We start from the raw sequence: 113,104 nt of genomic DNA, 5'->3' as shown, positions 1-113,104 counted from the left end.
CCGCGCGCCGGACGCCCCCCGGAACGGCCGGATCGAATTCGGCCGGATTGATGCCGAGATGGCAGACGTGCCGTTCGAAGCCTCCGGGACCGAGCGTCGTGTCGGTGAACCGGCTGTTGGCGATCGGCACGACGTTCAGATGTCGGAACACGAAGCGATAGACGCGCCGATTGAGATTGAAGGGATAACCGGAGCTGATCGCATTCGGCATCAGCCAGTAGGCGCGAATGCCCGAAAGCCCGGCCGCGAGCCCTGCAAGCGGGACTTCGAGCGGGCTCTGGAGAACGAGCGTTCCGGCTCCGACACGGCCAAGCTCGGCGCGCAACGCGCGCAGGACTTTCAACTGCGTGGCCCCCCGGCTCAACAACTGGCGATACTTGTTGATCCCGCCACCGACCATCGGCGGTGCGGATCTAGCATCGAGATAGGTCACAGCGGTGCCTGAATCCTCAAGGGCCGCGCCCATCTCCCCGCGTCGCAGAACGACAGCAGCCGACGGGATATCTCGCGCCTGCAACCCGCGGAACAGTTCGAGCCACGAGCGGCGAACGCCATAGCCCTCGGTGCCGAGCACCAGGCCAAGCACGGGATCGTTCCCGGCCGCTGTCGTCGTTCCGCTCGTCTTCATCAAGGCGATCCTTCCCATCTGTTCACGGCGGCGTCAGAACGCTTCAATGATTTCGTTTTCGAGTGGCAAACGGCCACCGGTCAATGCCTGCATCTGCTGTATGAAAGCGATCATCGCGTCTGTTCCCTGGCCGCGATTGACCAGGCAATTCATCGTCTTGTCCGAGAATGGCTGGATCGAATAGGACAGCCCAAGCCGCTTGACGAGATAGGCATTGATCCATTTGCGGTCGGTCGGCGTTCCCTTGAGGAAATACTTCGCGAACCGTCGTCTCCACAGGTCGTATTTCATCATCCACCGGACCGACTTGTCCCGGCCGGCAAAAATGTCATAGGGCGACCCGGAGAACAGGCTGCCGAGATTGGGATAAAGGAAATCCTGATAGCGATGACGCTTTTCGTGGAAGAGTTCCATCTTCGCATAGATGGACGCGACATTCCCCGGGGTCCCGCTGAAATAGGCACGCAGTATCGTCCCAACGAGTTGCCCTTTCCGCAGAAGCGAAGAGCGATGGTCAAGGCCGAGTTCTTCGGCAGTGACGCGGCGAACGGAGCCGCCGGCGTCGGCAAGATCAACAGCGAGCAGTGTATCCTTTATTTCCGAGCCGTAGGCCCCGGCATTCATGAAGATTCCGGCGCCGACGGTGCCCGGTATCCCCTCCAGCCCCTCAAATCCACGAAATCCGGCATAGAGCGCCTGCCGGGACAACTCCGGCAAGGAGGCGCCGCACTCGGCGACGAGCTCACCGTTGGCGACGGATATGTCGTTGAGCCACAGAGTACAGATGAGGACCGAATAGTCGGTCGCATCCTTGAAGAGGAGGTTCGAGGTATTGCCGATGATCTTGAAGCGCTGGCCGATCTCGACCATGTGGCCCAGCATCGATACCAGGCTGTCGACGCTTCGCGGATAGACGACATAGCGTGCCGTTCCCCCGGTCTTCAGATAGCTGTATTTGCTCAGGCTGACATTCTCGAAGACCTCGAGGCCATGCGCGTCACAGAACGCCGGCAGATCGATCGCCTTCGGTTTTTCAAGCGTCTGCATCACACATCTCCGTTCACCTTGTGCGTCACGGCGTCACTTGCGCAGGTAGCGTTCAAGGGTAGGCAACAAGCTGCGGTCCACTATCAGTGCGACGCAGAGGTACGCGACACACGCAATCGCGGTCGAAATCGTGTCGACGGCAACAGCCGGAATCGTTCCGAGTTCCGGCGTCATCGACATCGTCGCAAGATGGAGAGCGGCCGCGCAGGCCAGGAACGGCAGTGCGGTTTTTGCCTGCAGGCGGCTGCTATGAAACACCGACATGCCGATCTGTCTTGCTGCCAGGGGAAAGATCAGCACGCCACTCAGCGCTGTTTCCAGGGCAACCGCGATCGCTGCACCCTCGTAGCCGCCCAATGCAGCGCCCGCGGCGGCGGCCACCATGATGCCCACGGCATCGGCGACGAGAAGGCCGGCCCGCATCCGCCAGCGGCCTTTCGCCTCCATCGTGACCGTGCCCAGCGTGGCATAGATGCGTAGCGGCAAGGCAATGGCCATGGCAACCGCTGTCACCGTCGACGGATCCCACTTGCCTGCCCATACAGAGTGAATGAGTTGCGGCAGGAGCCCCACGGCCACCAGGCACATCATTCCACACAGGAAGCCGATCATCACGCCGATCTTGGCGATCATGTCCTGCAGCTTCGCCGCGTCCTCCTTGATCGAGGAGAACAACGGCAGGAAGGTCTGGTTGATGGCCGTCGTCAGGAGAATGCCGATGTTGGCGGTCAGCATGAAACCGAAATAATAGTAGCCCAGTTCCTGCTGGGTCATGAGATAACCAAGGACCAGATAGTCGCCATTGCGCATAAGACCGAAGAGGAAACTGATGAAAATCAGCCAGCGCAACGAAATGAAGATTCCGGAGAAGGTCCGTAGCGACAGGCGGTAGTTCACCGTCACTCTGCCCGCCACGCGAACGTAGAGCAGATAACCTGCGAGCTGGGAAAGTACGGTCGCCACAGCGATCGTCATGTAGTCGAAGCCGAGAAAGGCAAAGGCAATCAACGCGGCATTGTAGAGGAATGCCAGCATGATGGCCGCCATCTGCAGATCACGGAACCGGAAGGCAATACTGAGTTTTGCACTATAGATCGCGCTCAGGGACATCACCGGGATCGATATGGCACTGACGCAGAGGATTTCGACGAGCTGGGGCACGCCGTAGGTCGCCGCCAGTGCAAAGGAGGCCGCAACCAACAGCAAGCCACCGATCCCTCCGAGATAGAGCGAAAATGCCGCGTAGTTGCCGACGAGACCGTCGAAGTTTTCCTTCTGCTGGATCAGCGCCTTCGACACACCGGCATTCTGGAAGCCGGCCATCAGCGACAGCGCCATGGAAGCGACCGCGAATGCGCCATAGGTCTGGGCGGAGAGCAGGTAGCCGAGAACGATCTGGGAAGCGAAGGACGCGACCTTCGAAACCAGAACGGAAAATATCGCCCAGGCCATGCCCTTGGCGGCCATAGCTGCTCCGATGAGCCTAGGCTTCTGGGACATCCGATCATGCCCCCCTCAAGGCCGCCATGAACGCCTCCTGGGATGCTGCCACCCGCTGATCGCGGATTGCTCCCAGTTCCAGCGAAAGCGGGGTTGAAGCCACAGCGGAAATCGTCTTGGCGTCGGCGTCGGCCGCTACCACACGTCCGCCCTCGCCCATCCAATCGAGAAGCGACAGAATTTTCTGCTCCTTCCCGGGCGTCAGGAAGACACTGAAGGGCGTCTCGTATTTCAGCGACAGCGCGGCGCCGTGGAAAAGCGAAGTGACATGGCACGTCGCTGCCTTGACATGGCCGATCCACTCCCGTGGCGTTGCCTTCACATACATGTCTTCATGACCGGGATAGGCGACCCCGACGCTGATGGGCCGCAGCTTCAACTGCCGGGCGGCCGCAATTGCCTGCTCGACCTGCGACCGGCTCATCCCGCCGGAAATCATCATGAACTCCCCGAGACCCGGATCGACCGGTCCCAGATCGGTCAGGAATGTGGGGTCCACGACCCGCGTCGCCTCCAGGCCGAGATCCCTGACGAAAGACTGCGTCGCCGGATCTCTGACGAGAATCTGCGAAAATGCGGTGAGAGCCGATTTCATTTTTTCGCGCATGACGGCGGAGGGCACATAGGAGCCTATCGAGGCCGCATAGCTGATCTTCCTGATCCCCGGACGGACGGGAAAGTCGAGGATATAGGGCGCCATATATCCGAGGTAGTTTCCGAAGTTCCACAGCTCATCGCTTCCGCAAACGAGTGCTTCATAGTCTCGACAAAGATCGGCGACCGCGCTGGAAAAGAAAGTTGCCCGTCTGGAAAGAAGAGCCATTTCGGAGATAGAGGCTCGAAAGCCGTTGTTTCGAGAATACTCTCTGCCGAACCGCTGAATTTCCAGTTTTGTCAGCGCCCTGACGAGAGTCATGTTCCTGCGGACTTCATGGCGCCAGGGGCGAAAGTCGACCAACTCGGCGTCTATGCCGGCCGAAGCGAGGAAACCCTGCACCGACGCAGCCTGGAGCTGGGCACCGAAATTGTTGATGTCGTGATAGGTGAGAATCCCGACCTTCATCTGCCTGCCTTCTGTCCGTCGCCGGTTGGATATCCAAGGTCCGAAACGGCGCGTTCGCCGCCCGCCTGAAACGCGCCCCGCGGCAGCACGAAACGGGTCAACTCGGCCAGGCCATTTTGCTTTGACAACCCCTTAGCCAATCGGCCCTGATCGGCCTTGCTGGTGGGTGTTTCATTCGCAGCCGCCCGGCGGATCGCCTCCGCAAGCAACTCTGCATCCCCGGGCGGGGTGACGATAGCCGTGTCGCCGACGAAGTCGGCCAGTTCCGTGCCTGGGTCGGCGGTCACGACGATCTGCCTGCCGGAGGCGAGCATGCCGCCAAGCTTGGACGGCAGCACGAGGTCGGCGGCACCCCTGTCCTGCGGCAGGGCGTGCAGATCAGCCATGTTGAGGAATGCGTTGAGGCGCGCATAGGGCTGGAACGGCAGGAAGCGCACGCTCGGCAGATGGCCATAGCGCTTTGCGAGCTCGCTTTTCGACGGCCCCTCGCCGGCGATGACGAACTTGATCCGCGGCTGGTGGCGCAGCCGTTCGGCAGCGTCCAGCAACACGTTCAGGCCCTGCTTCGCCCCGATATTGCCCGAGTAAAGCACGACGAAATCCTCGTCGGAAAAGCCGAGTTCGGCGCGATAGGGGCTGACCTCCTCCATCGGATAGATGTGCGAGAGATCCACCCAGTTGCGCACGATCGCCACGCGATCCGGCGAAACGCCCTTCTCCGACAGCTTGTCGGCCATGCGCATGGAAATGGTCACGACCTGATGGAAACGACGCAGGGCAAGACGCTCGTAAGCCAGACCAAGCGCCTTGATCCACTTGAACCCGGCCAGGTGGCCGACGGCGAAGGCAGCGTCGACTTCTAGGTCCTGCACGTGCAAGACGGTCCGCGCGCCCACCAGCCAGGCGGCGAATTGCGCGACAGGTGCGGCGAAAAGGGTCGGCTCGACGCAAAAGACGGTGACCGGCCGGCGCTTGACGATCTGCCAGAACACCACCGGGGCCGAGGTGAGCGCAAAGCTTGCCGGCGCCAGCAGTCGCCAGACGCCGCCCATCCTCTCGCGCAGGAGCAGCGGCACCCGGAACACCAGCACACGCTCTTCCTTCGCCTTGGAATAGCGGTTCCCATGGCTCTGCTGGACTTTCCAGCCGGGATAGTGCGGCGGGGTGGTCACCACGGTCACGTCGGCACCGAGGCTCGCCAGGTGCTCGGCGATTTCGCCGATATAGCGGCCGACGCCCGCCATTTCCGGCGCGTAGTTCATTCCATAGACCAGGACCTTGCTTGCCTTAAGGCCTGCAGCCTCGAGCGATGCACGTGCTGTCGAAAGGTCCTGAAGCGGTGCCGTTTGAAACATGTCGCTCATCCCTGCGTCCCGGCCGTGCGATCGACGAACTGTCCGTCCTGGAACGCCTGGTAAGCCTCGGCAATGCCCTCCGCGAGAGCGATCCGGGGCGCCCAGCCCATGTCGCGCAGCCGCTTCGCACTCATCAGCTTGCGCGGCGTGCCATCCGGTTTGGAAAGGTCGTGCTCGACCCCGCCATCGAAGCCGACGATGTCGCAGACGAGCCTGGTCAGTTCGAGAATGGTGATGTCCTCGCCGGAGCCGACATTGACGTGGCTTTCGTCGGAATAGGACTTCATCAGAAAGACGCAGGCGTCGGCGCAGTCGTCGACGTGCAGGAATTCGCGGCGCGGGGTGCCCGTGCCCCAGACCGTGATGGCACCGGCACCGGATTGCTTCGCGTCGTGCGCCTTGCGGATCAGGGCCGGCATGACATGGCTGGTATTCAGGTCGAAATTGTCGCCGGGCCCGTAGAGATTGGTCGGCATGGCCGAGATGAAGTCGCAGCCATGCTGGCGCCGATAGGCCTGGCACAGCCTGATCCCCGCGATCTTGGCGATCGCATACCATTCGTTGGTCGGCTCCAGTGCACCGGTCAGGAGCGCATCCTCGGTGATCGGTTGGGCGGCGAATTTCGGATAGATGCAGGAGGAGCCGAGAAAGAGCAGCTTCCCCACGCCGCTGCGGTAGGCGGCGTGAATGACGTTGGTCTCGAGGATCAGGTTCTCGTAGAGGAAGTCGGCGGGATAGGTGTCGTTGGCAAGGATGCCCCCGACCTTGGCCGCGGCGAGAAAGACGGCGTCCGGGCGGTTCTTGTTCATCCAGGCTTCGACGGCATCCTGCCGCCGAAGGTCCAGTTCGGCGCGCCCCGCGGTCAGAACCTCGCAGCCCTCCGAGGCAAGCCGGCGAACGATGGCCGAGCCGACCATGCCCCGATGCCCGGCAACCCAAACCCGCTTTCCAGCCAGATCGTACATCAATCAAGCCTCTTTCATGATCGTCGCGGTCTGCATCACCTTCAGGTCTTCGTTGACCATTTCCCGGCACAGCGCCCTGACGCTCGTCTCGTGCTTCCAGCCCAGCTTCTCGTGGGCCTTGGTCGGATCGCCGATCAACAGCTCGACCTCGGTCGGCCGGAAATAACGAGGATCGACCTCGACGATGCACTTGCCGGTGACGGCGTCATAGCCCTTCTCGTTCACGCCCTCGCCGCGCCACTCGAGGCGCATGCCGACGTCTTCGAAGGCCCACTCGACGAACTTGCGCACCTCCGTCGTCTCGCCGGTCGCCAGAACGTAGTCGTCGGGAATGTCCTGCTGCAGCATCAGCCACATGCCCCGGACATATTCCCGCGCGTGGCCCCAGTCGCGCTTGGCGTCCAGATTGCCGAGATAGAGCTTTTCCTGTTTGCCGAGCCGGATCGCCGCCGCCGCGCGGGAAATCTTGCGGGTGACGAAGGTCTCGCCCCGCAGCGGGCTCTCGTGGTTGAACAGGATGCCGTTACTGCAATGCATCCCGTAGGCTTCGCGATAGTTGACGACGATCCAGTAAGCATAGAGCTTGGCGGCCCCATAGGGGCTGCGGGGATAGAACGGGGTCTTCTCACTCTGCGGCACTTCCTGCACCAGCCCGAAGAGCTCGGACGTGGACGCCTGATAGAAGCGCGTCTTGTTCTCCAGCTTCAGGATGCGGATGGCCTCGAGGAGCCTGAGCGCGCCGATGGCGTCCGAATTGGCGGTGTATTCCGGCGTCTCGAAGGACACCGCAACATGCGACTGGGCCGCCAGATTGTAGATTTCGTCGGGCTGGCACTCCTGCACGACCCGGATGAGATTGGTGGAATCCGTCAGGTCGCCGTAGTGGAGCTTGAATCGCTGATCCTTCTCATGTGGATCCTGGTATATTTGCTCGATCCGCCCCGTGTTGAACGACGATGATCTGCGCTTGATTCCATGGACAATATAGCCCTTCGCAAGCAAAAGCTCAGCCAAGTAGGCCCCGTCCTGACCCGTTACGCCGGTTATCAGAGCTACCTTCGCCATTTATTACCCTTTTCTCAGATATTTCAACGACACAGCGTATATATTATATTTCAGCAATGTATTTACCGACAAACTTACAATATTCATCACTGTGCTGCAGCGCAATAAGCTAGATTGTGATTAGTTAATTTAAGTACAGATTATCGAAACGGCGCAAACCCGTGAATTGCACTTATTTAGGCATGAGTCAGTTACTCAATAGGCAATCACGTCAAATAATAGGCAGAAAATTCAACAACACCAAAATTGGACGATGAAGTTTACATGAACGCCATGACAGTGTCGTCTATCGACTGATGAACATTATGTGACAGATACGTCTATGCCAGCTGCCACAATTCACCTCGGCTGCTAGACAACGAGCGCCAAGCGCCGATAGAACTGCGCTGCATTGCTCCGGCCGCCTGAGGCGGGGTGATGGCGACGAGGCAGCGCACTTCGGTGAAGCAAGATGTCCTTGCGTCACAGCGCCGTCTCGCCGGGGATGGAGAACAGCGTCTTGTGCAAAACAGGCGACGAGGGAGTGGGGTCATGTCGTTGACAAGCGAGCGCGGCGAAAACGGTGCCGAAGCGAGCCGAGTAGAGACAATGCTGTTCCTCGCCTTCATCACGATTTCGGTTGCGGGCCTGTTGCCGCGCGGCTCCGTATCCGTTGAAAGCACGAACATCTTCGCCTCGCTGATGTTCGTGGTGGCGAGCGGTGCGGCGATCCTTCTGGGCGCGCCGCAGCGGACCTACGGCCTGTTCCGCCTCGCCTTGTCGATACTCCTCGTACTGTCGCTGTGGATCGTCCTGCAGACGGCCGATCTCTCCGTCACAGGCCTTGGCAATCCCGGCTGGCCCGAGGCGAATGCGGTCAGCGGGCGGAGCGGCGCCACGATCTCGGTGGCACCGGCCGATACCTTCTCCGCCCTCGTCCAGATTGCAGCACCCTTCGTCGCCTTCATGGGCGGGCTCGTATTCTGTCGCTCGGAGGAGCGGGCGATCGGCATGCTGCGTGCGCTGGCGATCTCCGCCGGCATCGTCGCGACGCTCAGCCTCGTCCAGTATCTGCTGTTTCCGAACTACCTGCTGTTCTGGGAGAAGCACGACTATCTGCGGAATTTCACCTCGGTCTTCGTCAACCGCAACACCGCCGCGACCTTCCTCGGTTTCACCACGATCCTGCTGACCGGTCTGCTCTGGCAATCCGAACAGGAAGGGACGCTCACGGCGCTGCTGCGCCGGCTGATCGACGGGAAGCCCGCCCGCAAGTCCCGCGGCACCGGCCAGGCGATCCTGCTTTTCGGCCTGCTCGTGCCGACCGTCACCGGCCTGATGCTGACCCAGTCGCGCGCCGGCATCGCCAGCACCTTCGTCGCCATGCTGCTTCTTCTCACCTACCTGGCGGCGACGCGACAGGAGTCATCGCGCTACGCCTCCCCGGTCAGGAGCAGGCAGTTACGCTCCAGGCTGATGGCGATTGCAGCCGTGTTCGCCGGGCTGCTCGCCATCGGACTGGTGTTCTCCGGACGCGTCATGCTGAGGGCCGAGCTGGGTGGCGTGGACGAAAGTCGCCTTTGCGTGGCCGCCGGCATTCTTCGCGCCATATGGGACTACCCGCTGACCGGCATGGGGTTCGGAACATTCGAGGCCGGCTTTCCTGCCTATCGCTCGGCCGAATGCTCGTTCGAAGACGTCTGGGACCGGGCCCACAATTTCTATCTGGAAGGCACTTTGGGCCTCGGCGTGATCTTCCTGGCCGGGCTCGCAATTGCCATCGGCGCTCTGATGAAGACCTTCATGACAGGCCTCAGGGAGCGGCGCAAAGCCCGGATCTATCCCGCGATGGGGATAGCCATCCTCGTTCTCGCCCTGCTGCATTCGGTGCTCGACTTTTCCCTGCAACTGCCTGGACTGGGGTTGTTTTTCGCCGCAACGCTCTCACCGCTGGCTTCCATCTCGCTCGCCCGCACGAGGCGATCAAGAACCGCCCGCTGAAGCGGTCTGCACGGACAGGGCGGCCTGGCCGGCGGCACCGAAGGCAGGCGCAGCAATATAGGCAGGCGTAAACTTCGAAACTATCCGGTCCCTCCTCGCCTCGAACGGCTTCGAACGTCCCGATCCGGCCGTTCTCGTCGGCGGATCCCGGACGCAGTCGCTGCGCGAAGCCTTTAAAGCGTTTCCGACAAGGTCGCCTTTATCTTTTCCTTATGCCTGCCTGACGACTCCCCAATCGAAACCTGACCCCGGCCGCCCTTAATTCTCTTTCTGCATCAACAGGAGAATTGGACATGTCCGACCTCATCTTCCTCGCGCTCGGAGGCGGCACACTTCTCGTGCTCGCGCTCTACGCCCGCGCCCTCGACCGGCTATGACGGAGGCCAGCATGATTGAAGCTCTTTTCGGCCTTTTCGTCGCCGTCGCCCTTGGCGTCTATCTCGTGGTCACGCTTCTGCGACCCGAACGCTTCTGATTTTCGAGGAGTATTCCCATGACCATTGTCGGGTGGCTGCAGATCAGCCTCCTCTTCCTCGCCGTGCTCGCCGCCATCAAGCCGCTGGGGCTTTACATGGCGCGGGTGTTCTCCGGCGAACGCACCTTCCTCTCACCCGTTCTTGCCCCCGTGGAAGTCGGCCTCTATCGCATGGCCGGCATCCAGCGTGACAAGGAACAGGGCTGGCTCGCCTATACGGTTTCCATGCTGGCCTTTTCGCTAGCCGGTTTCCTCGCTCTTTACGCGATCCTCAGGCTGCAGGCCTACTTGCCGCTCAACCCTCAGGGTTTTGCCGGCATGGCGCCGGATCTCGCCTTCAACACGGCGGTGTCCTTCGTCACCAACACCAACTGGCAGAACTATGCCGGCGAAACGACGCTCGGCCATTTCGCCCAGATGGCCGGCCTTACCGTGCAGAACTTCCTGTCGGCTGCCACCGGCATGGCGCTCGCCATCGCCTTCAGCAGGGCCTTCGTCCGCTCCAAGGTCTCGACGCTCGGCAATTTCTGGGTCGACATGACCCGTGCCACGCTCTACGTGCTCTTGCCGATCGCCATCGTCGTCGCCCTGGCCTTCGTGGCCATGGGCCTGCCCCAGACGCTCGACGCCTCGGTGACCGCAACGACGCTGGAAGGCGGCCAACAGGTCATCGCGCTTGGTCCCGTCGCCTCCCAGGAAGCTATCAAGCAACTCGGCACGAACGGCGGTGGCTTCTACAACGTCAATGCCGCCCATCCCTTCGAGAATCCGACTGCCTGGTCGAATTATCTCAACATCTTCGCGATGCTGTCGATCTCGGCGGCACTCGCCTATACCTTCGGCCAGATGGTCGGCAATCGTCGCCAGGGCTGGGCCCTGATCACGGCCATGGCCGTGCTGCTGATCGCCGGCGTCGCCGTCACCTATTGGGCGGAAGCCCAGGGCAATCCGATCCTGACTTCGCTTGGCGTCGATCCGGCGCTCGGCAACATGGAGGGCAAGGAAGTCCGCTTCGGCCAGGCCATGACTGCACTCTATGCGGCCGTCACCACCGGCCTGTCGGACGGCGGCGTCAACGGCATGCACGGTTCCTTCACCGGTCTTGGCGGCCTGGTGCCGATGTTCCTGATCCAGCTCGGCGAGGTTCTGCCCGGCGGCGTCGGCTCGGGCCTCTACGGCATGCTGGTCTTCGCGCTGCTTTCCGTCTTCGTGGCAGGCCTGATGGTCGGCCGCACGCCGGAGTTTCTCGGCAAGAAGATCGAGGGTCGCGAGATGAAGTATGCCATGCTCGCCGTCCTCATCCTGCCGCTCGCCATTCTCGGTCTCACCGCCGTCTCGGCCATGCTGCCCTTCGCGGTGGCAAGCGTGGGCACGGCCGGCCCGCACGGACTGTCGGAAATCCTCTATGCCTATACATCTGCGGCGGGCAATAACGGCTCGGCCTTCGGTGGGCTCACCGGCAACACGCCCTGGTACAACACCACTCTCGGCATCGCCATGCTGCTCGGCCGCTTCGCCTATGCCGTCCCGGTCATGGCCATCGCCGGATCGCTCGCGGCCAAGGTGAAGTCGCCTGCCTCCGCCGGCACTTTCCCGACCGACGGTCCGCTGTTCGTCGGCCTGCTGGTCGGCATCATCCTCATTCTCGGCGGGCTGCAGTTCTTCCCGGCCCTTGCCCTCGGCCCCATCGTCGAACATTTCGCGATGCTGGCCGGCCAGACCTTCTGAAGGAACAGTCCATGTCAAAAGACCGTAAGGCACCGGGTTTTCTCGACCCAACCATCCTCCTGCCGGCAGCGCGCGATGCGGTGTTCAAGCTCGATCCGCGGCAATTGCTGCGCAATCCCGTGATCTTCGTGACCGAGGTCGTGGCGGCTGTCGTCACGCTGCTCTTCCTCCGCGACCTGACCAATGGCGGGGCCGACGCCGGCTTCTCCGGCCAGATCGCCGCCTGGCTGTGGTTCACGGTTCTGTTCGCCACCTTTGCCGAGGCCGTGGCGGAAGGACGCGGCCGCGCCCAGGCCGACAGCCTGAAACGCACCAAGTCGGAGCTGGCCGCACGCCGGCTCTCGCCGGACGGAAGCAGGCAGACGGTCCCGGCCACCACGCTCAAGATCGGCGACATCGTGCTGGTCGCCGCCGGCGAACTGATCCCCGGCGACGGCGAAGTGATCGACGGCGTCGCCTCGGTCAATGAGAGCGCGATCACCGGCGAATCCGCACCAGTCATCCGCGAATCCGGCGGCGACCGGTCGGCCGTCACCGGCGGCACGCAGGTGCTCTCCGACGAGATCAAGGTGAAGATCACCGTCGCCCCCGGCTCCTCCTTCGTCGACCGCATGATTGCGCTCATCGAGGGCGCCCAGCGGCAGAAAACGCCGAACGAAATCGCGCTGTCGATTCTGCTGTCCGGCCTGACCCTGATCTTCCTCTTCGTGTGCGTCGCCATCTGGGGCTTGGCCGGCTATTCCGGCACGGTCATCTCCGTCACGGTCCTGGCGGCCCTGCTGGTCACCCTGATCCCGACGACGATCGGGGGCCTGCTTTCGGCCATCGGCATTGCCGGCATGGACCGTCTCGTTCGCTTCAACGTCATCGCCACCTCCGGCCGCTCAGTGGAGGCCGCCGGCGACGTCGACACCCTTTTGCTCGACAAGACCGGGACGATCACCTTCGGCAATCGCATGGCGAGCGACTTCCTGCCGGTTCCCGGCGTCACCCAGGCACAGCTGGCGGAGGCGGCCCTTCTGGCCAGCCTGTCCGACGAAACCCCGGAGGGCCGTTCCATCGTCGCGCTGGCCACGGGCGAGCACGGCATTGCCACGCCCGAAGCCCGCTTCGATGCCGTCGTCGCGTTTACCGCCGAAACGCGCCTGTCCGGCGTGGACCAGGGCGCGCGACAGCTGCGCAAGGGCGCCGTAGATGCCGTCCTGAAATTTGCCGGCGTGAGCGAAGACGACGCGCCTTCCGAGTTTCACCGCGCTGTGGACCTGGTGGCCCGAAGCGGCGGCACGCCGCTGGCCGTGGCGGACGGCGACCGGATGCTCGGCGTCATCCACCTCAAGGATGTGGTGAAACCGGGCATCAAGGAGCGCTTCGCCGCACTCCGCGCCATGGGCATCCGCACCGTGATGGTGACCGGCGACAACCCGGTGACCGCAGCGGCGATCGCCTCGGAAGCCGGTGTCGACGACTACCTCGCCCAGGCGACACCGGAAGACAAGCTCGCCTTCATCCGGCGCGAACAGCTGGGCGGTCGGCTGATCGCCATGTGCGGCGACGGCACCAATGATGCGCCGGCACTTGCCCAGGCCGACGTCGGCGTCGCCATGCAGACCGGAACCCAGGCCGCCCGCGAGGCCGCCAACATGGTCGACCTCGATTCCAGCCCGACGAAGCTCATCGAGATCGTCGAGATCGGCAAGCAACTGCTGATGACGCGCGGCTCGCTGACGACCTTCTCGATTGCCAACGACGTGGCCAAGTACTTCGCCATCATCCCGGCGCTGTTCGTCGCCACTTATCCGGCGCTCGATGCCCTGAACATCATGGGGCTGGCCTCGCCACAATCGGCCATCCTGTCGGCGGTGATCTTCAACGCCTTGATCATCGTGGCCCTCATACCGCTAGCCCTCAAGGGTGTCGCCTATCGCCCGGCGGGTGCTGCCTCCCTTCTCCGCCGCAACCTGCTGGTCTACGGCCTGGGCGGCCTCATCCTTCCCTTTGCCGGCATCAAGGTCATCGACCTTGCGGTCAGCGCTCTCCATCTGGTGTAACCATGATCCATCACCTTCGCCCTGCCATCACTCTCGTCGTCGCCATGACCGCGCTGACCGGCCTCGCTTATCCGCTGGCGGTGACCGGCATTGCCCAAGCCGTTCTGCCGGCCCGCGCCAACGGCAGCCTGATAGAGAAAGACGGAACCGTGATCGGCTCCGCCCTGATCGGCCAGAACTTCGCCTCCGACCGCTACTTCTGGCCGCGCCCCTCCGCCACCGGACCGGACGCCTACAATGCCGGCGCGTCTTCCGGCTCGAATCTGGGCACCACCTCCGTCAAGCTCCGGGACCGTGTCGCCGTCGACGTCGAACGGCTGAAGGCAACAGGCACTACAGCCGCGCTCCCCGCCGATTCCATCACGACCTCGGGCTCGGGCCTCGATCCGCATATCTCGCCGGACTTCGCCCGCACGCAGATTGCCCGCGTGGCCAAGGCCAGGGGACTGTCCGAGGCGGCGGTCGCCGATGTGGTCGAACAGGGGATCGAAAATCGCGACTTCGGTTTCGTCGGCGAACCGCGTATCAACGTGCTAGAGCTCAACTTGAAGCTTGATGCCCTGAAGACGTGAGACGACGGATGGCGGACGACGATCGCGACAAGACCCGCAGACCGGATCCGGATGCCCTTCTTGCCCTGGCGGAAAAAGACCGCCGGGGCAAGCTGACCGTTTTCCTGGGCGCAGCACCCGGCGTCGGCAAGACCTATGCCATGCTGTCGCGCGCCGGGCGGTTGAAGGCCGACGGCGTCGATGTCGTCGTCGGCCTGGTGGAAACCCATGGCCGCGGCGAGACGGCAGCCCTTCTCGATGGCCTCGAGGTCCTGCCGAGACAACGCATCGCCCATCGCGGCCGCATGCTGGAAGAACTCGATCTCGATGCAGCCCTTGCCCGCAAGCCCCGCATCGTCATCGTCGACGAATTGGCGCACTCCAACCCCGAAGGCAGCCGCCACCCCAAGCGGCACCAGGATATCGAGGAACTGATCGCGGCCGGCATCGATGTCTGGACGGCGCTCAACATCCAGCATCTGGAAAGTCTGGCTGATCTCGTCGCTCAGATCACCGACGTCACCGTGCGGGAACGCGTGCCGGATCTCGTCCTGAAGCGCGCCGACGAGGTCATCCTCGTCGACCTACCGCCGACCGAACTCATAGACCGGCTGAAAGACGGCAAGGTCTATCTGCCGGACAGCGCCAGCCGCGCCGTCGACAGGTTCTTCCGCCTCGGCAACCTGACGGCGCTGCGCGAGCTTGCCCTTCGCCGCACGGCTGACCGCGTCGACGACCAGATGGTCGACTACCTCAAGCAGAACGCGATTGACGGCCCCTGGGCGACCGGCGAGCGACTGATCGTCTGCGTGGGGTCCGATCCCCTGTCGGAAAAGGTGGTTCGGGTGGCCAGCCGTCTGGCATCCGGGCTGAACGCACCCTGGATCGTCGTATCCATCGAGCGCGCCGATCGGGAGGTGGAAACGCCCGAACGCCTTCAGAAAATCGAGAGCCTCTTCCGACTGGCAGAACAGCTGGGCGCGGAAACCCGGCGGATCATCGGCAATGATTTCGTCGACGAGATCCTCAAGCTCGCCCGCCGCGAACACGCGACCCAGATTGTGATCGGGACGAGACGGCGACGGGGCATGGAACGGCTATTCTCGAAGTCGCTGCCAGAGGCGCTGTCGAGAAAGGCCTCCGGCCTCGGCGTCTACATGGTCACGCCCGAGAAGAACCAAAAGAGGCGCCAGACACTGCGACTGCCGGCACCGAACCTTGCCTTGTTGCCGCAATCCGCCGTGATCGCGTTCGGCTTCGTCGCCTCCACCACGGCGGCAGGAAAGGTGATCGACCAGTTCATCGATCTGCCGAACATCTCCCTCCTGTTCCTGCTCGCCGTGCTGGGCGCATCGGTGTCCGGTGGCTATGTCTCCGCATTTCTGGCCGCGCTGATGTCCACGTTGGCCTACAACTTCTTCTTCATCGACCCGCTGCACACCTTCACGATCGCCGCCGCGCATGAGGTCTTCGCGCTGTTCGTATTCCTGGCCGTGGCCATCATCGCCGGCGGCTTTGCCTCGCGCATCCGCGAACAAGCCGAGATTGCGCGGATCAGGGCGACGGCGCTTCAGTCCCTCTACGATTTCTCGCGAAAGCTGGCGAGCACCGCAAAGACCGATGACGCCATCTGGCTGACCGTGTCGCAATTGCAGACGAGCCTGAAGCGAAACGTCGTCCTGCTTCTTGTCCGCAACGAGGAATTGAGCGTGGCGGCAGCATGGCCGCCGGATACCGAGCTCGACGTGACCGACCTCACGGCGGCCCGCTGGACTCACGAGAAACGGGAAGCGGCGGGCCACGGGACCGGCACGCTGCCCAACAGTCGCTTCGAGTTTCGCCCCCTGCTCGGTCCGCACGGGATCGCCGGCGTCTGCGGCATCGAACATACGGCCGAAAGGCTCGACCTCAACGCCGAGCGTTCCCTCACGGCCATCCTCGACCAGACGGCGATCGCCCTCGATCGTGCCCGGCTCGCCGAGGAAACGGTGGCTCAGGCCGCACGCCTCGAGGGCGAACGCTACCGGGAAGCCCTGCTGTCCTCGATTTCCCATGATCTGCGGACGCCGCTGGCGACGATCACCGGCGCCGTGACCGGCCTGCGCCAGCTCGGCGCGCGCATGACGCCCGAGAATCGCGACGACCTTCTCCAATCGATCGAGGAGGAAAGCGGCCGCATGAGCCGCTTCGTCGCCAACCTCCTCGACATGACGCGCATCGAGGCCGGCACCCTGAAACCCAAGCGGGACTGGGTGGACGTGACGGACGTGATCCAGTCCGCCGTCGATCGGACGCGCAAATATGCGCCCGGCCGCGTCATCGAGACAGGCATCGCCCCGGACCTGCCGCTGATCAAGGGCGACAGCGTATTGCTGTCGCAGGTGCTGTTCAATCTTCTCGACAATGCGGTCAAGTATGGCGGCGAGGAACCGATCAACGTCTATGCGCGGCGCGATGGCACGGACGTACTGATTTCAGTCACGGACCTGGGCAAGGGCATCCCGCCGGAAGATCTGGACCGGGTCTTCGAAAAATTCTATCGCAGGGGCAAGCCGGACGGGCGGGCGCCCGGAACGGGCCTCGGACTTTCCATCGCGCGCGGTTTCATCGAAGCGATGGGTGGAAAGATCCACGCCGAAAGCCCGGCGCTGAAGAAGAGAGGAACCCGTGTCGTGATGCGGTTTCCGGGAGCCGAGGGATCGAGGACCGAGCCCAGATGACCCTGTCGCGCATTCTCGTCGTCGACGACGAGCCGCAGATCCAGCGCTTCCTGAAGCCCTCGCTGGCGGCGGCGGGCTATGAGGTCATCGAAGCCGCCACCGGGGCGGACGCGCTGAAGGCGGTCGCGACGCAAGCACCGGATCTGGTCATCCTCGACCTCGGCCTGCCTGACATGGACGGCAAGGAGGTCATCGCCAGCCTGCGCGGCTGGTCCGATATCCCGATCGTCATCCTGTCGGCCCGCGACCGGGAGAGCGAAAAGATCGCGGCTCTCGACCTGGGCGCGGATGACTATGTCGAAAAACCCTTCGGCATCGGCGAACTGACGGCCCGTATTCGCAATGCATTGCGTCACCGCGGCCGAAGCGAGGCCGTCCCCTCGATCATGGAAGTCGACGGGCTGACCATCGATCCGATACGCCGTTTGGTGTCGCGCGGCGGCGAAACGATCCGCCTCACGCCCAAGGAATATGACCTGCTTCTGCATCTGTCCCGTCATGCAGGCCGCGTCGTGACCCATCGGACATTGCTGACATCGGTCTGGGGGCCGGCCCACGCAGATGACCTCCATTACCTGCGGGTCTTCATCGGCCAACTCAGACAGAAGATCGAACGCGACCCGACGCAACCATTGATTGTCCGAACGGAACCTGGCGTCGGCTACAGGCTCATGCCGGCTGAATGAGTTTGATGACAGCCCTCCGGCGGGGCCCTGGGAAACCGATGACTGTCCGGCGGGATAGTCTCACGCCCAATCGTCGCCGGCAGCAAACACTTTAGCCACGCTCGTTACCGAGACAAAACACCGCCGCCGCAGTGCAAACGGGTTCTCCGGCCCATATCCGCCAAACGGATCGTGCCTCAACGGCGCCTGCGATCCGAGCAAGGCGGTGTGGCGACAAACGGATCCCCGGCAAATCAGAAGCCGTTGCCGCCCTTGAGCTCGGAAATGATGGTCCCGAAGATGATGCGCAGGTCGAGCCAGATGGAGAAATTGTCCACGTAATGGAGATCGCAGGCGATCCGCGCCCGCGCCTTGCCCTGGCGATCCGTCGGGCCGCGAAGCCCGCGCATCTGCGACAGACCGGTCATGCCGGGCCTCATCACATGCCGACGATGATATTCGGGGACCAGTTCCTCGTAAGGCACCCCCGCCGCCAACATGCCGACCGCATGGCAGCGCGGCCCGACCAGCGACATGTCGCCTTTCAACACATTCAGAAGTTGAGGCAACTCGTCGATATTGGTGCGCCGGATGATGGCGCCGAGACGGGTGAGCCGGGGATCGTCGCGGACCGTCTGATTGACGCCGCTGATGTCGCAACGGTCGGTCCGCATGGATCGGAACTTGAAGACGCGGATCTTGCTGCAGCCCATGCCCCAGCGTTCCTGCTTGAAGAGCACGGGACCCGGGCTGTCCAGTTTGATAAGAAGCGCCACCACCAGAAGGAAGGGCAACAATATCACCAGCGCGGTCGCGGAAATGCACACGTCGAGCGCACGTTTTGTCGCGAAATGAAGAGGTTTTTCTTGGTACAGAGCAAACGAGATATCATTTACTTTATATGTATCTGAAATATGTAGCTCAAAAGAATCGCTATGACGATTTGAGCACTCGGATCGAACGAGAATCGCCAATGTGAACCCCTACAATTTTTACAGATCACCTTAACAAGATTCAAAATAAGACAGCATTGAGCAATTGTCATCTTGATTTTTAACCTTCGGTTAACCCAAGAAGCCTTCAGAACAAAAGTATTGTCTTAGTGCCACACCAGACCGTCGGATCACAGGGCTTGGCGGCGCGTCCGCGGCAACGGCAGCGCAACATTCGTGCATTGCGCCGCACAAAAGTGCATCGAAGGAAGAGAAAGACCCGCACCTAGAAGGCGATCTTGGCGTCCGACAATTCGGCCCGGCGCTCCGGCGGCAGCGAGGCCACGGCGCTCCGCAGATAGGGCAGTAGTGCCTCGCCCGGCTTCTGCGCAATCCGGTGGATCAGCCGCACATCCCCGTATCGCAGCAGTGTCTGAATATCCGTGTCGAGCGCCGCCCGCGCCGCCTCGAGCGTCCGCTCGGCGGCCGCATTCCAGACCGAGAAGCGGGCGGCCAGAACCGCCTGCTCGGCAGGCGCATAGTTGACCGATTGCTGCATGAGAAAAGCGATCTCCTCCGGCCGCTCGGCGATGGCGCGCCGGACCATGGCGAGCCTCAGCCAGAAATTGCCGTCGGTGGGCGTGCAGCCGATGGCATGGCGAATGTAGCGTTCGGTCGCGGCCAACTGCGCAGCCCAGGCGTCATAGTCGTAGTAGGAATTCCGCTGGTCGAGTTCGGCGAGCTTGACCGTCAGGCCCGCGCGGACGATATCCGAGCGGCAATAGTCGTCCGAAACGACGCCGTCGGCCCGGGCCGCGAGACTGGTAACGGATGCGCGCGTCACGGGTGTTCCTGTTTCCAGGTAGCGGGCCATGAGCATCAGCTGGCCAAAGCGCGAGGAAGCCCTGAACTCCATGATGGAGACCACCAGACACAGTCCGCACAAGACGACGAACAAGGCAATCGCGGGTCGGACACGCGACACGAACAATGTTCTAGTCCTCGTGATAGTAAGAGGAATAGCGAGAATAGTAATACTCGCTCGAACCATAGGTCCGGTAGAGCTTCATCTTCGCCTCGTCGACCTTGTTCAGAACAACACCGGCGCATTTGCGAACGATTTCCTGGTCGGCGAACATGGCCGTCCTAACCGCCTTGCGCGACGTCTTGCCCCATTCGATCACGTAGACGAAGCTGTCGACCCGCACTGCCACGGCGCGCGCATCGACCACCGGGGCGAGCGGCGGGAGGTCGAGAATGATGTAGTCGAAATTGTCCTTGGCCGTCTCGACGATCGCATGCATGGCCTGCGAGGCCAGAAGCTCCGAGGAGTGAGGAACACGCCGCGTGACCACGGCCGGCAGGAAGGCGAGCTTGGTTTTCGGATCGAGAAGGAGCAGGTCGCGGATCGGTCGGTTGTCGATCAGCGCCTCGAGCAGACCCGCCTCGGCATGGCGACCGATCGCCCGCGTCGCCCCAGGATTGCGCAGGTCCGCGTCGATCAGCAGGGTCTTTGCCCCCTGCATGGCCAACAGTTCGGCGAAGTTGATCGCCACCGTCGACTTGCCCTCGCCCGGAAGGGTCGAGATCATGCCGATGACCTTGGCGCCGCCCACCTTGGAGCCGAGATCGACGGCAATCTTGGTGCTGCGCAGCGTTTCGGCGAACATCGACAGCGGGTGGTCGAGAACATAGCTGGTGATCGCGCTTGCCCGGCGGATATTGCGCGGATGGTCGCCACCCTTGGCGACCGGCACATCACTTTCCGCCACGAGAGGCGCGCTGCCGAGGAACTCCACACCGAGAACGTCGCGGATCTGATCTCCGGTGCGGAAGAAGCGGTCGCGGAACTCGCGGAAAGCGCCGATCGCTCCGCCGATGCCGATCCCGAGCAGAAGACCGAGCGCCAGGATGAACGGCTTGCGCGGATGGCTTGGACCGCTCGGAATGGTCGCTGCCGATATCACACGCGCTTCGGTGACGGGGAAGGATTGCTGCTGGGTCGCTTCCTGGAAACGCTGCAGGAATGTCTGGTAGAGGCTGCGATAGGATTCCGCGGTGCGTTCCAGTTCGCGCAGCTGTACCTGGCTCTCGCCGGCACTGGCGCTTGCGCCCTGGGCCGCGGTCACGTTTTCCTGAAGAGACTTCAGACGCGATTGGGCGACCGTCACTTCGCTCTGATAGCTCTCGGCGATGCGTCCCAGCTCCTCGAACATCAGCCGCTGGAACTCGCTCATCTCGGAGCGAAGCCGCACGGCCTGCACATGGTTCGGCCCGAGCCGGTTCGAGATCTCCGCCTCGAGCTTGGACGCTTCCAGATACTTCTTGCGCAGATCGTTGGAGATCGAACTGTCCAGCACGTCGGTGACGATCGCGTCTGTCCGGCCGGAATCGATGATCGACTTGATGCGGTCGTAACGCGCCTGCGCCTTGGCGACATCAGCCTGCGCCACGATCAAGGCACTGTTCAACTCGGTCAATTGCTGGTCGCTGACCAGGCGTCCATCCGCCGTCACCAGGCCGTTTTCGGCGCGGAACTTCTGCACAGCGAGATCCGATTCCACCGCCTTCTGCTTCAGCTCGTCGATACGCTCCTGCAGCCAGATGCTGGCACGGCGCGTGGCGTCATACTTGGATTCCAGCTTGTCGACCAGATAGGCATCGGCAACGGCCCGGGCGATGCGGGCCGCTTCACCGGCGCTGGGCGAGGTGTAGCTGATTTCGAGGACGAAGCTGCGACCGACGCGGGAGACTTCGAGACCCGACAAGAGCCTGGAGATCGCCGCGTTCTTCTTTCTCTCGATATCCTCGGCGGTTTCGACATTCGGCGCGAACCAGCCGGTGAAACTGAAAAGACTGCCGATGATGCCGGTGACCGAAGGAACCGCAGAGCCGCCCGACGCCATGAAGCCTGGATCGTCGGCCAGCTTCAACTTCGTGACGACGGCGCCGGCGATGCTGTCCGAACGCAGAAGCTCGACCTGGCTGAGAATGGATGCCTCGTCCGCATCGACCCCGCCCATTGCCGACAATTGGTCGACGATGCTGCTTTTGCTGCGGTCGATGAGAACGGAGGTATTGGCCGTGTAGAGCGGCACGGCGGTCAGTATATATCCGAAAGCGACGACCAAGGTCGCCACCACCGAAACGGCCACCACACGCCATTGGCGGCGGGCGATCGCGATCAGCTTTTCGAGGTCGCCCGAAGCGTCCGATCCAGTATCCGATCCCCACTCACTTGCATCACGGGAGGCGATCTTATCTGGGGACAGCAACAAAGCACCTCACAAAACAACCAAAATCATATGCCGTCACTTACGCGGCGGCATTCAGGATCAAGACACGGAGAGTCTTATTGCGTCGGGCTGACGCTGCCGTTGCCGTTGTTGGACGAACCGAAGTACTGGCCGCTACCGCTCGTGGAGAAGCCGCCACTGCCCTGGCTGTAGACCGTGTCACCACCCAGTCCGGCGGTACCGAGACCGGCATTGCCGCCGCCGCCGATACCTGCTGCACCGCCGCCACCGGTTGCACCGCCGGTCAGACCGCCGAGCGCCGCCGTCTGGACTTCGTTGCTGGCAGCAAGGAAGGCTGTCACCAGTTCCGGCGAATTGACGCCGGCGACCTTTTCCTGGATCAGCGCCGCATATTCGGGATTGGAGGCCGCGCAAGCGCGGGCCGCACGGGCAAGACCGGAGCCGATTGCCGCCTTCTGATCGGCATTGGCATCCGGAACCAGAGCCAGGATCGCGTCAATCGTACCGGAACTGGAACCGGCGAGAGCGCGAGCGCGGCTCGACAAAGGCAGACCGCCGCTGGGATTTTCCGTCAGAAGCGAGGCCGGAGTAGCGAGGAATGCGGCGATGTCGCCCTCGCTGAGCTTGGCCGGCGACTGAAAGCAAGCCACCGGAGCCATGGTCTCCTGAGCCGAGGCGCCGGACACAAATGCACTCGAAGCAAGCATAGCGACAGCAAAGCCGGCAGCGAACTTGCAGGTTACCTTGGACACCGTCATCTCGATCTTCCCTCAGAAACGCAGTTAATTTACTTTTAACAACATAAACACATCGGAAGGCATTTTGCAATGCAATGTAGAATATCCCACTAAATTAAGCTTAACCTAACAAGATATTCTTGGCCTTCGATCAATCCGCTATTTCCCGAACCGCATCGCGGGTCGCCACGACATCGGACGAGACGCCGGATGCTGTCGACGAGACAGAGTTGACGATGTCGAGGAACTTGATCAGTTCGACGGAGTCATGGTTCGAGACGTACAGGATATCCTTGTCCTGCATCGCGAACTTCTGAACCGCAAAGAAGGCGGACGGATCACGCATGTTGGCGCGGAAGATGACCGGGATCTGATCCGTCTGGAACGATGACGTGTCGATATTCAGCTTGTGCAGCGTCTTCGCATCGACCGTGCGGTAGAGCACGACCTGCGCCGGCTCGGCACGATTGTCGAGCAGACCACCGGACTTGGCGAGCGCCTCGCCCAGCGAAAGCGTCGATTCCTCGAAATCGAAGCGGCCATTGGCGCCGGAGGCGCCGAAGGCGAGGAAGGTCCGCCGCTCGCGATTGACGAAGATCGTATCGCCGGGGGCGACATAGATGTTCTCGGCGGGCGAATTGGACAGCTTGTTGTAGGAAATCGTCGCGGTGCGACCGTTGCGCTGCAAGGTAATGTAGGTCTCGATACCCGGCGCACTGATGCCGCCGGCCGTCGAGATGACATCAAGCACGCGCTCGCCACCCGACGAAATCTCGACCTTCTGCGGATCATTGACATCACCGAGCACAGCGACCTGGCTCGATTTGCGTTCCGTGACCGTGATCACGACCTGCGGTTCGATGGCGCGATTGGCCAGCAGATCCTCGATCTCGCGCTCGACCTGCTCCTTGGCGCGCCCTGCGGCGCGGATACGGCCGGCATAGGGAACCGATATGCTGCCGTTGCTGTCGATCTGCTGGGCAGGAAGGGTGATGAAGTTGCCGGGACGGCTGCCCGCATCGCTGGGAATGAAGAGGCCGCCGGCCTGGGCTTCGAAGATCGAGACTTCAATGGCATCCCCGACACCGAGCGGAATGGTCGGAGCGCCGCCGCGGCCACCGCCGAAACCATCCTTCAGGGACGAAACCGTCTCGGACTGGAAATAGCCCAGAATGGTCTTGTTGATGTCGATCAGCACATAGTCGATGCCCACCTTCTTGTCCTTAGTCGACAGCTTTACAGCCGCCTGTCCCTCAATGGCACGGTATGACGGGCCCGCATTCGGCACCGCAGCACAGCTCGCCAGGAGAGATGAAATTACAATGACGCTCAGCTTAGACGACATGGGGCGCATATGATCATCCTAAAATTTGAATTGATGTAACTATCATCAACACGCATAGCGCAACCATTTTGTGTCCCGATTCGACCGCACTTGAGAATAACAGTACAATACTGTGGCCGTGATACAACATAAACTCCGAATATAAAATCTCGATTTAACACATCTGTAGAGATCGACTTAAATATGACTTTGACTATATAAGAGGTTCTTGAAACTGTCACAATTCCAAGGATGAGCTCCTTGGAAAGACTCCGACATTCAGGAGTTTATTACTCGCTATCTGCATAATTTTCGTGCATTACTCGATGCAAATTGATGATTTACCCAAAAAAGGCCGCCGATTTTTTTGTCTTAGCGCCCATACTTTGGGCGACGAGCGATCGATCGCCTCTGAGACGAGTGCGGTTTCCGGCACGGTGCCAATCCCCAGGCCACGGGTTCCGCGCTGTGGCCAGGGCTCGCCGCAGGAACCGTCAATCGTGCCGAAACGGGAAAAAACGGCAATTCGCTAAAATTGTCGGCATCCGTTTAAGTGCGCTGCAAAACACCCCGGCTAATCTCTGTTCCAACGGATGAATTCCGCAAAGGACAGCCTGCATGCAAGCAGGCGGCAATGGTTGAACGGGGATTGAAGACATGCTGAAGACACTGCTTGCCACCGCCGCCGTCGCCATGACGGCCTTCATGAGCGCCAATCCCTCGGCCGCCGCCGGCCCGGGCGGCTTTGCCCGCAATCTGCGCGACACGCCCGCCGTCAGCTTCATCGCCGCAAGGACGCCCACCCTTGCACCCTTCGCCCACGTCAAGTTCTGCATGCAGAACCCGTCCGAATGCAAGAAGAGCAGCGGCTCCTCGGTCGTCGCACTCACCTCCTACCGCGAAGCCCAGCTGAAGCGCGTCAATGCCAGCGTCAACCGCTCGGTTCGCGCCATCAACGACTCTTCGGCGATCGACGGCGGCGACGTCTGGCAGGTCTCCGGCGGCAGCGGCGACTGCGAGGACTTCGCCCTGATCAAGCGCAAACGCCTGATCGCCATGGGCTGGTCGCCGCGCGCCCTGCGCATCGCGGTCGCCCGCACCGGTTCCGGCGAAGGCCATGCCGTGCTCGTCGTCAAGACCAGCCGCGGCGACCTCGTGCTCGACAACCGCGCCACCGCCATCCGCAACTGGAAGAACACCGACCTCAGATGGGTCAAGATCCAGTCCGGAGACAATCCCCGCATCTGGTATAATATGTGAACTTTCCGCTCCGCCGAGCGAGACGGCAGGAAAGGCGATGCATGACTTCGCCGCGATCGTCACGCCGGCCCACCTTATATATATGCGCGGGAACAGACGGCACCGGCACAGAGCGTGCCGATCGGCCAATCGCAAGCCGACCTGGATAGGACCAACGAAGGCCAACCTCCCGGCTAGCGCCGTCTCTTTGCTTCCTGTAGTGACGGATGCGCCTTCGGCACACGATCTTCTCGCGGGGTCCGGAGTAGCTCACCCAGCGTCGACCACGTATTCTGGTCGCCTGAACACGTCGAGCACAAGTCACGGAGCGCAGCCTGAATGAGAGGATTGCTACGGAAACTGTTCCGCAACGGTCAGACGGCCGCGATCGAGGGGCGTAGCAGATTGTCGTTCGAGCACGAGGCCGAGTTTTCCGCCATCTACGCCATTGGCGACGTCCATGGCTGCCGGACCGAATTGCTCGCGGCTGAAGTACGCATTCTGCGCGACGCCGCAAGTGTCGACGGCAAGAAGCTCATCGTCATGCTCGGCGACTATATCGACCGCGGGCCCAATTCGCGGCAGGTTCTCGAACACCTGATCGCACCGCCGCCAGCAGGCTTCGAACGGATCAGCCTCTGTGGCAATCATGACGAGCTGTTCCTGCGCTTCCTGGCCGACCCCACGGCGCATGTGAGCTGGCTGCAACTCGGCGGCCATGCGACCCTCTTTTCCTATGGCATCGATGCCAGCCACATCCTGGACCGCCCGCGCGGTCTGGAGCAACTGGCCGAGCTGGCGCGGGAGACGGTCCCCCAGGACCAGGTGGACTATCTGAAATCGCTGCCTTGTCTGCTGACCATCGGTCGCCTTGCCTTCGTCCATGCCGGCATCAGGCCCGGACTACCGCTGGAGGCGCAGAGCGACGAGGATCTCATGTGGATCCGCGAACCCTTCCTCAGCCGCGGCCCGGAACTGCCGCTGGTCGTGGTGCACGGCCACACCCCGGCGCCGCAGGTCATCTATGGAAGAGGCCGCATCTGCATCGACACCGGAGCCTTCGCGACCGGCCACCTGGCCGTCTTGAAGATCGCCGGCGGCAAGATCGAGGAATTGTGAAGGACGCGGCAGACCGCCGAGATTGCCCTGTCCGGTCCCACGCCAGGCAAGCAGGCGCATCCCATCCCGCCTGAGATCGACCGTTTCCGCTGCCGTCGGACAATACTCTGTGCCGAAACGGGAAAAAACGGCAATTCGCTAAAATTGTCGGCATCCGTTTAAGTGCGCTGCAAAACACCCCGGCTAATCTCTGTGCCAACGGATGAATTCCGCAAAGGACAGCCTGCATGCAAGCAGGCGGCAATGGTTGAACGGGGATTGAAGACATGCTGAAGACACTGCTTGCCACCGCCGTCGTCACCATGACGGCCTTCATGAGCGCCAATCCCTCGGCCGCCGCCGGCCCGGGCGGCTTTGCCCGCAATCTGCGCGACACGCCCGCCGTCAGCTTCATCGCCGCAAGGACGCCCACCCTTGCACCCTTCGCCCACGTCAAGTTCTGCATGCAGAACCCGTCCGAATGCAAGAAGAGCAGCGGCTCCTCGGTCGTCGCACTCACCTCCTACCGCGAAGCCCAGCTGAAGCGCGTCAATGCCAGCGTCAACCGCTCGGTTCGCGCCATCAACGACTCTTCGGCGATCGACGGCGGCGACGTCTGGCAGGTCTCCGGCGGCAGCGGCGACTGCGAGGACTTCGCCCTGATCAAGCGCAAACGCCTGATCGCCATGGGCTGGTCGCCGCGCGCCCTGCGCATCGCGGTCGCCCGCACCGGTTCCGGCGAAGGCCATGCCGTGCTCGTCGTCAAGACCAGCCGCGGCGACCTCGTGCTCGACAACCGCGCCACCGCCATCCGCAACTGGAAGAACACCGACCTCAGATGGGTCAAGATCCAGTCCGGAGACAATCCCCGCATCTGGTATAATATGTGAGGCGTTTCCGGGTCACACGGCCTTTGCCTCCGAGGCAAAGACCGTGCTGGCATCCCGCACGATGGATACGTGGGAATAGGCAGCCTTGCCCGCGGCTGCGGCGTCGCCCTTGAGGATCGCCGAGACGATCGCCTGATGCTCCTCGAAGGATCGGCTGAGCCGGCCCGGCAGACGAAACTGCGCGCGGCGGAACGGAGCCAAGCGGGCGCGGGTCTGGGTCACGAGATCATAGATGTGATCATTGTGAGCGCCGCGATAAAGCAGCGTATGGAAATCCATGTTGTGCGCGGCATAGGCTTCTTCATTGCCGGAATGGACGAGGCGCGCGGAAGCCCGGTGCATGGTCTCGAGCGCATGGCGTTCGTCAACCGTCATGCGCGCCGCCGCAAGCCGTGCGCAGACGCCTTCAAGCTCCGCCATGGCCTCGAACATGGAGGAGAGATAGTGGCCGGTCACATTGGTGACTTCCGCACTGCGATTCGGCTGTCGATCGACAAGCCCCATGGCGCAAAGCTCGCGAAGAGCCTCCCGCACCGGGGTTCGTGAGACCTCGAAACGGCCCGCCAGCGAGATTTCGTCCAGCTTGTCGCCCGGCTTCATCTGCCCGGTCACAATCATGTCGGCGATGGCCCGCACCATCTGCTCGACGGTGGTGCCGGTGCGGACAATCTCTCTCTTCTTCGGTGTGTTCACGCGCGACTCGGCTTTCTTCACGTCTGCATACAGATGCATGGCAATTCCGAACGAGTCAAACCTGACAGCTTAGCAACTGATTAACTTCGCTTTTTTGACATTCGGCATGCCGTCGAAACGGAAGCACGCTGCCATTCCGTCATTTTCTTTGAAAGCTGAGCACATTTTTCAAACAATGATGATTTATTGGCCATTTCTCCTCGAAAACTGCATACACTTTGCGCTACACACGCAAGCACTCAGAATTTAACACATATATATCAATGATTTAATTTCTGGCATGGTGATTGCATACACTTTACCTTGTCGCCATTTGAAACAGGCTTTTGCCGCCACAAGGAGCATTCCCATGACCAAACTCCTTCACATGAACCGCCGCAGCTTTCTGAAATCCTCCGCCACCGGCGTCGCCCTGGCCGGTTTTGCTCCCGGTCTCCTCGGCTCGACTGCCGCCGCGCAAGCGGCGCTTACCGTCGGCTTCATCTATGTCGGCCCGAAGGACGACTACGGCTACAACCAGGCGCACGCCGAAGGCGCAGCCGTGATCAAGGCCATGCCCGGCGTGACCGTGATCGAGGAAGAAAACGTCCCCGAGACGGTCGATGTCCAGAAGACCATGGAATCGATGATCAATCTCGACGGCGCGTCGCTCGTCTTCCCGACCTCGTTCGGCTATTTCGACCCCCACATGCTGGAGATGGCGCAGAAGTACCCCGACGTGCAGTTCCGCCATTGCGGCGGCATGTGGAAGGAAGGCGTCCACCCGGAAAATACCGGCTCCTATTTCGGTTACATCGGCCAGGGCCAGTATCTGAACGGCATCGCCGCCGGCCACGCCACCAAGAGCAAGAAGATCGGCTTCGTCGCCGCCAAGCCCATTCCGCAGGTGCTGCAGAACATCAATTCCTTCCTGCTCGGCGCCCGTTCCGTCGAACCGGCCATCACCTGCCAGGTGATCTTCACCGGCGAATGGTCGCTCGCCGTCAAGGAGGCCGAAGCGACGAATGCCCTTGTCGACCAGGGCGCCGATGTCATCACCTGCCATGTCGACAGCCCGAAGGTCGTGGTCGAGACGGCCGCCGGCCGCGGCGCCTTTGTCTGCGGCTACCACGCCAACCAGAGCCCGCTCGCACCGGAGAAATACCTCACGGGCGCCGAATGGGCCTGGGGCAATGTCTATAGCGACTTCGTGAAGAAGGCCCAGGCCGGCGAAAAGCTCGGCAATTTCGTCCGCGGCGGCTTGAAGGACGGCTTCGTCAAGATGAGCCCGCTCGGCCCAGCGGTTCCCGAAGCCGGCCGCAAGCAGTTCGAGACGACGCTCGGCGAGATCATGGCCGGCGGCTTCTCGGTGTTCAAGGGCGGCATCAAGGACAACAAGGGCAATGTCGTCGTCGCCGAGGGCAAGTCCTTCCCCGAGGATGCGATCGAGCTCGAGAGCATGGACTATCTCGTCGAAGGTGTCGTCGGCTCGACCTCGTAACCTGAACGGAGCGGCGGCGTCATGACCATCGAAGCCAACATGCCAACACTGCCGCCGTTCACCGGGCGGGCCGGATACGCCCGACCCGTCCTCGAAGGGCTGGCGCGGCGAGCCGAGCCGGTGGCGATCGCCTTTTTTGCCGTCATCGTCGGACTGGCACTATTTTCCGTGTTCATCGCGGCGATCGGCAAGTCCCCGATGCAGCTCTTCCAACTGATGTATGCCGGCGGCTTCGGCAGCTGGTTCTCCATCCAGAACTCGCTGAGCCGGGCAGCGCCGCTCCTGCTGACGGCCCTTTGCGTCGCGCTCCCCGCCCGTCTCGGCCTCGTTGTCATCGGCGCGGAAGGGGCGGTCGTGCTCGGCGGCCTGGCCGGGGCCGCAATCGCCGTTCCGCTGATCGGCAGCGCGCCGCCGCTCCTCGCGTGGTTGCTGATGGCCCTTGCCGGCATGGTGATCGGCGGCATCTGGATCGGGCTCGCCGGTTTCCTGCGCCACTATCGCGGCGTCAACGAGACCATTGCCTCGCTGCTGCTCTCCTACATCGCCATCGCCCTGATGAACCACCTGATCGAAGGACCGCTGCGCGATCCGGCCAGCCTCAACAAGCCGTCGACGGTCCAGCTTCCGCCGGAGTTCATGCTCGGCAAGATCCCCGGCATGGACGTGCATTGGGGTCTGGTGATCGGCGTTTTGGCCTGCATCGGCTCGTGGATCCTGATCGAGCGGACGAGCTTCGGCTTTGCCGCCCGGGTGGCTGGCGGCAATGTCCGCGCCGCCCAGATCCAGGGCCTGCCGGTCGGCCGGCTGGTGGTCGGGCTGACGGCACTCGCCGGCGCCTTTGCCGGGCTTGCCGGCACGATCGAGGTCGCCGCCGTGCAGGGCAGCGCCAACGGCGCACTGATCGCCGGCTACGGCTATGCCGGCATCCTCGTCGCCTTCCTCGCCCGCCACAATCCGCTGGCGATCATCCCGGTCGCCATCCTGCTCGGCGGCATCGATGCCTCGGGCGGGCTGATCCAGCGCCGCATGGGCCTGCCGGATGCGACGGTTCTCGTGCTTCAGGGCACGCTCTTCGTCGTCATCCTGTTCTGCGAAACGCTCTACGGCCGCTTCAAGGCCTTCAACCCCGATCTGTGGAAAAGGAGCGCGTGATGAACGAGACAGCCTTGGGTTTCTGGGGCGTGCCGCTCGCGGTGCTGGCCGGCGCGATCCGCGTCTCCACCCCGTTCATCTTCGTCAGCCTCGGCGAGACGATCACCGAACGCTCGGGCCGCATCAATCTCGGCCTCGAGGGCACGCTGGTCTTCGGCGCGATGAGCGCCTATGCGGTCGCCGTCATGACCGGCTCGCCTTGGCTCGGCGTCGTTGCCGCCATGACCACCGGCGCTCTGTTCGGCCTGATCCACGGCTTCATCTGCAAGTTTCCGAAGGTCAACGACATCGCCATCGGCATCGCCATGATGCAGTTCGGCCTCGGCCTCGCCTTCTTTCTCGGCAAGCCCTTCATCCAGCCCTCGGCACCCAAGCTGCCCTCGATTGCGCTTGGCAACTGGTCGAGCCTGCCGCAGGTGCAGTCCGCGCTGAACATCAACGTGCTCTTCCTGATCGGGGCAGCGCTCGCCGTCTTCCTCTGGTGGGCGCTGAAGAACACCCGCCCCGGCCTGATCCTCCGGGTGGTCGGCGACAGCTCGGATGCGGCGCGTGCCATGGGGCTCAATCCGGATACGATCCGCCTCGTCGCCACTGCCGCCGGTGGCGCGCTGGCCGCCATCGGCGGCGCCTATCTGTCGCTTTTCTATCCCGGCTCCTGGAACGAAGGCATTTCCTCAGGGCAAGGCCTGATGGCCGTGGCGCTGGTCATCTTCGCCCGCTGGAATCCCATCGGTTGCTTCCTCGCCTCGCTCCTGTTCGGCGGCGCCGGCGCGCTCGGACCTGCCCTGCAGTCGGTCGGCGTCAGCCAGGGCTACTATCTCTTCTACGCAGCACCCTACGTGATGACGCTGATCATCATGATCGCCACGTCCTCCCCGACCCGCCCGATTGCCGGCATGCCCGGCGCCCTCTCCCTCGTCAAATAGGAGCACCGACGTGAACAGCCTCGCCTCCATCGCCCCGGCCGCGTCCGACCTTAGCTACATCGACGCCGATCCCTACAACTGGCCCTATAACGGCAAGCTCCGGCCCGACAACACGGCGCTCATCATCATCGACATGCAGACGGATTTCTGCGGTCCCGGCGGTTATGTCGATCACATGGGCTACGACCTCGCCCTGGTGCGGGCGCCGATCGAGCCGATCAAGCGTGTGCTGGCCGCCATGCGGGCCAAGGGTTACCACATCATCCACACGCGCGAGGGCCACCGGCCGGACCTCGCCGACCTGCCGGCCAACAAGCGCTGGCGTTCCCAGCGCATAAATGCCGGCATCGGCGATGCGGGCCCCTGCGGCCGCATCCTGGTGCGCGGCGAGCCGGGCTGGGACATCATCGAGGAACTCTACCCGATCGACGGCGAGGTCATCATCGACAAGCCCGGCAAGGGCTCGTTCTGCGCCACCGATCTCGAACTGATCCTCAACCAGAAGCGCATCGAGAATATCATCCTGACCGGCATCACCACCGATGTCTGCGTGTCCACCACCATGCGCGAGGCCAACGACCGCGGTTTCGAATGCCTGCTACTCGAGGATTGCTGCGGCGCGACCGACTACGGCAATCACCTCGCGGCGATCAAGATGGTCAAGATGCAGGGCGGCGTGTTCGGCTCCGTCTCCAACTCAGGAACGCTTGTGAGGCAATTGCCATGATCATCGGCGATATCCCCCCGCACAAGACCATCCCCGCCGTCGGCATCGAGACGGTGGACATGACCATGCGCTTCGGTTCCTTCACCGCGCTCGACCAGGTGTCGATCAAGGTCGCGCCGGGCTCGTTCCATGCCCTTCTCGGCGAGAACGGCGCCGGCAAGTCGACGCTGGTCAAATGCATCATGGGCTTCTACCGTCAGACGTCCGGGCAGTTGCAGGTAGACGATCGGGAAGTGGCGATCGCCTCTCCCCGCGATGCGGCCACCCACGGTCTCGGCATGGTCTACCAGCATTTCACCCTCGTCGCGTCGCTCACCGGAGCGGAGAACCTGGTGATCAGCCGGACGGAGGTGCCCGCGGTGATCAACTGGGCGAAGGAGCGCCAGGGGCTTTCCGCCTTCATGGAAACCATGCCCTTCGACATTCCGCTCAACCGCCCGGTCAGCGAGCTCGCGGCGGGCGAAAAGCAGAAACTCGAGATCATCAAGCAACTCTATCTCGGCCGCCGCTTTCTCGTCCTCGACGAGCCGACCTCGGTCCTCACGCCGGCGGAGGCCGACGACATGCTCGGCCTCGTGCGCGCCATGACGGAGCGCGGCGAGCTGACCGTGCTGATGATCAGCCACAAGTTCCACGAGGTGACGAAGTTCGCCGATGCCGTCTCCGTTCTCCGCCGCGGCAGACTGATGGGCGGCGGCAAGGTGTCCGAGCTTTCGACGAAGGACATGGCGGCGATGATGATCGGCGACGTCAAGCTGGCCGAACTCGACACGCGCCTGCCGGTCGCCAACGATGCGGCCCCCATTCTCGCCATCGAGAACGTCCGCGCGCCGGACCGCACCGGTCTGAAGACGATCGACATCGACAAGCTCGTCGTGCACGCCGGCGAAATCGTCGGCATTGCCGGCATTTCCGGCAACGGCCAGAAGGAACTTGCCGAAGTGCTGGCCGGCCAGCGGCCGACCGAGGCGGGCGAGGTCATCATCAAGGGAAAACGCTATGGCGCGACGCGGGCCGAGACCCGGGAGAACAACGTGCGTTTCATTCCCGAGGAACCGCTCGCCAATGCCTGCGCGCCGCGCATGACGGTGACGGAAAACCTTGCTTTCCGCACCTTCGACGTGAAGAAGGCCGGCGGCAATGCCACCTGGCTCGACGGCAGGTCCATGCGCAAGCGGGGTGCCGCGCTGATTTCCGACTTCAAGGTCAAGACCGCCTCCCCCGCCTCGCCGATCGCATCGCTCTCCGGCGGTAATGTGCAGCGCGCGGTGCTCGCCCGCGAACTGACAGGCGAGGTCGACCTGCTGATCGTCGCCAATCCCTGCTTCGGCCTCGATTTCTCCGCCGTGGCGGAAATCCGTGCCCGCATCATGAAGGCGCGCAATGCCGGCACCGCCGTCCTGCTGATCTCGGAGGATCTCGACGAGTTGATGGAAATGTCCGACCGCATCATGGTGATGTCAGACGGCAAGCTGGTCTACGATACTCCGGCGCGCGAGGCGGATATTTCCGTCATCGGCGCCCATATGGCAGGGCATCACTGATGACCGACATCGTCGCACGACCCTTCGCCTTCCCCTTGAGGCGCCATGCCGTGGCGCTGATCGTCATCGACATGCAGCGCGATTTTGCCGAGGCAGGCGGTTTCGGTGCGAGCCTCGGCAACGACGTCGCCCGGGTGGGAAAGATCGTGCCCGACGTCAAGCGGCTGATCGAGGGCTTTCGCGAAGCCGGGCTGCCGGTCATCCACACCATGGAATGCCACCGGCCGGACCTCTCCGACTTGCCGCCCGCCAAACGCGACCGTGGCAACCCTTCGCTCCGCATCGGCGACGAAGGACCCATGGGCCGCATCCTGATCGCCGGCGAGCCCGGCACGGCGATCCTTGCCGAACTGGCACCGATTGACGGCGAGATCGTCATCGAGAAACCCGGCAAGGGCGCCTTCTACGCCACGCCGCTCGGCGAGATCCTGAAGGAGCGCGGCATCAGCCAGCTCGTGTTCGCCGGCGTCACCACCGAGGTCTGCGTGCAGACGACCATGCGCGAGGCAAACGATCGCGGTTACGAATGCCTGCTCGTCGAGGAGGCGACCGAAAGCTACTTTCCCCAATTCAAGGCCGCAGCCATCGAGATGATCCGCGCCCAAGGCGCGATCGTCGGCTGGACCGCCCATCTCGACGATCTACTGGAAGGATTAGCCTGTGCCTGATGCAATGCGTGAAAACCTGACGTCCGGCGGCTGGAAAGAGCTGGACTTCAGACCCTTTCGTGACGGTGTCACGATCCACTGGATCAGACCCTTCGACGACGACCAACCGGGCGTCGCGCTTCTCAAATACGATGCAGGCGCGTCGGTGCCGCTTCACCGCCACGAGGGCCTCGAAACCATCTTCGTCCTGGACGGCAGCCAGTCCGACGAGGCCGGCGACTACGGCACCGGCTCGCTGGTCGTCAACGCGACCGGCACGGAGCACTCCGTCTGGAGCGAGACCGGCTGCGTCGTGCTGATCCAGTGGGACCGGCCCGTGACCATACTCGAAGGGAATCTCTGATGACCGATGCCCAAGCCTTCGATATCGCCTCGCTGCACGCGGCCTACCGCGCGGGCTGGACGGCGGAAGCCATGATCGACCTCGTCTTCGCCCGGATCACTGCCGTCGACGACCCCGGCATTTTCCTGCATCTGGCCGACAAGACCTCGCTGCTGGCGCAGGCGGATGCGCTCGGCGCGTTCGATCCGATCACCAGGCCGCTCTGGGGCATTCCCTTTGCCGTGAAGGACAATATCGACGTTGCGGGCATGCCGACCACCGCCGCCTGCCCGGACTATGCCTACCTGCCCGAGAAGGATGCGACGGTCGTGCGGCTGTTGAAGGCAGCCGGTGCGCTGGTGATCGGCAAGACCAATCTCGACCAGTTCGCCACGGGCCTTGTCGGCGTGCGTACGCCCTTTCCCGCCCCGCGCAATGCCATCGACCCGAGGCTCGTGCCGGGCGGATCGAGTTCCGGCTCGGCGGTCGCGACCGCCCAGGGCATCATCAGCTTCGCGCTCGGCACCGATACGGCCGGATCGGGGCGCATTCCCGCCGGGCTCAACAACATCGTCGGGCTGAAACCGAGCGTCGGCGCTCTGTCGACGACCGGCGTCATTCCCGCCTGCCGCACGCTCGACTGCATCTCGATCTTCGCGCTGACCGTCGATGACGCCTGGCGGGTCTTTTCCGTCGCAGCCAAACCCGACGAGAGCGATGCCTATTCCCGCTCAGTGGGTGCCGAGGGATACGGTACCGCCCCGCCCGTGCTGACCATCGGGGTTCCGGCAAAGGCCGACCGCCAGTTCTTCGGCGATGTCGTCATGGAAGCGTCCTATGACGCGGCGCTCTCCACACTGGCCGGCATGGGCCACAAGCTCGTCGAACTGCCCTTTGCCGATTTCTACGCGACCGCCAACCTGCTCTACGAGGGCGCCTGGGTGGCCGAGCGTTATGCGGCGGTCAGGGATTTCTTCGACGCCCATGAGGCAAGTTTCCATCCCGTGACGCGCAAGATCTATGGCGGGGCGAAGAACCTCTCGGCAGCCGATGCCTTCGACGGTCTCTATGCCCTGCAGGCGTTGAAGCGAAAGCTCGCCCCGGTGATCGCTTCGGTCGATCTGATCTGCGTGCCGACCGCCCCGACCCACTACACGGTCGAGGACCTGGAAGCCGAACCGATCCGCGAAAATTCGCGTCTCGGCACCTACACCAATTTCGTCAACCTGCTCGACATGTGCGGCATCGCCGTGCCAACGGGAAAGCGCAGCGACGGACTGCCGGCCAACGTGACGCTGCTCGCCGGTTTCGGCAAGGACGGACTGACGGCCTCGCTCGCCGCCGACCTGCATGGCGCCAGCGGCCTGACGCTCGGCGCGACGAACTGGATGCTTCCGGAACGCGCGACCCCGATGATGGCTGCCGATGAGGATCTGATCGATCTCGTCGTGGTCGGCGCGCATCTCTCCGGCATGCCGCTCAACAGCCAGCTTCGCGATCTCGATGCGCGGTTTTCGCGCGCGGCACGGACTGCCGAGACCTACCGGCTGCATGCGCTCGCCGGCACCAGGCCGCCGAAGCCGGGCCTGATCCGCAGTTCAGGCGACGATGGCGCGATGATCGAGGTCGAGGTCTGGCAACTGACGCCGGATGCCTTCGGCCGCTTCGTCGCCGCCATCCCCGCGCCGCTCGGCATCGGCACGATCGAGCTTTCGGACGGTACCTCGGCCAAGGGTTTTCTCGTCGAACCCATCGCCCTCACCGGCGCCGAGGACATCACCGCGCATCGCGGCTGGCGCGCCTATATGCAGAGCCTGGCCGGATGACGACGGCGATGCGTCGCCGTCCTCGGGCCTGCAATGTCAGGAAGCCGGGCGAAAAGCCTTGATGCGGGCCGGGTCGGTTTCAATGCGGCCGGCGCCGATCAGGTCGAGGCAATAGGGCACGGCAGCAAAGATGGTGTCGAGGCTGAAACGGATCGAGCTCGGCTTGCCCGGCAGGTTGATGATCAGCGTCTTGCCACGCGTGCCGGCCGTCTGGCGCGACAGGATGGCGGTCGGCGTCTGTTCGAGGCTGGCGCGCCGGAGCTGTTCGCCGAAACCCGGCAATTCCTTCACGAGCAGCTCGCGCATGGCTTCCGGAGTCTCGTCGCGGGGTGCGGGCCCGGTTCCGCCGGTGGTGAGGATCAGGTCGACCTGGCTTTCGTCGCAGAGCGCAATCAGCTCATCGCGCACCGACACCAGCCCATCCGGGATGATCCGCTTGACGACCTGGTAGGGCGAGGTGATGACCTCCTCCAGCCAGGCCTCGATCGCCGGCCCGCTCAGATCCTCGTACTGCCCGCGGCTGGCGCGGTCCGACACGGTGACGATGGCAATCTGCATTCTGTCCTCCCGGAGCCTGGATAGGGCGAACCGCCGACCCCGCGCGCGGCGCGCGCCATCAGCGGAACTCGCAGACCCATACAGGCGAAGAGGCCGCCGGCGCAACGGATATGCAACCCCTTGCGTCGGAGAATACGTCACAGCAGTCGTTCGCCACGGCGACCCGGCAAGGGACCTGTCCGCAATTCCGGCATTGCGCCGGGTGAGTGCGGCCCCTTAGAACAGCGCTTCGTCAAAGAGTTCTTCATCGAAAGCCGATGCGGCCGAGGTCCCGGCTGCGGCCAGGCTGACGGTGGCTGCCGGCGAAGCGCCGAAGATCTTGGCATGCAGTTCCCGTTCGGCGGCCATGGTATAGAGCCGCCCGATACCGGAGCCGACTTCACCCATCGGTCCGTGCAGGTCGGAGGTATCAGGCAGGCTGGCTGGCGTCTGCTCGGCAATGAGTTCGGCACAGTGGTCGAGGATGTCGCCCAGTTCCGCCTGGAAGTCGAGTTTGGCAATGGTCGCCTCCATGTGCTCGACCGCGGCGCGGCCTTGCTGGTCGACCGCCGTCAGGCTTGCTTCCATCCTGTCGGCCGCCTGGCGGATGTCGTCGAGCGCCACCGCCAGCTGCTGGTAGAGGCCGATCTCGGTATCTCCCGTGACATCCGCTCCCCCGGCCAGGGCCTCGGCGCAGACGCCGAGTTCCTGCAGCCGTCCGAGGATGCTCTCGGCGCTGTCGTCCATCTGGCCGGCGAAGACGCGAAGCTCGGCGGTCACGACGTTGATCGCCCGGCCTTCCTCGCCGATGCGGCTGCAGCGCAGGTTCGTGTTGAGCGCCATGTACTGGATGTCGGTCCGCACCACCCGGACGATCTCGATCCCGTCGAGCAGCTCGCGTACGATCCGGCCGGTGCTGCGGCTCAGCGCATCGGATTCGGTGGCAGTCGCCGTCACCGTCTGGACCACGCCCTGGGCGCTGGCAATATTCGTTTCCAGCTGGCGGATCAGGCTGTTGCCGGTCCCCTCGTCATCGTTCATGCCCTGCCGCAGGGACAGGATCGCCGAAATATCCTTGTTGAAGCTGCCGACCGTGGAGACGATCTTGGCGGTGTCCCGGCGGAAGTCGGCGCGCGTCTGGTCGAGCTGGCGATGCACCAACGTCAGCACGCAGGCGTGAAGCCGCGAGCGCCGTCCGGCATCAAGCGCCCGGCCCGCGGCGCTGTCGAGATAGTCGTCGATGAAGGAAAGGCTCGACTGGCAGTGCTCGATACGCTGGCGGGTGATGTCGCCGACCTGCATGGCCGAAAGCACGGTCGCCAGTTTCGCCTGGACGGCGCCGGCAAGCTTGCGCACCGACTTTGCCGCAACGGCAAGCTGGTTGTGGTGCTCGGTCAGCTGACCGGCTCCCCGCGCGAGTTCTGCGGCGATCTTCGGAACGAGTTCACGGTAGCTAGCGAGGATCTGCTGGCCGCGCGCGGCCGCCGGCTTGAGCTGAACAGAAAGCTCGACGAGCTTTGCGGCGAAGCTCTCGACCTGATCGCTGCCATAGCGGATGCGATCGATGATCTCCTCGGCAAAACCGGCAAACTCGCTGACGCCGGCACCGGTGATTTTCGCCGTGAGCGCGAAGGTGCGCAGATAGCGCAGCGTCTCTCGCATCCGCCCGACCTCTTCGACGAGCGAATGCTCGATGTCGGCAATCTTCGACAGGCTGTGCTGGCGATCCTCCTCGAGGCGGGGCAGCTCGGTCAGCTTCGCCATGATGCGGGCAAGGTCGGCCCGGGTGCGCTCGGCGGCCTCGCCGTTCAGCGAGACCATCATGGCATCCAGCGTGTCGATCATCTTCGAAACGGAATCGAGGACCCCCAGCAGGACCGTGCCTCCTTCGAGGAAGCGCGTCTCGATCCGGGACCGGGCATTCTCGAGCCCCGCAGCGAGACCGGCTGCGGGTGTGAGGCTTGTGGCGAAGGCCGCTGCTTGATTCCTCGACACTTTTTTCTCCGTTTTCGAGAGTCTTTTTGTATTTATCTAAATTATCATTTCGAAACGTTTTACTTTCGATCTCCGGGACACCCTTAATTTTCCCCTCAATACTGAAGGGGGTGCCTGGTCCACCGCTCGGCAATCGCGTTCGCAGCACACCTAGCGCGACGGCGATTAACAGCATGATAAAAATGCGAAAATTGGCACGCAGTTGGTTAACGGAGTGCCACCGATGCGCGTATCGATCCCACACACCCGTTTTGGGGTGCCCAAAGTCGCAAAGTATTTTTACGATCCGTTAATCTGGAATCGCCAAGATTTTGCCATATATCGGCTCCTCCTTGGGTGATTCGAAGTAATGTCAAATGACTACGCTGATTCTAATGTACTAAAATTAGAGAATGCTACAAACATTCGAAATATATCCCAACTCCATCCCGAAATAATGACCGCACTGTCCGGCACGAAACCTGTGGTGATCGACCTTGCCGGCGAGCCCGAGGTGGACCTCAGTTTCATTCAGCTGGTGGAGTCGGCACGGCTCTATGCCGGCGCACACGGCAAGGCGCTGACACTGGCGCAACCGGCCAGCGGTTCACTTCTGGACGTACTCGAACGTGCCGGCTTCATCGAAACCGCGTCGCATGAGGACGCACTGTTCTGGCTTCACAAGGGATCCGTCCAATGAGCGCACACATTCTGACTGTCGACGATTCGGCGAGCATTCGCATGACAACGAAAATCGCGCTGTCGAACGCCGGCTACACGGTGACCGAAGCGGTTGACGGCGCCGACGGCATCGCCAAGCTGTCCGCCGGCGCGTTCGACCTGATCGTCACCGACCTGAACATGCCGAACATGGACGGACTGACCATGATCCGGGAACTGCGCAAGATGCCGGCCCACACCGGCGTACCGGTCATCTTCCTCACCACGGAATCCGATGGCGAGATCAAGAGCCAGGCCAAGGCCGCCGGCGCCACCGGCTGGCTTACCAAGCCCTTCGATCCGGAAAACCTCGTCAAGATCACCAGGAAAGTCCTCGGCAAATGAGTGACACCGATCCGATTGCCGTCTTTCTCACGGAGGCCGCCGAACTTCTCGAGCAGATCGAGATTGGCCTTCTCGACCTGACCCGCAGGCTCGACGACAAGGATCAGATCGACGCGGTCTTCCGCGGCCTTCACACCCTCAAGGGCTCGGGCGCCATGTTCGGCTTCGACGCCCTTGCGGCGTTTACCCACCACTGCGAGACGGCCTTCGATCGCGTCCGCAAGGGCGACGTGCCGGCAAGCCAGGAACTGGTCGCGGCCGTGCTGGCGGCCCAGGACCATATGCGGGCCCTGATCGAGACGCCGCATGGCGATCACGAGGACAAGAGCAGCACCCTGCTGAGTTCGCTGCACGCCGCCGTCAACGGCAGCGCCGGCGCCCCTGTAGCCGCCTCGCCTGAGCCCACGCCGACCGCAGCCGTCGATCAGGACGGCGCCGATCGCGCCGGCTGGACGATCCGTTTCCGCCTTCCGGCCAATGCCATGGCCAACGGCACCAATCCTCTCGGCCTGCTCGACGAACTGCGCGATCTCGGCGAATGCCGCATCGCCGTCGACAAGAGCAAGCTGCCGCCGCTCGACAGTCTCAATCCGTCCGACATCCATCTCGGATGGACCGCCGAACTGCTGACCGATGCCGACCGCGCGGCCATCAAAGACGTGTTCATCTTCGTCATGGACGAGATGGAACTGGCGATCGAACCGATCCTTCGCGAGGCGAAGCCGGCCGAGATTGCCGCGGAGACGACACGCGAAACGGCACCCGCACCGGCCGTGGAAGCCGCAGCAAAGCCCGCGACACCGGCAGCGGCTCCGCCGCCGCAAGCCGCAGCGACCGACCAGAAGCAGGCGAAGGCCTCCGAAAATGTCCGCGTTCCGGCCGAGCGCCTCGACGAGCTGATGGACCGCGTCGGTGAACTGGTGATTGCCCAGTCGCGCCTTTCCCAGCTTGCCGATGCCAGCATCGAGATCCAGCTTCGCGCCGTGTCGGAAGACATCGAGCGACTGTCGGGAGAACTGCGCGACACGATGATGGTTCTGCGCATGATGCCGGTCGCCAGCCTGTTCGGCCGCTTCCGCCGCCTGGTGCACGACCTCTCCCGTGAGACGGGCAAGGTCATCGAACTCGAGACCGAAGGCGAGACCACCGAAGTCGACAAGACCGTCATCGACCGCCTTGCCGATCCGCTGGTCCATCTGGTGCGCAACTCGATCGACCATGGCCTGGAAACGCCGGACGAGCGCCGCGCCGCCGGCAAGCCGGAGGCGGGCCATGTGCGTCTGTCGGCGCGCCAGTCGGGCGGCGAAGTGATCATCACCGTCAAGGATGATGGCCGCGGCATCAACCGCGAGAGGGTGCGCGCCAAGGCCGAATCTTCGGGCCTCATCCAGCCTGGCGCGTCTCTGAGCGACCAGGAACTGTTGCAGCTGATCTTCCAGCCGGGCTTCTCCACCGCCCAGCAGATCACCAATCTCTCCGGCCGCGGCGTCGGCATGGATGTCGTCAAGAAGACCGTCGAGGCCCTGCGCGGCGCGATCGAAGTCACCAGCACGCCCGGCAACGGGTCGGAAATCGCCCTTCGCATCCCGCTGACGCTCGCCATCATCGACGGCCTGCTGGTGCGCGTCGGCACCGGCGCCTACGTCATACCACTCTCCGCGGTTGAGGAATGCCTGGAGCTTTCGCCGGAGGACGACCTGCGCTCGCGCGGCCGCAGTTTCATCTCGCTGCGGGACAGCCTCGTCCCGTTCATCCGGCTGAGAGAACTCTTCAACACCCGGACGCAGCCGGATCCGTTCCAGAAGATCGTCGTCATTTCGACCGGCTCGGAACGGGTCGGCCTTGTCGTCGATCAGATCATCGGGGATCACCAGACGGTGATCAAATCGCTTTCCAAGCTTCACCACGACGTCGCGACCTTCTCGGGCGCCACCATCCTCGGCGATGGCAGCGTGGCACTCATTCTGGACGTCGCCCACCTGGTGGCGGCCGGACAACAACAGGAGGCGCAGTTGCGCGCGGCCGGATGATGCAGACAGCAGCTCAGCAGACCACCGCTCAATGGGGCGACAATGAAGAACGTGAGGTCCTGACCTTCGACCTCGCCGGCGAGACCTTCGCCTTCGACGCCACGATGGTTCAGGAAATCCTCGACCTGCTGCCGGAAACGGCAGTCCCCGGCGCCCGACCCTTCGTCGGCAGCGTCATCAATTTTCGCGGCAAAGTCATTCCGCTGGCCGACATCCGTCTGGCATTCGGCATGGAGGCGACGAAGCCGACCATCGACAGTCGGATCATCGTCGCCGAGCTGGACATAGAGGGCGAGTCCACCCTGGTCGGCGTGCGCACGGACAAGGTGCACGAGGTGACGACGCTCAATCGGGCGGCGCGGGAAAATCCGCCGAGCATCGGCATGCGCTGGCGGGCGGACTACATCGACTGCCTCGTCAAGCGGGGGGCGGACTTTGTGATCATTCCAAACTTGAACGAAATTTTCTCGGCCAAGCGAGACGCCTCCACGGCGGCTTGAGCCAACGGATCTTCAGAGGGGTAAGATGCGCGTGACTATCAAATTGAAACTATCGATCGCTTTTGCGGCGATCATCCTGATGCTGGTGGGCATCACGCTCTATGGGATCACGAGTCTGAGCACGATCAATTCGTCGGCTGAGCAACTTGTCACAGGCAATGTCAAGCGCCTGGAATACGCCTTGCGCGTGACGACGGAACAGGCCGAAACCGTTCGCGCCCAGAAGAATGCGCTTCTCGCCGAAACCCGCGAGGAAGTCGAGGACTACTACAAGAAGGCGGACGTCCATATCGACGCGCTTCTCAATTACGCCCGCGAATCGCTGGCAGTAGCCTCCGAGACGGGACGTCCGAGCTGGCAGCGTACAGTTGAACTCGGCGAAACGCTCAAGTCTCTCAACGGAAAGATGAGAGACCTGCATCTGAGCGGCAACATGCTCGCAGCCAAGGACATCTCGACAGGTGAACTGCGCAAGATGTTGCCGGAAATCGCCGAGCTGGCCTATGCCAGCGTGGACCGCAATGCGACAGCGCTCTCCACGGCCGTGGAGGCCAATCAGAACCTCTACGCAGATACGCGCACACTGCTTACGGGCGTTGCCGGCGTGGCAGTCGTGATCGCCGTCGGTGCTGCGATCTGGCTTTCGCTTTCGATCAGCCGCGGCCTCGGCCGCGCCGTCAGCGTCGTTCGCGATGTTGCCGAAGGGGATCTGACCCGGACAGCTGCCATTACCAGCCGCGACGAAATCGGCGAACTGCTGGGCTATGTCAACAGCATGGTGGAGCGTCTGCGGGGCGTCGTCGCCGATGCGCTGTCGGCCTCCGACAACGTGTCGTCCGGCAGCCAGGAACTGTCGGCAAGCTCCGAGCAGCTGAGCCAGGGTGCGACCGAACAGGCAGCCTCGGCCGAAGAGGCCTCCGCCTCGATGGAGCAGATGGCCGCCAACATCAAGCAGAACGCCGACAACGCCGCCCAGACGGAAAAGATCGCACGCCAGTCGGCCAAGGATGCCGAAACCAGCGGCGATGCCGTCAACCGCGCCGTGGCGGCCATGCGCACGATTGCCGAGAAGATCTCGATCGTCCAGGAAATCGCCCGCCAGACCGACCTGCTCGCCTTGAACGCTGCGGTCGAAGCCGCCCGTGCCGGCGAACACGGCAAGGGCTTTGCCGTCGTCGCCTCCGAAGTGCGCAAGCTGGCCGAGCGCTCGCAGTCGGCCGCGGCCGAGATCAGCGCCATGTCGGGCGAGACGGTCCAGTCGGCGCAGAATGCCGGCGAGATGCTGAACCGGCTGGTGCCGGACATCCGCAAGACCGCCGAACTGGTGGCCGAGATCTCCGCGGCCTGCCGCGAGCAGGACATCGGGGCTGCCCAGATCAACGAGGCCATCCAGCAGCTCGACAAGGTGACCCAGCAGAATGCCGGCGCCTCGGAAGAAATGTCGGCGACCTCGGAGGAACTGGCGGCCCAGGCCGAAGAGCTGCAGAGCTCGATCGCCTTCTTCAAGGTCGACAATGCCGCCCGCGGCATTCAGCCGAAGCCGGTCGCGACCCCCGCACGATCCGCAGCGGCGGCAAAGACGCAGACCCGTCCGGCACTGCGGCAGGCCAGCCCTACGGTCGCCGCCCAGCAGGCGCGGGTCAAGGGTTTTGCCCTCGACCTCAGCATGGGCGGACCGGACGCCACGGACCGGGAATTCAAGGAGAGCGCTTAGGCGTTCTCCGGGAGGAGTGAGACCGTGCGGCGCCCTAGAGGGGGGCGCCGCAGCCAGGACCCGCGTGTGTATGCGCTGGGACCGCAAGTGCCGGAAAGCCATCGAAGCAAGAGGTGAATGGATCGCCTCCCTTCCTTGAAACGCCGGCTTGCCACCAGCACCGCGACAGACACCTGTCGCTCCATCCACCGATTCACACACGGGACACGGGAACATGCGTTTTACCATCAAACTCAAGCTCGCGATCGCCTTTGGCTTTCTCATCCTCATGCTGGTCGGCACCGCCGGCTATGGCATCTTCAGCCTTGCCAGTTCCAAAGCCGGCATGGACGAGGTCATCGACGGCACGGTGGCGCGACTCGACCGCATGCAGCAGTTGAATGCCATTTCCCTTGCGACCGTACGCGCCCAGAAGAACATGATCCTGGCGACGACGCCGCAGGAATTGGAGAGCTTTGTCCAGGCAAGCAACGAGAGCCGCGCCGAGTTCCGCCAGATCTTCGAAGAAATGGCCTCGACCGCAAGCGCAGCGACCCGCGACTTCTGGCAGGAATTGCGCTCGAACGTCGACAAGTTCGAAGCGAGCGACAGCCGCATTCAGGAACTCGTCCGCAACGGCAACACCGCAGCGGCGACCCAGTCCTCCGCGAACGAAGGCCGCGATGCCGCCAACGCCCTGACCAAGAAACTCGAAGAGGGCGTGCAAATCAACCGTGACCGCCTGCAGGAGGCCAAGGCCACGACCGACTCCGACTACGCCACGACCCGCACGCTGCTGATCGCCATCTCCGTCATCTCCACGTTGGTGGCCGCGATCACCGCCGTCTGGATCGCATTCGGCATTAGTGCCGGCCTGCGCAAGATCATGGCAGTGGCCGAAGCGGTGGCGATCGGCGATCTCGACCAGAACGTCGAGATGAAGACCAATGACGAGATCAAGGATCTGGTCGATACGATCAATCGCATGACCTCCAACCTGAAGGAAATGGCGACCGTCGCCGAGAAGATCGCCGAGGGCGATCTGATGGTCACGCCGAAGCCGCAGTCCGACAAGGACACGCTGGGTCTGGCCCTTGCCAGCATGGTGGAGCGTCTGCGGGGCGTCGTCGCCGATGCGCTGTCGGCCTCCGACAACGTGTCGTCCGGCAGCCAGGAACTGTCGGCAAGCTCCGAGCAGCTGAGCCAGGGTGCGACCGAACAGGCAGCCTCGGCCGAAGAGGCCTCCGCCTCGATGGAGCAGATGGCCGCCAACATCAAGCAGAACGCCGACAACGCCGCCCAGACGGAAAAGATCGCACGCCAGTCGGCCAAGGATGCCGAAACCAGCGGCGATGCCGTCAACCGCGCCGTGGCGGCCATGCGCACGATTGCCGAGAAGATCTCGATCGTCCAGGAAATCGCCCGCCAGACCGACCTGCTCGCCTTGAACGCTGCGGTCGAAGCCGCCCGTGCCGGCGAACACGGCAAGGGCTTTGCCGTCGTCGCCTCCGAAGTGCGCAAGCTGGCCGAGCGCTCGCAGTCGGCCGCGGCCGAGATCAGCGCCATGTCGGGCGAGACGGTCCAGTCGGCGCAGAATGCCGGCGAGATGCTGAACCGGCTGGTGCCGGACATCCGCAAGACCGCCGAACTGGTGGCCGAGATCTCCGCGGCCTGCCGCGAGCAGGACATCGGGGCTGCCCAGATCAACGAGGCCATCCAGCAGCTCGACAAGGTGACCCAGCAGAATGCCGGCGCCTCGGAAGAAATGTCGGCGACCTCGGAGGAACTGGCGGCCCAGGCCGAAGAGCTGCAGAGCTCGATCGCCTTCTTCAAGGTCGACAATGTCGCCCGCGGCATCCAGCCCAAGAAGGTGGCAGCGGCCCGCCCCGCCCCCGTCGCCAAGGCGCCGGTTCGCCCGGTCCAGAAGGCTTCGACCAGCGTTGCCGCCCAGCAGGCGCGGGTCAAGGGTTTTGCCCTCGACCTCAGCATGGGCGGACCGGATGCAACCGACAGCGAATTCAAGGAGAGCGCATGATGGCCGGCATGTCCGAGGAAGCCCAGTTCGTCACCTTTGCGCTCGGCAAGGAAGTCTTTGCCGTTCCGGTCCAGGTGGTGCGCGAAATACTCGACTACGAGGAGCTGTTCCGCATTCCCAACGGACCGGACTATCTGCTCGGGCTGCGCGACGTGCGCGGCCAGGGCGTGCCGACCATCGATCTGAGGCTCAAGCTCGGTCTTCCCAAGACCGAGCCCACCCCCAACACCCGCGTCCTGGTTCTCGACATCCCGCTCGAATCCCGCATGCTGTCGCTCGGCATGGTCGCCGACCGGGTGTTCGAAGTGATCCCGTTCCGCAAAAGCCAGATCGAGGCCGCCCCGGAGATCGGCGTTCGCTGGAGTTCGGACTACATTGCCGGCGTCGTCCGCCGCGATGAAGGCTTCGTCGTCATCGTCGATCTCGCCCGGCTTCTGTCGAGCGGCGATACCGCCCTGCTCTCCGCCCGTAACGCCGCCTGACCTGACTGGAACCCATGCATGTCTGCAGTCGCCACCGTTGCCTGCGTCGAAGACCACATCAGCAAACGCAATTTCGACCAGCTCGCGCGCTTCATCTATGACTACAGCGGCATCAAGATGCCGCCGACCAAACTAACCATGCTGGAAGGCCGGCTGCGCCGCCGTTTGCGGGCGACCGGCATTTCCAGCTTCGACGACTATTGCGACTACCTGTTCAAGCATGGCGGGCTCGAGCAGGAGAAGGTCTTCCTGATCGACGCCGTCACCACCAACAAGACGGACTTCTTCCGCGAGCCGAACCACTTCGCCTATCTGCGCGATCATGCCCTGCCGAAACTGGCCGCGCGGGACCTCAGGCGTTTCCGGATCTGGAGTTCGGCCTGCTCGACCGGCGCCGAACCCTATACGATCGCCATGGTGCTCGACGCCTTCACCGACGACAACCCGCAGCAGGACTATGCGATCCTGGCGACCGACCTCAGCACCGACGTGCTGCAGACCGCGCGCCGCGGCATCTACAGCACCGATATGGTCGCCCCCGTTCCGCCGGAACTGCGCGAGCGCTATGTGATGACGCCGCTCGATGCGCACCGTCGCGAGGTCCGTATCCATCACGCGCTCCGCTCCAAGGTCGGCTTTGCCCGCCTCAACCTGATGGATCCGAGCTATGGCGTCGGCGACCCTATGCACATCATCTTCTGCCGCAATGTGCTGATCTATTTCGACAAGCCCACGCAGCAACGCGTCCTGTCCCGCCTCATCGAATGCCTGGCGCCCGGAGGCTATCTGTTCATCGGGCATTCGGAGACGGTATCGGGCTTCGACCTTCCGATCCGCCAGGTGGCCAACACCGTCTTCGAAAAGGTCTGACACAGCTATATGGCCAAGAAAGTCCGTGTCCTCATCATCGATGATTCCGCTAGCGTCCGGCAGACACTGAGCCGCGTTCTCGAGGCCGACCCGGAAATAGAGGTCAGCGGCACGGCATCGGACCCGTTCATGGCGGCGAGAAAGATCCAGGAAGAGATCCCGGACGTCATCACGCTCGATGTCGAAATGCCGCGCATGGACGGTATCACCTTCCTGCGCAAGCTGATGGCGCAGCGCCCAATTCCGGTCGTCATGTGCTCGTCCCTGACGGAACAGGGATCGGAAACGCTGCTCCAGGCTCTGGAAGCCGGCGCCGTCGACGTAATCCTGAAGCCAAAGATCGGCGCGGCCGATCACTTGGCGGAAGCCGGCATGCGGATCTGCGAGGTGGTGAAGAGCGCCGCCCATGCCCGCGTCATCGGTAGGGTCAGGCGCAGCGCCGCAATGAGCGGCCCGGCGGCAAAGCTGACCGCGGATGTGGTCCTGCCGCCGCCCACCGGCCGGGCCATGGCCAAGACCACGGAAATGGTGATTTGCGTCGGTGCATCGACCGGCGGGACGGAAGCGCTGCGCGACTTTCTCGAACAGCTCCCGGCCAATGCGCCGGGCATCGTCATCGTCCAGCACATGCCGGAGAGATTTACCGCCGCCTTCGCCAAGCGGCTGAACACGCTGTGCGAGATGGAGGTCAAGGAGGCCGTCGACGGCGATCCCGTCTTGCGCGGCCACGTGCTGATTGCGCCCGGCGACCACCACATGCTGCTGGAACGGCAGGGCGCGCGCTATCATGTCTCCGTGCGCTCCGGCCCGCTGGTGTCGCGGCACCGGCCGTCGGTCGACGTGCTGTTCCGGTCGGCAGCACGGGCCGCCGGGGCCAATGCCATGGGCGTCATCATGACCGGCATGGGCGATGACGGCGCGCGCGGCATGGCCGAGATGCATGACGCCGGCGCCTATACCATCGCTCAGGACGAGGCGACTTCGGTCGTCTACGGCATGCCCAAGGAGGCCGTGGCGCGCGGCGGCGTCGACAAGGTCGTGCCGCTCGACCAGATCGCCCACGAGATCCTCGCGGCGGACCGTCGCCGCTAGCCGCCACAGGCCGACAATTCGCGGGCGTCCTTCAACATCCATTAACCATAAATGGCGGAACATCAGGGCTGAGAAGGCGCCCGTCTTGGACGGGCTGCGATTCGTTCGGACACCCGGAGTAGCGACAATGCCGGTCATCACCTTTGCCAATACCAAGGGCGGCGCGGGAAAGACCACCGCGGTCCTGCTGCTCGCGACCGAGCTCGAGCAGATGGGCTTCCGGGTCACCGTCCTCGATGCCGATCCGCAATACTGGATCACCCGCTGGCGCGAGAATTCCGCGGACAAGACAACGGTCAAGGTCATCCCCTATGTCACCCTGGCCTCGCTCGAAAGACACATCCAGGAAAGCCGCAGCGAATCCGACTACGTTCTGATCGACCTGCCCGGTGCCCGCACGCCGCTGCTCGCCAAGGCGATCGGCTATTCGAACCACGTGCTGATCCCGATCCAGGGCTGTTCGATGGACGCCCAGGGCGGCGCGCACGTGATCGAGCTGATGCAGTATCTGGCCGACAAGGGCAATATCCACATCCCCTTCTCGGTCGTCCTGACCCGCGTCAACTCGATGGTCACGACGCGCGCCCTGCAGACCGTCAAGGCCTTGCTGGCCGAGCGCCACGTCAACGTAATGGATACGCCGATCATCGAGCGATCCGCCTTCCGCGACGTGTTCGACTGCGGCGGCACGCTCCATACGCTCACCGCCGGCCGCGTCAGCAATCTGGAGAAGGCTCGGGAAAACGCGCGCGCCTTCGCCGATGAAGTGCTGATGCACGAGGCGTTGCGCTGCCGCAGGCTGCAGCTCGGCAAGGCCGCCTCGCTGCGCGCGGTCGCCTGACCGGAAACGGCTCTCGGAGCAGACCAAAGCCAATTGGTCGTAGCCTCACCTCGCGTCCGGTGACGCCCCCCCGGCCATGCGGACCCGGGCACTGTCGAAATCGACCTCGATCGCCTCGAGCAGGCAGGCCTCGGCCTCGGCGACCTTGCCGGCTTCCACCGACTGCACCAGGTTGCGCCGCTTGAGGACGGCGGTCTCGTAGAAGCTGTCGTCGTCGCGCCCCTCCCCTTCCGGCATGGCCGCCGCGAGGGTGAATTCGGTGACGCCGAGAGCGGCGCGCAGCATCGGGTTCTGTGCCGCATCGGCAAGCACGCGATGAAGTTCGAGGGTGGCAAGGGCGAAGGAATCGGCCATGCCGCGCGACACGCTCATCTGCTGGAGCCAGTAGTAGAGCATGCGGATATGATCGGCGGTGCGAAGCTTCGCCGCGAGCCGCACGGTTTCCAGCTCGAGCAGCCGCCGCACGTCGAAGAGATAGCAGACGAAGACGGGGTCGAGCCCCGCTTCGAAATGCCAGAGCAGCACTTGGTGATCGAACAGCGCCCAGCGGCTTCTCGGCGAAACGCGCGTCCCCACCTTCGGTCGCGCCTCGACCAGGCCCTTGGCTTCCAGCGTCTTCAGCGCCTCCCGCAGGACCGTCCTCGAAACGCCGTACATGTCCATGAGTTCGGCGTCGCGCGGCAGGATGGAACCCACGGGAAAGCGGCCGGAGACGATGCCGGCCCCGATCTCGTTGATGATGAAGGAATGGAAATTGGCTGCAGCCGACCGCCCGGAGCGCGCGCGGATCAGACTGCCAGGTTCACTCATGTCTCAACTTCCAAAAACCCCTTGCGCGCACCGAAGATGCTGAAAAGACCAGCCGCTGCAATACGATGAAGACGAACAGCAGCGCGCCGATGACGATCTTCGTCCACCAGCTGGACAGCGTCCCGTCGAAGATGATGTAGGTCTGCACCAGCCCCTGCAGCATGACGCCGATGAAGGTCCCGAACACGAAGCCGTAGCCGCCGGTCAGCAATGTGCCGCCGATCACCACCGCGCCGATCGCATCGAGCTCCACGCCGACCGCCGCCAGCGGATAGCCGGCCGACGTATACAGCGAAAAGACGATGCCCGCGAGACCCGACAGGACCGCCGAAAGCGTATAGATAAGGATCGTGGTGCGCGCCACCGGCACGCCCATCAGTTGGGCGGACGTGGCATTGCCGCCGAGCGCATAGACGTAGGAGCCGAAGCGTGTGCGGTGCGCCAGCAGCGCGCCGGCGATGAAGACGAGGATCATCAGGCCGCCGATGAGGCTGATGCGCCCCCCGCCCGGCATCAGGAAATAGGCTGACGAGACGGTCGTGTAGAATTCATGGGTGACCGGGATCGAATCCTGCGTGATGACGGAGGCCACGCCGCGCGCCAGGAACATGCCGGCGAGCGTCACAATGAAGGATGGCACCTGCAGATAGTGGATCGCAGCCCCCATCGAGGCCCCGAAGGCCGCCGAAATCGCCAGCACGACGGCAAAGGCCACGAGCGGATGGAAGCCATACCAGGACACGAGCACCGCGATCATCACGCCGGTGAAGCCGATCACCGCGCCGACCGACAGATCGATACCTCCCGCCAGGATGACGAAGGTCATGCCGACTGCGGCGATGCCGAGAAAGGCGTTGTCGGTGAGGAAATTGCCCAGCACGCGCGTCGAAAACATGCCGGGATATTGCAGGACGCTGGCCGCATAGGCGAGCGCGAAGATCACGGCGGTGGCCATAAGGGGTCTGAGACTGCGGTTCATGAAGATTTTCCCGAAAGGAGGCGGCTGTTGCGCCGAGCCTCGATGAGCCTGCCTGCGAGCGGAGACTGCATCAGGAGGATGAGAATGATGACGCCGGCCTTGACCACGAGGTTGAATTCCGGCGGGAAGCCCGAGACCAGAATGCCCGTATTCATCGCCTGGATGATGATCGCGCCCATGACCGACATGGCGATCGAGAAGCGTCCGCCGAGCAGCGAGGTTCCGCCGATCACCACGGCCAGGATCGCGTCGAGCTCAAGCCACAGGCCGGCATTGTTGGCGTCGGCGCCGCGAATATCGCCGGCGATGATGATGCCGGAAATCCCGGCGCAGAGCCCTGAGAAGGTGTAGATCGACACCAGCAGCAGGCGGCTTCGGATGCCGGCGAGACTGGCGGCCACGCGGTTGACGCCGACGGCCTCGATGAACAGCCCGATCGCGGTGGATCGTACGGCGACGACGCTGGCAACCAGGAGCACTGCAGCGATGATCACCGGCATGGGCATGCCGAGGAAGGAACCGGTGCCGATGAAGATCAGCGCCGGGTCCGAGAAGGTGACGATCGAGCCCTCGGTAATGAGCTGCGCAATCCCGCGCCCCGCCACCATCAGCACAAGGGTGGCGACGATCGGCTGGATGGCGAAATAGGTGACGAGGATGCCGTTCCACAGCCCGCAGGCGAGGGCTGCGGCAAGCGCCGTGGGCACAGCCACATAGGTCGGATAACCTTCGGTCACCATGGTGGCCGCCACCGCGCCGGCAATGGCCATCACGGCGCCGACCGAAAGGTCGACGCCCTTGGTGGCGATGACCGCGGTCATGCCGATGGCGAGAATGGCAACCGGCACGCCGCGATTGAGAACGTCGATCACGCTGCCGAACAGACGTCCGTCCTGCCAGGTGACGTCGAAGAAACCCGGAAACAGCAGCCAGTTGATGAACAGCACGCCGAGAAGCGCAATGGTCTGCGGATTGAGTGCCCGCGCCAGATGCATGGATCTCATGCCGTTTCTCCCTCGGGTTGGGCGGCGATCGCCTGGACGATGACGGAAGGCGTGATCTCGTCGCCGCGCAGCTCCGCGACCATTTCCCGGTCGCGCATGACGACGACGCGCGAGGAATAGGCGACGATCTCGTCAAGTTCGGACGAAATGACCATCAGCGCGAGGCCGTCCTCGCGCAACCGGCTGATGGTGCGCACGATCTCGGCATGGGCGCCGACGTCGATGCCCCGGGTCGGTTCGTCGAGGATGAGGAAGGAAGGATCCGTCGCCAGCCAGCGGGCGAGAATGACCTTCTGCTGGTTGCCGCCGGAGAGAAGCTTCACCGGCATGTCATAGGAGTGCGCGCGAATATCGAGATCCTCGGCGAACTTGCCGGCGATCTCCATCTGTTCGTCGCGATTGAGCGTGCGGAACCAGCCGAGCTTGCCCTGAAGGGCGATGATGATGTTCTCCCTCACCGACAGGTCGCCGAGGATGCCCTCCGCCTTGCGGTCCTCGGGGCAGAAACCGAAACCGTGAGCGATTGCCTGGGCGGGGCTTTTCAGATCGACCCGCTTCTTGTCGACGCGGATTTCGCCGCTGTCCGTCTGGTCGATGCCGAACATCACGCGCGCCATTTCGGTGCGCCCTGAGCCGAGCAGCCCGGCCACGCCGACCACCTCGCCCTTGTGGATTCGGACGGAGAACGGCTTCACCTTGCCGACCTTGCCGCAAGCGTCGAACTCGACCATGGGAGGACCGGCTTCCCGTTCCTCTATGCCAGTGACGGCCGGCACGAAGGTCACGTCCTTGCCCAGCATCATGCGCACCACATCGGTCCGTGTCAGTCCGGCGAGCGGGCGGGTTCCGATGAGCTTGCCGTTCCTCAGGATCGTCACCCGGTCGGAGATCGCGAAGACCTGATCGAGGAAGTGAGTGATGAAGACGATCGCCAGGCCTTCGGCCTTGAGAGTGGCGATCACTTCGAACAGCCGGTCGACCTCTTGCTTGTCGAGGCTGGCGGTGGGCTCATCGAGGACAAGGACCTTGCCGGACAGTTCGACGGCGCGGCAGATGGCGACGATCTGCTGGACGGCGACGGAATAGCTGCCGAGTTCGGCCTCCACGTCGATATCGAGACCGTAGCGTGCCAGAAGCGTGCGGGCGTTCTTGGCGATCAGCGATTTGCGGACGAAACCGAAGCGCGTCGGCTGGTGCCCGAGATAGAGATTTTCCGCCACCGAGCGGTTGGGCAGGAGATTGACCTCCTGATAGACGGTGCCGATCCCGTAGGACTGCGCGTCGAGCGGATCGCGAAACTGCATGCGTTCCCCGTCGAGCACAACATCGCCGGCATCCGGCTGATAGGCGCCCGTCAGGATCTTGATGAGCGTCGACTTGCCGGCGCCGTTTTCCCCCAGAAGCGCATGGACTTCGCCGGGCCTCAGCCCGAAGTTCACGTCGTTCAGCGCGCGGTTCTGGCCGAAAATCTTGCTGACGCCTCGCGCCTCCAGCACGAATTCCGTGCCCGAGCCTTCATTGTCCATATGCTCCCCTCCGCTGATCGCGATATTTCGCCGTCCCACAACGCAATGCAAGGGGGTCGCCGGCAATGCCGGCGGCCCCCTCTCTGCTGCGTGCGGTCAGTAACCGAGACCCTTGCGGGCATCGTACTCGCCTTGGGGATTGTCGGCCGGCGTATAGAGCTTGGACTCGGTGATGATGAACTTCTCCGGAGCCTTGCCGTCCTTGAGATAGGCTTCGAGCGCGTCGAAGGCCGGGCCTGCCATGTTCGGCGTCAGCTCGACCGTGGCATTCGCCTCGCCGGCGGCCATGGCCGAGAAAATGTCCGGAACGGCGTCGATCGAAACGACGAGGATATCCGAACCGGGCTTCAGGCCGGCATCCTTGATCGCCTGGATGGCGCCGACCGCCATGTCGTCGTTATGGGCATAGACGGCGCAGATGTCCTTGCCGCCGTTTTCGGCCTTGATGAAGCCCTCCATGACTTCCTTGCCCTTAGCACGGGTGAAGTCGCCGGTCTGGCTGCGAACGATCGAGATGTTCGCCTTGCCGGCAATGGCCTCTTCGAAGCCCTTCTTGCGGTTGATCGCCGGGGTCGAGCCGACGGTGCCCTGAAGTTCGACGACCTTGCAGTCCTTGTCCTTGACGCTGTCGACCAGGAAGCGCCCGGCAACGCGGCCTTCCTCGACCTGGTCCGACGCGACCGAAGTCAGGTAGAGGTCCTCGGCGGCATCGACGCCGCGGTCGAGCAGGATGACCGGGATCTTGGCGTCCTTGGCTTCGCCGAGAACGGCATCCCAGCCGGTCGCGACGACGGGCGCCACCAGGATGGCGTCGACGCCCTGGGCGATGAAGCCGCGGATCGCCTTGATCTGGTTTTCCTGCTTCTGCTGCGCATCGGCGAATTTCAGGTCGATGCCGCGCTTTTCGGCTTCCATCTTGGTGACGGAGGTTTCCGCGGCGCGCCAGCCGGATTCGGAACCGATCTGCGAGAAGCCGACGGTCAGCCCTGCCGCGAGCGCCGTTGAAGACAGCATCGCGGTCATGCCCGCGACGAGCGCGAGCCTGGATAGAATAGACATTGATTTCCTCCCAAAAGAGCCGTTCCCGCCCTCCGCAGGTCCGGCATGAAGGGACGCTATCAATAGTACTATTATATGTAAATATTCATACCAAAAACGTGTATATGCATTGCACCGCAACCTTTAAATGCAGACGTTTCGTGACTGTCGCTCCGGCCCACATCCGCTATAAAGCTCGGCACCAAGAGCGATCAGGAGAGCAGCCGTGGAAACCACCGAAATCAGCAACCGTAGCGACTTTGCCCTGTGGGCGATCCAGCGCGCCCAGGAAATCGTGACGATCGAAGGCGCGGCTTTCGCCATGGCGGCACGGGACATGAACGAGGAAGCGCTGGCGACCTCGGCTGCAGAACTCGGGCAGGCCATTGCCGACGCCATGCTGGAAGTGTTCGACGGATTGCTGGCCGACTAGTTCTCTTCTTACCCCCCAACTTTCTCAATTGAACGCCCGCGGCGCCAGTCGCGGCATCGGCACACTTTACACTTGAATTGACCACCCATATGTGAAAGATAAATTCAAATAAGAATTCAGACCCTCATGCGCTCGGGAATGCGCAGGGTCCGCCGATCGACGGCGCTATGGGAGGATTTGAGACATGCAGGAAGAAGGCGGCCTGCCGCTTGAAGGTCTGACGGTGGTCGACATGAGCCAGTTTCTGTCGGGCCCCTATTGCTCGCTGCGACTGCTGGACCTCGGCGCCCGGGTCATCAAGATCGAGCGCCCGGATGGCGGCGACCTGTCCCGTCGGCTTTATCTCAGCGACACCGAAGTCGGCGGCGACTCGACGATCTTCCACGCGATCAACCGGGGCAAGGAAAGCCTCGGCATCGACCTGAAGAACCCCGACGACCTCGCCTTTCTGCGCAGGCTTCTGACACGCGCCGACGTGCTGATCCAGAATTTCCGCCCCGGCGTCATCGAACGGCTCGGACTGGACTACGTGGCGGTGAAGGCCATCAACCCGAAGATCGTCTATGCCTCGATCAGCGGCTACGGCGAGCAAGGCCCCTGGGTCATGCGCCCCGGCCAGGATCTGCTGGCGCAGGCCCGCTCCGGCGTCATGTGGCTGAACGGCGACGAGGGCGAAGGCCCGGTGCCGCTCGGCCTTTCGATCGCCGACATGCTCGCCGGCGCCAATGCCTGCCAGGGCATTCTGGCCGCCCTCGTGCGCCGCGGCATTTCCGGCAAGGGTGCGCATGTGCAGACGAGCCTGCTGGAAAGCCTCGTCGACCTGCAGTTCGAACTGCTGACCACGCATCTCAACGATGGCAGGCGGCTTCCCAAGCGATCGAGCTTCCGCAACGCCAATGCCTACCTGTCCGCGCCCTATGGGGTCTATCCCACGGCCGACGGCTATCTGGCAATTGCGATGACCCCGATCGGCCGTCTGCAGGACCTGCTCGGCATCGAGGCGCTTGCACCCTTCCGCGACGACGCCAAGTCCTGGTTCACCCGCCGCGACGACATCAAGAGGATCATTGCGGACCACATTGCCACCGACACGGTAGACCACTGGCTTTCGATCCTCGAACCGGCCGACATCTGGTGCTCCAAGGTGCTCGACTGGCCGGAACTGCTCGACAGCGAGGGCTTCAAGCTGCTGGACATGCTGCAGACCGTGACCCGCGAGGACGATGTGTCGATCGGCACCACCCGCTGTCCGGTCCGGGTCAACGGCGAACGGCCGAAGGGCAGCCGTGCTGCGCCGCTGGTCGGCGAGCACACGGCCCGGATCAGGGCGGAGTTTGCCCAATGAGCGGGATCCGCCTGAAGGGCATGACCTGGAGCCATCCGCGCGGCTATGACCCGATGGTCGCCTGCTCGGTCGACTGGCGCGAAAAGACAGGCGTCGAGATCGAATGGGACAAGCGCTCCCTGCAGGATTTCGAGAGCTTTCCCGTCGAAGAACTGGCGCGCCGGTATGACCTGATCGTCATCGACCACCCCCATGTCGGTCAGATCACCGCGGAGGGCTGCCTCGCCCCCCTCGACCTGCCCGAACGCGCTACGGAATTCGCCGACCTCGCGGCAGGCTCCGTTGGCGCATCCTTCCCGAGCTACAACTGGCAGGGTCGCCAGTGGGCCTTCCCGATCGACGCGGCGACCCAGGTTCTCGCCTATCGACCCGACCTGATCGGCACGGCTCCGACCCGCTGGGCCGAGGTGGTGGATCTGGCGCGGGCCGGCCTTGTCCTGCTGCCGCTTCGCCCCCCGCATTCGCTGATGAGCCTGTTTTCGCTGACCGGCAATCTCGGCCACCCCTGCGCGGTCGAAAGGGACAGCCCCTTCGTCGACGCTGAGGCCGCAACCGCGGCGGTCGAGATGATCCGGGAGCTTGCCGCCGTGATCGATCCGGCCTGCCTGACCATGGACCCGATCGCCGTGCTGGACCGTATGGGCGAGCGCCATTCGCCGATTGCGGTGTCCCCGCTGATCTACGGCTATGTGAGTTACTCGCTGGACGGATTCCGCGACCGCCGCATCGCCTTCACCGACATGGCGGTGGCCGGCAAAGGCGGTCCCGTCGGCTCGGCGCTGGGCGGCACCGGCATTGCCGTTTCCGCCTTCGGCGCCAACCGGCAGGCGGCGATCGACTTTGCCTACTGGATTGCCGGCGGAGCGGTTCAGGCCGACCGCTACTGGCGCTCCGGTGGCCAGCCCGGACACGCTGCCGGATGGGAGAGCGCGGACGCCAATGCCGCCACGTTCGACTTCTATCGCGGCACGCGGGCGACGCTCGAAGGCGCCTGGCTGCGTCCTAGGCACAATGGCTACATGCCCTTCCAGGAGGCGGCCTCGCACATCGTCAACGACGCCGTCACCGGCGCGATCTCCGTGCGCACGGCAATCGATCGCTTGAACGACGGATTTCGGGCGAGCTTTCGCGACTAGCGCGTGGCTGGCTCTGACACGGTGTCGGCGTCAGAGTTTCCAGAGCGCCCGGGCATTGCCGGAGAGAACGCGGCTTCGCTCCTCCAAGCTCACGCCGGACAGCAGCGCATGCGTGGCGCCGATCCAGGTGGACAGCCCGCCGCCGAGCGTGCAGACCGGCCAGTCGCTGCCCCAGACCATGCGGGAAAAGCCGAAGCTTTCCGCCACCTGGCCGAAATAGGGTTTCAGATCTTCCAGCGTCCAGTCTTGCGCGCCATAGGCGGGCAGTCCGGAGAGCTTGACCGTGACGTTCGGCCGTTGGGCGATCTCGGCGATCGGCCCCTTCCACACGTCGAACCCGCCGCCCTTGACGTCCGGCACGCCGCAATGGTCGAGCACGAAGGAGACATCCGGTGCCAGATCGATGAGCGCCATCGCCTTGACGAGTTGATGCGGCAGGACGCAGAGGTCGAAGGTCAGGCCGGTGCCGGCAAGACGTTTGATGTTCTCGCGGAACAGCGCCGCCTCGGACAGAACGTCCGGCGCCACGTGCAGCACGCGACGAAAGCCCTTCACAAAGGGATTGGCGTGCACACGCTCGAGATAGGCGGCAAAGTCCGGATCTTCCGGCCGGCACGAGGCGATGGCCCCGGCCAGCAGGCTTCCGTCCTGGCCGGCGAGTTCGGCGACGAGATCCGTCTCCCGCTCGATCTGGTCCGGCGCCACATCGACCTCCATGTGCAGAACCGAGACGATGCCGAGCCGGCGCGCTTCGCGCTCATAGAGGTCGTAGGTGAAGTCGGCGTCGAGCGGAGGCACTGACGAGAGCCAGGGATAGGCAAGCCGGCTGCGGTAGATCAGATGCAGATGGGTGTCGACGATCATTCGGGCATCCTCCTCGAAACCGGCGGAAAGGTGCCACAGAAGAACCATCTATTCAAATACGAAATTTCGGCCTCAGCGAGCTTCGGTCGTGAAGTCCGAACCGGCCATTTCCGACAGCTTGCGGGTCGTCTCGACCACGAGCTGAATCGTGTTGGTGATGTCGGGCGCGCCGGGTGCATTGATCAGCGTGATATAGGGCACGGTCAGCGCCGCGATCGCCTTGCCGTCGGCTCCCAGGACCGGTGCGGACAGGTTGATGACACCTGCCGTCTGGGCGCTCGGCATCATCTCGTAGCCACGGCTGCGGATCTGGTCGAGACGGGCCATGAATTCCGGCGTGACCTTGGCCTGGTCGCCACTGCTGCCGAGGTTCTCGGCGATCATCATCTCGCGCTCCTCCTTGGTCCGGAAGGCCAGCAGCACATGACCAGAACCGGTGTCGAACAGGCTGATCCGCGAACCGACGCGGATCGAGATACCCCAGTATCCAGGCGCTTCCTGCTGGGCAATGACCACCGGATAGCCCCGATCGAACACCACCAGCTGGTTGGCCTGGCGGGTGGCCTCGGCCAGCTCCCGCATTAGCGGAATGGCAAAGGACGCCAGCCGGCGCACCGGTGCGTGCAGCTGGGCAAGGCCGAACAGCTTGAGCGTCAGCGCGAAGCGGTCGCCGTCGATGCGGGTGACATAGCCACGCTTCACCAGGCGGTCGAGCATGCGGTAGAATTCATTGGTGCTGCGATCCAGCCGCTTGGCGATTTCCGCCTGGGTCAGCCCGCCGTCCACCGCCGCCAGCAGCTCGAGAATATCCAGGCCCTTGTCGAGCGCCGGCGCGCGATAGCGGTCATTCTCGTCTTCGGTCACGGCGCGATCCCCTTCAGTGAAGCACTCCTTTCATATACGCAGAAATGAGCCCTCGCAATACTTTGCGCTTGACGCTAGATGAATAAATGGTTTGTATATGAATGAAGCTCTTATTGGTGAGGGCTGAGGCGTGAGCCACTTGGGAGGAGAAAATGCCAAAGCTTTTGACCGGCGTAGCAGCCGGCGCATTGATGTGTGCTTGGGCGGGAACGGTCGGCGCGGCCGATCTGCCCGGCAAGTTTGACGGCGTCACGATCGACGCCAAGCTGATCGGCGGACAGCAGTACGAAGCCCTCTACGCCCGCATCGCCGAATGGGAGAAGGCGACGGGCGCCAAGGTCAACGTCATTTCCAAGAAAAACCATTTCGAACTCGACAAGGAGATCAAGTCGGACATCGCCACGGGCAGCATTTCCTGGTGCGTCGGTTCCAACCACTCCTCGTTCGCCCCGCAATACCCGGACATCTACACCGACCTGTCGGTTCTCGTGCCGAAGGAAGAGGTCGACGCCTTCGTGCCGGCCAACATCAAGGCCTCGACGCTCGACGGCAAGCTGGTCATGCTGCCGCGCGCCCAGTTCGACGTGTCCGCCCTCTACTACCAGAAGAGCCTCTATCAGGACGAAGCCAAGAAGACCGCCTTCAAGGCGAAGTACGGCTATGACCTCGCTCCGCCAGACACCTGGGCCCAGGTGACCGACCAGGCGACCTTCTTCTCCAGTCCGCCGGACTTCTACGGCACGCAGTTCGCCGGCAAGGAAGAGGCGATCAACGGCCGCTTCTATGAAATGGTCGTCGCCGAAGGCGGCGAATATCTCGACGCCGATGGCAAGCCCGCCTTCAACTCCGAAGCCGGCATCCGCGCCCTCGACTGGTTCGTCAATCTCTACAAGGCCAAGGCCGTTCCGGCCGGCACGACCAACTATCTCTGGGACGACCTCGGCCAGGGCTTTGCCTCCGGCACCATCGCGGTCAACCTCGACTGGCCTGGCTGGGCGACCTTCTTCAACGACCCGAAGTCGTCCAAGGTCGCCGGCAATGTCGGCGTGAAGGTTCAGCCGGCCGGTTCGTCCGGCAAGCGTACCGGCTGGTCCGGCCACCACGGCTTCTCGGTCACGGAAAGCTGCGCCAACAAGGATGCCGCCGCCTCACTCGTCTGGTTCCTCACCAACGAGGACAGCCAGAAGCTCGAAGCGGCCGCCGGCCCGCTGCCGACCCGCACCGCGGTCTGGGAATGGGATATCGCCGAAGCGGCGAACGATCCCTACAAGAAGGAAGTCCTGAGCGCCTTCCAGGAAGCCGCCCAGCACGCCTTCCCGGTTCCGCAGACCCCGTCGTGGATCGAGATCTCGAACGCCGTCTACCCGGAACTCCAGGCCGCCATCCTCGGTGACAAGACCTCCAAGGAAGCCCTCGACGCCGCGGCGCAGAAGGCAACCGAGATTCTCGAAGAAGCGGGCGAGCTGTAAGGCAGAGTCCGCCCCTCATCCGCCTGCCGGCACCTTCTCCCCGTTCTGACGGGGAGAAGGGATATGCAGCACCCTTACCGCGAAACAGACATCGTCGTGGTCGTCCCCTCTCCCCGCTTGCGGGGAGAGGGTTAGGGTGAGGGGCATTTCGCAACCCTTGCGGAGCACTCCGTGACCACGAAACAGATCAGACCAAAAGCATACAGGAGAGGCATTTCATGAAAGGCTGGAGAATCCCGGCACCCGTCCTGCTTCTGCTGCCCGCATTCGTCGTCCTGGCAGCCGTCGTCATCGTCCCTCTCCTTCTGTCGCTCTATTCGAGCTTCACCGCCTTCCGGCTGACGCAGCCGGCGTCGCTCTATACGCTGGTCGGCTTCCGCAACTATGCGCGCATCCTGACCGACTGGGAGTTCTGGACGGCATTCGGCCGCACGGTCCTGCTGCTGACCGTTGCCCTCAACGTCGAGATGCTGCTTGGCCTCGGTCTTGCCATGCTGGTCGAGAAGGCATCGAGGGGCCAGCGGGTGCTGAGAACCATCATGATGTTCCCGATGATGTTCTCGCCCATCCTCGTCGGCTTCCAGTTCAAGTTCATGTTCAACGACAATATCGGCCTGATCAACAATGCCCTGCAGTCGCTCGGCCTCACCGATCAGGCGATCCCGTGGCTGATCGACGGCAAGCTTGCCTTCTGGGCGATCCTGGTGGCCGAGATCTGGTCGTCCACCTCGGTCTTCGCCATCCTGATCCTCGCCGGCCTGCTCGCCATGCCGAAGGAACCGCTGGAGGCGGCCCGCGTCGACGGCTGCACACCCTTCCAGACCTTTCGCTACGTCACCTGGCCCTTCATCATGCCCTTTGCCTATATCGCCATGACCATCCGCTCGCTCGACGTCGCCAGAGCCTACGACATCGTCAAGATCATGACGGATGGCGGCCCGGCCAAGCGCACCGAGCTTCTCTGGACGCTGGTTTCGCGCACCGCCTATTCCGACGCCCGCATGGGGCTCGCCAATGCCATGGCCTATTTCGCCATCCTCCTGTCGATCCTATTCACCGTCTATTTCTACCGGAAGCTGGCGGCAGCCCGCACCCAGATCGCCGCGGAGTGGTGAGATGAACGAGAACTCAACCGCCCGCCTGAAATCGCTGGCCCTCTCGGCCGTGCACAAGATCACGCTGTTCGTGGCGATGACCATCATCTGCCTGCCGGGTCTCTGGATCGTGCTCTCCTCCTTCCGTCCGACGGTGGAGATCATGGCCAAGCCCCCGGTCTGGATCCCTGAGGACCTGTCGCTCGACGCCTATGTCGCGATGTTCTCCGGCATCGGCCAGGGCGGCATTCCGGTCATCGAATATTTCCGCAACTCGCTGATCATCTCGGTCACCTCGACCGTGATCTCGCTCGCCATCGGCATGGCCGGCGGCTATGCCTTTGCCCGTTATCGCTTCAAGGCGAAGTCGGCGATCTTCCTCGGCCTGATGCTGACCCGTACGGTTCCCGGCATCGCGCTCTCCCTGCCGCTGTTCTTCGTCTATGCCCGCCTCGGCATCATCGACACGCATTTCGGCCTGATCCTCGTCTATGTGGCGCTCAACGTGCCCTTCACCATCTGGCTGATCGACGGCTTCTTCCGCCAGGTGCCGAAGGATCTCGCCGAAGCCGCCCAGATCGACGGCTGCACGCGCTGGCAGGCCTTCTGGCAGGTCGAGTTTCCGCTCGCCGGCCCCGGCATCGCATCGGCCGGCATCTTCGCCTTCCTCACCTCGTGGAACGAGTTCGCGCTCGCCTCGCAGCTCACCCGTTCCGTCACCTCCAAGACCCTGCCGGTCGGCCTGCTCGACTATACCGCGGAGTTCACCATCGACTGGCGCGGCATGTGCGCGCTCGCCGTGGTGATGATCATCCCGGCCCTCGTGCTCACCTTCATCGTGCAGAAGCATCTCGTTTCCGGCCTCACCTCCGGTGCAGTCAAAGGATAGACCATGGCAACCGTCACCCTCGAAAAGCTGGTCAAGCGCTATGGCGCCCTCGAAGTGGTCCACGGCATAGACCTCGAAGTGGCCGACCGCGAATTCATCGCCCTTGTCGGCCCCTCCGGCTGCGGCAAGTCGACGACGCTCAGAATGATTGCCGGGCTGGAGCCGATCTCCGGCGGCAACCTGAAGATTGGCGGCCGGATCGTGAATGACCTGCCGCCGCGGGCCCGCAACCTCGCCATGGTGTTCCAGTCCTATGCGCTCTATCCGCACATGACCGTGCGCGAGAACATGGGCTTTTCGCTGAAGATCGCCGGCATGAAGCCGGAGGAAATCGGCCCCCGTGTCGAGGAAGCGGCCCGCACCCTGGACCTCACCGCCCTTCTCGACCGCCGCCCCTCGCAGCTTTCCGGCGGCCAGCGCCAGCGCGTCGCCATGGGCCGCGCCATCGTGCGCGATCCGGAGGTTTTCCTCTTCGACGAGCCGCTGTCGAACCTCGACGCCAAGCTGCGCACCCAGATGCGCACCGAGATCAAGAAGCTGCACGCCAAGGTCCAGTCGACCGTCATCTACGTCACCCATGACCAGGTCGAGGCGATGACGCTCGCCGACCGCATCGTCATCATGCGCGACGGCTATATCGAGCAGGTCGGCTCGCCCGAGGAAGTGTTCCAGCGCCCCAATTCCAAATTCGTCGCCGGCTTCATCGGCTCGCCGCCGATGAACCTCAAGGATGCCGAGATCGATGGTGGCCGGATCGTCTTCGCCAATGGCGAGAGCCTGCCGCTGCCGAAGCAGTTCGCCGACCACGTTTCCGCCGGCCGGAAGGTGACGTTTGGCCTGCGCCCCGACGATCTTTACCCGACCGGGCACGGCATCCATTCCGGCCACGAGACCGATGTGCATGTCCAGGACCTGAAGGTCAGCATCACCGAGCCGCTGGGCAACGAGACGCTGGTCTTCTCCGAATTCGGCGGCCACGAATGGGTCGGCCGCATGCTCAACCCGCGCCCGCTCAAGATGGGCGAAATGCTGGGCTTCTGCTTCGACCTGTCCCAGGCGCATCTGTTCGACCGCGACAGCGGCAAGACGCTGAGGGGCTGATCAATGGCACGGATCGAACGCATCGAGTTGAGAATGGTCGATCTTCGCCCGAAGGTCGAACGCACGGACGCCATCCAGAGCTTCGTCAGCCAGGAGACGCCGCTGGTCACCATCACCGACAGCGACGGCGCAACCGGCACTGGCTACAGCTACACGATCGGGACCGGAGGCTCGTCGGTGATGCGGCTGCTGGCCGACCATCTCAGCCCCCGCCTGATCGGCCGCGATGCCGATAGGATCGAAGCGATCTGGCACGAATTGGAATTTTCGACTCACGCCACGACCATCGGCGCGATCACTGCGATCGCGCTTGCCGCCATCGACACCGCGCTCTGGGACCTGCGGGCCCGCAAGCAGAACCTGCCGCTCTGGAAGCTTGCCGGCGGCGCCAAGGATCGCTGCCCGCTCTACACCACCGAGGGCGGCTGGCTACACCTCCCGGCGGAAGCGCTGGTCGAAGACGCGCTCGACGCCAAGGCCAAGGGCTTTCGCGGCTCGAAGGTCAAGATCGGCAAGCCGCATGGTTCCGAGGACTTTGCCCGGCTTTCCGCCGTGCGCAAGGCGGTCGGCGATGGCTACGAGATCATGACGGACGCCAATCAGGGCCTTGCCGTCGACGAAGTGATCCGCAGGGCCGAGCGTCTACGCGAGCTCGACCTCGCCTGGCTGGAAGAACCTTTGCCGGCCGACGATATCGACGGCCACGTGCGGCTGAACCGTTCGACATCGACCCCGATCGCGGTCGGCGAGTCCCTTTATTCGATCCGCCATTTCCGCGAATATATGCAGAAAGGCGCCTGCTCCATCGTCCAGGTCGACGCCGGCCGGATCGGCGGCATCACGCCGTGGCTCAAGGTTGCCCATGCGGCGGAGGCCTTCGACATGCCGGTCTGCCCGCATTTCCTGATGGAACTGCATGTCAGCCTGACCTGTGCCGTGCAGAACGGAAAATATGTCGAATATATTCCCCAGCTCGACGACATCACTACGTCGCGCCTGGTGATCGAGAACGGCCAGGCGCTGGCACCGACCACCCCGGGTCTCGGCATCGAATGGGACTGGGATGCGATCGAGGGCCGCCGGATTACGGAATTCGACCGGGACATCCGCTAAACGAGGAGGACATCATGCAACGCAAGGGAATGGTGATCGGCGTCAGGCCCGAGAAGATCGATGAATACAAGCGCCTGCACGCCGCCGTCTGGCCGGAGGTGCTTTCGATGATCTCGGCCTGCAACATCAAGAACTACTCGATATTCCTCAAGGAGCCGGAGAACCTTCTCTTCTCCTTCTTCGAATACCACGGCACCGATTTCGCCGCCGACATGGCCAAGATGGCCGCCGATCCGAAAACCCAGGAATGGTGGTCCGTTTGTATCCCCTGCCAGGCAGCGCTCGACACCCGCAAGGAGGGCGAGTGGTGGGCGGAGATGGAAGAGGTGTTCTTCCATGCTTAGCATTGAGGTTGTCAGGCACCCCCCTCTGCCCTGCCGGGCATCTCCCCCTCAAGGGGGGAGATCAGGCGCGGCATTGCGCCCGCTCGACCGCCTAAGTGGCAATGGTGGAGACGGTGCCGGTGTGGCAATCCGGCGCGTCTCGCCGATCTCCCCCCTTGAGGGGGAGATGCCCGGCAGGGCAGAGGGGGGTCTTCCGACCACGACGCCAATGGGAAAAGAGACCCGATGACCTTCGACCCCCACTCCCTCGCCCAGTCCTGGCCGCGGCCCTCCAACCCCCGCCCGATCGTCACCTTCGGCGCCGGCTCGATCGTCAGCGATGCGCATTTTCCGGCCTACGCCAAGGGCGGTTTTCCGATTGCCGGCCTCTACGACCCGGATCAGGACAAGGCCAGGGTGCTGGCCGGCAAATGGGGCGTGAAGGCCTATGCGACCGTGGAAGAGGCAGCCGCCGTCGAGAATGCCGTCTTCGACCTGGCGACCCCGCCGGCCGCCCATGCCCGGGTTCTCTCGGCCCTGCCCGACGGCGCTGCGGTGCTGATCCAGAAACCCATGGGGGCCGACCTTGCCGCGGCGACCGAGATCCTGAAGATCTGCCGGGACAAGAAGCTCAAGGCCGCAGTCAATTTCCAGCTGCGCTTCGCACCGATGATGCTGGCGCTCAAGGATGCGATCGCCAAAGGCCTGCTCGGCGAAGTCGTCGACTTCGACGTCCACCTGGCGCTCGATACGCCCTGGGAGCTCTGGGCTTTCCTCGAAGGCCTGCCGCGCATCGAGATCGCCATGCACTCGATCCACTACCTCGACCTGATCCGTCAGGTGCTCGGTAACCCCAAGGGCGTGCATGCGAAATCGATCGGGCATCCCAGCCACCGGATGGCCCAGACCCGCACCACGGCGATCCTGGACTATGGTGATCGCGTGCGCTGCGCGCTGTCGATCAATCATGATCACAAGTTCGGCCGGAAGCATCAGGCCTGCGAGTTCCGCGTCAGCGGAACGCAAGGCGCCGCTTACATTCAGCTCGGCGTCAACCTCGACTATCCGCGCGGCGAGCCGGACATCCTCGAGATCTATCCCAAGGGCGGCAGCGAATGGGTAACCGTGCCGCTCGACGGCACCTGGTTCCCTGACGCCTTTGTCGGCCGCATGGCCAACCTGCAGCGCTTTGCCGCCGGTGAAGACAGCGAACTCGTCTCTTCGGTCGAGGACGGCTGGATGACGATGGCGCTGGTCGAGGCGCTCTATGCCTCGAACGCCGCCCCCGCCACGCCGCTCGCCGACAGGCCCTGACAAGGAAGACCGCAATGGAACAGCTGAAATACTACGAGGACTACCAGATCGGCGAACAGCGCCAGACCACGGGCCGCACCATCACCGAGACCGATTTCATCGTCCATGCCGGCCACACCGGCGATTTCTTCCCGCACCACATGGATGCGGAATTCGCCAAGACGACGCCCTTCGGGCAGCGCATCGCCCACGGCACCATGGTGTTCTCGATCGGCATCGGGCTCACCGCGTCGGTCATCAATCCGGCGGCCTTCTCCTATGGCTACGACCGGATGCGCTTCATCCGGCCCGTCTTCATCGGCGACACGATCCATACCAGGGTGACGATCCACGCCAAGGAGGACGATCCGAAGCGCGCCGAGGTCGGCCGCGTCGTCGAGCGCACCGAAGTCGTCAACCAGAAGGGCGAGGTCGTGCTCGCCGCCGACCACATCCATATCGTCGAACGCCGGCCGACGGCCGCCTGACCGCGCCGCATCCAGAAAGGAAGATCCCATGTCGCTTTCCCTCAAAGACAAACGCACCCTGATCACGGCCTCGGGCCAGGGGATCGGGCGGGCGAGTGCGCTGGCCTTTGCCCGCGCCGGTGCAAGCGTGGTTGCGACCGACATCAATGCGGAGGCGCTGGGCAGCCTGGCGGCCGAGGCGAAGGCGGAAGGGCTCGTGCTCGAGACCCGCGTGCTCGACGTGCTGAAGGATGCGGCGGTCGAGGCCATCGTCGCCGAGACCGGGCCCTTCGACATCCTGTTCAACTGCGCCGGCGTCGTCCATGGCGGCACGGTGATGGATATGACGGCCGGCGATCTCGACTTCGCCTTCGACCTCAATGTCCGCGCCATGATCCGCACCATCCGCGCCGTCCTGCCCGCCATGCTGGAGCGCGGCGACGGCTCGATCATCAACATGGCCTCGGTCGCATCCAGCGTGAAGGGCGTGCCCAACCGCTGCGCCTACACCGTCACCAAGGCCGCCGTGATCGGGCTGACCAAGTCGGTCGCCGCCGACTATGTGACGCAAGGCATCCGCGTGAACGCCATCTGCCCCGGCACGGTCGAGAGCCCCTCGCTGCAGGACCGCATGCGCGCCCAGGGCGACTATGACGCGGCACGCGCCGCCTTCATCGCCCGCCAGCCCATGGGCAGGCTCGGCACCCCGGAAGAGATCGCCGATCTCGCCGTCTACATCGCCGGCGCCACCTATACCTCCGGCCAGGCCTTCGCCATCGACGGCGGCTGGACCATCTAATTCTTCTGGAAAGGACACCCCCATGAAACTGATGCGCGTCGGCAAGCCCGGCCAGGAAAAGCCCGCCATTCTCGACCGGGACGGCAGGATCCGCGATCTCTCCGCCCATGTGGCCGATATCGGCGGCGTGGCGATCTCGCCCGAGGGGCTTTCGAAGATCGCCGCCCTCGACTTGAGCACGCTGCCGGAACTGTCGGCGGACGGGCGCATCGGCGCTTGCGTCGCCGGCACCGGCAAGTTCATCTGCATCGGGCTCAACTATTCCGACCACGCCGCCGAAAGCGGCATGGCGGTGCCGCCCGAACCCGTCATCTTCATGAAGGCGACGTCGGCGATCGTCGGCCCGAACGACGACGTGCTCATCCCGCGCGGCTCGGAAAAGACCGACTGGGAGGTCGAGCTTGGCGTCGTCATCGGCAAGACCGCCAAGTATGTCTCGCAAGCCGATGCGCTGGACTATGTCGCCGGCTATTGCGTCTCCCACGACGTCTCGGAGCGCGCCTTCCAGACGGAACGCGCCGGCCAGTGGACCAAGGGCAAGTCCTGCGACACCTTTGGCCCGATCGGCCCCTGGCTGGTGACGAAGGACGAGATCGCCGATCCGCAGGCCCTGTCCATGTGGCTGAGCGTCAACGGCGAGAAGAAGCAGAACGGCACCTCGGCCACCATGGTCTACGGCGTCGCCTTCCTCGTCTCCTACCTCAGCCAGTTCATGTCGCTCCATCCCGGCGACGTGATCTCCACCGGCACGCCCCCCGGCGTCGGCATGGGCATGAAGCCGCCGCGCTACCTCAAACCCGGCGACGTCGTCGAACTCGGCATCGACGGGCTCGGAACCCAGAAGCAGACCTTCAAAGCCGACGCTTGAACCCATTCGACAACCAAGGGCCTGATCCCATGACCAAAATTACCAGCCTGCGGTCGGTCGACCTGCGCTTTCCCACCTCCGAGAGCCTCGACGGTTCCGATGCGATGAACCCGGACCCGGATTACTCTGCGGCCTATGTCATCCTCGGCACCGACAAGCCCGGTCTCGAAGGCCACGGCCTGACCTTCACCATCGGCCGCGGCAACGAGATCTGCTGCGCGGCGATCGAGGCCATGAAGCATCTGGTCGTGGGACTGGAACTCGAATGGATCACGGCCAATCCCGGACGCTTCTGGCGCCACGTCACGAGCGACAGCCAGTTGCGCTGGATCGGCCCGGACAAGGGTGCCATGCACTTGGCAACCGGCGCGGTGGTCAATGCCGTCTGGGACCTCATGGCCAAGGCGGCCGGAAAGCCGGTCTGGCGGCTCGTCGCCGAGATGAGCCCGGAGGAAATCCTGTCCATCGTCGACTTCCGCTACCTGACCGACGCGATCACGCCGGACGAAGCGCTGGCGATCCTGAGACACGCCGAGGCGGGCAAGGCCGAACGCATCGCCCTGCTCGAGAATGAAGGCTATCCCTGCTACACGACCTCGGCCGGCTGGCTCGGCTATGACGATGCCAAGCTGCGTCGCCTCTGCCAGGAGGCCGTCGACCAGGGCTTCACCCACATCAAGATGAAGGTCGGCCGCGATCTCGAGGACGACAAGCGCCGCCTCAGGATCGCCCGCGAGGTGATCGGCGACGACCGTTACCTGATGATCGACGCCAACCAGATCTGGGAAGTCGGAGAGGCGATCGACTGGGTGAAGGCGCTTTCGGTCTACAAGCCCTTCTTCATCGAGGAGCCGACCAGCCCCGACGACATCGCTGGCCACAAGACGATCCGCGAGGCAGTCGCTCCGGTGAAGGTTGCGACCGGCGAGATGTGCCAGAACCGCATCGTCTTCAAGCAGATGATCGCCGGCGGCGCGATCGACATCGTGCAGATCGATTCATGCCGGATGGGCGGCCTGAACGAAGTGCTGGCGGTTCTGCTCCTGGCGGCGAAATACGGCCTGCCCGTCTGGCCGCATGCCGGCGGCGTGGGCCTGTGCGAATATGTCCAGCACCTGTCGATGATCGACTACATCGCGGTCTCCGGCACCAAGGACGGCCGCGTGATCGAATATGTCGATCATCTGCACGAGCACTTCATCGACCCCTGCCGGATCGAGAACGCGGCCTATATGCCGCCCACCCTGCCCGGCTTCTCGATCGAGATGAAACCGGAGTCGATCGCCCGCTACCGCTTCACCGGTTGAACTGCAGAATGCCGGAGCCTCCGCAGCCCTGCCCGCGGACGCTCCGGCCAGCAGGAACAGCAGGACTCCGCCATTTCTTTCAGGCCGGGATCTTCTGCACGTCGGCGGAGAAATGACCCGTCCCGGTTCCCTGACCATCGCGATCGAGGAACAGCACCGAAAGCCGCATGGCTCGGGCGAGCGGCAGACCGCGATCGGCACCCAGCACCATCATCGCCGTCGCCCAGGCATCGGCATTCATGCAGGTATCGGCAAGGACCGTGACCGAGGCCGGCGAGGCTGCAAGCGGCATGCCGCGGCGCGGATCCATGGTGTGGGACAGCCGCCGATCGCCGACCTGGACCCAATGACGATAGTCGCCCGACGTGGCCACCGCCGCGTCGGAAAGCGCAAGCACGGAATGGGGCGCGCGCCGCTCGGGGTGGGGGGCCTCCACCGCGATCGCCCAGGGCGAGCCGTCCGGCTGGTTGCCGAGCGCCCGCAACTCGCCGTCGATGGCGAGCAAGGCCCCTTGTATGCCGAAAGCACGGGCGGTCTCGCACAGGCGATCGACGCCGTAACCCTTGGCGATGCCGTTCAGGTCGAACGCCATCTGCTCGCGCTTGCGGGCGCGCGATTGCGTCCTGTCGAGTTCGAGAACTTCATGGGCCGGGCGCCGCACCCGCTCGCGGGCGCCGCGAATGCGTTCCGGGTCGGCAGCCTCTGCTCCAAAGCCCCAGGCCGTGACGGCATCGCCCATGCCGATGTCGAAGGCCCCACCCGAGGCCCGGCCGATGGCGAGACCGGTTTCCAGCACCTGCATCAGGCGCGGCGGCAGGCGGACCCATTCACCGGGCGAGGCAAGGCTCAGGCGGTTGATGTCGCTCTCCGGCTTCCACGTGGACATTTGTGAATCCACCTCGGCGACCGCCGCCGCCATCGCGGCCTCGACGGGTCCCGGGTCGAAGTCGGCCGGCGCATGGAACAGGGCGGACCAGCGGGTGCCCATGGTCGGCCCGTTCAGCGCGTGGCGATGAAGGTCAATAAACGTCTTCCGCATAACGTCCCTCCGCTTTCAGTGTTGCAAGGGTCAGCCCCTGAGGCGCCAGGATGTCGCTCAGCGCACTGGCGACGCCTGCCGCCATCTCGCGACCGCCGCAGACCATGACCTGGGCACCGGCCGTCACCAGCTTCGCCACGCGAGAAGCGTCCTTGCGCAGGGCGTCCTGTACGTAGATCGGCCGCGACCCGCGGGAATAGGCATGGGTGACCGAAGCCAAGCGCCCATCCTGCTGCCAGCCCGTCAGTTCTTCCGAATAGAGCGCATCGCTGGAGGGATGGCGTGCACCGAAATAGAGGTGCATCGGGCGCAGGGATCGGTTGGCGCGGGCAAAGCCTGCAAGCGGACCGATACCCGTACCGGCGCCGATCAGCAGCACGGGGGCCTTGCCGCGCAGCGGCCGGAAGCCCGGATTGCGGCGCAGGAACGCGTGCACGCTGTCCCCCGGCTCCAGCATGGTGAGCTGGCTGGAGCAAAGACCGCCCGGATGCCGCCGCACGCAGATCTCGAGGAAACCGTCGCGGCTTCCCGACGCCAGCGAATAGAGACGCGGCAGGTAGGAACCTTCGGGAAGGATGCCGACGAGATCACCCGCCTCGAAACGGGGAAACCCCTGACCAGCCAGCCTTTGCCAGAACGAAACCTTCGGCAGGGCGAAGCGCAGGATGGCTGTCGTCGCCTGGACGTCGGCGCCATAGTCGCGTCGCGACAGCAGGCGCAGTTCCAGGGTCTTCGGTGCCACCGCCTGGTGATTGAGTTCGAAGGCGAGGCCGAGCGCTTGTGCCAGATCCCGGCCCCAGCGGGCGAAATCCTGCGGCGACTGCCGGTCGACCGTGTCCATCGGCAGGAGCTGGCGCCAGCCCTTGGCCTCGGCCGCACCGACGATCTCCGCCGCGTAAGAGCAGAAGGCGGGGAACGACCGATCGCCGAAACCGAGGACGGCGAGCGGAGCCTCGGGCGCCGACGGCAGGGCGGCAAGCCGCTGGAGGAAACCATGGGCCGAAGACGGTGCCTCGCCGTCGCCATAGGTGGCGGCGAGCAGGACGATCCGTTTCGCCCGAGGCCAGCGAGCGGGTTCGAAGGCCGACATGGGGCCGACATGGACTTTTTCTCCCGCGGAGGTGAGGGCGGCGCGGAGCGTTTCCGCAAAGCCCCAGGTGGTGCCGCCTTCGCTGCCGACAAGCACGATGGTGTCAGCCTCGTCGGCGGGCACGGAGGCGCTCTTGCGATCCTTTCGTCCGCGGAGCCAGAGGCGGATACCCGACCAGCTCATGACCGGCACAGCGAGCGCCGACAGGCCGAGCAGAAGACCGAGCACGGACGCGCCCTGCCCCGTATGCAGCATGATGATGAACTCGGAGACCGACGCCCATGCACCGGCATCCGACCAGGCAAGCAATGCACCGGTTCCCTGATCCAGATACCCCTCGCCGGCGGTCGTCTTCAGCGTGAAGACGTCGTTCTTGTCGCCGGCAACCGGGAAGGTCAGCTTTCGCAGATCGGCGATCGGCGTCTGCTGCAGGAGTTCGATGGAGGCCGGAGCAAGCCCGGTCCGCCCGCTGACATCGGCGGGGAAGGCCGGCGCGCCGGCGCCTTCCGGAACGAAGCCGAAGGTCGACGCCGTCATCCACAGGGCGGTGAGCGAAGACAGCATCAGGCCGGCGACCGAAAACCGGGCGATCGAGGCATGCAGCCTGCCGTCGCCACGACCGCGCGGAGATGCGAAGATATGGCGCCAGCCGCCGGCACGCCGCGCAAGAAGCGCAAGCCCGGAGATCGACATCGCCAGCATCGCGGCCGCCCCGATTGCAGCCACGATCCGCCCGGCATCATCGAGGAAGAGCGAACGGTGAAGATTGGTCAGCCAGCGCTGCAAGGCAGACGTATCGGCACTGCCGATGGCTGCCCCGGTCGAGGGATCAATCACGGCTGCCGCCGGCTGATCGCCTTCGTAATAGTAGGCGGTGATCCGGCCGGACGGCGCCTGCCGGATCTGCTCCACCGTCGGCTCAGCAGCCTGAACGCGCGCAGCGAGTTCCGCCACGCTGATCGCCGGCGCGGCCGGCGAACTTGCGGATTCGAGCGCGGGAAAGAGCGAGAGCGCCGTCCCGCTGACCGCAATGACGCACAGGAGCAAGGCGGCGATCAGCCCTGGCCAACGGTGAAGCGACCGGATCATGGCGGGACCTTCCCTCTCAGAGCTTGTAGTTGAAGTCGGCGATGTAGCGGCTGCCCTGAACCGCCTGGCCGGAGCCGTTCACGGTCAGCGGAACGACGATTTCCGAGGGGCTGTCGCGCATGTCCTCAACGGCGGCATCGATGTGCAGCTCGTAGCCCGCATCGAAGAGGGTGTCGGCAAGGTCGAGCGTGACGCTCAGCGAGCGCCCGGCGCCGACGCTTGCGCCGGTGATGCCGCTGATTTCGGCCGTATCCCCGCCGGTGGCACGGTACCAGCCGCTCAGATGCTCGTAGTAGCGGGCCTTTCCGCCCGCCAGCCACAGACTGCCGACATAGGTGCCGTCGGCGTCGGTGACGTAATAGGCGAGATAGGCTCCGTCACCGCCGTAGTTCTTCAGGTTCGTGGTGAGGGTCACGTCGCGCGCCATGGCCAGACCCGGCAAGGTCAGCGCGGTGGTGATGGAGAGAATGGCAAGAAGAGATTTCATCGTCTGGCTCCGTATGGATCTGGAAGGAGGATCAGTTCACCTGAACCTGGGGGGCACTGCCCTCGAGGATCAGACCGTTCTTCGGCGGCGGCATGGTGCCGACCCGGCCCGGGTTGTTCTGGCCGCCGCGGCGCTGCCCATCGTCGTCGTCATCTTCATCTTCATCGTCATCTTCACCGTCTTCATCTTCATCATCGTCATCATGGCGGTCGTGTCCGTGACCGGACTTCCTCCAACTGAGGTAGCCGCCTTCATCTTCGTCCTCGTCATCGTCGACCAGCACCAGGGGAGCGTTTGCTCCGGTGGTCGCAGTCGTGTTCGAGAGACGAACGAGGGGGCCGGCACCACTCGCGAAGGCAGCGAGAACGCCACCGGTTGCGACCGTTGCCAGAAGCAGGATGCGCAGGTTTTTCATGATGGACTCCTTGGGTTCGTGGTTTGAATTCGTCGTTTGGTATCGTTGGCGAAGCTGTGGACGCGAAAGAAATGGCGGATCTCGCTGATCGCTTCCTGACACCGTCGTGAAATCCGCTTCAGCTTGACGTCAGCATTCGAGGCACTCAGCGATGATGATGGTTGACCTCGATCTCGAGGATCTCGAGCGTCGCGGGGTCGATCATCGCTTCGAAGCGCTTGCCCTCGGCATCGGTCACGTGGACTTCGTAGCAACCGTCGTCGATCTTGATGCGATCGAGCCTCCAGCCGCGCGCCTCGACCATGGCGCGCACCGCCTCGCGCGGTTGCCAGTTGGCCATGGGAATGTTGCAGTCGTCGCTGGCCAATGCGGTGCTGGCCGCAAGTGCGATGAGCGCCGCCGTCACGGCGGATCTGGCTGTCATTGTCTGCCTCCTTGTCGGCTATGGCGCCCTATGTCGCGCCGCAAGCTGACGGACGCCTTAAGGTCTGGGCGGCGTTGCTTCAGCTTCCCGTCAGGTCAGCAATGGATTAGAGATCGAATGAACAAGGGGCCGAGAGCCAGAGATGCGAATCCTGCTGATTGAGGACGACACCGTGCTGGGGGCTGCCGTGCGCGACCAGATCGCGGCCGACGGCCATTCCGTCGACTGGGTCATGCGCCTGGACGCGGCGGGCGACGCGCTGGCCGCTGCCGCCTATGACCTGGTTCTGCTCGACCTGATGCTGCCCGACGGCCGCGGTATCCCCTTCCTGAAAACCCTGCGGGGTCGCGGCGACGTGACGCCGGTCATCATCCTGACGGCGCTCGACCAGGTCTCCGACCGGATCGGCGGACTGAACGCCGGCGCCGACGACTATCTGGTGAAACCTTTCGACCTCGCAGAACTCTCGGCGCGCATCGGCTCCGTTGCACGGCGATACACCGGCAATCCCAATCCGATCATCACGCTCGGCCCGCTGCAGATCGATCTTGCCGCACGCAGCATTGTCGGCAACGGCAAATCCATCGGCCTGACGGCGCGCGAATGGGTGCTGTTCGAAGCCTTCCTGCAGCGGCCGGGGCAGTTGTTGTCCAAGGCCCAGCTCGAGGAGCGGCTCTACTCCTTCGACACGGAAATCGACAGCAATGCGATCGAGGTTCATGTCAGCCGCCTGCGCAAGAAGCTCGGCGCACACGTCATCGAAACGGAACGGGGTCTCGGCTACCGTCTGGGCCGGCCATGAGACTTCCCCGTTCGCTTCAGGCCCGGTTGGCCCTGGCCGTCGGATTGCCGATCACGGTGTTGTGGCTCGCCGCCGCCTCTGTCACGACGCACCGCCTCGGTCACGAGATGGAGGAAGTCTTCGATAAGGGCCTCCAGGCAACGGCGGAACGCATCCTGCCGCTCGCCGTCCACGATCTGCGTCGTGGGCGAGAGGACGATGATGACGATGGCGAAGACCGCGATCAACATATCGGTCGGCTAAGCCGGGGTGACGAGGCCGTGACCTACCTCGTTCGTGATCGGCAAGGTCGCGTGCTGCTGCGCGCGGAAGGTGCTGCCGATGCCGATTTCCCGCCCTTTGACGGAAGCGGTTTCCGCCAGACCGCGACGCACCGCTTGTACTACGACGCTGCCCTTGATGGGGATCTCACTATCGCGGTCGCCGAACCGCTCGATCATCGCCAGGAAATGTCGCGCGGGATGCTGATCGCCCTGATCCTTCCGCTGATCGTGGTCATCCCGCTCAGCCTCCTGGCCATCGTGGCGGCGGTCCGACGCGGGTTCCGTCCGGTACGCACGCTGCGCCAAGACCTGGCAAAACGCGGCGCCCAGGACCTCTCGGCCCTGCCCGACAGCGGTCTTCCAACAGAACTCGAACCGATCATCGGCGCGGTCAACCAGTTGCTCGACCGCCTGCGGGCCGCGTTCGAGGCGGAGCGCGCCTTTGCCGCAAGCGCCGCTCATGAACTGCGCACCCCGGTCGCAGGCGCCATTGCCCAGGCCCAGCGCCTGCGAACGGAAACCGACGACGTCCAGGCCCGGCAGCGCGCGACCGACATCGAAACGACCCTCAAGCGGCTGATGCGGATGTCGGAGAAGCTGATGCAACTCGCCCGGGCCGAGGGAAGCCGCCTCGAGCTCGACGAAGCTTCGGATCTGCGCATTGTCGTCCGTCTGGTGGCGCAGGACTTCACCCGCTCCGGCTCGGGCGTCGGGCGGATTGACGTCGTCCTGCCCGACGTGCCGGTCCTGTCCGCCCTCGACCCGGATGCCTTCGGCATCCTGTGCCGCAACCTGATCGAGAATGCGTTGCGTCACGGGGCGCCTGACCGCCCCATTACTGTCACGCTCGATGCCGGCGGTTCGCTCTCCGTCTGCAACGAGGGAGCGGCCCTGCCGCCCGAAGCCGTCGAACGGCTGATGCAACGATTCGAACGCGGTTCCGCCACCACGGAAGGCAGCGGACTTGGCCTTGCCATCGTCAAGGCCATTGCAGACCGGGCCGGCGCGACCATCACCGTCACATCGCCGCTCTCGGAAACCAAGGGAGGGGTGAAGGTCTCCGTCCTGTTTCCCCTCACGATTGCCAGATAGAAGGCAATATCCTGGTGGTTAACGGCGGCGAGGCCGCCATCTGATCCGATCGCGACTGAGGAACGGGTCCCCCTTGGGCCAATTACCCCTGCTGCGGGTAAGAGATGATGGACAGGTATCGGGCCGGCAGCTTGACCAGTTCCTCGGGCCCGTGCGGCGCATCCGCGTCGAAGAACAGGCTGTCGCCCGGCTGCATCCGGTAGAGGCTCTCGCCATGGCGATAGACCACCTCGCCTTCCACCATGTAGAGGAACTCCATGCCCTCGTGCTGGAAGGTCGGGAAGATGTCCGATTCCGCGTTGAGCGTGATGAGATAGGGCTCCACCGCCACGCCCGACGTGTTGTTCTCGATATGGCCGAGCAGACTGTAGTGGTGGCCGGCGCGCGTGCCGCGCCGCTCGATGTCCACGCCCTCGCCCGCCTTGACGAAGCTGGCGCTCTTCGGCTCCTCATAGCCGCGAAAGAAGGCGGTGATCGGCACGCTGAGCGCGGTGGAGAGCGACTGCAGGGTGTTGAGCGAGGACGAGATATTGCCGTTCTCGATCTTCGACAGCATGCCGACCGACATGCCGGTGGCGGAGGCCAGGTCGGCGACCGTCAGCCCGAGCTTCTTGCGATAGGTGCGCACCTCGTGGCCGATCGCCATTTCCAGCGTGTTGGCCCGCGGTTCGCGCACGGCATGGGGATTCTGCGCCAGAACCGCCTTGGCAACCTTCGCCGCCTTTGCCGCATTCTTCCTGTCCACCGTCATCTCTCCCTCACTCCCGGTTCGCGCGCCGAACCGCCTTTGTCTCATCTACGCTCTAACGGATTTCGGCTGGATGCCAAAACGCTGTTTGTAGGCCCGCGAAAAATGCGAGGCGCTCGAAAAGCCGGTGGCAAAGGCGACCTCCGAAATGGCGAGAGGGCTCTGCTCGAGAAGCTTGCGGGCATGATCGAGCCGGATATTGCGGTAACTCTCGAGGAAACCGGCCGGCATCTGTTCGGCAAACAGGCGGTCGAGATGGCGCGGACTGATGCCCGCCAGGCGCGCCATGTCGCGGCGGGAAAGCGGATTTTCGATCGTCGTTTCCATCGTCTCCAGCACCGTGACGAGGGCCGGATGATGCGTGCCGAAGCGTTCCGTCGACGAGCCCCTTTGCGGCCCGCCAGGCTCGGCGACGGCGGTGTGAAGATACCAGTCGCTGACCCGCCGCGCGAAGGCCTGACCCATGCGCCCGGCAATCAGCGCATGCATCATGTCGAGCGGTGCGATGCCGCCGCCGCAGGTGATGCGATCACCGTCCAGCACGTAGCGCGCCTGGCGCGGGACAAGCTTTGGGAAGGCTTCGGCCAGGGCCGGCGCGTGCTCCCAGTGGATGGTGAAGTCTCGGCCGTCCAGTAGGCCGGATGCGGCAAGCAGGTACGAACCGCTGGAAATGCCGCCGATCCGAACGCCCTGGCGCGAAAGCCTCCGCAAGGCTGGATGCAGGCCTGCCGCCTGCTTCCAGTCTTCGGGGTTGCCGCCAGCGACGACGAAGATCGTGTGATAGTCGCTGCCGGCCCCGGCTATGTCCCGGCAGGGGATGGCAAAGCCCGCGGAGGATAATACGGGCCGCCCGCCGATCGAGAGCGGGACGACCTCATAGCGCGGGGTCTGGGCGATCAGATTGGCCGCGCGCAACGGCTCGGTTGCCGATGCATAGGACATCAGCGCGAAGTTGGGGGTCAGCACAAAACCATAGCGGTGCGTCGAAGAAGGCGAAACATCTGTCACGGCCCATTTCTATCCTTATCCGTCTCTTTTGTGCAATTCATAAAACTCGTCGCGGACGTATGCTGCGGGTCTCCTCCAATCAGCAGGCGGCACTGATGCGCTATTCCGCTCTTTCGATTTTCCTCAACGGCCTGCGCGGCAACAGGAACTGGGCCGCCCATTGGCGCCAGCCGGACCCTAAGCCGCATTACGACGTGGTGATCGTCGGCGGCGGCGGACACGGGCTATCGACCGCCTATTATCTTTCCAAGGTCTTCGGGATCAGGAACATCGCCGTGGTCGAGAAAGGCTATATCGGCTCCGGCAATGTCGGCCGCAACACCACGATCATCCGCTCGAACTATCTACTGCCGGGCAACAACCCGTTCTACGAACTGTCGATGAAGCTCTGGGAGGGACTGGAACAGGACTTCAACTTCAACGCCATGGTGTCGCAGCGCGGCGTGCTGAACCTCTACCATTCCGACGCCCAGCGCGACGCCTATACCCGACGCGGTAATGCCATGCGGCTGCACGGCGTGGACGCCGAACTGCTGGATCGCGAGGCGGTCAAGGCGAAGCTGCCCTTCCTCGACTATGACAATGCCCGCTTCCCCATCCAGGGCGGCCTCTTGCAGCAGCGCGGCGGAACGGTGCGCCACGATGCGGTGGCCTGGGGCTATGCCCGCGGCGCCGACGCGCATGGCGTCGACATCCTCCAGAACTGCGAAGTCACCAGCATCCGCCGTGAAAACGGCAAGGCGGTCGGCGTCGAGACGACCCGCGGCTTCATCGGCTGCAACAAGCTCGCGCTCGCTGCCGCCGGCAATTCCTCGCGCGTCACCGAGATGGTCGAGCTCAAGCTGCCGATCGAGAGCCATGTGCTTCAGGCATTCGTCTCCGAAGGGCTGAAGCCTTTCATCGACTGCGTCGTCACCTTCGGCGCCGGGCACTTCTACGTCTCGCAGTCGGACAAGGGCGGCCTCGTCTTCGGCGGCGACATCGACGGCTACAATTCCTATGCCCAGCGCGGCAATCTGGCGACCGTCGAGCATGTCGCGGAAGCCGGCAAGGCGATGATCCCGGCGCTGTCGCGCATCCGGGTCCTGCGCTCCTGGGGCGGCATCATGGACATGAGCATGGACGGTTCGCCGATCATCGACAAAGTCCATCTCGACAATCTCTATCTGAATTCCGGCTGGTGCTATGGCGGATTCAAGGCGACGCCCGCATCGGGCTATTGCTTCGCCCACCTGATCGCCCGCGAAGAACCGCACGAGACCGCCCGGGCTTTCCGCCTCGACCGGTTCCGCCGCGGTTACGTGATCGACGAAAAGGGCCAGGGCGCCCAGCCGAACCTGCATTGAAGGACGAGTGCCATGGCCAGCCGCATCCCCTGCCCCCATTGCGGGCTTCGACCCAAGGAAGAATTCACCGTCAGGGGCGAGGCCCTTGCCCGCCCCTCGCCCGATGCCGGCCCTGACGTCTGGTACGACTATGTCTATCTTCGCGACAATCCGCGCGGAGCCTATCAGGAATTCTGGCACCACACATCGGGTTGCCGCCGCTGGCTCGTGGTTTCCCGCGATACCGCCACCCATGAAATCCACGGCAGCCGCGACGCCGCCGACAAGGCCGAGGTGAGCGCATGACTTCCTATCGTCTGGCAAAGGGCGGACTGATCGACCGGGCAAGACCGCTTTCCTTCACCTTCGACGGCAGGTCGATGCAGGGTCTCGAAGGCGACACGCTGGCGTCTGCCCTGCTCGCCAACGGCCAGCGGCTAATCGGCCGCAGCTTCAAGTATCACCGCCCGCGCGGCATCCTGACGGCAGGTGCGGCCGAACCCAATGCGCTGATGACCATCGGCCGCGGCGGACGCACCGAACCGAACACCCGCGCCACGATGCAGGAACTCTACGAGGGCCTGGAAGCAAGGAGCCAGAACCGGTGGCCGTCACTGGAACACGACATCGGCGCGATCAATGGCCTGCTGTCGCCCTTCCTCTCCGCCGGCTTCTACTACAAGACCTTCATGTGGCCGGGCGCGCTCTGGGAGAAGTTTTACGAGCCCGTCATCCGCAAGGCGGCGGGCCTGGGAAAGGCAACCTATGAAGCCGATCCGGACGCTTACGAAAAGTGCTGGGCGCATTGCGACCTGCTGGTGGTCGGCGCCGGCCTGACCGGACTCACCGCGGCACTGGCCGCCGGCCGCGCCGGCGCGCGCGTCATCCTCGTCGATGAGAACGCCAAGCTCGGTGGTTACCTGCTGAGCGACGCGGCCCTTATCGACAGCCAGCCCGCCGCCGCTTTCGCCGCAGGCATCATCGCCGAGCTTGAGAGCCTGCCGAATGTCGAGCTCCTGCCCCGCACGACCGCCTTCGGCTGGTATGACGGCAATGTCTTCGGCGCGGTCGAGCGGGTTCAGAAGCATGTGGCGTTGCCTGCATCCAACCGCCCGGTCGAACGGCTATGGCGTATCGCCGCGAAGAAGGCGATCCTTGCCACCGGCGCCGAGGAACGGCCGCTGGTGTTCGGCGGCAACGACATTCCCGGCGTGATGATGGCCGGCGCCATGCGCAGCTATCTGAACCGCTACGGCGTCGCCCCGGGCAAGAAGACCGCGGTCTTCACCACCAACGACAGCGGCTACGCGCTTGCCGCCGACCTCGAAGCGGCCGGCATCGAAGTGGCAGCCCTGATCGACAGCCGGCGCGACGCAGCCATCGCCTATGCCGGCAAGGCCCGGCTGGTGCGCGGCGGCTTCGTCGCCAATGCCGAGGGCGGCAAGTCCCTGGCGAGCATCGAACTCTGGCGCGAGGGCCAGACCGAAAGGCTGGACGTCGACAGCCTCGCCATGTCCGGCGGATTCAGCCCGATCATCCATCTCGCCTGCCACCGTGGCGGCAAGCCGCAATGGTCGGACACCCATTCCGCCTTCCTCGCACCGGACGGGCTCAAAGATCTGGTTCTGGCCGGTTCGGCAGCCGGCATCATAGGGCTGAGTGCTGCGTTTTCCTCCGCGCTGCAAGCGGCCAATGCTGTCCTGGCCGATCTTGGCATGGGCCAAGCGTCGCTCGATGTGCCGGAAATTGAAACCGACATCGCCCCCATACCGGCGAAACCGCTCTGGTCGATCCCGGGCATCAAGAGCAAGGCCTTCGTCGATTACCAGAACGACGTACACCTCAAGGACCTTGGTCTCGCCGTTCGGGAAGGCTACGGCCATGTCGAGCTTGCCAAGCGCTACACCACCAACGGCATGGCGACCGACCAGGGCAAGCTGTCCAACGTCAACGCCATCGGCCTGCTCGCCGAAGCCCGGCGCATCTCGCCGGCCGAGGTTGGCACGACGACGTTCCGTCCGTTCTACACACCGGTCTCCTTCGGCGCGCTGGCCGGCACCTCGCATGGCAAGGACTTCCAGCCGGTGCGCAAGTCGCCACTGCACGACTGGGCGGCAAAGAACGGCGCGACCTTCGTGGAGACGGGCCTCTGGTATCGCTCTGCCTGGTTCCCGAGGGCCGGCGAAACCGGCTGGCGCCAGAGCGTCGATCGCGAAGTCCTCAACGTCCGCGCCAATGCCGGCCTCTGCGATGTGTCCATGCTCGGGAAGATCGAGGTCTGCGGACCGGATGCGGCGGAATTTCTCAACCGCGTCTATTGCAACGGCTTCCTCAAGCTTCCCGTCGGCAAGGCGCGTTACGGGCTCATGCTGCGGGAGGACGGCTTCATCTACGATGACGGCACGACGAGCCGGCTTTCGGAAAACCGCTATTTCATGACCACCACAACCGCCTATGCGGCGGGCGTGATGAACCATCTCGAATTCTGTGCCCAGGCGCTGTGGCCGGAACTCGACGTGCGGCTCGCCTCGGTCACCGACCAGTGGGCGCAGATGGCCCTTGCCGGACCGAAAGCCCGTTTGATCCTGCAAAGGATCGTCGACGAGGACATTTCCGACGAGGCCTTCCCCTATCTGGCGGCGAAGGAGGTCTCACTCTTTGGCGCCCGTCTCAAGGGCCGGCTCTTCCGCATCTCCTTCTCCGGCGAACTCGCCTATGAACTGGCCGTGCCGGCAGACTTCGGCGAAAGCGTCGCCGACGCGGTGATGGAGGCCGGCAAGGGGCACGGCATCTGCGCCTACGGCATCGAGGCGCTGGCCGTCCTGCGCATCGAGAAGGGCCATGTCACCCACAACGAGATCAACGGCACCGTCGTGCCGGCCGATCTTGGCTTCGCCAAGATGGTGTCGGCGGCAAAGACCGATTTCATCGGCAAGCACATGCTGTCGCGCGAGGGCCTGACCGATCCGGATCGCCCGCAGCTCGTCGGCGTCGTGCCGCTCGATCCCGCAACGTCCTTCCGCACGGGATCACATATCCTCGCGAAGGACGCGGCGGCCAACCTGGAAAACGATCAGGGCTACGTCACCTCCAGTTGTTTTTCGCCGCATCTCGGCTCGACCATCGGCCTCGCCCTGGTCAAGGGCGGCGCCTCCCGCCATGGCGAAGAGGTTCTCGCCTGGAACGGCCTGCGCAACGAGTTCACCCCCGCCCGCCTGACCAGCCCGGTCTTTTTCGATCCTGAAAACGAGAAGCTCCATGTCTGACGCGCTCATGTCCGATTTTCCGCTGACCCGCCGCCCGGCGGTGGATGCCGTCGAGCCGATCCGCTTCGGCGCCCTGACGCTCGAGATCGTCACCGAGGGCTCGGTCCTGCAACTGCTCGGCCAGCCGGGAATATTCGATGCCGCCGCCGCCAGCGCCGCACTCGCCCCCTTGGCTCCGAATGCCCTTCGTGCAACCGGGCCGGGCCAGTGGTTTCTCGTCTCGGACGAGGCAGCCGACATCGACCAGATCGCCGCAAGGCTCGCGGGCATCGCCCATGTCGTGGACCAGACCCATGGCCGCACCCGGCTGCGCATCCGTGGTCCTGAGGTTCGCCGGGTGCTTGCCAAGGGCACCGCCGTAGACCTGCACCGGCAAGCCTTTGCGGTCGGCCATGCAACGATGACGCTGATCGGCCATATCGGCGCCAACCTCGCCCGAACCGGCGAAGACGAGTTCGAGCTTCTGGTGCTGCGCGGATTTGCCGAAAGCCTGTGGCATGAACTCAAGGTCATGAGCGCCGAATTCGCCTGATCCGCCACGACTTCCTTCCGCGCGAAGCTGGCAGGATGCTCGCAAGTAGCGGCCAATACCGCAGGCTCCCAACAGGAGGCTTGCGGCTCACGCAATTTTGGTAGACCATAATACCGAATGCAGAGTTGCTGCGGTATGTGGATGGCCAGATGACAAATTCTTCGACCGAGGGCGCGATCCGCGTCGAAAGACCCTCCAAGACCTTGCGCGAACTGGCGCTCGAAAAGGTCCGGGACGCCATCTTCAGCGGCCATTTCAGGCCGGGCGACCGTCTGGTCGAGCGGGACCTCTGCATGCAGCTCGGCGTCAGCCGCACCATCGTGCGCGAAGTCCTGCGCCATCTGGAATCCGAGGGACTGGTGTCCAACCCCGCAAACAAGGGGCCAATCGTCGCGCGGCTCGACCTCGACGAAGCCCGGCAGATCTACGAGATTCGCGGCGCGCTGGAAGGCATGGCGGCCCGGCTCTGCGCCAAAAAGCGCGACCCCGCGATCGTCGCGGAGCTGGAGAAGGCGCTGGCCGACATTCGTCAAGCCTATGACGACAACGACATGGCCCAGGTTCTCTCCCACACCACCCGGTTTTACGAAACGCTGTTCACCAGCATCGACCGCCACGTCGCCTGGGGCGTGGTGAAGCTGATGATGGTCCGCATCAACCACCTGCGCTCCATGACCATCAAGACCGAGCGCCGATCGGTGGAGGGCCCGGCGCAGATGCAGAAGATCGTCGATGCCATCCGTGCCGGCGACGGAGTAGCGGCCGAACACGCCGCCGCCGAACATGTTCAACGTGCCGCCTCGATTGCCGAGGCAGTGTTGCGCGAGCAGATGGCGGCCGCAGGCTGACCCACCGCTTTGCGGGCCATCGCGATTGCGTGCGCGATGCAGGAACAATCAGGGTTCAGTTCGTCGGGCGACATCTTCGTCCGGCACGATGGGTTGCGTTCGAAATTTTCGTAGAAAGAAAAAAACATTCCCTTCCGACAAGTCGCTTGACTCACTCATATCATGGTATACCATAATACCATCAAGAGATGAGACGCGACCATGACCCTTCAGATACGCAAGACTTTGCTGCAGATTGAAACCACGCTGATCGAAGGCGGAAAGCAGGCGGCCACTCCGCTGAAGCTCTTTTCGGCCTTCGCTGTGGTGAAGAACCCCTGGGCCGGCCGCGGCTTCGTCGAGGATCTCAAGCCGGAAATTCACGAGGCGGCCCCGATCCTCGGTGAACTGCTGACCAGGATGATCCTCGACGCCGTCGGCTCCGGCGAGGCGGTGGAGGCCTATGGCAAGACGGCAGTGGTCGGGCTCGACGGCGAGCTTGAGCATGCATCGGCGCTGATCCACACCCTGCGCTTCGGCAACCACTACCGCACGGCGGTCGGCGCCAAATCCTATCTCGCCTTCTGCAATACGCGCGGCCCGGCGAATGCGCCGGTCATGATCCCGCTCATGGACAAGAACGACGAAGGGCGCCGCTCGCACTACCTGACCATCCAGACCTCCATTCCCGATGCCCCGGCGGCGGACGAGATCGTCATCGGCCTTGGCGCATCGGTCGGCGGTCGTCCGCACCACCGGATCGGCGACCGCTACCAGGATCTCAGGGATCTTGGCCAGGACGTCCAGAATCCGGCCGGCGTCTGAGCGGAGCAGGGACGATGGCCGTGGTCAGTTCCCCCCTCGCAGCAAAGGCGCTTCCGCCCATCGAGCGCAGGGTCACGCTGGACGGCACGGCCTATAGCGACACGGGACAGGGCGAACCACTCGTTCTGATTCATGGCGTCGGCATGCGGCTCGACGCATGGACGCCGCAGATCGACGCATTGAGCCGCACCCATCGCGTCATCGCAGTCGACATGCCCGGCCATGGCCGAAGCGCGGCGCTGCCGGGCGGCAGTGATCTCAAGGCCTTCGTCGCCTGGCTCGGCCGCTTCATCGATGCGCTCTCGCTCGGCAGTGTCAATCTCGCCGGCCACTCCATGGGCGCCCTGATTACCGGCGGCGCGGTATCGACCTTTCCCGAACGCATTCGCCGGGTCGCGCTGCTGAACGGCGTCCATCGCCGGGATGCCGCCGCCAAAAGCGCCGTGCTGGAACGGGCCGCGTCGATCGCATCGACCGGCATCGACATCGACGGCCCGGTGAAGCGCTGGTTTGCCGATGATGCGGCCAGCGCCCTGGCCCGCGAGCTGACGAGAGAGTGGCTGAGTCTGATGGACGTCGGCGCCTATGCGACCGCCTACAGTGCCTTTGCCGGAGGCGACGCGATGTATGCGGACCGGTGGAGCGAAGTGACCTGCCCTGCCCTTTTCCTGACCGGCTCGGACGATCCGAACTCGACGCCGGCCATGGCGCAGACGATGGCGGCACTTGCTCCGCGCGGCTACGTCCGGATCATCGACGGACACCGCCACATGGTCAACCTGACGGCACCGGACGAGGTCAACCGTCTGCTCCTCGAATGGCTGCAACTGCCGGAGGTCCCCGCATGACCACGACCGCCTTCGATCCGCGCGCCCTGCGCGATGCCTTCGGCGCCTTCGCCACCGGCGTGACCGTCGTCACCACGGTCGGGCCGGATGGTGCGCCCCTCGGCTTCACGGCCAATTCCTTCAGCTCGGTCTCGCTCGACCCGCCCTTGCTGCTGATCTGCCTCGCCCGGACCTCGCGCAATTTCGCGGCGATGACGGAGGCGAAGGGCTTTGCGGTCAACATCCTGTCCGACAGCCAGAAGGACGTCTCCAACACCTTCGCCCGCCCGGTCGAGGATCGTTTTGCCACCGTCGACTGGGCTTTCGGGCCGCATGGCTCTCCGGTGCTTGCCGATGTGGCGGCGTGGCTCGACTGCCGCCTCGAACAGGTGATCGAAGCCGGGGATCATGTCATCCTGCTCGGCCGCGTCGAGGCGTTCGGCAACAGCGGACGCAACGGTCTGGGCTATGTGCGCGGCGGCTACTTTACGCCCACGCTGGCCGGCAGGGCCGTATCCGCGGCGAGCGAGGGCCACCTGCACCTCAGTGCGGTAGTCGAGCGAGCCGGCGAAATTCTGCTGGTGGGCGACGATGCCAGAGACCTCCCGGGCTGTGTCGTCGATCAGGGCGAGCCGCTCGATGTGCTCAGATCCTATCTCGAACAGCTCACCGGACTGCCGATCACCATCGGCTTCCTCTATTCCGTCTACGAGGGGTCGAGCGACGGTCGTCAGCACATCGTCTACCGGGCCTTTGCCGGCGAAGGCAAGGAGCGCGGCGGCACCTTCGTCGGGCTGGAGCAGCTCGCCGACGAAAAGCGCGGCGGCTCGGCCACGGCCGATATCCTGAACCGCTACGTCATGGAAAGTTCGATCGGAAACTTCGGCGTCTATTTCGGCAACGAGACAGCCGGCCGCGTCCATTCAATCGCCAGGAAGGCATCCGCATGAAGTTCTCGCTTTTTGTCCATATGGAACGGCTGGACGCCAGCCAGAACCACAAGAGCCTCTACGAGGAATTCGTCCAGCTCTGCGAGATTGCCGACAAGGGCGGCATGCACGCGATCTGGACCGGCGAGCACCACGGCATGGACTTCACCATCGCCCCCAATCCCTTCGTGACCATCGCCGATCTGGCGCGCCGCACGAAGAACGTACGCCTCGGCACCGGCACGGTCATCGCCCCCTTCTGGCATCCGATCAAGCTCGCCGGCGAAGCCGCCATGACCGACATCATCACCGATGGCCGGCTCGACCTCGGCATCGCCCGCGGCGCCTACAATTTCGAATACGAACGCTTGATGCCGGGTCTCGACGCCTGGGGCGCCGGCCAGCGCATGCGCGAGCTGATCCCGGCCGTCAAGGGTGTGTGGGACGGCGACTACGCCCATGACGGGGAGTTCTGGAAGTTTCCGGCGACGACCTCCGCGCCGAAACCGCTGCAGGCGCCGATCCCGATCTGGGTCGCCGCCCGCGACCCGAATTCGCACGAGTTCGCCGTGGCCAACGGCTGCAACGTCCAGGTCACCCCGCTGTGGAACGGCGATCCGGAAATCGAAAGCCTGATGGGCCGCTTCAATGCGGCATGCGAGAAGGCACCGGACGTCTCCCGTCCGAAGATCATGCTTCTCCTGCACACCTATGTCGGCTCCGACAGCGACGACCTCGCCCAGGCGTCCAGGGAGTTGAGCATCTACTACAATTACTTCTTCGCCTGGTTCAAGAACGAGAAACCGATCCATCAGGGCCTGATCGAACGACTGACCGAGGAGGAGATGGCGGCGAATGCCAATCTGTCTCCGGAGGTGATGCACAAGAACCTTCCCGTCGGCACAGCCGACGAAGTGATCGCCCGCCTCAAGGCCTATGAGGCGATGGGTTATGACGAATATTCCTTCTGGATCGACACCGGCATGAGCTTCGAGCGCAAGAAAGCCTCGCTCGAACGCTTCATCCGCGATGTCATGCCGGCCTTTTCGGAGTAGCACCATGCAGCGCTTCCAGCTCTATATCGACGGCACGTTCCAGGACGGTGAAGCGCGGTTCGACAGCCTCGATCCCGCGACGGGTGAAGTGTGGGCCGAGATGCCGGAAGCGCGCGAAGCGGACGTGGATCGCGCCGTCGAGGCGGCTGATCGCGCCCTTTATGACGGCCCTTGGGCCAGGATGACCGCAACCCAGCGCGGCAAGCTGCTCTACAGGCTTGCCGACCTGATCGCCGCCAATGCCCAGACGCTGGCCGAACTGGAGACCCGCGACACCGGCAAGATCATCCGCGAGACCTCCGCGCAGATCGCCTATGTCGCGGACTACTACCGCTACTATGCCGGCCTCGCCGACAAGATCGAGGGCGCCCACCTGCCGATCGACAAGCCGGACATGGAAGTCTGGCTGAGACGCGAGCCCGTCGGCGTGGTCGCCATGGTCGTGCCGTGGAACAGCCAGCTCTTCCTCTCCGCCGTGAAGATCGGACCCGCCCTTGCCGCCGGCTGCACGATGGTCGTCAAGGCCTCCGAGGATGGCCCGGCGCCGCTGCTCGAATTCGCCCGCCTCGTGCATGAGGCCGGCTTCCCCGCCGGCGTCGTCAATATCATCACCGGCTTCGGACCGGCCTGCGGCGCAGCGCTCACGCGTCATCCGAAGATCGCCCACGTAGCCTTCACCGGCGGTCCGGAAGCGGCGCGCCACGTCGTACGTAACTCCGCGGAAAACCTCGCCTCCACATCGCTCGAGCTCGGCGGCAAGTCGCCCTTCATCGTCTTCGCCGACGCGGACCTCGAGAGCGCGGTGAACGCCCAGGTCGCCGGCATCTTCGCCGCCACCGGCCAGTCCTGTGTGGCCGGCTCGCGCCTGATCATCGAACGCAACATCAAGGATGCCTTTCTCGCTCGCCTCAAAGCCAAGGCGGAGGCGATCCGCATCGGCTCCCCGCTCGATATGGCAACCGAAGTCGGCCCACTGGCAACCCGACGCCAGCAGGATCATGTCGATGCCCTGGTGAAAAGTTCCGTGGCGGCCGGCGCGAAACTGCTGACCGGCGGCGTGCGGCCGGAAGGTCCGGGCCATTTCTACCCGCCGACCATCCTCGATTGCGACGGCATCGCCTCCCCCTCGCTGATCAACGAGTTCTTCGGGCCGGTACTGTCCGTCGTCTCCTTCGAGACGGAAGCCGAAGCGCTGACGCTGGCCAACGACACGCACTACGGCCTGGCCGCCGGTGTCTTCACCCAAAACCTCGGCCGTGCCCACCGCATGACCCGCGGCATCCGCGCCGGCGTGGTGTGGATCAACACCTACCGCGCCGTCTCGCCCATCGCGCCCTTCGGCGGCTTCGGCCTGTCCGGCCACGGCCGCGAGGGCGGCATGGCGGCCGTGCTCGACTACACCCGCACCAAGACGGTCTGGCTGAAGACCTCCGACGATCCCTTCCCCGACCCCTTCGTGATGCGGTGAGCCGATGTATTACGAGATCCGCACCTACCGCATGAAGAACGGCGCCATCCCCGGCTATCTCAAGGTGGTCGGCGAAGAAGGCATCGCCATCCAGAAGAAGCATCTCGGCCAGCTCGTCGGCTACTTCTTCTCCGAGATCGGCCCGATCAACGAGATCGTGCACATCTGGGCCTTCGACAGCCTCGATGACCGCGAGGCGCGCCGCGGCCGCCTCATGGCCGACCCGCAATGGCAGGCCTTCCTGCCAAAGATCCGCGACCTGATCGAGGTCGCCGAGAACAAGATCATGAAGCCAGCCCCCTTCTTCACGGAAGGACACAGCTGACCTCACGAGGGACTGCAGGTTGCGGCCGGAACGACCAGAAGAAGCCTATCGGCGGCCACGACCTTGAATGCGCAGTCAAGAACAGCGTCAAACAAGGACAAGGGAACATGAAGAGCAAGACCATCATCGCATCACTGGCCGTATTGCTGGGAGTAACCGGCCAAAGCTACGCCGCCGACATGGTGTTCACCAGCTGGGGCGGCACAACGCAGGACGTCCAGAAATCCGCCTGGGCCGACAAGTTCACCGCCAAGGAAGGCATCAACGTCCTGCAGGACGGCCCGACCGACTACGGCAAGATCAAAGTCATGGTCGAGGCGAATGGCGTGACCTGGGATGTCGTCGATGCCGAGGGCGACTATGCCATCCAGGCCGGCAGCCAGGGCCTGCTCGAAAAGCTCGACTTCTCGATCATCGACAAGAGCGCGCTCGATCCGCGCTTCGTCACCGATTACTCCGTCGGCAGCTTCTACTACTCCTTCGTCGTCGGCTGCAACAAGGATGCCGTCGCCGCCTGCCCCAAGAACTGGGCGGACCTGTTCGATACCAAGGCCTTCCCCGGCAAGCGCGCCTTCTACAAGTGGTCGGCCCCGGGCGTGATCGAGGCGGCATTGCTGGCCGACGGCGTTGCTGCCGACAAGCTCTATCCGCTCGATCTCGACCGCGCCTTCAAGAAGCTCGACAGCATCAAGGCCGACATCATATGGTGGACCGGCGGCGCCCAGTCGCAGCAGCTGCTCGCCTCGGCAGAGGCGCCCTTTGGTTCCTTCTGGAACGGTCGCCTGACCGCCCTTGCCGCAACCGGCGTCAATGTCGAAACCTCCTGGGACCAGAACATCACGGCCGCCGACGCGCTCGTCGTTCCGAAGGGCACCAAGAACAAGGAAGCGGCGATGAAGTTCATCGCCTTTGCGACCTCGCCCGAGGCCCAGGCCGAAATGGCGGCCGGCACCGGCTATGCGCCGACCAACACCAAGTCGCCGGCGCTGATGGACCCGGCGATCGCCAAGACGCTGCCCGACCAGCAGACTGCCTCGCAGATCAATGCGGACATGGCCTACTGGGCCGAGCACCGCGACGAGATCGGTGAACGCTGGTACGCCTGGCAGGCCAAGTAAGCAGCAGACCAACCGATGGGGTGGCTCCAAGACACCCCATCGGCCATGATCGGCGAGGCTCCGGCCAAGAGGGGCCGGCCCGCCGGGCGAACAGAAGATTGCGCAAGGTGATGGCTATGGTTTCTCTCGCCGAGACAGCAGATGACAGGCAGGCGCCACACCGTCGCCGGTTGCTGCCGCGCGGGCTGGCGCCGACCCTGCCCGCCCTCGTGCTGGTGCTGGTCTTCTTCGTCCTGCCGGTGCTGGCGCTTCTGACCCGGAGCATCACCGAACCCGTCTTCGGTTTGCAGAACTACATCGATCTGCTGGGCAGCTCGACCTATCTCAAGATCTTCTTCAACACCTTCTTCGTTTCGGCGCTGGTAACCGCGATCTCGCTGATCATCGGTTTCCCGGTTGCCTGGGCGCTGGCGATCATGCCGCAACGGCAGGCCAACATCGTCTTCGCGATCATCCTTCTGTCGATGTGGACCAACCTGCTCGCCCGCACCTATGCTTGGATGGTTCTCCTGCAGCGCACCGGCGTGATCAACAAGACGCTGATGGGGCTAGGCCTGATCGACCAGCCGCTGGTCATGGTCAACAACCTGGTCGGCGTGACGATCGGCATGACCTACATCATGCTGCCCTTCATCGTCATTCCGCTCTACGGCGTTATCCGCAAGATCGACCCGGCCATCCTGCAGGCCGCGGCGCTGTGTGGCGCCACCCGCATCCAGGCCTTCATCCATGTGCTGCTGCCGCTCGCAGCCCCCGGCATGATCTCCGGCGCGCTGATGGTCTTCGTCATGTCGCTCGGCTACTTCGTCACGCCCTCGCTGCTCGGCGGCACGGCCAACATGATGCTGGCCGAGCTGATCGCCCAGTTCGTCCAGTCACTCGTCAACTGGGGCATGGGCGGGGCGGCCGCGCTGGTGCTCCTCGTCGTCACCTTGAGCCTCTATGCCGTGCAGCTCAGGCTGTTCGGCGTCGCGGGACAGGAGAAACACTGAGATGCTTCTCAACCTCAACAGCCTCGGCGCCTGGAAATGGATCCTGCTCGCGATCACGGGCGCGACCTCCGTCTTCCTGCTGCTGCCCATCCTGTTCATCGCCGCGCTCTCCTTCGGTTCGTCGCAATGGCTGATCTTTCCACCGCCGTCCTGGACGCTCAAATGGTATCAGGATCTGCTGGCCGACCCGCGCTGGCTGGAAGCCGCCTGGACGAGCTTCCGCATCGCCCTGATGGTCACGGTCCTTTCCGTGCTGATCGGTCTTGTCGCCTCCTTCGGCCTGGTGCGCGGCCGGTTCGTCGGACGCGTCGCGCTGCGCGCCCTGTTCATGACGCCGATGATCCTGCCGGTGGTGGTGCTGGCCGTCGCCCTCTACGCCTTCTTCCTGCGCCTGGGCCTCAACGGCACGACGGCCGGTTTCGTCATCGCCCATCTGGTGGTCGCGCTGCCGTTCTCGATCCTTGCGCTGACCGGCGCCCTCGAAGGCTTCGACAAGTCGATCGAGGATGCCGCCGTGCTCTGCGGCGCCTCTCCCCTGAAGGCGAAGATCCTGATTACCCTGCCCTGCATCAGCCACGGTCTGTTCTCGGCTGCGATCTTCTCCTTCCTCACCTCCTGGGACGAAGTGGTGCTGGCCATCTTCATGGCGAGCCCGACGCTGCAGACCTTGCCGGTCAAGATCTGGGCAACGCTACGCCAGGACCTGACCCCGGTGATCGCCGCCGCATCGACCCTTCTCATCGTCGTCACCATGTTGCTGATGCTGATCGCAGCCGCGGTGAAAAAAGGAATGAAAGCATGACGCCCTTCCTCGAGATCCGCGGCATCCGCAAGCAATACGGCCCTGTTGTCGCCGTGCACGACGTGAACCTGACCGTCGACCATGGCGAGTTCCTGACATTTCTCGGACCTTCCGGTTCGGGCAAGAGCACCACGCTCTACATCCTGGCGGGCTTCGAGCGGCCGACGCGCGGCGACATCCTGCTCAACGGCAAGACCATCCTCGACACGCCGTCGCACCAGCGCAATATCGGCATGGTCTTCCAGCGCTACACGCTGTTCCCGCATCTCTCCGTCGGCGACAACATCGCCTTTCCGCTCAAGGTGCGCGGCTGGTCCAAGGCGGCGATCACCGAGCGCGTCCGCCAGATGCTCACGCTCGTCAGGCTCGAGGGTTTCGAAGACCGCAAGCCGGCGGCGATGTCGGGTGGCCAGCAGCAGCGCGTGGCGCTCGCCAGAGCACTGGCCTACGATCCGCCGGTGCTGCTGATGGACGAACCGCTTTCGGCTCTCGACAAGAAGCTGCGCGAGGAAATCCAGCACGAGATCCGGCGCATTCACCAGCAGACGGAAGTGACAATCCTCTATGTCACCCACGACCAGGAAGAGGCCCTACGGCTGTCCGACCGCATCGCTGTCTTCTCGCACGGCGTGATCGACCAGATTGGCACGGGCGAGCAACTCTACGCCGACCCGGCCACGCGTTTCGTCGCCGAGTTCATCGGCGACAGCGACTTCCTTCCATGTCGCGTGGTGGAGCAAGTCAACGGCCGCGCCCGGATCGCCCTGAACGACGGCCTGATCGTTTCCGATATTCCTTTGCACGGCAATTCCGCGCGCAAGACGGACGGCCTGCTGATGCTGCGGCCGGAACGCCTGTCGCTTTCGACCCAAAAGACGGAAAGAGCGCTCCCGGCAACGGTCGAGGACATCACCTTCCTCGGCACGCACGTCAATGTCGCCACCCGCACCACCGACGGCACGGCCGTTTCCGTCCGCCTTCCGTTCGGCCATCAAGCCATATCCGGCATTCCGCGCGGCACCGGCGTCTGGCTGACCTTCGATGCGAACGCCGCACACGTCTTCCTCTAGAAGACCCGTCCCCGCGCCACACTAGCCATCGCGCGCCTAAACGGGCGAATGGCGTCACCTGTCCCGTCGGCGCCTGCCACTGCCGGCCCGTTCGATCTGCGACAAAGGCACGCGCGCGCACAAAACAGTTGCGCCGACCTTCTGTCGACAATATGCATGCAAGCGTGATCATTCATTGGCGATCAGGCGCGAACTCACCCGTGACAGACATGACGGCAGACGATCCCCAGGCCGAAGCACCGCGTTCCAGAGGCTCGGGCACCCAGACGGTCTACAGCAAGCTGCGGCAGGAGATCCTGGCGATGACCCTGGCGCCGGGAAGCGCGCTGGATGAGGTGCGGCTGTCGGAACGCTTCGGCATGTCGCGCACGCCGGTCCGCGAGGCCTTGCTGCGGCTTGCTTCCGACGGCCTGGTGACCACGCTGCCCAACCGCAACACCATCGTCTCGACGATCGATTTCGCCACCCTGCCGACCTATTTCGATGCGCTGACATTGATGTACCGGGTGACCACCCGCGCCGCTGCGGGCCAGAGGAACCCGGCGCTGATGGCGACCATCCGCCGCCGCCAGGGCGAATTCGAAACGGCGGTCAAGGCGCAGGACGCCTTTGCGATGATCGAGGCCAACCGCGAGTTCCATGTCGCGATCGCCGAACTGGGCGGCAACCCCTATTACACGAGCTTCTTTGCCCGCCTGCTCGACGAAGGCCGGCGCATCCTGCGGCTCTACTATTCCACCTTCGACGACCGCTTGCCGCTGCAATATGTCCAGGAACATGAGGACATGATCGCGGCGATCGAGGCCGGCGACGTCGAGGAGTCCGACCGCCTGGCCATCGCCCACGCCGCCCAGATCGTCCACCAGATCCAGGATTATGTCGCCCGCGACATGCACAAGGCGCTGGCGATCGGCAACCTTTGAACACGCCCGATCCGCGACCCCAACCAACAGACACAAAAACCGGAAGAGATGATATGACTGCCCAATCCAATGCTGACGCCGTCGTCATCGGGGCCGGAATCGTAGGCGTGATGGCGGCCCACTACCTGCAGAACGACGGTCGCAAGGTTCTGCTGGTCGAGCGCGACGAGGTCGCCGCCGGTGCCAGCGCCGGCAATGCCGGCATCCTCGCCTTTCCCGAGATCATACCCATCCCCTCGCCCGGCATCATGTTCAAGGCGCCGAAATGGCTGCTCGACCCCCTGGGGCCGCTCAGCCTGCCGCCGAGCTACGCGCTCAACATGCTGCCATGGCTCTGGCGCTTCTGGCGGGCCAGCTCGCGAAAGGCATTTGCGCACGGGATAGCCGCGCAGACCGGCATGATGCAGTTGGCCGCCAGCGAAATGGAGCGCGTGAGGGAGATCGCCGAGCTTTCACCCTTCTTCACGCAGACCGGCACGCTCGATCTCTATGACAGCGAGGCCAGCTTCAATGCCGCCACTCCGGACTGGCTCGAAAAGGAAAAGGCCGGCTTCCAGTTCACCAGCGTCGGCAGAGCCGACATCGAGCGGCTGCAGCCGGGTCTCGCGCCGCAGTTCCGCCACGCCATGTATACGCCGGCTGGCATCCAGGTGAACGATCCGCAGGGCCTGACCCGCGCGGTGGCCGACCTCGTCGTCGCCCGTGGCGGCACCCTGCAGAAGGGCGAGGTCCGGGACATCGTGCCGCATGCGGACGGCGCAACGATCACCCTCGCCGACGGGGCGACAATCATCGCGCGTACGGTCGTGGTCACCGGCGGCGCCTGGTCGAGACCGCTGGCCGCCCGGCTGGGCGATCCCGTGCCGCTTGAAACCGAACGCGGCTACAACACGACGCTTCCGGCGCAAAGTTTCCAGTTGCAGCGCCAGCTCTATTTCAACGACCACGCCTTCGTCGTCACCCCGCTAGCCAAGGGTATCCGGGTGGGTGGTGCCGTCGAACTGGGCGGGCTGGAGCTCGCCCCCAACTATCGCCGCTCGAAGGTGCTGCTGGCCAAGGCCGCGCGCTTCCTGCCGGAACTGAAGACGGAAGGCGGACGCGAATGGATGGGCTTCCGCCCGTCCATGCCCGATTGCCTGCCGGTCATCGGCCGTTCCAGCGCGAGCCCTTCGATCCTCTATGCCTTCGGCCACGGCCATCTCGGCCTCACCCAGTCGGCCGCGACCGGCAGGCTCGTTTCCGACCTCGCCGCCGGGCGCGCCACCAGCCTTTCCACCGAACCCTTCAGGCCCGGCCGTTTCCGCTGACGCGCGTCGCAGATACGGTGAGCGGCCCAATGGTTTCGATGGACAGCCCACGCCATTTTCATCGAAGAGGAAGACACGATGAATGCCCACCCTTTCCCGGCACCGATCTCGAATGAGGAACGCTCCCAGCGGCTGACCCGCTTGCGGGCGGTGCTGGCCGAAGAGCGGATAGGTGCGGTTCTGCTCGGCTCGACCGAAAGCCTGCGTTACTATACCGGCCTCGTCTGGCATCAGAGCGAGCGCCTCGTCGGCGCCGTGGTCACCGCAACCGCCCTGCACTACATCGTGCCGGGCTTCGAGCTCAGCCGCGTCGAGAGCATTCCCCATCTGCCGGGTGAAATCCATGTCTGGCAGGAGGAGGAAAGCAGCGCCGCGCTCGTCGCGTCCCTGCTCGGTCCGAGCGAGCTACTGGCCCTCGACGACGCCCTGCCGCTCTTCGTCTATCACGCACTGGCCCGCCAGTTCGGGCCCGAGCGCCTGATCGACGGCGGGTCGATCATCCGTCGCCAGCGGCTGCGCAAGTCGCAGAGCGAAGTCGCCATCATCCAATACGCCATGAACCTCACGCTCGAGGTCCACAGGCGCACCCACGCCCTGATCAAACCCGGCATTCGCGCCTCCGAAGTCATCCGCTTCATCGACGACCAGCACCGCGCGCTGGGGGCCGAGGGCGGCTCGAGCTTCTGCATCGTCTCCTTCGGCGAGGCGACCTCGCTGCCGCATGGCGCCGACGGCGACCAGGCCTACCAGCCGGGCGATGTCATCCTGGTCGATACCGGATGCCGCATCGACGGTTACCATTCCGACCTCACCCGCACCTACATGCTCGACGAGCCGTCCGCCGAATTCGCCCGGATCTGGGCGATCGAGCGGGAGGCGCAGCAGGCCGTGTTCGACGCCGCGCGGCTCGGCGCCCCTTGCGAAAGCCTCGACGCCGCCGCCCGCGTCGTCCTCGTCCGCCACGGTCTCGGACCGGACTACGCGCTGCCCGGCCTGCCGCACCGCGCCGGCCACGGTCTTGGGCTGGAGATCCACGAGGAACCCTATATCGTCCGCGGCAACCGCACTTCTCTCGAAGCGGGCATGTGCTTTTCCAACGAGCCGATGATCGTCGTGCCCGGCCGGTTCGGCATTCGCCTCGAAGACCACATCCACATGACCAGTGCGGGACCTCAGTGGTTCACCGAGCCCGCCAAGAGTCCGATCGAGCCCTTCGCCTGATCCACCCGTAGCGCGTGCCGGTGCCCTCTGCAGCACTGTGCCGGGCGACGGATGAACGCGACCGTCAACAAGACCTGCCTCGAAAAAATACCCGCAGCCCCGCCTTGCCTTCTGTCGACAAACTGTATACTGATATATCACACCAACCCAAGGAGATTGCGATGACCACTGGCTGGCGCGGCGTTATTCCCGCTGTAACGACCCAATTCAACGAAGACCTGTCGATCGATTTCGAAAACACCCGCCGGGTGCAGGACGCGCTGGTCAACGACGGCGTGCACGGCCTGATCGTCATGGGTACCTGCGGCGAAAACAACTCGCTCGACCCGGATGAGAAGCGCGCCATCCTCAAGGGTGCCGTCGAAGTGGTCGGCGGCCGGGTTCCGGTCATCACCGGCGTCTCCGAATTCGACACCCGCCGCGCGGTCGCCTATGCCCGCGACGCGGAAAAGGCCGGCGCCGACGGCCTGATGCTTCTGCCCGCCATGGTCTATGTACCCAAGCCCGAAGAACTGGTCGCCCATTTCAAGACGGTCGCCGAAGCGACCTCGCTGCCGATCATGCTCTACAACAATCCGCCGGCCTACCGCGTCAACATTGGCACGGACGTCCTGCGCGCGCTCGAAGGCGTGGCCAACATCAAGGCCGTCAAGGAAAGCGCGCCCGATACCCGCCGCTTCACCGACCTCCTCAATGAATTCGGCGACCGCTTCGACATCTTCGCCGGCCTCGACGACGTGGCGCTTGAAGGCATGATGCTCGGCGCCAAGGGCTGGGTCTCCGGCCTCACCAGCGCCTTCCCGCAGGAATCGGTCGCGCTCGTCGCCGCCATCGACCGCGGCGACTGGGAAGAAGCCCGCCGCATCTACCGCTGGTTCATGCCGCTCCTCCATCTCGATGCCGAGCACGACCTGGTCCAGACCATCAAGCTCGCCGAACAGATCATGGGCCGTGGCTCCGAACGCGTCCGCATGCCACGCATGATCCTTCAGGGCGCCCGTCGCGCCGAGATCACGGCCATGGTCGAAAAGGCAGCCGCCACCCGTCCGTCGAAGACGGTGAAGGCCGCCTGAGCCGCAGTCGGCCCGTCCTGCAGAACTCCGGGCCGCCAGCCGCATCGCGCTGGCGGCCCTTTCTTTTTCAACCCGACAGAAAGCCATCCCATGTCCCAGGATCTCGAATTCATCCCGCTCGAAGACGCCAAGCGCCTCGCAACGGACATTCTTCTCGCGGCCGGTCTTTCTGAAGGGCATGCCGCAACGATCGCCAAGTCCGTCGTCTCCGCCCAGCGCGACGAGTGCTATTCCCACGGCCTGTGGCGCCTGCTCGGTTGCGTGGCGACGGTGCGCAAGGGCAAGGTCGATCCGAAGGCCGTGCCGACGGTCGACGCCTCGGCACCCGGCATCGTCAAGGTCGACGCCAAATTCGGCTATTCCCTGCTCGCCTTCCGGGAAGGCCTGCCTGAGCTGATCACAAAGGCCAGCCGCCTCGGCATTGCCGCCATGGCGATCAATCATTGCTACCATTTCTCCGCGCTCTGGCCGGAAGTCGAACAGATCGCCGAGGCCGGACTCGTCGCGCTCGCCATGACACCGAGCCACAGCTGGGTGGCGCCGGCCGGCGGCACGAAGCCCGTCTTCGGCACTAATCCGATCGCCTTCGGCTGGCCGCGCGCCACCTCCCACCCCTTCGTCTTCGACTTTGCCACCAGCGCCGCCGCCCGCGGCGAGATCGAGCTGCATCGCCGCGCCGGCAAGCCCATCCCGCTCGGCTGGGCGATCGACAGCGACGGCAATGACACGACCGATGCCACCAGGGCGATGGAGGGAGCCATGCTCACCTTCGGCGGCCACAAGGGCTCGGCGCTTTCGGCAATGATCGAACTGATGGCCGGCCCGCTGATCGCCGACATGACCAGCGCCGAATCCATGGCTTTCGATGATGGCGCCGGCGCAGCCCCATGCCATGGCGAACTGATCCTCGCACTCGATCCGAAGGTCTTCCTCGGCGGCGGCATGGAAGAGCACATGCGCCGGGCGGAAGACATGTTCACGGCCATCACGACCCAGGGCGCCCGCCTGCCCTCGCAGCGCCGCTACGAGGCCCGCGCCCGCAACGAAAGCCGTGGCATTCCGGTGCAGACCTCCCTGCTCGAGGAACTGAAGGCCATGCGGGCTTCTCTCGCCTGAGCGCACGGGGAGCCGTCTCCCCGGCGACGGCCAGGGACGGCTCCTTGCCAGGCGCCGGTGAAGGATGATGAAAAAGCAGGCGAATCGCCGCGAAAAAGGGTTGTGCTTGCGATCGTTCGCAGTCACATTGTCGACCGCCGGACAAGGAGGTCTGACAACATGACAAGATGGAGGAGGCGTTCATTATGGCGTCGCTGAACGAGAAGAAAGCCCTCATCACGGCCTCGGGCCAGGGGATCGGGCGGGCGAGTGCGCTGGCCTTTGCCCGCGCCGGTGCAAGCGTGGTCGCGACCGACATCAATGCGGAGGCGCTGGGCAGCCTGGCGGCCGAGGCGAAGGCGGAAGGGCTCGTGCTCGAGACCCGCGTGCTCGACGTGCTGAAGGATGCGGCGGTGGAGGCGATCGTCGCCGAGACCGGGCCCTTCGACATCCTGTTCAACTGCGCCGGCGTCGTCCATGGCGGCACGGTGATGGATATGACGGCCGCCGATCTCGACTTCGCCTTCGACCTCAATGTGCGCGCCATGATCCGCACCCTCCGCGCCGTCCTGCCTGCCATGCTGGAGCGCGGCGACGGCTCGATCATCAACATGGCCTCGGTCGCCTCGTCGGTGAAGGGCGTGCCCAACCGCTGCGCCTACACCGTCACCAAGGCCGCCGTGATCGGGCTGACCAAGTCGGTCGCCGCCGACTATGTGACGCAAGGCATCCGCGTGAACGCCATCTGCCCCGGCACGGTCGAGAGCCCCTCGCTGCAGGACCGCATGCGCGCCCAGGGCGACTATGACGCGGCACGCGCCGCCTTCATCGCCCGCCAGCCCATGGGCAGGCTCGGCACCCCGGAAGAGATCGCCGATCTCGCCGTCTACATCGCCGGCGCCACCTATACCTCCGGCCAGGCCTTCGCCATCGACGGCGGCTGGACCATCTAATTCTTCTGGAAAGGACACCCCCATGAAACTGATGCGCGTCGGCAAGCCCGGCCAGGAAAAGCCCGCCATTCTCGACCGGGACGGCAGGATCCGCGATCTCTCCGCCCATGTGGCCGATATCGGCGGCGTGGCGATCTCGCCCGAGGGGCTTTCGAAGATCGCCGCCCTCGACTTGAGCACGCTGCCGGAACTGTCGGCGGACGGGCGCATCGGCGCTTGCGTCGCCGGCACCGGCAAGTTCATCTGCATCGGGCTCAACTATTCCGACCACGCCGCCGAAAGCGGCATGGCGGTGCCGCCCGAACCCGTCATCTTCATGAAGGCGACGTCGGCGATCGTCGGCCCGAACGACGACGTGCTCATCCCGCGCGGCTCGGAAAAGACCGACTGGGAGGTCGAGCTTGGCGTCGTCATCGGCAAGACCGCCAAGTATGTCTCGCAAGCCGATGCGCTGGACTATGTCGCCGGCTATTGCGTCTCCCACGACGTCTCGGAGCGCGCCTTCCAGACGGAACGCGCCGGCCAGTGGACCAAGGGCAAGTCCTGCGACACCTTTGGCCCGATCGGCCCCTGGCTGGTGACGAAGGACGAGATCGCCGATCCGCAGGCCCTGTCCATGTGGCTGAGCGTCAACGGCGAGAAGAAGCAGAACGGCACCTCGGCCACCATGGTCTACGGCGTCGCCTTCCTCGTCTCCTACCTCAGCCAGTTCATGTCGCTCCATCCCGGCGACGTGATCTCCACCGGCACGCCCCCCGGCGTCGGCATGGGCATGAAGCCGCCGCGCTACCTCAAACCCGGCGACGTCGTCGAACTCGGCATCGACGGGCTCGGAACCCAGAAGCAGACCTTCAAAGCCGACGTTTGAACCCATTCGCCCATTGACCTGAAAAGGCGCCGGATCCGGAGGAGACGAGATCCGGCGCCTCCGCGACAAGTGGCGACATACCCCGGAGGAGCCCCATGAAGATCACCCGCCTTGAAACGGTGCGCGTCGCCGAGCGCGCCAATCTGCTCTGGCTGCTTGTCCACACCGACGAGGGCCTGACCGGCCTTGGCGAAACCTTCTTCGGCGCCGAAACGGTCGAAGCCCATGTGCACGAATACATCGCGCCGCGCGTGATCGGCCGCGATCCGCTGGAGATCGACCGGCTGTCCGCCGATCTCGTCGGTTATCTCGGCTTCCGTTCGTCGGGCGCCGAGGTGCGCGGCAATTCGGCCTTTGACATCGCGCTCTGGGATCTGTTCGGCAAGGCGACCGGCCAGCCGATCGCCCAGCTGCTCGGCGGCTTCACCCGCCGCGAGATCCGCACCTACAATACCTGCGCCGGCACTGAATACATCAAGAAGGCGACCGGCCAGACGACCGCCAACTACGGGCTTGCCGAAGGCCGCGACTATGACGACCTGAACGGCTTCCTCCATCACGCCGACGAACTCGCCCAGTCACTGCTCGAAGAAGGGATCACGGCGATGAAGATCTGGCCCTTCGACGCCGCGGCGGAGAAGACCCGGGGCCAGTACATCTCCATGCCGGATCTGAAGCAGGCGCTGCAGCCCTTCGAGAAGATCCGTGCCGCCGTCGGCGACAAGATGGACATCATGGTCGAGTTCCATTCCATGTGGCAGCTGCTGCCGGCCATGCAGATCGCCAAGGCGCTCACCCCCTACCAGGCCTTCTGGCACGAAGATCCGATCAAGATGGACAGCCTGTCGAGCCTCAAGCGCTATGCCGAGGTCTCCCCGGCCCCGATCTCCGCCTCGGAGACGCTCGGCTCGCGCTGGGCCTTCCGCGACTACCTGGAGACCGGCGCCGCCGGCGTCGTGATGCTGGACATTTCCTGGTGCGGCGGCCTGTCGGAAGCCCGCAAGATCGCCGCCATGGCCGAGGCCTGGCACCTGCCAGTCGCCCCGCATGACTGCACCGGCCCGGTCGTGCTCTGCGCCTCCACCCATCTGTCGCTCAACGCGCCGAATGCGCTCGTGCAGGAAAGCGTGCGCGCCTTCTATCGCACATGGTATCGGGACCTGGTGACGGCCCTGCCCGAGGTAAAGAACGGCATGATCACGGTACCGCCGGGCGCCGGGCTTGGCATGGAACTGAACCCCGAACTCGAGCGGGCCTTCACGGTCTCGCGCCGCATCTCCCACGCGTCCAGCCTCTGAACGCCGCAGCTATCCGACGGAAGAAGACACCGATGTCCAACACCACTGAAACAGCGCTTGGCGGCGGCCGCTACCGGGCCATGGCCGGCCCCGCGGTCATGCTGCTCGGCATGCTGATGTTCGCGCTGAACGACGCCATGGGCAAATGGCTGGTCGCCAATTACGGTCTCGGCCAGGTCATCCTGATCCGCAGCATTGCCGCCTTGCTGATCCTCGCGCCTTTCCTCTGGCGCGCCGGCAGGAAACCGGTCTTCGAGGCCGAGCGGCCGTTGATGCAATTCGCCCGGGTCGTCTTCTCCACCCTGGAGGTGTTCTGTTTCTATTACGCGGTCATGTATCTGCCGCTCGCCGACGTCATGACCTACTGGCTGGCCGCGCCGATCTACGTCGCCGCCGCCTCGCCGCTCCTGCTCGGCGAAAAGGTCGGCTGGCGCCGCTGGAGCGCGATCTTCGTCGGCTTCGTCGGCGTGATCATCACGCTCGAGCCGTCGAGCGCCATGTTCACCATGCCGGCCGTCATCTCCATCCTCGGCACCTTCGCCTTCGCCTTCATGCTGCTCTCCGGCCGCAGCCTGCGCGGCACGCCGGACAAGACACTGGTCCTGTTCCAGGTGGGCGGGGCCGGTCTTGCGGGACTGGTTTTTGCCCCCTTCGACTGGACGCCGCTGACCTCGGCCTCCGAACTGGCCCTGCTCGGGCTGCTCGGCGTCGTCGCCATGGGCGCGCATATGCTGGTCAACCGCGCGCTGAAGATCTCGGATGCCGCGACCGTCGCGCCGCTGCAATATACCCTGCTGCTCTGGGCGATCCTGTTCGGCTGGATGTTCTTCGGCGACGTGCCGCGGCTCACCATGATGCTGGGCGCAGCCCTGATCGTCGGCTCCGGCATGTTCATCTTCTTCCGCGAACAGCAATTGAAGCGCCGTCAGCCGGACCGCCCACTCGACGTTCCATGAGCCACACGACGGAATCTGGTGAGGATGACGAAAGGGCCGCCTCGACGAAGCGGCCCTTTTCGTATGCCCGCTACGCGGCCCAGGCCGCTCCCATGAAAAAGCCCGCGACGACCGCCGCGGGCTTCCCTGCGAGAGCGGCCGTGAAGGAGCACGGCCGCCTCTCCGTCATACCTGGACCGCTTACTTGCGGATCTCGGCCAGCTTGGCGAGGATGCCGTCGACAACGTCGGCGCCGATCTCGGCCTTGTGCTTGTCGTAGACGATCATCGACTTCTCGCGAATGCGCGCCTGTTCTTCGGCAGACAGCGTGTTGACCTCGATGCCTGCAGCCTTGATCTTCTCCAGCGACTTCTTGTTCAGGTCCTGGATGACCTTGCGCTCTTCGTCACGGCCGACCATGGCGCAATCACGAAGGGCTGCCTGTTCTTCCGGTGCGTAGGTGTCGAAGATCGCCTTCGAGTAGAGGAACAGGAACGGCGTGTAGGCGTGGTTCGTTTCCGTGACGTATTTCTGCACTTCGTAGAACTTCGAGGTGTCGATCGTCACATAGGGGTTTTCCTGCGCGTCGATCGCCTTGGTTTCCAGCGCCGAGAACACTTCGCCGAAGGCCATCGGGGTGGCATTGGCGCCGAGGTTCTGGAAAGTGTCGAGGAAGATGTTGTTCTGCATGACGCGAACCTTCATGCCCTCGAAGTCTTCCCACTTGTTGACCGGGCGAACCGAGTTCGACAGGTTGCGGAAACCGTTCTCCCAGTAGGCCAGATTCACCAGGCCGGATTCCTCGAGCTTCTTGTTCATCTGGTCGCCGAAGTCACCGTCGAGAACCTTGTAGGCTTCGTCGGCGCTGGCAAACAGGAACGGCAGGTCGAACACGCCGAGTGCCGGCACGATGCCGACCAGCGGCGAGGACGAGGTGACGACGGCTTCCTGGACGCCCGAGCGCAGGGCCTGGGTCGCCTGAAGGTCGCCGCCGAGCGCGCCGCCCCAGAAGGCGGTGAGCTTGAGCTTGCCGCCGGACTTCTCGTCCAGGCAGGCCTGCATGGCCTTGATGCCGTTGCCGACCGGGTGGTCGGCATTGATGCCGTTCGAGACGCGGATGTTGCGCTCGGAGAACTCGGCGAAAGCCGGGGCAGCGGCCGAGCAGGCGAAGGCGATGGCAGTGGTGGTCAGAAGCAGTTTTCTCATATTATCCTCCCATGGATGGTTGAGCGAGAAGTCGGGCCTGCGGGCTGTCAGTGCAGCCAGCGGGCGGGTACGAGCACGAGGTCCGGGAACAGGACCAGGAGAAAGAGCACGATCGTCTGGGCGAGCAGGAACGGCCAGACGCCCGTCGTGACCTTACCGAGCGGGATCTTGGCCACGCCGCTCACGACGTTGAGCACGACGCCGACGGGCGGCGTGATCAGACCGATGCAGTTGTTCATGATGAACAGGACGCCGAAATAGACCGGATCGATGCCCGCCTGCTTGATGATCGGCATCAGCACCGGCGTCAGGATCAGGATCGTCGGCGTCAGGTCGAGCGCCGTGCCGACCACCAGCACGAGGATCATGATCACGAACATCAGCAGCATCGGACGGTCGATCAACGGCTCGATGTAGCCGGCGATCTCCGCCGGGATATTCGCCGCCGTGATGAGCCAGGCCGAGACGAGCGCGGCGCATACCAGGAACATGATGACCGAGGTCGTCTTCGCCGCCTGCAGGATGACGTGCGGCAGGTCCTTCGGCTTCAGTTCCCGGTAGATGACCATGCCGACGAACAGCGCGTAGGCAGCGGCGACGACCGCGGCTTCCGTCGGCGTCATGATGCCGGCCTTGATGCCGCCGAGGATGATGACCGGCATGCCAAGCGCCCAGGCCGCGCGGCCGGTGGCCGTCAGGCGTTCCTTCATCGGTGCCTTCGGCAGCGGCTGGACATTGTCCTTACGCACGACGATCAGCCAGGCGATCACCAGCGAAATGCCCATCATGATACCCGGCACGATGCCGGCCATGAACAGCTGGGTGATCGAGACGTTGGCGGCGACGCCGAAGACGATGAAGGCCATCGACGGCGGGATCACCGGGGCGATGATGCCGCCGGCGGCAATGAGGCCACCTGCACGGGGAACATTGTAGCCGGCCTTGGCCATCATCGGCAGCAGGATCGCGGCGAGCGCCGCGGTATCGGCAGCTGCCGAACCGGAAATGCTGGCCATGATGATCGAAGCCATGATCGCCACGATGCCGAGGCCACCACGGATATGGCCGACACAGGCAATGGCAAAATCGATGATGCGCCGCGACAGACCGCCGGAATTCATCAGTTCGCCGGCGAGGATGAAGAAGGGAATGGCGAGAAGCGTGAAGGTGTCGGCCCCGGCGATCATGTTCTGGGCGATGATCTGGGTGTTGAACATGCCCATGTAGGACATGAGCACGACGCCGCAGAAGATCAGCGCAAAGGCAACCGGAACACCGATCGCCATCGCTCCGAGAAGCGAACCGATAAAGACGAGAAGTGTCATCAGGTACGCTCCGCCAACTGCTCGAGAGTAAGATTTTCGCCGGCGAAAGCAGCGATTTCGTCGTCGGTCACCCGACCGGTCAGCAGACGGATCAGCCGTTCGAAGGCGATGATCGCCATGCCGCCGCCGGTGAACAGACCGATGCCATAGACCCAGATCATCGACAGGCCAGTGACCGGCGCCTTCATGCTGGCATTGATCGGGAACTGCTTCCAGGTGCCCCAGAAGAAGATCACCGAGCAGGCGAGGATGATGATGTTGGACAGGATCATGCAGATGATCCGTCCGCGGCGGGAGAGGAACATCACGACCGTCTCGATACCCAGATGACCATGTTCCCGGAAGGCGACCACCGCCCCGGTGAAGGTCAGCCAGACGAAGAAATAGCGCGACAGTTCTTCCGAGGCGACGATGCCCGAATTCATCGCATAGCGCATGATGACGTTGACGAAGACCATCACGGCCATCGCCGACAGGAAGAAGATCAGCAGCATCTCGAGGATGCGATAGAACGTGTCGATTGCCCTTTGCATGGTCAGTCCCCTCACACCTTGTCGAGCAGGCCGCGGGCGGCCAGGTTGCGGATCAGCGCCTTCGTGCCGAAGGTCCAGGGCGGGCAGGCATCGGTGCGCTCCACCCAGTTGACGAGGCGCCCGAGTCTGGGCGTGGCGATCTCCACGCGGTCGCCGAGTTCGTGGGTGAAGCCCTGGCCCGCGCCGCGCCGGTCCTTGACCGGGGCGAACATGGTCCCGAGGAACAGCACCGCGCCGTCCGGATACTGATGATTGCGGTTGATGAGCTGGCGGGCGAGGTCGGCGGGCTTGCGGCTGATCGCTTCCATCGGGCTTTCGCCGGTCATCTCGAAGCCGTCCTTGCCCTCGACCTTGAGCGAGACCCGCACGCGGCCAAGCTCCTCCAGCCCGAAGGACTGATCGAACAGGCGGATGAAGGGGCCGATCGAGCAGGAGGCATTGTTGTCCTTGGCCTTGCCGAGCAGCAGGGCTGAGCGACCTTCGACGTCGCGCAGGTTGACGTCGTTGCCGAGCGTCGCACCGACGATTTCACCGGAGGACCGCAGCACGAGCACGACTTCCGGCTCGGGGTTGTTCCATTCGGAAATGGGGTGGATGCCCACCAGCGCGCCACAGCCGACCGCCGACATCGGCTGGGCCTTGGTGAATATCTCCGCATCGGGACCGATACCGACTTCCAGATATTGCGACCAGAGCCCCATGTCCTGCAGCAGAGCCTTGACGCGGGCCGCCTGCTCGGAGCCGGCGACCACGCCGCGCAGACTGTCGCCGAGGACCGGCGCCAGACGCTTGCGGATGTCCAGGGCCCGCGAGGCATCGCCCTTGGCCTGCTCCTCGATCACCCGCTCGAGCATGCTGTCGGCAAAGGTCACCCCGGCGGCCTTGATCGCCTGAAGGTCGACCGGCGCCAGAAGTTCACCGGCCTGGCCGGAGAGGAAATCGTCGAGCGAACCGAGTTCGGCGAGATCGCTCGCACCCTTCAGGCGGGCAGCGATGCCGTCGATTTCGAGAAGCGAGGAAACGGTCGCGGCGAACGGCGAGATATCCAGCAGGCGGCCATTGCGCACGAGGACCGGGCACGGCCCATCGACGGCTTTCGACCACACGCGCCCGACCAGCAAGGCCTCGGCGGCATCGTCTGGCAAAATCTGCGCGGCGCTCAGCGAATGCGTGGAACTCAAGACAACCCTCCCCCGTTGAATGTCTGCAGGCGCGCCCTCCAGCTCACCTTGCCCTATTGTCAGGATGTCTGACAACAATGCTGAAACGTTTTAGTCGGACTCTTTCCAGCTGTCCAGCGCCGAACATAGGTTTCCCGATTGAATTCCAACTTCCGAAAAGATGCATAAGCGCCGCACTCGGTCCGGCCGAATGCGGCGAACGCGCGTTCAATAGGATTCGAGCTGCAGGCCGAGACGGCCGGTGGCTCCGAGCAGGTGGCGACGCATGGCCTCGCGCGCCCGTTGCGGGTCGCGGCTCGCGACAGCTTCGCGGATGGCCAGATGCTCGGCGATGGTCACTTCGACGATTTCCTCGAGCACGGCCGCGGCGCGCGCCGCGTTGATGGCCAGGCTGATTCGCTCGGCAATGAAGCCGATGAACAGCGTGAAGTACTCGTTTTTTGTGGCCGCTGCCAGGATCCGATGAAAGGCGAGATCGGCCACGATGCCTTGGTCGGTCCATTTGTCTGCGCCGGTCATGGCGGCAAGCGTTTCGTCCAGCTTGTCGAGGTCGGTCTGGTCGTGATGGACCGCTGCGAGCCCCGCCGCCTCGATTTCCAGCGGCAGACGCAGCTGGAACAGCTCGCGGAAACTCTCCCGATCATGCAGGTCGTCCTGCTCGATGCGGATCGTTTGTCGCGCACGCTGTTCAGTGACGAAAGCGCCGACGCCCTGCCGTGTCTCGACCAGCCCTTCGTTGCGAAGCTGGGCGATCGCCTCGCGCACCACCGAGCGGCTGACGCCGAAGCCCTTCGCCAGTACATGCTCGGTCGGCAGCTTCTCGCCGGGCAGAATGCGGCCCTCGGCGATGTCGCGTCCGATCTGCGCCGCGATGCGCGCCGGCAAATGCTCATTGCGCCTGATATGACCGAAATCCACCGACATGCTGCCCCGTCTCCTTGTCGCCCCCAGCGGTTTTCTAGGAATTCTGTACGAAATTCAATTGGCAACCGGGATTCATGACGAAGGTAGGATCGATGGCGGTCTTGAGCGCGGTCAGCAGCTTGCGCTGAACCGCCGGCAGCCGCGCGTCGAAATCCGGCTTCTTCAGGCGTCCGATGCCATGCTCGGCGCTGATCGAACCATGATAGGCGTCAAGCACCACATTGATGGCTGCCTTGGCCTGATAGATCTGCGCGGCGCACTGCTCCGGCGAAAGCGCCGCAGGCGGCAGGACGTTCAGATGCACATTGCCGTCGCCGACATGGCCGTAGGAAACGCATACGCAATCCGGCAGCGCGGCGGCGACGGCGGCCTCCGCATCGCGGACGAAATCGGCAAGCCGCGACAAGGGCACGGAAATATCCGTCCGCAGATGCGGGCCCCGCTTTGCCTGCCCCTCGTTCATGCCTTCGCGGAAGAGCCACAGATTGCGCGCCTGGCCCTTCGACGTGGCGATCACGCCGTCGGCCACCAGCCCTTCCTCCATCACCCCACCGAGGAAACGCTCCATAAGGTCGTCGATGTCGACGAGGCCCGAGCCCGAGATTTCCATCAGTACATAGGCCGGGTAGTCGCCCGACATCGGCATGGCAAGATCGGGGATCGCCTCGCGGGCGAGGACGAAGGCCAGCGGCGGCATGAACTCGAAGGCCGACAGCAGATCGCAGCAATCGCGCCGCGCACGGCGATAGAGCACGATCGCATCGTCAAGAGCATTCAGGCCGACAAGCGCGGTCGCCACCTGGTCGGGCTCCGGCATGAGCTTGACGGAGACGGCAGTTATGATGCCGAGCGTGCCTTCGGCGCCGATGAAGAGCTGCTTGAGATCGATGCCGCGATTGTCCTTGCGCAGCGTCGACAGTCCGTCGAAGACCGTGCCGTCCGGCAGCACTACTTCCAGGCCGAGCACCAGTTCCCGCGTCATGCCATGGCGCAGCACGTTGATGCCGCCTGCATTGGTGGAGACATTGCCACCGATCCGGCAGGAACCCTGAGCGCCGAGCGCCAACGGGAAGAACATGCCCTCGCGCGCCACCGCATCCTTGAATTCCGAGAGAATGCAGCCTGCCTCGACCACGGCCGAAAAATCGTCCGCGTCGATGCGCCGGATCGCCGTCATGCGTTCGAGGCTGAGCACGACCTGGCTGCCCGGCTGGTCCGGAACGGCGCCGAGCACCAGGCCGGTATTGCCGCCCTGCGGAACGATCGAGAGGCCGAGAGACGCGCAAGCCTTGACGGCCGCCGCGACCTCGTCGGTGGTCCGGGGCCTGAGGACGGCAACCGCACCGGTCGTCACGTCCCCATGCCAGTCGCGGCAATAGCGCCCGACCTCATCACCAACCAGAACCATGTCCGGGCCAAGTGCCCGGACGAGTGCCTCCTGCTGGTCATCCGCTGCCGCTACCGCTCCGCTCCGTCCGATCAAGGTCGCATTCTCCGAGTGCCCCACCCCGCCAAACTCTGCTAGCGTCAGCGATGGGGATTGCCAATTATTCTGTTTTCAAACTTATCATATAAGGTTATCAGACAACCTTACAATATTTGTTTTGAGCGGCTTGTCATTCGTCAAATCGGAGCGACAGGCCCTGCAGGAGGAGGAAATCCATGCATATCCTGATCATTGGCGCCGCGGGAATGGTCGGCCGCAAACTCGCCGATCGCCTGACGCGCGACGGCACGCTCGGCGGCAAGGCGATCGACGCCATGACCCTGGTGGACGTGGTCACGCCCGACGCTCCAGCCGGTTTCACCGGTAAGGTGACGCTGGAAACCGTCGACCTTTCCGCACCCGGTGAAGCCGAGCGCCTGATCGCCGACCGCCCGGACGCGATCTTCCATCTCGCGGCCATCGTCTCGGGCGAGGCCGAGATGGATTTCGAGAAGGGCTATCGCATCAATCTCGACGGTACACGCTACCTGTTCGACGCCATCCGCATCGCCAACGGCCAGGACGGCTACAAGCCGCGGGTCGTCTTCACCTCGTCGATCGCCGTCTTCGGCGCGCCCCTGCCCTATCCGATCCCGGACGAATTCCACACCACGCCGCTCACCAGCTACGGCACCCAGAAGGCCATCTGCGAGCTTCTGCTGTCGGACTATTCGCGCCGCGGCTTCTTCGACGGCATCGGCGTCCGTCTTCCGACCATCTGCATTCGACCGGGCAAGCCGAACAAGGCAGCCTCCGGCTTCTTCTCCAACATCCTGCGCGAACCACTGGTCGGCCAGGAAGCCGTTCTTCCCGTCTCCGACGACGTGCGCCACTGGCACGCGTCGCCCCGCTCAGCCGTCGGCTTCCTGATCCACGGTGCGACGATCGACGTCGAGAAGGTCGGCCCGCGCCGCAACCTCTCCATGCCGGGCCTCAGCGCAACGGTCGGTGAGCAAATCGAGGCGCTGCGGCGCGTTGCCGGCGACAAGGCGGTCAGCCTCATCCGCCGCGAACCGGACGAGATGGTCATGCGCATGTGCGCCGGCTGGGCTCCGGGCTTCGAGGCCAAGCGCGCCCGCGAGCTCGGCTTCACCGCCGAAAACTCGTTCGACGAGATCATCCGCGTGCACATCGAAGACGAACTGGGGGGAAAGCTGTGACCTCCGCCGCCAGCACAGGACGGGGCTCGCGCCGGATCGCCTTTCTCGGCACCGGCTTGATGGGCGCGCCGATGGCGCGTCGTCTTCTCAAGGCCGGCCTCACCGTCACCGTCTGGAACCGTGACCTGTCCAAGGCGGAAACCCTGTCCGCCGACGGCGCGACCGTTTCCCCCACGGCTGCCGACGCTGTACGCGGTGCCGACATCGTCTTCACCATGCTGAGCGACGGCAAGGCGGTGACGGATGTTCTGTTCGACCAGGGCGTCGCCGACGCCCTGAAGCCCGGCGCCATCGTCGTCGACACCTCGTCGATCGCCCCGCCGATCGCCCGCGAGCATTCCGAAACGCTGGCCAAGCGGCAGGTACACCATATCGATGCGCCCGTGTCCGGCGGCGTGGTCGGCGCCGAGGCGGGAACGCTGGCCATCATGGCGGGCGGCGATGCGGCCATTGTCGACAGCCTCGCAGACGTCTTTGCGGCGCTGGGACGGGTGACCCATGTCGGCCCCTCGGGCGCCGGCCAGATCTGCAAGCTCGCCAACCAGCAGATCGTCGCGATCACCATCGGTGCCGTCGCCGAAGCCATGATCCTGGTCGAGGCCGGTGGCGCGAGCCGCGAGAAATTCCGCGACGCGATCCGCGGCGGCTTTGCCGAGAGCCGCATCCTCGACCTGCATGGCGGCCGAATGGTCAGCCGCAGCTTCGCGCCGGGCGGCCCGTCGCGGCTGCAGCTAAAAGACCTCGACGCGGTCGCCGCCATGGCTGACCTGTTCAGCCTCGAGCTGCCGCTCACCGCCAAGGTGCGCGACGAATTCCGCGAATTCGTCGCAGACGGCGGCGGTGAGAAAGACCATAGTGGGCTGCTGCTGCATCTCGAAAAGATCAATCATCGCCAGCGGGAGGAGAACCAATGAGCGAAGGAAACAAGACCGGCCGACGCCTGCGCTCCCAGAACTGGTTCGACAATCCCGACCATATCGATCTGACCGCGCTCTATCTCGAGCGCTTCATGAACTACGGCACGACGCCGGAAGAGCTGCGTTCGGGCAAGCCGATCATCGGCATTGCCCAGTCGGGCAGCGACCTCAATCCCTGCAACCGCCACCACCTCGACCTCGCCAAGCGCCTGCGCGACGGCATTCGCGACGCCGGCGGCATTCCGATCGAGTTTCCCACCCATCCGTTGTTCGAGAACTGCAAGCGTCCGACCGCGGCGCTCGACCGCAACCTCGCCTATCTGGGCCTGGTCGAAATCCTCTACGGCTACCCGCTCGATGGGGTCATCCTCACCACCGGCTGCGACAAGACCACGCCCTCGGCGCTGATGGCCGCCTCCACCGTCGACCTGCCGG

General features: G+C 64.1%; 106 protein-coding genes (2 of these 106 only partly in view). 71 read left to right on the top strand and 35 right to left on the bottom strand.

All coding sequences use genetic code 11. From position 1 onward, the window contains the following. The 7 genes in view from AC07Y0_RS01070 to gmd are tightly spaced (at most 37 nt apart) and all read right to left on the bottom strand, a layout consistent with a single transcriptional unit that may run on beyond the window. Window positions 1-628: the 5' portion of a glycosyltransferase family 4 protein gene (locus AC07Y0_RS01070; RefSeq protein ID WP_498673676.1), read on the bottom strand. 572 nt of this gene lie to the left of the window's left edge; the window shows 628 of its 1,200 coding nt (coding positions 1-628); the start codon lies at window positions 626-628; its stop codon lies off the left edge, out of view. Window positions 629-661: 33 nt separating this feature from the next. Continuing rightward, complete coding sequence (locus tag AC07Y0_RS01065; RefSeq protein ID WP_498673673.1) at window positions 662-1,675, bottom strand: UDP-N-acetylmuramate dehydrogenase; 1,014 nt, start codon at window positions 1,673-1,675, stop codon at window positions 662-664. A 33-nt stretch (window positions 1,676-1,708) separates the two neighbouring features. Next, on the bottom strand, window positions 1,709-3,142 hold the full coding sequence (locus AC07Y0_RS01060) for an oligosaccharide flippase family protein (RefSeq protein WP_498673672.1): 1,434 nt from the start codon (window positions 3,140-3,142) through the stop codon (window positions 1,709-1,711). Window positions 3,143-3,179: 37 nt separating this feature from the next. Further along, complete coding sequence (locus AC07Y0_RS01055) at window positions 3,180-4,238, bottom strand: polysaccharide pyruvyl transferase family protein (RefSeq protein WP_498673670.1); 1,059 nt, start codon at window positions 4,236-4,238, stop codon at window positions 3,180-3,182. After that, entirely contained in the window at window positions 4,235-5,602 is a 1,368-nt protein-coding gene (locus tag AC07Y0_RS01050; RefSeq protein ID WP_498673667.1) for a WcaI family glycosyltransferase, read from the bottom strand. The genes AC07Y0_RS01055 and AC07Y0_RS01050 overlap by 4 nt, the downstream gene beginning before the upstream one ends. Next, the gene (fcl, locus tag AC07Y0_RS01045) at window positions 5,599-6,558 is read right to left on the bottom strand and encodes a GDP-L-fucose synthase (RefSeq protein ID WP_498680156.1); all 960 of its coding nucleotides are present in this window, start codon (window positions 6,556-6,558) and stop codon (window positions 5,599-5,601) included. The genes AC07Y0_RS01050 and fcl overlap by 4 nt, the downstream gene beginning before the upstream one ends. A 3-nt stretch (window positions 6,559-6,561) precedes the next feature. Then, window positions 6,562-7,623 (bottom strand): GDP-mannose 4,6-dehydratase, encoded by a 1,062-nt coding sequence (gene gmd, locus AC07Y0_RS01040; protein ID WP_498673665.1) that lies wholly within the window; start codon window positions 7,621-7,623, stop codon window positions 6,562-6,564. A 531-nt stretch (window positions 7,624-8,154) separates the two neighbouring features. Here gmd and AC07Y0_RS01035 point away from each other — a divergent pair. From AC07Y0_RS01035 to AC07Y0_RS01005, 7 genes are all read left to right on the top strand, one after another. Further along, entirely contained in the window at window positions 8,155-9,603 is a 1,449-nt protein-coding gene (locus AC07Y0_RS01035) for an O-antigen ligase family protein (RefSeq protein ID WP_498673664.1), read from the top strand. Between the two features lie 373 nt (window positions 9,604-9,976). Continuing rightward, window positions 9,977-10,078 carry a K(+)-transporting ATPase subunit F gene (gene kdpF, locus AC07Y0_RS01030; RefSeq protein ID WP_498673662.1) on the top strand — a complete coding sequence of 34 codons (102 nt, stop codon included), beginning with the start codon at window positions 9,977-9,979 and terminating at the stop codon, window positions 10,076-10,078. A gap of 18 nt (window positions 10,079-10,096) precedes the next feature. Further along, window positions 10,097-11,806 (top strand): potassium-transporting ATPase subunit KdpA, encoded by a 1,710-nt coding sequence (gene kdpA / locus AC07Y0_RS01025; protein WP_498673661.1) that lies wholly within the window; start codon window positions 10,097-10,099, stop codon window positions 11,804-11,806. Window positions 11,807-11,817: 11 nt separating this feature from the next. Beyond that, a complete protein-coding gene (kdpB, locus tag AC07Y0_RS01020) occupies window positions 11,818-13,854 on the top strand; it encodes a potassium-transporting ATPase subunit KdpB (protein ID WP_498673659.1) in 2,037 nt (678 codons plus the stop codon). Window positions 13,855-13,856: 2 nt separating this feature from the next. Beyond that, window positions 13,857-14,426, top strand: a complete 570-nt coding sequence (gene kdpC / locus AC07Y0_RS01015; protein WP_498673657.1) for a potassium-transporting ATPase subunit KdpC — start codon at window positions 13,857-13,859, stop codon at window positions 14,424-14,426. Between the two features lie 8 nt (window positions 14,427-14,434). Then, window positions 14,435-17,125: an ATP-binding protein gene (locus AC07Y0_RS01010; RefSeq protein ID WP_498673656.1), complete on the top strand. Its 2,691-nt coding sequence runs from the start codon at window positions 14,435-14,437 to the stop codon at window positions 17,123-17,125. Then, window positions 17,122-17,811, top strand: coding sequence for a response regulator (locus AC07Y0_RS01005; RefSeq protein WP_498673653.1), 690 nt, complete (start codon window positions 17,122-17,124; stop codon window positions 17,809-17,811). The genes AC07Y0_RS01010 and AC07Y0_RS01005 overlap by 4 nt, the downstream gene beginning before the upstream one ends. 233 nt (window positions 17,812-18,044) lie before the next feature. Here AC07Y0_RS01005 and AC07Y0_RS01000 read toward each other — a convergent pair whose 3' ends face one another. From AC07Y0_RS01000 to AC07Y0_RS00980, 5 genes are all read right to left on the bottom strand, one after another. Then, window positions 18,045-18,677, bottom strand: coding sequence for a sugar transferase (locus AC07Y0_RS01000; RefSeq protein WP_498680155.1), 633 nt, complete (start codon window positions 18,675-18,677; stop codon window positions 18,045-18,047). 331 nt (window positions 18,678-19,008) lie between these two features. After that, window positions 19,009-19,650 (bottom strand): hypothetical protein, encoded by a 642-nt coding sequence (locus AC07Y0_RS00995; protein ID WP_498673651.1) that lies wholly within the window; start codon window positions 19,648-19,650, stop codon window positions 19,009-19,011. 67 nt (window positions 19,651-19,717) lie between these two features. Continuing rightward, window positions 19,718-21,997: a polysaccharide biosynthesis tyrosine autokinase gene (locus tag AC07Y0_RS00990; protein WP_498673649.1), complete on the bottom strand. Its 2,280-nt coding sequence runs from the start codon at window positions 21,995-21,997 to the stop codon at window positions 19,718-19,720. Window positions 21,998-22,074: 77 nt separating this feature from the next. Then, window positions 22,075-22,737: a hypothetical protein gene (locus tag AC07Y0_RS00985; RefSeq protein ID WP_498673648.1), complete on the bottom strand. Its 663-nt coding sequence runs from the start codon at window positions 22,735-22,737 to the stop codon at window positions 22,075-22,077. 130 nt (window positions 22,738-22,867) lie between these two features. Continuing rightward, window positions 22,868-23,929 carry a polysaccharide biosynthesis/export family protein gene (locus AC07Y0_RS00980; protein ID WP_498673646.1) on the bottom strand — a complete coding sequence of 354 codons (1,062 nt, stop codon included), beginning with the start codon at window positions 23,927-23,929 and terminating at the stop codon, window positions 22,868-22,870. A 768-nt stretch (window positions 23,930-24,697) separates the two neighbouring features. Between AC07Y0_RS00980 and AC07Y0_RS00975 the strand changes: the two genes are divergently transcribed. The 3 genes from AC07Y0_RS00975 to AC07Y0_RS00965 all read left to right on the top strand — a co-directional run bounded on the left by AC07Y0_RS00975 (window position 24,698) and on the right by AC07Y0_RS00965 (window position 27,267). Continuing rightward, complete coding sequence (locus tag AC07Y0_RS00975) at window positions 24,698-25,300, top strand: transglutaminase-like cysteine peptidase (RefSeq protein WP_498673644.1); 603 nt, start codon at window positions 24,698-24,700, stop codon at window positions 25,298-25,300. A 318-nt stretch (window positions 25,301-25,618) separates the two neighbouring features. Beyond that, window positions 25,619-26,398 (top strand): metallophosphoesterase family protein, encoded by a 780-nt coding sequence (locus AC07Y0_RS00970; protein WP_498673642.1) that lies wholly within the window; start codon window positions 25,619-25,621, stop codon window positions 26,396-26,398. A 266-nt stretch (window positions 26,399-26,664) separates the two neighbouring features. Continuing rightward, window positions 26,665-27,267, top strand: coding sequence for a transglutaminase-like cysteine peptidase (locus tag AC07Y0_RS00965; RefSeq protein ID WP_498673640.1), 603 nt, complete (start codon window positions 26,665-26,667; stop codon window positions 27,265-27,267). Between the two features lie 12 nt (window positions 27,268-27,279). Here AC07Y0_RS00965 and AC07Y0_RS00960 read toward each other — a convergent pair whose 3' ends face one another. Beyond that, on the bottom strand, window positions 27,280-27,999 hold the full coding sequence (locus AC07Y0_RS00960) for a GntR family transcriptional regulator (RefSeq protein WP_498673638.1): 720 nt from the start codon (window positions 27,997-27,999) through the stop codon (window positions 27,280-27,282). Between the two features lie 310 nt (window positions 28,000-28,309). On the opposite strand from AC07Y0_RS00960, the gene AC07Y0_RS00955 reads away from it, so the two are divergent. From AC07Y0_RS00955 to atzF, 8 genes are read left to right on the top strand one after another with little or no spacing between them, the layout of a single operon-like run. Next, window positions 28,310-29,440: a BMP family ABC transporter substrate-binding protein gene (locus AC07Y0_RS00955; protein WP_498673636.1), complete on the top strand. Its 1,131-nt coding sequence runs from the start codon at window positions 28,310-28,312 to the stop codon at window positions 29,438-29,440. A 21-nt stretch (window positions 29,441-29,461) separates the two neighbouring features. Then, a complete protein-coding gene (locus tag AC07Y0_RS00950; RefSeq protein WP_498673634.1) occupies window positions 29,462-30,592 on the top strand; it encodes an ABC transporter permease in 1,131 nt (376 codons plus the stop codon). Next, entirely contained in the window at window positions 30,592-31,518 is a 927-nt protein-coding gene (locus AC07Y0_RS00945) for an ABC transporter permease (protein WP_498673632.1), read from the top strand. The genes AC07Y0_RS00950 and AC07Y0_RS00945 overlap by 1 nt, the downstream gene beginning before the upstream one ends. A gap of 28 nt (window positions 31,519-31,546) precedes the next feature. Further along, window positions 31,547-32,245: a biuret amidohydrolase gene (biuH, locus tag AC07Y0_RS00940; protein WP_498680154.1), complete on the top strand. Its 699-nt coding sequence runs from the start codon at window positions 31,547-31,549 to the stop codon at window positions 32,243-32,245. Continuing rightward, the gene (locus AC07Y0_RS00935; RefSeq protein ID WP_498673630.1) at window positions 32,242-33,789 is read left to right on the top strand and encodes an ABC transporter ATP-binding protein; all 1,548 of its coding nucleotides are present in this window, start codon (window positions 32,242-32,244) and stop codon (window positions 33,787-33,789) included. The genes biuH and AC07Y0_RS00935 overlap by 4 nt, the downstream gene beginning before the upstream one ends. Continuing rightward, window positions 33,789-34,457, top strand: a complete 669-nt coding sequence (locus AC07Y0_RS00930; RefSeq protein WP_498673628.1) for a cysteine hydrolase family protein — start codon at window positions 33,789-33,791, stop codon at window positions 34,455-34,457. Before AC07Y0_RS00935 ends, AC07Y0_RS00930 begins: the two co-directional genes overlap by 1 nt. Beyond that, a complete protein-coding gene (locus tag AC07Y0_RS00925; protein ID WP_028739228.1) occupies window positions 34,450-34,800 on the top strand; it encodes a cupin domain-containing protein in 351 nt (116 codons plus the stop codon). Before AC07Y0_RS00930 ends, AC07Y0_RS00925 begins: the two co-directional genes overlap by 8 nt. Continuing rightward, entirely contained in the window at window positions 34,800-36,605 is a 1,806-nt protein-coding gene (atzF, locus tag AC07Y0_RS00920; RefSeq protein WP_498673626.1) for an allophanate hydrolase, read from the top strand. The genes AC07Y0_RS00925 and atzF overlap by 1 nt, the downstream gene beginning before the upstream one ends. Before the next feature lie 36 nt (window positions 36,606-36,641). Here atzF and mog read toward each other — a convergent pair whose 3' ends face one another. Together mog and AC07Y0_RS00910 are read right to left on the bottom strand one after the other, a co-directional pair. Beyond that, a complete protein-coding gene (mog, locus tag AC07Y0_RS00915) occupies window positions 36,642-37,163 on the bottom strand; it encodes a molybdopterin adenylyltransferase (RefSeq protein ID WP_498673624.1) in 522 nt (173 codons plus the stop codon). Window positions 37,164-37,379: 216 nt separating this feature from the next. Next, window positions 37,380-39,137: a chemotaxis protein gene (locus AC07Y0_RS00910; protein WP_498673622.1), complete on the bottom strand. Its 1,758-nt coding sequence runs from the start codon at window positions 39,135-39,137 to the stop codon at window positions 37,380-37,382. A gap of 349 nt (window positions 39,138-39,486) precedes the next feature. Here AC07Y0_RS00910 and AC07Y0_RS00905 point away from each other — a divergent pair, with 349 nt between their 5' ends. The 10 genes from AC07Y0_RS00905 to AC07Y0_RS00860 all read left to right on the top strand — a co-directional run bounded on the left by AC07Y0_RS00905 (window position 39,487) and on the right by AC07Y0_RS00860 (window position 49,724). Then, window positions 39,487-39,816, top strand: a complete 330-nt coding sequence (locus AC07Y0_RS00905; protein WP_498673620.1) for an STAS domain-containing protein — start codon at window positions 39,487-39,489, stop codon at window positions 39,814-39,816. Then, on the top strand, window positions 39,813-40,181 hold the full coding sequence (locus tag AC07Y0_RS00900) for a response regulator (RefSeq protein ID WP_454747220.1): 369 nt from the start codon (window positions 39,813-39,815) through the stop codon (window positions 40,179-40,181). The genes AC07Y0_RS00905 and AC07Y0_RS00900 overlap by 4 nt, the downstream gene beginning before the upstream one ends. Next, on the top strand, window positions 40,178-42,211 hold the full coding sequence (locus AC07Y0_RS00895; protein WP_498673618.1) for a chemotaxis protein CheA: 2,034 nt from the start codon (window positions 40,178-40,180) through the stop codon (window positions 42,209-42,211). The genes AC07Y0_RS00900 and AC07Y0_RS00895 overlap by 4 nt, the downstream gene beginning before the upstream one ends. Beyond that, window positions 42,208-42,711 (top strand): chemotaxis protein CheW, encoded by a 504-nt coding sequence (locus AC07Y0_RS00890; RefSeq protein WP_498673616.1) that lies wholly within the window; start codon window positions 42,208-42,210, stop codon window positions 42,709-42,711. The genes AC07Y0_RS00895 and AC07Y0_RS00890 overlap by 4 nt, the downstream gene beginning before the upstream one ends. Before the next feature lie 25 nt (window positions 42,712-42,736). Then, window positions 42,737-44,425, top strand: coding sequence for a methyl-accepting chemotaxis protein (locus AC07Y0_RS00885; protein WP_498673614.1), 1,689 nt, complete (start codon window positions 42,737-42,739; stop codon window positions 44,423-44,425). A gap of 214 nt (window positions 44,426-44,639) precedes the next feature. Next, window positions 44,640-46,439 (top strand): methyl-accepting chemotaxis protein, encoded by a 1,800-nt coding sequence (locus tag AC07Y0_RS00880; RefSeq protein WP_498673612.1) that lies wholly within the window; start codon window positions 44,640-44,642, stop codon window positions 46,437-46,439. Then, window positions 46,439-46,921 carry a chemotaxis protein CheW gene (locus tag AC07Y0_RS00875; protein WP_498673610.1) on the top strand — a complete coding sequence of 161 codons (483 nt, stop codon included), beginning with the start codon at window positions 46,439-46,441 and terminating at the stop codon, window positions 46,919-46,921. Before AC07Y0_RS00880 ends, AC07Y0_RS00875 begins: the two co-directional genes overlap by 1 nt. 18 nt (window positions 46,922-46,939) lie before the next feature. After that, window positions 46,940-47,791 (top strand): CheR family methyltransferase, encoded by an 852-nt coding sequence (locus AC07Y0_RS00870; RefSeq protein WP_498673608.1) that lies wholly within the window; start codon window positions 46,940-46,942, stop codon window positions 47,789-47,791. Window positions 47,792-47,800: 9 nt separating this feature from the next. Further along, the gene (locus tag AC07Y0_RS00865; protein WP_498673607.1) at window positions 47,801-48,883 is read left to right on the top strand and encodes a protein-glutamate methylesterase/protein-glutamine glutaminase; all 1,083 of its coding nucleotides are present in this window, start codon (window positions 47,801-47,803) and stop codon (window positions 48,881-48,883) included. A 127-nt stretch (window positions 48,884-49,010) separates the two neighbouring features. Continuing rightward, complete coding sequence (locus AC07Y0_RS00860) at window positions 49,011-49,724, top strand: AAA family ATPase (RefSeq protein WP_498673604.1); 714 nt, start codon at window positions 49,011-49,013, stop codon at window positions 49,722-49,724. Between the two features lie 45 nt (window positions 49,725-49,769). On the opposite strand, the gene AC07Y0_RS00855 is transcribed toward AC07Y0_RS00860, so the two are convergent. From AC07Y0_RS00855 to ytfQ, 5 genes are all read right to left on the bottom strand, one after another. After that, complete coding sequence (locus AC07Y0_RS00855) at window positions 49,770-50,534, bottom strand: FadR/GntR family transcriptional regulator (protein WP_498673602.1); 765 nt, start codon at window positions 50,532-50,534, stop codon at window positions 49,770-49,772. Then, the gene (yjfF, locus tag AC07Y0_RS00850; protein ID WP_498673600.1) at window positions 50,527-51,513 is read right to left on the bottom strand and encodes a galactofuranose ABC transporter, permease protein YjfF; all 987 of its coding nucleotides are present in this window, start codon (window positions 51,511-51,513) and stop codon (window positions 50,527-50,529) included. Before yjfF ends, AC07Y0_RS00855 begins: the two co-directional genes overlap by 8 nt. Next, window positions 51,510-52,517 (bottom strand): ABC transporter permease, encoded by a 1,008-nt coding sequence (locus AC07Y0_RS00845; RefSeq protein WP_498673598.1) that lies wholly within the window; start codon window positions 52,515-52,517, stop codon window positions 51,510-51,512. The genes yjfF and AC07Y0_RS00845 overlap by 4 nt, the downstream gene beginning before the upstream one ends. Next, a complete protein-coding gene (locus AC07Y0_RS00840; protein ID WP_498673596.1) occupies window positions 52,514-54,043 on the bottom strand; it encodes a sugar ABC transporter ATP-binding protein in 1,530 nt (509 codons plus the stop codon). The genes AC07Y0_RS00845 and AC07Y0_RS00840 overlap by 4 nt, the downstream gene beginning before the upstream one ends. Before the next feature lie 96 nt (window positions 54,044-54,139). Then, the gene (gene ytfQ / locus AC07Y0_RS00835) at window positions 54,140-55,102 is read right to left on the bottom strand and encodes a galactofuranose ABC transporter, galactofuranose-binding protein YtfQ (RefSeq protein ID WP_498673594.1); all 963 of its coding nucleotides are present in this window, start codon (window positions 55,100-55,102) and stop codon (window positions 54,140-54,142) included. A gap of 205 nt (window positions 55,103-55,307) precedes the next feature. Between ytfQ and AC07Y0_RS00830 the strand changes: the two genes are divergently transcribed. The 3 genes from AC07Y0_RS00830 (at window position 55,308) to AC07Y0_RS00820 (ending at window position 57,995) form a co-directional block, all read left to right on the top strand. Then, window positions 55,308-55,514: a hypothetical protein gene (locus AC07Y0_RS00830; protein ID WP_028739212.1), complete on the top strand. Its 207-nt coding sequence runs from the start codon at window positions 55,308-55,310 to the stop codon at window positions 55,512-55,514. Window positions 55,515-55,698: 184 nt separating this feature from the next. Next, a complete protein-coding gene (locus tag AC07Y0_RS00825) occupies window positions 55,699-56,859 on the top strand; it encodes a CaiB/BaiF CoA transferase family protein (protein ID WP_498673591.1) in 1,161 nt (386 codons plus the stop codon). Next, the gene (locus tag AC07Y0_RS00820; RefSeq protein ID WP_498673589.1) at window positions 56,856-57,995 is read left to right on the top strand and encodes an extracellular solute-binding protein; all 1,140 of its coding nucleotides are present in this window, start codon (window positions 56,856-56,858) and stop codon (window positions 57,993-57,995) included. Before AC07Y0_RS00825 ends, AC07Y0_RS00820 begins: the two co-directional genes overlap by 4 nt. Window positions 57,996-58,025: 30 nt before the next feature. Here AC07Y0_RS00820 and AC07Y0_RS00815 read toward each other — a convergent pair whose 3' ends face one another. Both AC07Y0_RS00815 and AC07Y0_RS00810 read right to left on the bottom strand, forming a co-directional pair. Further along, a complete protein-coding gene (locus AC07Y0_RS00815) occupies window positions 58,026-58,859 on the bottom strand; it encodes an amidohydrolase family protein (protein ID WP_498673587.1) in 834 nt (277 codons plus the stop codon). A gap of 72 nt (window positions 58,860-58,931) precedes the next feature. Continuing rightward, window positions 58,932-59,723, bottom strand: a complete 792-nt coding sequence (locus AC07Y0_RS00810) for an IclR family transcriptional regulator (RefSeq protein WP_498673585.1) — start codon at window positions 59,721-59,723, stop codon at window positions 58,932-58,934. 152 nt (window positions 59,724-59,875) lie between these two features. On the opposite strand from AC07Y0_RS00810, the gene AC07Y0_RS00805 reads away from it, so the two are divergent. The 11 genes from AC07Y0_RS00805 (at window position 59,876) to AC07Y0_RS00755 (ending at window position 70,446) form a co-directional block, all read left to right on the top strand. After that, window positions 59,876-61,192, top strand: a complete 1,317-nt coding sequence (locus AC07Y0_RS00805) for an ABC transporter substrate-binding protein (protein ID WP_498673582.1) — start codon at window positions 59,876-59,878, stop codon at window positions 61,190-61,192. Window positions 61,193-61,410: 218 nt separating this feature from the next. Beyond that, entirely contained in the window at window positions 61,411-62,307 is an 897-nt protein-coding gene (locus AC07Y0_RS00800) for a carbohydrate ABC transporter permease (protein WP_498673580.1), read from the top strand. A gap of 1 nt (window position 62,308) precedes the next feature. Further along, the gene (locus AC07Y0_RS00795) at window positions 62,309-63,175 is read left to right on the top strand and encodes a carbohydrate ABC transporter permease (protein WP_498673578.1); all 867 of its coding nucleotides are present in this window, start codon (window positions 62,309-62,311) and stop codon (window positions 63,173-63,175) included. A gap of 3 nt (window positions 63,176-63,178) precedes the next feature. Beyond that, window positions 63,179-64,276 carry an ABC transporter ATP-binding protein gene (locus AC07Y0_RS00790; protein WP_498673576.1) on the top strand — a complete coding sequence of 366 codons (1,098 nt, stop codon included), beginning with the start codon at window positions 63,179-63,181 and terminating at the stop codon, window positions 64,274-64,276. A gap of 3 nt (window positions 64,277-64,279) precedes the next feature. Continuing rightward, window positions 64,280-65,389, top strand: a complete 1,110-nt coding sequence (locus tag AC07Y0_RS00785; protein WP_498673575.1) for a mandelate racemase/muconate lactonizing enzyme family protein — start codon at window positions 64,280-64,282, stop codon at window positions 65,387-65,389. Between the two features lie 14 nt (window positions 65,390-65,403). Then, window positions 65,404-65,733, top strand: a complete 330-nt coding sequence (locus tag AC07Y0_RS00780; protein WP_498673572.1) for an L-rhamnose mutarotase — start codon at window positions 65,404-65,406, stop codon at window positions 65,731-65,733. A 225-nt stretch (window positions 65,734-65,958) separates the two neighbouring features. After that, on the top strand, window positions 65,959-67,026 hold the full coding sequence (locus tag AC07Y0_RS00775) for a Gfo/Idh/MocA family protein (RefSeq protein ID WP_498673570.1): 1,068 nt from the start codon (window positions 65,959-65,961) through the stop codon (window positions 67,024-67,026). Between the two features lie 14 nt (window positions 67,027-67,040). Next, window positions 67,041-67,493, top strand: coding sequence for a MaoC/PaaZ C-terminal domain-containing protein (locus AC07Y0_RS00770; RefSeq protein ID WP_498673569.1), 453 nt, complete (start codon window positions 67,041-67,043; stop codon window positions 67,491-67,493). 28 nt (window positions 67,494-67,521) lie between these two features. Beyond that, window positions 67,522-68,271 (top strand): SDR family oxidoreductase, encoded by a 750-nt coding sequence (locus tag AC07Y0_RS00765; protein ID WP_498673567.1) that lies wholly within the window; start codon window positions 67,522-67,524, stop codon window positions 68,269-68,271. 22 nt (window positions 68,272-68,293) lie between these two features. Continuing rightward, a complete protein-coding gene (locus tag AC07Y0_RS00760; RefSeq protein WP_498673565.1) occupies window positions 68,294-69,139 on the top strand; it encodes a fumarylacetoacetate hydrolase family protein in 846 nt (281 codons plus the stop codon). Window positions 69,140-69,168: 29 nt separating this feature from the next. Then, window positions 69,169-70,446 carry an L-fuconate dehydratase gene (locus AC07Y0_RS00755; protein WP_498673563.1) on the top strand — a complete coding sequence of 426 codons (1,278 nt, stop codon included), beginning with the start codon at window positions 69,169-69,171 and terminating at the stop codon, window positions 70,444-70,446. Window positions 70,447-70,525: 79 nt separating this feature from the next. Here the strand turns inward: AC07Y0_RS00755 and AC07Y0_RS00750 are convergent, their stop codons facing one another. From AC07Y0_RS00750 to AC07Y0_RS00730, 5 genes are all read right to left on the bottom strand, one after another. Continuing rightward, window positions 70,526-71,485: an FAD:protein FMN transferase gene (locus AC07Y0_RS00750; protein ID WP_498673561.1), complete on the bottom strand. Its 960-nt coding sequence runs from the start codon at window positions 71,483-71,485 to the stop codon at window positions 70,526-70,528. Further along, window positions 71,466-73,664, bottom strand: a complete 2,199-nt coding sequence (locus AC07Y0_RS00745) for a PepSY domain-containing protein (protein ID WP_498673558.1) — start codon at window positions 73,662-73,664, stop codon at window positions 71,466-71,468. The genes AC07Y0_RS00750 and AC07Y0_RS00745 overlap by 20 nt, the downstream gene beginning before the upstream one ends. Window positions 73,665-73,680: 16 nt before the next feature. Beyond that, the gene (locus AC07Y0_RS00740; RefSeq protein ID WP_498673557.1) at window positions 73,681-74,151 is read right to left on the bottom strand and encodes a DUF2271 domain-containing protein; all 471 of its coding nucleotides are present in this window, start codon (window positions 74,149-74,151) and stop codon (window positions 73,681-73,683) included. Between the two features lie 31 nt (window positions 74,152-74,182). Next, window positions 74,183-74,566 (bottom strand): hypothetical protein, encoded by a 384-nt coding sequence (locus AC07Y0_RS00735; RefSeq protein ID WP_498673555.1) that lies wholly within the window; start codon window positions 74,564-74,566, stop codon window positions 74,183-74,185. 145 nt (window positions 74,567-74,711) lie between these two features. Continuing rightward, window positions 74,712-74,990, bottom strand: a complete 279-nt coding sequence (locus AC07Y0_RS00730) for a PepSY domain-containing protein (RefSeq protein WP_498673553.1) — start codon at window positions 74,988-74,990, stop codon at window positions 74,712-74,714. A gap of 142 nt (window positions 74,991-75,132) precedes the next feature. On the opposite strand from AC07Y0_RS00730, the gene AC07Y0_RS00725 reads away from it, so the two are divergent. Further along, window positions 75,133-75,792 (top strand): response regulator transcription factor, encoded by a 660-nt coding sequence (locus AC07Y0_RS00725; protein WP_498673551.1) that lies wholly within the window; start codon window positions 75,133-75,135, stop codon window positions 75,790-75,792. Next, complete coding sequence (locus tag AC07Y0_RS00720; protein WP_498673549.1) at window positions 75,789-77,147, top strand: ATP-binding protein; 1,359 nt, start codon at window positions 75,789-75,791, stop codon at window positions 77,145-77,147. The genes AC07Y0_RS00725 and AC07Y0_RS00720 overlap by 4 nt, the downstream gene beginning before the upstream one ends. Window positions 77,148-77,229: 82 nt before the next feature. On the opposite strand, the gene AC07Y0_RS00715 is transcribed toward AC07Y0_RS00720, so the two are convergent. Both AC07Y0_RS00715 and AC07Y0_RS00710 read right to left on the bottom strand, forming a co-directional pair. Continuing rightward, complete coding sequence (locus tag AC07Y0_RS00715) at window positions 77,230-77,898, bottom strand: helix-turn-helix domain-containing protein (RefSeq protein WP_498673547.1); 669 nt, start codon at window positions 77,896-77,898, stop codon at window positions 77,230-77,232. A 45-nt stretch (window positions 77,899-77,943) separates the two neighbouring features. Next, window positions 77,944-78,837, bottom strand: coding sequence for a GlxA family transcriptional regulator (locus tag AC07Y0_RS00710; RefSeq protein WP_498680153.1), 894 nt, complete (start codon window positions 78,835-78,837; stop codon window positions 77,944-77,946). A 161-nt stretch (window positions 78,838-78,998) separates the two neighbouring features. Here AC07Y0_RS00710 and AC07Y0_RS00705 point away from each other — a divergent pair, with 161 nt between their 5' ends. The 24 genes from AC07Y0_RS00705 to AC07Y0_RS00590 all read left to right on the top strand — a co-directional run bounded on the left by AC07Y0_RS00705 (window position 78,999) and on the right by AC07Y0_RS00590 (window position 103,958). After that, window positions 78,999-80,249 carry a sarcosine oxidase subunit beta family protein gene (locus tag AC07Y0_RS00705; protein WP_498673545.1) on the top strand — a complete coding sequence of 417 codons (1,251 nt, stop codon included), beginning with the start codon at window positions 78,999-79,001 and terminating at the stop codon, window positions 80,247-80,249. A 12-nt stretch (window positions 80,250-80,261) separates the two neighbouring features. Beyond that, window positions 80,262-80,534, top strand: coding sequence for a sarcosine oxidase subunit delta (locus AC07Y0_RS00700; protein WP_498673543.1), 273 nt, complete (start codon window positions 80,262-80,264; stop codon window positions 80,532-80,534). After that, window positions 80,531-83,494 (top strand): sarcosine oxidase subunit alpha, encoded by a 2,964-nt coding sequence (locus tag AC07Y0_RS00695; protein ID WP_498673541.1) that lies wholly within the window; start codon window positions 80,531-80,533, stop codon window positions 83,492-83,494. The genes AC07Y0_RS00700 and AC07Y0_RS00695 overlap by 4 nt, the downstream gene beginning before the upstream one ends. Next, window positions 83,487-84,026, top strand: coding sequence for a sarcosine oxidase subunit gamma (locus tag AC07Y0_RS00690; RefSeq protein WP_498673539.1), 540 nt, complete (start codon window positions 83,487-83,489; stop codon window positions 84,024-84,026). The genes AC07Y0_RS00695 and AC07Y0_RS00690 overlap by 8 nt, the downstream gene beginning before the upstream one ends. Window positions 84,027-84,175: 149 nt before the next feature. Then, on the top strand, window positions 84,176-84,874 hold the full coding sequence (locus tag AC07Y0_RS00685; RefSeq protein WP_498673537.1) for a GntR family transcriptional regulator: 699 nt from the start codon (window positions 84,176-84,178) through the stop codon (window positions 84,872-84,874). Window positions 84,875-85,075: 201 nt separating this feature from the next. Then, window positions 85,076-85,678 (top strand): amino acid synthesis family protein, encoded by a 603-nt coding sequence (locus AC07Y0_RS00680; protein WP_498673535.1) that lies wholly within the window; start codon window positions 85,076-85,078, stop codon window positions 85,676-85,678. A 14-nt stretch (window positions 85,679-85,692) separates the two neighbouring features. Next, window positions 85,693-86,526, top strand: coding sequence for an alpha/beta fold hydrolase (locus AC07Y0_RS00675; RefSeq protein ID WP_498673534.1), 834 nt, complete (start codon window positions 85,693-85,695; stop codon window positions 86,524-86,526). Then, window positions 86,523-87,455, top strand: coding sequence for a flavin reductase family protein (locus AC07Y0_RS00670; protein ID WP_498673532.1), 933 nt, complete (start codon window positions 86,523-86,525; stop codon window positions 87,453-87,455). Before AC07Y0_RS00675 ends, AC07Y0_RS00670 begins: the two co-directional genes overlap by 4 nt. Beyond that, a complete protein-coding gene (locus tag AC07Y0_RS00665; protein ID WP_498673530.1) occupies window positions 87,452-88,489 on the top strand; it encodes an LLM class flavin-dependent oxidoreductase in 1,038 nt (345 codons plus the stop codon). Before AC07Y0_RS00670 ends, AC07Y0_RS00665 begins: the two co-directional genes overlap by 4 nt. Before the next feature lie 4 nt (window positions 88,490-88,493). Beyond that, window positions 88,494-89,957 (top strand): aldehyde dehydrogenase, encoded by a 1,464-nt coding sequence (locus AC07Y0_RS00660; RefSeq protein ID WP_498673528.1) that lies wholly within the window; start codon window positions 88,494-88,496, stop codon window positions 89,955-89,957. 4 nt (window positions 89,958-89,961) lie between these two features. Continuing rightward, window positions 89,962-90,282, top strand: coding sequence for an NIPSNAP family protein (locus tag AC07Y0_RS00655; RefSeq protein ID WP_498673527.1), 321 nt, complete (start codon window positions 89,962-89,964; stop codon window positions 90,280-90,282). A 107-nt stretch (window positions 90,283-90,389) separates the two neighbouring features. Further along, window positions 90,390-91,400, top strand: coding sequence for an ABC transporter substrate-binding protein (locus AC07Y0_RS00650; RefSeq protein ID WP_498673525.1), 1,011 nt, complete (start codon window positions 90,390-90,392; stop codon window positions 91,398-91,400). 116 nt (window positions 91,401-91,516) lie between these two features. Continuing rightward, a complete protein-coding gene (locus AC07Y0_RS00645; protein ID WP_498673523.1) occupies window positions 91,517-92,392 on the top strand; it encodes an ABC transporter permease in 876 nt (291 codons plus the stop codon). Window position 92,393: 1 nt separating this feature from the next. Beyond that, window positions 92,394-93,194 (top strand): ABC transporter permease, encoded by an 801-nt coding sequence (locus AC07Y0_RS00640; RefSeq protein ID WP_454747272.1) that lies wholly within the window; start codon window positions 92,394-92,396, stop codon window positions 93,192-93,194. Beyond that, the gene (locus AC07Y0_RS00635) at window positions 93,191-94,264 is read left to right on the top strand and encodes an ABC transporter ATP-binding protein (protein ID WP_498673521.1); all 1,074 of its coding nucleotides are present in this window, start codon (window positions 93,191-93,193) and stop codon (window positions 94,262-94,264) included. Before AC07Y0_RS00640 ends, AC07Y0_RS00635 begins: the two co-directional genes overlap by 4 nt. Window positions 94,265-94,473: 209 nt before the next feature. Next, complete coding sequence (locus AC07Y0_RS00630) at window positions 94,474-95,187, top strand: GntR family transcriptional regulator (RefSeq protein ID WP_498680152.1); 714 nt, start codon at window positions 94,474-94,476, stop codon at window positions 95,185-95,187. Window positions 95,188-95,240: 53 nt separating this feature from the next. Continuing rightward, window positions 95,241-96,494, top strand: a complete 1,254-nt coding sequence (locus AC07Y0_RS00625) for an NAD(P)/FAD-dependent oxidoreductase (protein WP_498673519.1) — start codon at window positions 95,241-95,243, stop codon at window positions 96,492-96,494. Window positions 96,495-96,572: 78 nt separating this feature from the next. Continuing rightward, window positions 96,573-97,715: a M24 family metallopeptidase gene (locus AC07Y0_RS00620; protein WP_498673518.1), complete on the top strand. Its 1,143-nt coding sequence runs from the start codon at window positions 96,573-96,575 to the stop codon at window positions 97,713-97,715. A 161-nt stretch (window positions 97,716-97,876) separates the two neighbouring features. After that, a complete protein-coding gene (locus AC07Y0_RS00615; protein ID WP_498673517.1) occupies window positions 97,877-98,788 on the top strand; it encodes a dihydrodipicolinate synthase family protein in 912 nt (303 codons plus the stop codon). Between the two features lie 90 nt (window positions 98,789-98,878). Next, a complete protein-coding gene (locus AC07Y0_RS00610) occupies window positions 98,879-99,904 on the top strand; it encodes an Ldh family oxidoreductase (protein ID WP_498673515.1) in 1,026 nt (341 codons plus the stop codon). Window positions 99,905-100,089: 185 nt separating this feature from the next. Beyond that, entirely contained in the window at window positions 100,090-100,836 is a 747-nt protein-coding gene (locus AC07Y0_RS00605; RefSeq protein ID WP_498673513.1) for an SDR family oxidoreductase, read from the top strand. A 22-nt stretch (window positions 100,837-100,858) separates the two neighbouring features. Then, window positions 100,859-101,704, top strand: a complete 846-nt coding sequence (locus AC07Y0_RS00600; protein ID WP_498673511.1) for a fumarylacetoacetate hydrolase family protein — start codon at window positions 100,859-100,861, stop codon at window positions 101,702-101,704. Between the two features lie 95 nt (window positions 101,705-101,799). After that, the gene (locus tag AC07Y0_RS00595; RefSeq protein WP_498673509.1) at window positions 101,800-103,002 is read left to right on the top strand and encodes a mandelate racemase/muconate lactonizing enzyme family protein; all 1,203 of its coding nucleotides are present in this window, start codon (window positions 101,800-101,802) and stop codon (window positions 103,000-103,002) included. An 80-nt stretch (window positions 103,003-103,082) separates the two neighbouring features. Then, entirely contained in the window at window positions 103,083-103,958 is an 876-nt protein-coding gene (locus tag AC07Y0_RS00590; protein WP_498680151.1) for a DMT family transporter, read from the top strand. Between the two features lie 180 nt (window positions 103,959-104,138). Here AC07Y0_RS00590 and AC07Y0_RS00585 read toward each other — a convergent pair whose 3' ends face one another. From AC07Y0_RS00585 to AC07Y0_RS00560, 6 genes are all read right to left on the bottom strand, one after another. Next, the gene (locus tag AC07Y0_RS00585) at window positions 104,139-105,143 is read right to left on the bottom strand and encodes a TRAP transporter substrate-binding protein (protein WP_498673507.1); all 1,005 of its coding nucleotides are present in this window, start codon (window positions 105,141-105,143) and stop codon (window positions 104,139-104,141) included. 47 nt (window positions 105,144-105,190) lie between these two features. Further along, window positions 105,191-106,468, bottom strand: coding sequence for a TRAP transporter large permease (locus tag AC07Y0_RS00580; protein ID WP_498673505.1), 1,278 nt, complete (start codon window positions 106,466-106,468; stop codon window positions 105,191-105,193). Then, the gene (locus AC07Y0_RS00575; protein WP_498673502.1) at window positions 106,468-107,001 is read right to left on the bottom strand and encodes a TRAP transporter small permease; all 534 of its coding nucleotides are present in this window, start codon (window positions 106,999-107,001) and stop codon (window positions 106,468-106,470) included. The genes AC07Y0_RS00580 and AC07Y0_RS00575 overlap by 1 nt, the downstream gene beginning before the upstream one ends. Before the next feature lie 11 nt (window positions 107,002-107,012). Next, on the bottom strand, window positions 107,013-108,182 hold the full coding sequence (locus tag AC07Y0_RS00570; RefSeq protein ID WP_498673500.1) for a fumarylacetoacetate hydrolase family protein: 1,170 nt from the start codon (window positions 108,180-108,182) through the stop codon (window positions 107,013-107,015). Between the two features lie 207 nt (window positions 108,183-108,389). Continuing rightward, entirely contained in the window at window positions 108,390-109,106 is a 717-nt protein-coding gene (locus AC07Y0_RS00565) for a FadR/GntR family transcriptional regulator (RefSeq protein ID WP_498673499.1), read from the bottom strand. A gap of 34 nt (window positions 109,107-109,140) precedes the next feature. Then, window positions 109,141-110,589, bottom strand: a complete 1,449-nt coding sequence (locus tag AC07Y0_RS00560) for an FAD-binding oxidoreductase (protein ID WP_498673496.1) — start codon at window positions 110,587-110,589, stop codon at window positions 109,141-109,143. A gap of 179 nt (window positions 110,590-110,768) precedes the next feature. On the opposite strand from AC07Y0_RS00560, the gene denD reads away from it, so the two are divergent. The 3 genes in view from denD to AC07Y0_RS00545 are tightly spaced (each overlapping or abutting the next) and all read left to right on the top strand, a layout consistent with a single transcriptional unit that may run on beyond the window. Beyond that, window positions 110,769-111,752: a D-erythronate dehydrogenase gene (gene denD, locus AC07Y0_RS00555; protein ID WP_498673494.1), complete on the top strand. Its 984-nt coding sequence runs from the start codon at window positions 110,769-110,771 to the stop codon at window positions 111,750-111,752. After that, a complete protein-coding gene (locus AC07Y0_RS00550) occupies window positions 111,749-112,666 on the top strand; it encodes an NAD(P)-dependent oxidoreductase (protein WP_498673492.1) in 918 nt (305 codons plus the stop codon). Before denD ends, AC07Y0_RS00550 begins: the two co-directional genes overlap by 4 nt. Beyond that, window positions 112,663-113,104, top strand: the 5' end (the start) of a protein-coding gene (locus AC07Y0_RS00545) for an IlvD/Edd family dehydratase (RefSeq protein ID WP_498673490.1). 1,343 nt of this gene lie beyond the right edge of the window; the window shows 442 of its 1,785 coding nt (coding positions 1-442); its start codon is at window positions 112,663-112,665; the stop codon falls past the right edge of the window. The genes AC07Y0_RS00550 and AC07Y0_RS00545 overlap by 4 nt, the downstream gene beginning before the upstream one ends.

It is taken from the genome of Allorhizobium sp. GW101-3B10 (assembly GCF_059424725.1).
Note: the sequence above shows the minus strand (reverse complement) of the source record. Positions and strands in the feature narration are given on the sequence as shown.

What these genes read in the sequence shown, in the direction of transcription:
- kdpF (WP_498673662.1), top strand. Translation starts at nt 9,977, where the DNA reads ATGACGGAGGCCAGCATGATTGAAGCTCTTTTCGGCCTTTTCGTCGCC.
- AC07Y0_RS01035 (WP_498673664.1), top strand. Translation starts at nt 8,155, where the DNA reads ATGTCGTTGACAAGCGAGCGCGGCGAAAACGGTGCCGAAGCGAGCCGA.
- AC07Y0_RS00950 (WP_498673634.1), top strand. Translation starts at nt 29,462, where the DNA reads ATGACCATCGAAGCCAACATGCCAACACTGCCGCCGTTCACCGGGCGG.
- AC07Y0_RS00890 (WP_498673616.1), top strand. Translation starts at nt 42,208, where the DNA reads ATGATGCAGACAGCAGCTCAGCAGACCACCGCTCAATGGGGCGACAAT.
- AC07Y0_RS01060 (WP_498673672.1), bottom strand. Translation starts at nt 3,142, where the DNA reads ATGGCCGCCAAGGGCATGGCCTGGGCGATATTTTCCGTTCTGGTTTCG.
- mog (WP_498673624.1), bottom strand. Translation starts at nt 37,163, where the DNA reads ATGCAGATTGCCATCGTCACCGTGTCGGACCGCGCCAGCCGCGGGCAG.
- AC07Y0_RS00970 (WP_498673642.1), top strand. Translation starts at nt 25,619, where the DNA reads ATGAGAGGATTGCTACGGAAACTGTTCCGCAACGGTCAGACGGCCGCG.
- AC07Y0_RS00675 (WP_498673534.1), top strand. Translation starts at nt 85,693, where the DNA reads ATGGCCGTGGTCAGTTCCCCCCTCGCAGCAAAGGCGCTTCCGCCCATC.
- AC07Y0_RS01010 (WP_498673656.1), top strand. Translation starts at nt 14,435, where the DNA reads ATGGCGGACGACGATCGCGACAAGACCCGCAGACCGGATCCGGATGCC.
- ytfQ (WP_498673594.1), bottom strand. Translation starts at nt 55,102, where the DNA reads ATGTCTATTCTATCCAGGCTCGCGCTCGTCGCGGGCATGACCGCGATG.
- AC07Y0_RS00710 (WP_498680153.1), bottom strand. Translation starts at nt 78,837, where the DNA reads ATGTCCTATGCATCGGCAACCGAGCCGTTGCGCGCGGCCAATCTGATC.
- AC07Y0_RS00700 (WP_498673543.1), top strand. Translation starts at nt 80,262, where the DNA reads ATGGCCAGCCGCATCCCCTGCCCCCATTGCGGGCTTCGACCCAAGGAA.
- AC07Y0_RS00720 (WP_498673549.1), top strand. Translation starts at nt 75,789, where the DNA reads ATGAGACTTCCCCGTTCGCTTCAGGCCCGGTTGGCCCTGGCCGTCGGA.
- AC07Y0_RS00965 (WP_498673640.1), top strand. Translation starts at nt 26,665, where the DNA reads ATGCTGAAGACACTGCTTGCCACCGCCGTCGTCACCATGACGGCCTTC.
- AC07Y0_RS01005 (WP_498673653.1), top strand. Translation starts at nt 17,122, where the DNA reads ATGACCCTGTCGCGCATTCTCGTCGTCGACGACGAGCCGCAGATCCAG.
- AC07Y0_RS00735 (WP_498673555.1), bottom strand. Translation starts at nt 74,566, where the DNA reads ATGAAAAACCTGCGCATCCTGCTTCTGGCAACGGTCGCAACCGGTGGC.
- AC07Y0_RS00605 (WP_498673513.1), top strand. Translation starts at nt 100,090, where the DNA reads ATGGCGTCGCTGAACGAGAAGAAAGCCCTCATCACGGCCTCGGGCCAG.
- AC07Y0_RS00880 (WP_498673612.1), top strand. Translation starts at nt 44,640, where the DNA reads ATGCGTTTTACCATCAAACTCAAGCTCGCGATCGCCTTTGGCTTTCTC.
- AC07Y0_RS01050 (WP_498673667.1), bottom strand. Translation starts at nt 5,602, where the DNA reads ATGAGCGACATGTTTCAAACGGCACCGCTTCAGGACCTTTCGACAGCA.
- AC07Y0_RS01065 (WP_498673673.1), bottom strand. Translation starts at nt 1,675, where the DNA reads ATGCAGACGCTTGAAAAACCGAAGGCGATCGATCTGCCGGCGTTCTGT.
- AC07Y0_RS00680 (WP_498673535.1), top strand. Translation starts at nt 85,076, where the DNA reads ATGACCCTTCAGATACGCAAGACTTTGCTGCAGATTGAAACCACGCTG.
- denD (WP_498673494.1), top strand. Translation starts at nt 110,769, where the DNA reads ATGCATATCCTGATCATTGGCGCCGCGGGAATGGTCGGCCGCAAACTC.
- AC07Y0_RS00620 (WP_498673518.1), top strand. Translation starts at nt 96,573, where the DNA reads ATGAATGCCCACCCTTTCCCGGCACCGATCTCGAATGAGGAACGCTCC.
- AC07Y0_RS00960 (WP_498673638.1), bottom strand. Translation starts at nt 27,999, where the DNA reads ATGCATCTGTATGCAGACGTGAAGAAAGCCGAGTCGCGCGTGAACACA.
- AC07Y0_RS00750 (WP_498673561.1), bottom strand. Translation starts at nt 71,485, where the DNA reads ATGCGGAAGACGTTTATTGACCTTCATCGCCACGCGCTGAACGGGCCG.
- AC07Y0_RS00760 (WP_498673565.1), top strand. Translation starts at nt 68,294, where the DNA reads ATGAAACTGATGCGCGTCGGCAAGCCCGGCCAGGAAAAGCCCGCCATT.
- AC07Y0_RS00875 (WP_498673610.1), top strand. Translation starts at nt 46,439, where the DNA reads ATGGCCGGCATGTCCGAGGAAGCCCAGTTCGTCACCTTTGCGCTCGGC.
- kdpB (WP_498673659.1), top strand. Translation starts at nt 11,818, where the DNA reads ATGTCAAAAGACCGTAAGGCACCGGGTTTTCTCGACCCAACCATCCTC.
- atzF (WP_498673626.1), top strand. Translation starts at nt 34,800, where the DNA reads ATGACCGATGCCCAAGCCTTCGATATCGCCTCGCTGCACGCGGCCTAC.
- AC07Y0_RS00855 (WP_498673602.1), bottom strand. Translation starts at nt 50,534, where the DNA reads ATGAGTGAACCTGGCAGTCTGATCCGCGCGCGCTCCGGGCGGTCGGCT.
- AC07Y0_RS00665 (WP_498673530.1), top strand. Translation starts at nt 87,452, where the DNA reads ATGAAGTTCTCGCTTTTTGTCCATATGGAACGGCTGGACGCCAGCCAG.
- AC07Y0_RS00840 (WP_498673596.1), bottom strand. Translation starts at nt 54,043, where the DNA reads ATGGACAATGAAGGCTCGGGCACGGAATTCGTGCTGGAGGCGCGAGGC.
- AC07Y0_RS00575 (WP_498673502.1), bottom strand. Translation starts at nt 107,001, where the DNA reads ATGCAAAGGGCAATCGACACGTTCTATCGCATCCTCGAGATGCTGCTG.
- AC07Y0_RS00705 (WP_498673545.1), top strand. Translation starts at nt 78,999, where the DNA reads ATGCGCTATTCCGCTCTTTCGATTTTCCTCAACGGCCTGCGCGGCAAC.
- AC07Y0_RS00725 (WP_498673551.1), top strand. Translation starts at nt 75,133, where the DNA reads ATGCGAATCCTGCTGATTGAGGACGACACCGTGCTGGGGGCTGCCGTG.
- AC07Y0_RS00805 (WP_498673582.1), top strand. Translation starts at nt 59,876, where the DNA reads ATGCCAAAGCTTTTGACCGGCGTAGCAGCCGGCGCATTGATGTGTGCT.
- AC07Y0_RS00625 (WP_498673519.1), top strand. Translation starts at nt 95,241, where the DNA reads ATGACTGCCCAATCCAATGCTGACGCCGTCGTCATCGGGGCCGGAATC.
- AC07Y0_RS00780 (WP_498673572.1), top strand. Translation starts at nt 65,404, where the DNA reads ATGCAACGCAAGGGAATGGTGATCGGCGTCAGGCCCGAGAAGATCGAT.
- yjfF (WP_498673600.1), bottom strand. Translation starts at nt 51,513, where the DNA reads ATGAACCGCAGTCTCAGACCCCTTATGGCCACCGCCGTGATCTTCGCG.
- AC07Y0_RS00630 (WP_498680152.1), top strand. Translation starts at nt 94,474, where the DNA reads ATGACGGCAGACGATCCCCAGGCCGAAGCACCGCGTTCCAGAGGCTCG.
- AC07Y0_RS00600 (WP_498673511.1), top strand. Translation starts at nt 100,859, where the DNA reads ATGAAACTGATGCGCGTCGGCAAGCCCGGCCAGGAAAAGCCCGCCATT.
- AC07Y0_RS00695 (WP_498673541.1), top strand. Translation starts at nt 80,531, where the DNA reads ATGACTTCCTATCGTCTGGCAAAGGGCGGACTGATCGACCGGGCAAGA.
- AC07Y0_RS01055 (WP_498673670.1), bottom strand. Translation starts at nt 4,238, where the DNA reads ATGAAGGTCGGGATTCTCACCTATCACGACATCAACAATTTCGGTGCC.
- AC07Y0_RS00655 (WP_498673527.1), top strand. Translation starts at nt 89,962, where the DNA reads ATGTATTACGAGATCCGCACCTACCGCATGAAGAACGGCGCCATCCCC.
- AC07Y0_RS00860 (WP_498673604.1), top strand. Translation starts at nt 49,011, where the DNA reads ATGCCGGTCATCACCTTTGCCAATACCAAGGGCGGCGCGGGAAAGACC.
- AC07Y0_RS00865 (WP_498673607.1), top strand. Translation starts at nt 47,801, where the DNA reads ATGGCCAAGAAAGTCCGTGTCCTCATCATCGATGATTCCGCTAGCGTC.
- AC07Y0_RS00615 (WP_498673517.1), top strand. Translation starts at nt 97,877, where the DNA reads ATGACCACTGGCTGGCGCGGCGTTATTCCCGCTGTAACGACCCAATTC.
- AC07Y0_RS00785 (WP_498673575.1), top strand. Translation starts at nt 64,280, where the DNA reads ATGGCACGGATCGAACGCATCGAGTTGAGAATGGTCGATCTTCGCCCG.
- AC07Y0_RS00820 (WP_498673589.1), top strand. Translation starts at nt 56,856, where the DNA reads ATGAGCGGGATCCGCCTGAAGGGCATGACCTGGAGCCATCCGCGCGGC.
- AC07Y0_RS00775 (WP_498673570.1), top strand. Translation starts at nt 65,959, where the DNA reads ATGACCTTCGACCCCCACTCCCTCGCCCAGTCCTGGCCGCGGCCCTCC.
- AC07Y0_RS00800 (WP_498673580.1), top strand. Translation starts at nt 61,411, where the DNA reads ATGAAAGGCTGGAGAATCCCGGCACCCGTCCTGCTTCTGCTGCCCGCA.
- AC07Y0_RS00670 (WP_498673532.1), top strand. Translation starts at nt 86,523, where the DNA reads ATGACCACGACCGCCTTCGATCCGCGCGCCCTGCGCGATGCCTTCGGC.
- AC07Y0_RS00650 (WP_498673525.1), top strand. Translation starts at nt 90,390, where the DNA reads ATGAAGAGCAAGACCATCATCGCATCACTGGCCGTATTGCTGGGAGTA.
- AC07Y0_RS00900 (WP_454747220.1), top strand. Translation starts at nt 39,813, where the DNA reads ATGAGCGCACACATTCTGACTGTCGACGATTCGGCGAGCATTCGCATG.
- AC07Y0_RS00930 (WP_498673628.1), top strand. Translation starts at nt 33,789, where the DNA reads ATGACCGACATCGTCGCACGACCCTTCGCCTTCCCCTTGAGGCGCCAT.
- AC07Y0_RS00685 (WP_498673537.1), top strand. Translation starts at nt 84,176, where the DNA reads ATGACAAATTCTTCGACCGAGGGCGCGATCCGCGTCGAAAGACCCTCC.
- AC07Y0_RS00640 (WP_454747272.1), top strand. Translation starts at nt 92,394, where the DNA reads ATGCTTCTCAACCTCAACAGCCTCGGCGCCTGGAAATGGATCCTGCTC.
- AC07Y0_RS00590 (WP_498680151.1), top strand. Translation starts at nt 103,083, where the DNA reads ATGGCCGGCCCCGCGGTCATGCTGCTCGGCATGCTGATGTTCGCGCTG.
- AC07Y0_RS00585 (WP_498673507.1), bottom strand. Translation starts at nt 105,143, where the DNA reads ATGAGAAAACTGCTTCTGACCACCACTGCCATCGCCTTCGCCTGCTCG.
- kdpC (WP_498673657.1), top strand. Translation starts at nt 13,857, where the DNA reads ATGATCCATCACCTTCGCCCTGCCATCACTCTCGTCGTCGCCATGACC.
- AC07Y0_RS00745 (WP_498673558.1), bottom strand. Translation starts at nt 73,664, where the DNA reads ATGATCCGGTCGCTTCACCGTTGGCCAGGGCTGATCGCCGCCTTGCTC.
- AC07Y0_RS00770 (WP_498673569.1), top strand. Translation starts at nt 67,041, where the DNA reads ATGGAACAGCTGAAATACTACGAGGACTACCAGATCGGCGAACAGCGC.
- AC07Y0_RS00815 (WP_498673587.1), bottom strand. Translation starts at nt 58,859, where the DNA reads ATGATCGTCGACACCCATCTGCATCTGATCTACCGCAGCCGGCTTGCC.
- AC07Y0_RS00755 (WP_498673563.1), top strand. Translation starts at nt 69,169, where the DNA reads ATGACCAAAATTACCAGCCTGCGGTCGGTCGACCTGCGCTTTCCCACC.
- AC07Y0_RS00765 (WP_498673567.1), top strand. Translation starts at nt 67,522, where the DNA reads ATGTCGCTTTCCCTCAAAGACAAACGCACCCTGATCACGGCCTCGGGC.
- AC07Y0_RS00870 (WP_498673608.1), top strand. Translation starts at nt 46,940, where the DNA reads ATGTCTGCAGTCGCCACCGTTGCCTGCGTCGAAGACCACATCAGCAAA.
- AC07Y0_RS00955 (WP_498673636.1), top strand. Translation starts at nt 28,310, where the DNA reads ATGACCAAACTCCTTCACATGAACCGCCGCAGCTTTCTGAAATCCTCC.
- AC07Y0_RS00845 (WP_498673598.1), bottom strand. Translation starts at nt 52,517, where the DNA reads ATGAGATCCATGCATCTGGCGCGGGCACTCAATCCGCAGACCATTGCG.
- gmd (WP_498673665.1), bottom strand. Translation starts at nt 7,623, where the DNA reads ATGGCGAAGGTAGCTCTGATAACCGGCGTAACGGGTCAGGACGGGGCC.
- AC07Y0_RS00885 (WP_498673614.1), top strand. Translation starts at nt 42,737, where the DNA reads ATGCGCGTGACTATCAAATTGAAACTATCGATCGCTTTTGCGGCGATC.
- AC07Y0_RS00690 (WP_498673539.1), top strand. Translation starts at nt 83,487, where the DNA reads ATGTCTGACGCGCTCATGTCCGATTTTCCGCTGACCCGCCGCCCGGCG.
- AC07Y0_RS00905 (WP_498673620.1), top strand. Translation starts at nt 39,487, where the DNA reads ATGTCAAATGACTACGCTGATTCTAATGTACTAAAATTAGAGAATGCT.
- AC07Y0_RS00825 (WP_498673591.1), top strand. Translation starts at nt 55,699, where the DNA reads ATGCAGGAAGAAGGCGGCCTGCCGCTTGAAGGTCTGACGGTGGTCGAC.
- AC07Y0_RS00985 (WP_498673648.1), bottom strand. Translation starts at nt 22,737, where the DNA reads ATGACGGTGTCCAAGGTAACCTGCAAGTTCGCTGCCGGCTTTGCTGTC.
- AC07Y0_RS00610 (WP_498673515.1), top strand. Translation starts at nt 98,879, where the DNA reads ATGTCCCAGGATCTCGAATTCATCCCGCTCGAAGACGCCAAGCGCCTC.
- AC07Y0_RS00795 (WP_498673578.1), top strand. Translation starts at nt 62,309, where the DNA reads ATGAACGAGAACTCAACCGCCCGCCTGAAATCGCTGGCCCTCTCGGCC.
- AC07Y0_RS00895 (WP_498673618.1), top strand. Translation starts at nt 40,178, where the DNA reads ATGAGTGACACCGATCCGATTGCCGTCTTTCTCACGGAGGCCGCCGAA.
- AC07Y0_RS00580 (WP_498673505.1), bottom strand. Translation starts at nt 106,468, where the DNA reads ATGACACTTCTCGTCTTTATCGGTTCGCTTCTCGGAGCGATGGCGATC.
- kdpA (WP_498673661.1), top strand. Translation starts at nt 10,097, where the DNA reads ATGACCATTGTCGGGTGGCTGCAGATCAGCCTCCTCTTCCTCGCCGTG.
- AC07Y0_RS00645 (WP_498673523.1), top strand. Translation starts at nt 91,517, where the DNA reads ATGGTTTCTCTCGCCGAGACAGCAGATGACAGGCAGGCGCCACACCGT.
- AC07Y0_RS00595 (WP_498673509.1), top strand. Translation starts at nt 101,800, where the DNA reads ATGAAGATCACCCGCCTTGAAACGGTGCGCGTCGCCGAGCGCGCCAAT.
- AC07Y0_RS00740 (WP_498673557.1), bottom strand. Translation starts at nt 74,151, where the DNA reads ATGAAATCTCTTCTTGCCATTCTCTCCATCACCACCGCGCTGACCTTG.
- fcl (WP_498680156.1), bottom strand. Translation starts at nt 6,558, where the DNA reads ATGTACGATCTGGCTGGAAAGCGGGTTTGGGTTGCCGGGCATCGGGGC.
- AC07Y0_RS00635 (WP_498673521.1), top strand. Translation starts at nt 93,191, where the DNA reads ATGACGCCCTTCCTCGAGATCCGCGGCATCCGCAAGCAATACGGCCCT.
- AC07Y0_RS00715 (WP_498673547.1), bottom strand. Translation starts at nt 77,898, where the DNA reads ATGACGGTGGACAGGAAGAATGCGGCAAAGGCGGCGAAGGTTGCCAAG.
- AC07Y0_RS00975 (WP_498673644.1), top strand. Translation starts at nt 24,698, where the DNA reads ATGCTGAAGACACTGCTTGCCACCGCCGCCGTCGCCATGACGGCCTTC.
- AC07Y0_RS00565 (WP_498673499.1), bottom strand. Translation starts at nt 109,106, where the DNA reads ATGTCGGTGGATTTCGGTCATATCAGGCGCAATGAGCATTTGCCGGCG.
- AC07Y0_RS00790 (WP_498673576.1), top strand. Translation starts at nt 63,179, where the DNA reads ATGGCAACCGTCACCCTCGAAAAGCTGGTCAAGCGCTATGGCGCCCTC.
- AC07Y0_RS00935 (WP_498673630.1), top strand. Translation starts at nt 32,242, where the DNA reads ATGATCATCGGCGATATCCCCCCGCACAAGACCATCCCCGCCGTCGGC.
- AC07Y0_RS00660 (WP_498673528.1), top strand. Translation starts at nt 88,494, where the DNA reads ATGCAGCGCTTCCAGCTCTATATCGACGGCACGTTCCAGGACGGTGAA.
- AC07Y0_RS00730 (WP_498673553.1), bottom strand. Translation starts at nt 74,990, where the DNA reads ATGACAGCCAGATCCGCCGTGACGGCGGCGCTCATCGCACTTGCGGCC.
- AC07Y0_RS00945 (WP_498673632.1), top strand. Translation starts at nt 30,592, where the DNA reads ATGAACGAGACAGCCTTGGGTTTCTGGGGCGTGCCGCTCGCGGTGCTG.